Annotated in this window: 109 protein-coding genes and 1 pseudogene (1 of these 110 only partly in view); 69 read left to right on the top strand and 41 right to left on the bottom strand. The window is 66.3% G+C overall.

The annotated features are described in order from the left end of the window. Nucleotides 1-556 (top strand): hypothetical protein (locus VIM54_RS04665; RefSeq protein ID WP_331899576.1); only part of this gene is annotated, 556 nt, incomplete at its 5' end. Beyond that, complete coding sequence (locus VIM54_RS04670) at nt 553-774, top strand: DUF2283 domain-containing protein (protein ID WP_331899578.1); 222 nt, start codon at nt 553-555, stop codon at nt 772-774. The genes VIM54_RS04665 and VIM54_RS04670, both read left to right, overlap by 4 nt. Nucleotides 775-1,152: 378 nt before the next feature. On the opposite strand, the gene VIM54_RS04675 is transcribed toward VIM54_RS04670, so the two are convergent. After that, a complete protein-coding gene (locus VIM54_RS04675) occupies nt 1,153-1,656 on the bottom strand; it encodes a GNAT family N-acetyltransferase (protein ID WP_331899579.1) in 504 nt (167 codons plus the stop codon). A gap of 142 nt (nt 1,657-1,798) precedes the next feature. Continuing rightward, a complete protein-coding gene (locus VIM54_RS04680) occupies nt 1,799-2,320 on the bottom strand; it encodes a hypothetical protein (RefSeq protein WP_331899581.1) in 522 nt (173 codons plus the stop codon). Nucleotides 2,321-2,989: 669 nt separating this feature from the next. Between VIM54_RS04680 and VIM54_RS04685 the strand changes: the two genes are divergently transcribed. Next, entirely contained in the window at nt 2,990-3,190 is a 201-nt protein-coding gene (locus VIM54_RS04685) for a hypothetical protein (RefSeq protein WP_331899583.1), read from the top strand. Between the two features lie 509 nt (nt 3,191-3,699). Here VIM54_RS04685 and VIM54_RS04690 read toward each other — a convergent pair. Next, nucleotides 3,700-4,338, bottom strand: coding sequence for a hypothetical protein (locus VIM54_RS04690; protein ID WP_331899584.1), 639 nt, complete (start codon nt 4,336-4,338; stop codon nt 3,700-3,702). A 312-nt stretch (nt 4,339-4,650) separates the two neighbouring features. Here VIM54_RS04690 and VIM54_RS04695 point away from each other — a divergent pair, with 312 nt between their 5' ends. Both VIM54_RS04695 and VIM54_RS04700 read left to right on the top strand, forming a co-directional pair. Further along, nucleotides 4,651-5,127 (top strand): hypothetical protein, encoded by a 477-nt coding sequence (locus VIM54_RS04695; protein WP_331899586.1) that lies wholly within the window; start codon nt 4,651-4,653, stop codon nt 5,125-5,127. A 113-nt stretch (nt 5,128-5,240) separates the two neighbouring features. Beyond that, the gene (locus VIM54_RS04700) at nt 5,241-5,447 is read left to right on the top strand and encodes a hypothetical protein (RefSeq protein WP_331899588.1); all 207 of its coding nucleotides are present in this window, start codon (nt 5,241-5,243) and stop codon (nt 5,445-5,447) included. A gap of 186 nt (nt 5,448-5,633) precedes the next feature. Here the strand turns inward: VIM54_RS04700 and VIM54_RS04705 are convergent, their stop codons facing one another. Together VIM54_RS04705 and VIM54_RS04710 are read right to left on the bottom strand one after the other, a co-directional pair. Beyond that, nucleotides 5,634-6,224, bottom strand: coding sequence for a phosphotransferase (locus VIM54_RS04705; protein WP_331899590.1), 591 nt, complete (start codon nt 6,222-6,224; stop codon nt 5,634-5,636). A 506-nt stretch (nt 6,225-6,730) separates the two neighbouring features. Continuing rightward, nucleotides 6,731-7,381: a TetR/AcrR family transcriptional regulator gene (locus tag VIM54_RS04710; protein WP_331899592.1), complete on the bottom strand. Its 651-nt coding sequence runs from the start codon at nt 7,379-7,381 to the stop codon at nt 6,731-6,733. Between the two features lie 57 nt (nt 7,382-7,438). Between VIM54_RS04710 and VIM54_RS04715 the strand changes: the two genes are divergently transcribed. Then, the gene (locus tag VIM54_RS04715; protein WP_331899593.1) at nt 7,439-8,725 is read left to right on the top strand and encodes a nucleotide disphospho-sugar-binding domain-containing protein; all 1,287 of its coding nucleotides are present in this window, start codon (nt 7,439-7,441) and stop codon (nt 8,723-8,725) included. A gap of 448 nt (nt 8,726-9,173) precedes the next feature. On the opposite strand, the gene VIM54_RS04720 is transcribed toward VIM54_RS04715, so the two are convergent. Then, nucleotides 9,174-9,998 carry an arginase family protein gene (locus VIM54_RS04720; protein ID WP_331899594.1) on the bottom strand — a complete coding sequence of 275 codons (825 nt, stop codon included), beginning with the start codon at nt 9,996-9,998 and terminating at the stop codon, nt 9,174-9,176. Nucleotides 9,999-10,140: 142 nt separating this feature from the next. Here VIM54_RS04720 and VIM54_RS04725 point away from each other — a divergent pair, with 142 nt between their 5' ends. Both VIM54_RS04725 and VIM54_RS04730 read left to right on the top strand, forming a co-directional pair. Continuing rightward, nucleotides 10,141-10,566, top strand: coding sequence for an Lrp/AsnC family transcriptional regulator (locus VIM54_RS04725; protein WP_331899596.1), 426 nt, complete (start codon nt 10,141-10,143; stop codon nt 10,564-10,566). A gap of 33 nt (nt 10,567-10,599) precedes the next feature. Beyond that, nucleotides 10,600-11,385 carry a hypothetical protein gene (locus VIM54_RS04730; protein ID WP_331899598.1) on the top strand — a complete coding sequence of 262 codons (786 nt, stop codon included), beginning with the start codon at nt 10,600-10,602 and terminating at the stop codon, nt 11,383-11,385. 510 nt (nt 11,386-11,895) lie between these two features. Here VIM54_RS04730 and VIM54_RS04735 read toward each other — a convergent pair. Continuing rightward, the gene (locus tag VIM54_RS04735) at nt 11,896-12,672 is read right to left on the bottom strand and encodes a helix-turn-helix transcriptional regulator (protein WP_331899600.1); all 777 of its coding nucleotides are present in this window, start codon (nt 12,670-12,672) and stop codon (nt 11,896-11,898) included. 127 nt (nt 12,673-12,799) lie between these two features. Here VIM54_RS04735 and VIM54_RS04740 point away from each other — a divergent pair, with 127 nt between their 5' ends. From VIM54_RS04740 to VIM54_RS04750, 3 genes and pseudogenes are all read left to right on the top strand, one after another. Continuing rightward, complete coding sequence (locus VIM54_RS04740) at nt 12,800-13,594, top strand: class I SAM-dependent methyltransferase (protein WP_331899602.1); 795 nt, start codon at nt 12,800-12,802, stop codon at nt 13,592-13,594. A 172-nt stretch (nt 13,595-13,766) separates the two neighbouring features. Next, nucleotides 13,767-14,273: pseudogene (locus VIM54_RS04745) on the top strand (IS30 family transposase); the annotation flags it as partial. Nucleotides 14,274-14,698: 425 nt separating this feature from the next. Next, nucleotides 14,699-15,631: a hypothetical protein gene (locus VIM54_RS04750; RefSeq protein ID WP_331899604.1), complete on the top strand. Its 933-nt coding sequence runs from the start codon at nt 14,699-14,701 to the stop codon at nt 15,629-15,631. A gap of 8 nt (nt 15,632-15,639) precedes the next feature. On the opposite strand, the gene VIM54_RS04755 is transcribed toward VIM54_RS04750, so the two are convergent. Both VIM54_RS04755 and VIM54_RS04760 read right to left on the bottom strand, forming a co-directional pair. Further along, complete coding sequence (locus VIM54_RS04755; RefSeq protein WP_331899605.1) at nt 15,640-15,837, bottom strand: hypothetical protein; 198 nt, start codon at nt 15,835-15,837, stop codon at nt 15,640-15,642. A 136-nt stretch (nt 15,838-15,973) separates the two neighbouring features. Further along, nucleotides 15,974-16,258, bottom strand: coding sequence for a hypothetical protein (locus VIM54_RS04760; protein ID WP_331899607.1), 285 nt, complete (start codon nt 16,256-16,258; stop codon nt 15,974-15,976). Between the two features lie 204 nt (nt 16,259-16,462). Between VIM54_RS04760 and VIM54_RS04765 the strand changes: the two genes are divergently transcribed. Together VIM54_RS04765 and ligD are read left to right on the top strand one after the other, a co-directional pair. After that, the gene (locus VIM54_RS04765) at nt 16,463-17,239 is read left to right on the top strand and encodes a hypothetical protein (protein ID WP_331899609.1); all 777 of its coding nucleotides are present in this window, start codon (nt 16,463-16,465) and stop codon (nt 17,237-17,239) included. 13 nt (nt 17,240-17,252) lie between these two features. After that, the gene (ligD, locus tag VIM54_RS04770; RefSeq protein ID WP_331899610.1) at nt 17,253-18,275 is read left to right on the top strand and encodes a non-homologous end-joining DNA ligase; all 1,023 of its coding nucleotides are present in this window, start codon (nt 17,253-17,255) and stop codon (nt 18,273-18,275) included. On the opposite strand, the gene VIM54_RS04775 is transcribed toward ligD, so the two are convergent. Both VIM54_RS04775 and VIM54_RS04780 read right to left on the bottom strand, forming a co-directional pair. After that, the gene (locus VIM54_RS04775) at nt 18,272-19,324 is read right to left on the bottom strand and encodes an ATP-dependent DNA ligase (RefSeq protein ID WP_331899612.1); all 1,053 of its coding nucleotides are present in this window, start codon (nt 19,322-19,324) and stop codon (nt 18,272-18,274) included. The two genes, ligD and VIM54_RS04775, sit on opposite strands and share 4 nt — an antisense overlap. 57 nt (nt 19,325-19,381) lie before the next feature. Further along, nucleotides 19,382-19,687, bottom strand: a complete 306-nt coding sequence (locus VIM54_RS04780) for a hypothetical protein (protein WP_331899614.1) — start codon at nt 19,685-19,687, stop codon at nt 19,382-19,384. Nucleotides 19,688-19,812: 125 nt separating this feature from the next. On the opposite strand from VIM54_RS04780, the gene VIM54_RS04785 reads away from it, so the two are divergent. Continuing rightward, entirely contained in the window at nt 19,813-19,950 is a 138-nt protein-coding gene (locus tag VIM54_RS04785; protein WP_331899616.1) for a hypothetical protein, read from the top strand. Between the two features lie 100 nt (nt 19,951-20,050). Here the strand turns inward: VIM54_RS04785 and VIM54_RS04790 are convergent, their stop codons facing one another. The 5 genes from VIM54_RS04790 to VIM54_RS04810 all read right to left on the bottom strand — a co-directional run bounded on the left by VIM54_RS04790 (nt 20,051) and on the right by VIM54_RS04810 (nt 26,653). Continuing rightward, complete coding sequence (locus VIM54_RS04790; RefSeq protein ID WP_331899618.1) at nt 20,051-21,049, bottom strand: ABC transporter permease; 999 nt, start codon at nt 21,047-21,049, stop codon at nt 20,051-20,053. Continuing rightward, a complete protein-coding gene (locus VIM54_RS04795) occupies nt 21,046-22,020 on the bottom strand; it encodes an ABC transporter permease (protein WP_331899620.1) in 975 nt (324 codons plus the stop codon). Before VIM54_RS04795 ends, VIM54_RS04790 begins: the two co-directional genes overlap by 4 nt. Further along, on the bottom strand, nt 21,972-23,765 hold the full coding sequence (locus VIM54_RS04800) for an ABC transporter ATP-binding protein (protein ID WP_331899622.1): 1,794 nt from the start codon (nt 23,763-23,765) through the stop codon (nt 21,972-21,974). Before VIM54_RS04800 ends, VIM54_RS04795 begins: the two co-directional genes overlap by 49 nt. Continuing rightward, a complete protein-coding gene (locus tag VIM54_RS04805) occupies nt 23,762-25,417 on the bottom strand; it encodes an ABC transporter substrate-binding protein (protein WP_331899624.1) in 1,656 nt (551 codons plus the stop codon). The genes VIM54_RS04800 and VIM54_RS04805 overlap by 4 nt, the downstream gene beginning before the upstream one ends. 180 nt (nt 25,418-25,597) lie before the next feature. Next, on the bottom strand, nt 25,598-26,653 hold the full coding sequence (locus VIM54_RS04810) for an LLM class flavin-dependent oxidoreductase (RefSeq protein ID WP_331899626.1): 1,056 nt from the start codon (nt 26,651-26,653) through the stop codon (nt 25,598-25,600). A 78-nt stretch (nt 26,654-26,731) separates the two neighbouring features. Here VIM54_RS04810 and VIM54_RS04815 point away from each other — a divergent pair, with 78 nt between their 5' ends. The 5 genes from VIM54_RS04815 (at nt 26,732) to VIM54_RS04835 (ending at nt 29,788) form a co-directional block, all read left to right on the top strand. Further along, nucleotides 26,732-27,244 carry a nitroreductase/quinone reductase family protein gene (locus VIM54_RS04815; RefSeq protein WP_331899628.1) on the top strand — a complete coding sequence of 171 codons (513 nt, stop codon included), beginning with the start codon at nt 26,732-26,734 and terminating at the stop codon, nt 27,242-27,244. 74 nt (nt 27,245-27,318) lie between these two features. Next, nucleotides 27,319-27,843 carry a mycothiol transferase gene (locus tag VIM54_RS04820; RefSeq protein WP_331899630.1) on the top strand — a complete coding sequence of 175 codons (525 nt, stop codon included), beginning with the start codon at nt 27,319-27,321 and terminating at the stop codon, nt 27,841-27,843. A gap of 90 nt (nt 27,844-27,933) precedes the next feature. Continuing rightward, nucleotides 27,934-28,098 carry a hypothetical protein gene (locus VIM54_RS04825; protein WP_331899632.1) on the top strand — a complete coding sequence of 55 codons (165 nt, stop codon included), beginning with the start codon at nt 27,934-27,936 and terminating at the stop codon, nt 28,096-28,098. Next, nucleotides 28,095-28,838, top strand: a complete 744-nt coding sequence (locus VIM54_RS04830) for a cytochrome b N-terminal domain-containing protein (RefSeq protein WP_331899634.1) — start codon at nt 28,095-28,097, stop codon at nt 28,836-28,838. Before VIM54_RS04825 ends, VIM54_RS04830 begins: the two co-directional genes overlap by 4 nt. Then, nucleotides 28,835-29,788: a hypothetical protein gene (locus VIM54_RS04835; protein ID WP_331899636.1), complete on the top strand. Its 954-nt coding sequence runs from the start codon at nt 28,835-28,837 to the stop codon at nt 29,786-29,788. The genes VIM54_RS04830 and VIM54_RS04835 overlap by 4 nt, the downstream gene beginning before the upstream one ends. Before the next feature lie 397 nt (nt 29,789-30,185). On the opposite strand, the gene VIM54_RS04840 is transcribed toward VIM54_RS04835, so the two are convergent. From VIM54_RS04840 to VIM54_RS04850, 3 genes are all read right to left on the bottom strand, one after another. Then, nucleotides 30,186-30,464 (bottom strand): hypothetical protein, encoded by a 279-nt coding sequence (locus VIM54_RS04840; protein WP_331899638.1) that lies wholly within the window; start codon nt 30,462-30,464, stop codon nt 30,186-30,188. Nucleotides 30,465-30,663: 199 nt separating this feature from the next. Then, complete coding sequence (locus VIM54_RS04845; protein ID WP_331899640.1) at nt 30,664-31,128, bottom strand: nucleoside deaminase; 465 nt, start codon at nt 31,126-31,128, stop codon at nt 30,664-30,666. After that, nucleotides 31,125-32,564 carry a purine-cytosine permease family protein gene (locus VIM54_RS04850; RefSeq protein ID WP_331899642.1) on the bottom strand — a complete coding sequence of 480 codons (1,440 nt, stop codon included), beginning with the start codon at nt 32,562-32,564 and terminating at the stop codon, nt 31,125-31,127. The genes VIM54_RS04845 and VIM54_RS04850 overlap by 4 nt, the downstream gene beginning before the upstream one ends. Before the next feature lie 122 nt (nt 32,565-32,686). Between VIM54_RS04850 and VIM54_RS04855 the strand changes: the two genes are divergently transcribed. Next, complete coding sequence (locus tag VIM54_RS04855) at nt 32,687-33,235, top strand: MOSC domain-containing protein (RefSeq protein ID WP_331899643.1); 549 nt, start codon at nt 32,687-32,689, stop codon at nt 33,233-33,235. A gap of 43 nt (nt 33,236-33,278) precedes the next feature. Here VIM54_RS04855 and VIM54_RS04860 read toward each other — a convergent pair whose 3' ends face one another. Together VIM54_RS04860 and VIM54_RS04865 are read right to left on the bottom strand one after the other, a co-directional pair. Continuing rightward, nucleotides 33,279-33,650, bottom strand: coding sequence for an RNA-binding S4 domain-containing protein (locus VIM54_RS04860; RefSeq protein ID WP_331899644.1), 372 nt, complete (start codon nt 33,648-33,650; stop codon nt 33,279-33,281). 100 nt (nt 33,651-33,750) lie between these two features. Continuing rightward, the gene (locus tag VIM54_RS04865; RefSeq protein ID WP_331899645.1) at nt 33,751-34,194 is read right to left on the bottom strand and encodes a hypothetical protein; all 444 of its coding nucleotides are present in this window, start codon (nt 34,192-34,194) and stop codon (nt 33,751-33,753) included. 61 nt (nt 34,195-34,255) lie between these two features. Between VIM54_RS04865 and VIM54_RS04870 the strand changes: the two genes are divergently transcribed. Then, complete coding sequence (locus VIM54_RS04870) at nt 34,256-34,759, top strand: hypothetical protein (RefSeq protein ID WP_331899646.1); 504 nt, start codon at nt 34,256-34,258, stop codon at nt 34,757-34,759. Between the two features lie 3 nt (nt 34,760-34,762). Here VIM54_RS04870 and VIM54_RS04875 read toward each other — a convergent pair whose 3' ends face one another. Next, nucleotides 34,763-35,584: a DUF1295 domain-containing protein gene (locus tag VIM54_RS04875; RefSeq protein WP_331899647.1), complete on the bottom strand. Its 822-nt coding sequence runs from the start codon at nt 35,582-35,584 to the stop codon at nt 34,763-34,765. Between the two features lie 148 nt (nt 35,585-35,732). On the opposite strand from VIM54_RS04875, the gene VIM54_RS04880 reads away from it, so the two are divergent. Further along, nucleotides 35,733-37,898, top strand: a complete 2,166-nt coding sequence (locus VIM54_RS04880) for an endo-1,3-alpha-glucanase family glycosylhydrolase (RefSeq protein WP_331899648.1) — start codon at nt 35,733-35,735, stop codon at nt 37,896-37,898. 188 nt (nt 37,899-38,086) lie between these two features. Here VIM54_RS04880 and VIM54_RS04885 read toward each other — a convergent pair whose 3' ends face one another. Both VIM54_RS04885 and VIM54_RS04890 read right to left on the bottom strand, forming a co-directional pair. After that, complete coding sequence (locus VIM54_RS04885; protein WP_331899649.1) at nt 38,087-39,481, bottom strand: polysaccharide biosynthesis tyrosine autokinase; 1,395 nt, start codon at nt 39,479-39,481, stop codon at nt 38,087-38,089. Between the two features lie 224 nt (nt 39,482-39,705). Then, nucleotides 39,706-40,896, bottom strand: coding sequence for an IS30 family transposase (locus tag VIM54_RS04890; protein ID WP_414673171.1), 1,191 nt, complete (start codon nt 40,894-40,896; stop codon nt 39,706-39,708). Between the two features lie 51 nt (nt 40,897-40,947). On the opposite strand from VIM54_RS04890, the gene VIM54_RS04895 reads away from it, so the two are divergent. Both VIM54_RS04895 and VIM54_RS04900 read left to right on the top strand, forming a co-directional pair. After that, nucleotides 40,948-41,826, top strand: a complete 879-nt coding sequence (locus VIM54_RS04895; protein ID WP_331899720.1) for an IS982 family transposase — start codon at nt 40,948-40,950, stop codon at nt 41,824-41,826. A 76-nt stretch (nt 41,827-41,902) separates the two neighbouring features. Continuing rightward, the gene (locus VIM54_RS04900) at nt 41,903-43,435 is read left to right on the top strand and encodes a hypothetical protein (RefSeq protein WP_331899650.1); all 1,533 of its coding nucleotides are present in this window, start codon (nt 41,903-41,905) and stop codon (nt 43,433-43,435) included. Here the strand turns inward: VIM54_RS04900 and VIM54_RS04905 are convergent. From VIM54_RS04905 to VIM54_RS04915, 3 genes are all read right to left on the bottom strand, one after another. Beyond that, nucleotides 43,371-44,480 carry a glycosyltransferase gene (locus tag VIM54_RS04905; RefSeq protein ID WP_331899651.1) on the bottom strand — a complete coding sequence of 370 codons (1,110 nt, stop codon included), beginning with the start codon at nt 44,478-44,480 and terminating at the stop codon, nt 43,371-43,373. The two genes, VIM54_RS04900 and VIM54_RS04905, sit on opposite strands and share 65 nt — an antisense overlap. Then, nucleotides 44,477-44,959: a putative colanic acid biosynthesis acetyltransferase gene (locus VIM54_RS04910; RefSeq protein WP_331899652.1), complete on the bottom strand. Its 483-nt coding sequence runs from the start codon at nt 44,957-44,959 to the stop codon at nt 44,477-44,479. Before VIM54_RS04910 ends, VIM54_RS04905 begins: the two co-directional genes overlap by 4 nt. Before the next feature lie 144 nt (nt 44,960-45,103). Then, entirely contained in the window at nt 45,104-45,838 is a 735-nt protein-coding gene (locus VIM54_RS04915; protein ID WP_331899653.1) for an SGNH/GDSL hydrolase family protein, read from the bottom strand. 268 nt (nt 45,839-46,106) lie between these two features. Here VIM54_RS04915 and VIM54_RS04920 point away from each other — a divergent pair, with 268 nt between their 5' ends. Both VIM54_RS04920 and VIM54_RS04925 read left to right on the top strand, forming a co-directional pair. Beyond that, entirely contained in the window at nt 46,107-47,444 is a 1,338-nt protein-coding gene (locus VIM54_RS04920) for a hypothetical protein (RefSeq protein WP_331899654.1), read from the top strand. A gap of 5 nt (nt 47,445-47,449) precedes the next feature. Continuing rightward, nucleotides 47,450-48,145 (top strand): acyltransferase, encoded by a 696-nt coding sequence (locus VIM54_RS04925; protein WP_331899655.1) that lies wholly within the window; start codon nt 47,450-47,452, stop codon nt 48,143-48,145. Here VIM54_RS04925 and VIM54_RS04930 read toward each other — a convergent pair. Beyond that, nucleotides 48,142-48,861: a CDP-alcohol phosphatidyltransferase family protein gene (locus tag VIM54_RS04930; protein WP_331899656.1), complete on the bottom strand. Its 720-nt coding sequence runs from the start codon at nt 48,859-48,861 to the stop codon at nt 48,142-48,144. The genes VIM54_RS04925 and VIM54_RS04930 overlap by 4 nt on opposite strands. 382 nt (nt 48,862-49,243) lie before the next feature. Here VIM54_RS04930 and VIM54_RS04935 point away from each other — a divergent pair, with 382 nt between their 5' ends. Next, entirely contained in the window at nt 49,244-54,742 is a 5,499-nt protein-coding gene (locus tag VIM54_RS04935) for a LamG-like jellyroll fold domain-containing protein (protein ID WP_331899657.1), read from the top strand. A gap of 8 nt (nt 54,743-54,750) precedes the next feature. Then, nucleotides 54,751-56,238 (top strand): glycerophosphodiester phosphodiesterase, encoded by a 1,488-nt coding sequence (locus tag VIM54_RS04940; protein ID WP_331899658.1) that lies wholly within the window; start codon nt 54,751-54,753, stop codon nt 56,236-56,238. Here the strand turns inward: VIM54_RS04940 and VIM54_RS04945 are convergent. The 3 genes from VIM54_RS04945 to VIM54_RS04955 are packed head-to-tail and all read right to left on the bottom strand — an operon-like array spanning nt 56,187 to nt 59,376. Then, the gene (locus VIM54_RS04945; protein ID WP_331899659.1) at nt 56,187-57,464 is read right to left on the bottom strand and encodes a glycosyltransferase family 4 protein; all 1,278 of its coding nucleotides are present in this window, start codon (nt 57,462-57,464) and stop codon (nt 56,187-56,189) included. The two genes, VIM54_RS04940 and VIM54_RS04945, sit on opposite strands and share 52 nt — an antisense overlap. A gap of 20 nt (nt 57,465-57,484) precedes the next feature. Continuing rightward, nucleotides 57,485-58,006: an adenylyltransferase/cytidyltransferase family protein gene (locus VIM54_RS04950; RefSeq protein ID WP_331899660.1), complete on the bottom strand. Its 522-nt coding sequence runs from the start codon at nt 58,004-58,006 to the stop codon at nt 57,485-57,487. A gap of 2 nt (nt 58,007-58,008) precedes the next feature. Then, the gene (locus VIM54_RS04955; RefSeq protein WP_331899661.1) at nt 58,009-59,376 is read right to left on the bottom strand and encodes a sugar transferase; all 1,368 of its coding nucleotides are present in this window, start codon (nt 59,374-59,376) and stop codon (nt 58,009-58,011) included. Nucleotides 59,377-59,972: 596 nt separating this feature from the next. On the opposite strand from VIM54_RS04955, the gene VIM54_RS04960 reads away from it, so the two are divergent. From VIM54_RS04960 to VIM54_RS04975, 4 genes are all read left to right on the top strand, one after another. Next, nucleotides 59,973-60,620: a CDP-alcohol phosphatidyltransferase family protein gene (locus tag VIM54_RS04960; RefSeq protein ID WP_331899662.1), complete on the top strand. Its 648-nt coding sequence runs from the start codon at nt 59,973-59,975 to the stop codon at nt 60,618-60,620. Between the two features lie 21 nt (nt 60,621-60,641). Further along, complete coding sequence (locus VIM54_RS04965) at nt 60,642-61,118, top strand: FHA domain-containing protein (protein WP_331899663.1); 477 nt, start codon at nt 60,642-60,644, stop codon at nt 61,116-61,118. Beyond that, entirely contained in the window at nt 61,118-61,819 is a 702-nt protein-coding gene (locus VIM54_RS04970) for a MerR family transcriptional regulator (protein ID WP_331899664.1), read from the top strand. The genes VIM54_RS04965 and VIM54_RS04970 overlap by 1 nt, the downstream gene beginning before the upstream one ends. A 172-nt stretch (nt 61,820-61,991) precedes the next feature. Beyond that, nucleotides 61,992-62,540 (top strand): MerR family transcriptional regulator, encoded by a 549-nt coding sequence (locus VIM54_RS04975; RefSeq protein ID WP_331899665.1) that lies wholly within the window; start codon nt 61,992-61,994, stop codon nt 62,538-62,540. 194 nt (nt 62,541-62,734) lie between these two features. Here the strand turns inward: VIM54_RS04975 and VIM54_RS04980 are convergent, their stop codons facing one another. After that, nucleotides 62,735-63,541 (bottom strand): ParA family protein, encoded by an 807-nt coding sequence (locus tag VIM54_RS04980; RefSeq protein ID WP_331899666.1) that lies wholly within the window; start codon nt 63,539-63,541, stop codon nt 62,735-62,737. Nucleotides 63,542-63,663: 122 nt separating this feature from the next. Between VIM54_RS04980 and VIM54_RS04985 the strand changes: the two genes are divergently transcribed. From VIM54_RS04985 to def, 3 genes are all read left to right on the top strand, one after another. Next, complete coding sequence (locus VIM54_RS04985) at nt 63,664-67,068, top strand: pyruvate carboxylase (protein ID WP_331899721.1); 3,405 nt, start codon at nt 63,664-63,666, stop codon at nt 67,066-67,068. A gap of 99 nt (nt 67,069-67,167) precedes the next feature. After that, complete coding sequence (locus VIM54_RS04990) at nt 67,168-68,484, top strand: MinD/ParA family protein (protein WP_331899667.1); 1,317 nt, start codon at nt 67,168-67,170, stop codon at nt 68,482-68,484. Nucleotides 68,485-68,627: 143 nt separating this feature from the next. Further along, nucleotides 68,628-69,116 (top strand): peptide deformylase, encoded by a 489-nt coding sequence (gene def, locus VIM54_RS04995; protein ID WP_331899668.1) that lies wholly within the window; start codon nt 68,628-68,630, stop codon nt 69,114-69,116. Nucleotides 69,117-69,152: 36 nt separating this feature from the next. Here the strand turns inward: def and VIM54_RS05000 are convergent, their stop codons facing one another. Next, nucleotides 69,153-70,973: an AMP-dependent synthetase/ligase gene (locus tag VIM54_RS05000; protein ID WP_331899669.1), complete on the bottom strand. Its 1,821-nt coding sequence runs from the start codon at nt 70,971-70,973 to the stop codon at nt 69,153-69,155. Nucleotides 70,974-71,154: 181 nt separating this feature from the next. On the opposite strand from VIM54_RS05000, the gene VIM54_RS05005 reads away from it, so the two are divergent. The 3 genes from VIM54_RS05005 (at nt 71,155) to VIM54_RS05015 (ending at nt 74,314) form a co-directional block, all read left to right on the top strand. Further along, a complete protein-coding gene (locus VIM54_RS05005) occupies nt 71,155-72,105 on the top strand; it encodes an ROK family glucokinase (RefSeq protein ID WP_331899670.1) in 951 nt (316 codons plus the stop codon). A 79-nt stretch (nt 72,106-72,184) separates the two neighbouring features. Next, on the top strand, nt 72,185-72,874 hold the full coding sequence (locus VIM54_RS05010) for a lysophospholipid acyltransferase family protein (protein ID WP_331899671.1): 690 nt from the start codon (nt 72,185-72,187) through the stop codon (nt 72,872-72,874). Nucleotides 72,875-72,985: 111 nt separating this feature from the next. Then, complete coding sequence (locus tag VIM54_RS05015; protein WP_331899722.1) at nt 72,986-74,314, top strand: class II 3-deoxy-7-phosphoheptulonate synthase; 1,329 nt, start codon at nt 72,986-72,988, stop codon at nt 74,312-74,314. A 125-nt stretch (nt 74,315-74,439) separates the two neighbouring features. Here VIM54_RS05015 and pknB read toward each other — a convergent pair whose 3' ends face one another. Continuing rightward, the gene (pknB, locus tag VIM54_RS05020; RefSeq protein WP_331899672.1) at nt 74,440-76,404 is read right to left on the bottom strand and encodes a Stk1 family PASTA domain-containing Ser/Thr kinase; all 1,965 of its coding nucleotides are present in this window, start codon (nt 76,402-76,404) and stop codon (nt 74,440-74,442) included. 58 nt (nt 76,405-76,462) lie between these two features. After that, nucleotides 76,463-77,671, bottom strand: a complete 1,209-nt coding sequence (locus VIM54_RS05025; RefSeq protein WP_331899673.1) for a LysM peptidoglycan-binding domain-containing protein — start codon at nt 77,669-77,671, stop codon at nt 76,463-76,465. Between the two features lie 241 nt (nt 77,672-77,912). On the opposite strand from VIM54_RS05025, the gene VIM54_RS05030 reads away from it, so the two are divergent. Continuing rightward, nucleotides 77,913-78,254 carry an Rv2175c family DNA-binding protein gene (locus VIM54_RS05030; RefSeq protein WP_147783354.1) on the top strand — a complete coding sequence of 114 codons (342 nt, stop codon included), beginning with the start codon at nt 77,913-77,915 and terminating at the stop codon, nt 78,252-78,254. 43 nt (nt 78,255-78,297) lie between these two features. Here the strand turns inward: VIM54_RS05030 and VIM54_RS05035 are convergent, their stop codons facing one another. Beyond that, the gene (locus VIM54_RS05035) at nt 78,298-79,419 is read right to left on the bottom strand and encodes a polyprenyl synthetase family protein (protein ID WP_331899674.1); all 1,122 of its coding nucleotides are present in this window, start codon (nt 79,417-79,419) and stop codon (nt 78,298-78,300) included. A gap of 77 nt (nt 79,420-79,496) precedes the next feature. Here VIM54_RS05035 and VIM54_RS05040 point away from each other — a divergent pair, with 77 nt between their 5' ends. From VIM54_RS05040 to VIM54_RS05150, 23 genes are all read left to right on the top strand, one after another. Then, nucleotides 79,497-79,862, top strand: a complete 366-nt coding sequence (locus VIM54_RS05040) for a DUF3040 domain-containing protein (RefSeq protein ID WP_331899675.1) — start codon at nt 79,497-79,499, stop codon at nt 79,860-79,862. Nucleotides 79,863-80,163: 301 nt separating this feature from the next. Further along, nucleotides 80,164-80,595: a division/cell wall cluster transcriptional repressor MraZ gene (mraZ, locus tag VIM54_RS05045; RefSeq protein WP_331899676.1), complete on the top strand. Its 432-nt coding sequence runs from the start codon at nt 80,164-80,166 to the stop codon at nt 80,593-80,595. 105 nt (nt 80,596-80,700) lie between these two features. Then, entirely contained in the window at nt 80,701-81,654 is a 954-nt protein-coding gene (rsmH, locus tag VIM54_RS05050) for a 16S rRNA (cytosine(1402)-N(4))-methyltransferase RsmH (RefSeq protein ID WP_331899677.1), read from the top strand. Continuing rightward, on the top strand, nt 81,651-82,280 hold the full coding sequence (locus tag VIM54_RS05055) for a hypothetical protein (RefSeq protein WP_331899678.1): 630 nt from the start codon (nt 81,651-81,653) through the stop codon (nt 82,278-82,280). Before rsmH ends, VIM54_RS05055 begins: the two co-directional genes overlap by 4 nt. A gap of 32 nt (nt 82,281-82,312) precedes the next feature. Next, nucleotides 82,313-84,067: a penicillin-binding protein 2 gene (locus VIM54_RS05060; protein WP_331899679.1), complete on the top strand. Its 1,755-nt coding sequence runs from the start codon at nt 82,313-82,315 to the stop codon at nt 84,065-84,067. A gap of 31 nt (nt 84,068-84,098) precedes the next feature. Continuing rightward, nucleotides 84,099-85,637, top strand: a complete 1,539-nt coding sequence (locus VIM54_RS05065) for a UDP-N-acetylmuramoyl-L-alanyl-D-glutamate--2,6-diaminopimelate ligase (protein ID WP_331899680.1) — start codon at nt 84,099-84,101, stop codon at nt 85,635-85,637. Next, a complete protein-coding gene (locus VIM54_RS05070) occupies nt 85,637-87,046 on the top strand; it encodes a UDP-N-acetylmuramoyl-tripeptide--D-alanyl-D-alanine ligase (RefSeq protein WP_331899681.1) in 1,410 nt (469 codons plus the stop codon). The genes VIM54_RS05065 and VIM54_RS05070 overlap by 1 nt, the downstream gene beginning before the upstream one ends. Further along, entirely contained in the window at nt 87,043-88,140 is a 1,098-nt protein-coding gene (gene mraY / locus VIM54_RS05075; protein ID WP_331899682.1) for a phospho-N-acetylmuramoyl-pentapeptide-transferase, read from the top strand. The genes VIM54_RS05070 and mraY overlap by 4 nt, the downstream gene beginning before the upstream one ends. Then, nucleotides 88,140-89,645: a UDP-N-acetylmuramoyl-L-alanine--D-glutamate ligase gene (gene murD / locus VIM54_RS05080; RefSeq protein WP_331899683.1), complete on the top strand. Its 1,506-nt coding sequence runs from the start codon at nt 88,140-88,142 to the stop codon at nt 89,643-89,645. The genes mraY and murD overlap by 1 nt, the downstream gene beginning before the upstream one ends. Further along, nucleotides 89,605-90,924, top strand: a complete 1,320-nt coding sequence (gene ftsW, locus VIM54_RS05085; RefSeq protein ID WP_331899684.1) for a putative lipid II flippase FtsW — start codon at nt 89,605-89,607, stop codon at nt 90,922-90,924. The genes murD and ftsW overlap by 41 nt, the downstream gene beginning before the upstream one ends. After that, nucleotides 90,921-92,012 carry a UDP-N-acetylglucosamine--N-acetylmuramyl-(pentapeptide) pyrophosphoryl-undecaprenol N-acetylglucosamine transferase gene (locus VIM54_RS05090; protein ID WP_331899685.1) on the top strand — a complete coding sequence of 364 codons (1,092 nt, stop codon included), beginning with the start codon at nt 90,921-90,923 and terminating at the stop codon, nt 92,010-92,012. Before ftsW ends, VIM54_RS05090 begins: the two co-directional genes overlap by 4 nt. Next, nucleotides 92,009-93,424 (top strand): UDP-N-acetylmuramate--L-alanine ligase, encoded by a 1,416-nt coding sequence (gene murC, locus VIM54_RS05095; RefSeq protein WP_331899686.1) that lies wholly within the window; start codon nt 92,009-92,011, stop codon nt 93,422-93,424. Before VIM54_RS05090 ends, murC begins: the two co-directional genes overlap by 4 nt. 25 nt (nt 93,425-93,449) lie before the next feature. Then, on the top strand, nt 93,450-94,430 hold the full coding sequence (locus VIM54_RS05100; RefSeq protein ID WP_331899687.1) for an FtsQ-type POTRA domain-containing protein: 981 nt from the start codon (nt 93,450-93,452) through the stop codon (nt 94,428-94,430). A 175-nt stretch (nt 94,431-94,605) separates the two neighbouring features. After that, nucleotides 94,606-95,775 carry a cell division protein FtsZ gene (gene ftsZ, locus VIM54_RS05105; protein ID WP_331899688.1) on the top strand — a complete coding sequence of 390 codons (1,170 nt, stop codon included), beginning with the start codon at nt 94,606-94,608 and terminating at the stop codon, nt 95,773-95,775. A 27-nt stretch (nt 95,776-95,802) separates the two neighbouring features. Beyond that, complete coding sequence (locus VIM54_RS05110; protein ID WP_331899689.1) at nt 95,803-96,483, top strand: YggS family pyridoxal phosphate-dependent enzyme; 681 nt, start codon at nt 95,803-95,805, stop codon at nt 96,481-96,483. Between the two features lie 35 nt (nt 96,484-96,518). Next, nucleotides 96,519-96,992: a cell division protein SepF gene (locus VIM54_RS05115; RefSeq protein ID WP_331899690.1), complete on the top strand. Its 474-nt coding sequence runs from the start codon at nt 96,519-96,521 to the stop codon at nt 96,990-96,992. Nucleotides 96,993-97,015: 23 nt separating this feature from the next. Then, a complete protein-coding gene (locus tag VIM54_RS05120) occupies nt 97,016-97,321 on the top strand; it encodes a YggT family protein (protein ID WP_331899691.1) in 306 nt (101 codons plus the stop codon). A 116-nt stretch (nt 97,322-97,437) separates the two neighbouring features. Beyond that, entirely contained in the window at nt 97,438-98,280 is an 843-nt protein-coding gene (locus VIM54_RS05125; RefSeq protein WP_331899692.1) for a DivIVA domain-containing protein, read from the top strand. Next, entirely contained in the window at nt 98,267-98,866 is a 600-nt protein-coding gene (gene lspA / locus VIM54_RS05130; protein WP_331899693.1) for a signal peptidase II, read from the top strand. The genes VIM54_RS05125 and lspA overlap by 14 nt, the downstream gene beginning before the upstream one ends. An 8-nt stretch (nt 98,867-98,874) precedes the next feature. Beyond that, nucleotides 98,875-99,795 (top strand): RluA family pseudouridine synthase, encoded by a 921-nt coding sequence (locus tag VIM54_RS05135; protein WP_331899694.1) that lies wholly within the window; start codon nt 98,875-98,877, stop codon nt 99,793-99,795. 58 nt (nt 99,796-99,853) lie between these two features. Continuing rightward, nucleotides 99,854-103,375, top strand: a complete 3,522-nt coding sequence (dnaE, locus tag VIM54_RS05140) for a DNA polymerase III subunit alpha (RefSeq protein WP_331899695.1) — start codon at nt 99,854-99,856, stop codon at nt 103,373-103,375. 267 nt (nt 103,376-103,642) lie between these two features. Beyond that, nucleotides 103,643-103,858 (top strand): hypothetical protein, encoded by a 216-nt coding sequence (locus VIM54_RS05145; RefSeq protein ID WP_331899696.1) that lies wholly within the window; start codon nt 103,643-103,645, stop codon nt 103,856-103,858. Nucleotides 103,859-103,977: 119 nt separating this feature from the next. Further along, nucleotides 103,978-104,253, top strand: coding sequence for a hypothetical protein (locus VIM54_RS05150; RefSeq protein ID WP_331899697.1), 276 nt, complete (start codon nt 103,978-103,980; stop codon nt 104,251-104,253). A 389-nt stretch (nt 104,254-104,642) separates the two neighbouring features. Here VIM54_RS05150 and VIM54_RS05155 read toward each other — a convergent pair whose 3' ends face one another. The 3 genes from VIM54_RS05155 to VIM54_RS05165 form a co-directional block, all read right to left on the bottom strand. Continuing rightward, the gene (locus VIM54_RS05155) at nt 104,643-105,995 is read right to left on the bottom strand and encodes a wax ester/triacylglycerol synthase domain-containing protein (protein WP_331899698.1); all 1,353 of its coding nucleotides are present in this window, start codon (nt 105,993-105,995) and stop codon (nt 104,643-104,645) included. Next, nucleotides 105,992-106,453 (bottom strand): hypothetical protein, encoded by a 462-nt coding sequence (locus VIM54_RS05160; protein ID WP_331899699.1) that lies wholly within the window; start codon nt 106,451-106,453, stop codon nt 105,992-105,994. The genes VIM54_RS05155 and VIM54_RS05160 overlap by 4 nt, the downstream gene beginning before the upstream one ends. Before the next feature lie 68 nt (nt 106,454-106,521). After that, complete coding sequence (locus VIM54_RS05165; RefSeq protein WP_331899700.1) at nt 106,522-106,695, bottom strand: hypothetical protein; 174 nt, start codon at nt 106,693-106,695, stop codon at nt 106,522-106,524. A gap of 104 nt (nt 106,696-106,799) precedes the next feature. Here VIM54_RS05165 and VIM54_RS05170 point away from each other — a divergent pair, with 104 nt between their 5' ends. Next, a complete protein-coding gene (locus VIM54_RS05170) occupies nt 106,800-107,024 on the top strand; it encodes a hypothetical protein (RefSeq protein ID WP_331899701.1) in 225 nt (74 codons plus the stop codon). On the opposite strand, the gene VIM54_RS05175 is transcribed toward VIM54_RS05170, so the two are convergent. Continuing rightward, nucleotides 107,025-107,534: a flavin reductase family protein gene (locus VIM54_RS05175; RefSeq protein ID WP_331899702.1), complete on the bottom strand. Its 510-nt coding sequence runs from the start codon at nt 107,532-107,534 to the stop codon at nt 107,025-107,027. A gap of 88 nt (nt 107,535-107,622) precedes the next feature. Between VIM54_RS05175 and hisD the strand changes: the two genes are divergently transcribed. The 3 genes from hisD to VIM54_RS05190 are packed head-to-tail and all read left to right on the top strand — an operon-like array spanning nt 107,623 to nt 110,515. Then, nucleotides 107,623-108,933, top strand: a complete 1,311-nt coding sequence (hisD, locus tag VIM54_RS05180) for a histidinol dehydrogenase (protein ID WP_331899703.1) — start codon at nt 107,623-107,625, stop codon at nt 108,931-108,933. Between the two features lie 45 nt (nt 108,934-108,978). Continuing rightward, nucleotides 108,979-109,455 carry a transcriptional regulator NrdR gene (gene nrdR, locus VIM54_RS05185; RefSeq protein ID WP_331899704.1) on the top strand — a complete coding sequence of 159 codons (477 nt, stop codon included), beginning with the start codon at nt 108,979-108,981 and terminating at the stop codon, nt 109,453-109,455. Between the two features lie 31 nt (nt 109,456-109,486). Continuing rightward, the gene (locus VIM54_RS05190) at nt 109,487-110,515 is read left to right on the top strand and encodes a quinone-dependent dihydroorotate dehydrogenase (protein WP_331899705.1); all 1,029 of its coding nucleotides are present in this window, start codon (nt 109,487-109,489) and stop codon (nt 110,513-110,515) included. A 3-nt stretch (nt 110,516-110,518) separates the two neighbouring features. Here VIM54_RS05190 and VIM54_RS05195 read toward each other — a convergent pair whose 3' ends face one another. After that, nucleotides 110,519-111,103, bottom strand: coding sequence for a DUF3043 domain-containing protein (locus VIM54_RS05195; protein WP_331899706.1), 585 nt, complete (start codon nt 111,101-111,103; stop codon nt 110,519-110,521). Nucleotides 111,104-111,143: 40 nt separating this feature from the next. On the opposite strand from VIM54_RS05195, the gene VIM54_RS05200 reads away from it, so the two are divergent. The 3 genes from VIM54_RS05200 to coxB form a co-directional block, all read left to right on the top strand. After that, nucleotides 111,144-112,547 carry a dipeptidase gene (locus VIM54_RS05200; RefSeq protein ID WP_331899707.1) on the top strand — a complete coding sequence of 468 codons (1,404 nt, stop codon included), beginning with the start codon at nt 111,144-111,146 and terminating at the stop codon, nt 112,545-112,547. Between the two features lie 95 nt (nt 112,548-112,642). After that, the gene (erpA, locus tag VIM54_RS05205; protein ID WP_331899708.1) at nt 112,643-113,008 is read left to right on the top strand and encodes an iron-sulfur cluster insertion protein ErpA; all 366 of its coding nucleotides are present in this window, start codon (nt 112,643-112,645) and stop codon (nt 113,006-113,008) included. Between the two features lie 161 nt (nt 113,009-113,169). After that, nucleotides 113,170-113,838 carry the 5' portion of a cytochrome c oxidase subunit II gene (gene coxB, locus VIM54_RS05210; protein WP_331899709.1) on the top strand. Its footprint extends 213 nt past the window's final position, so only the first 669 of its 882 coding nucleotides appear in the window; its start codon is at nt 113,170-113,172; its stop codon lies off the right edge, out of view.

A 113,838-nucleotide genomic window follows, 5' to 3' on the forward strand; every position in this document is an offset into this window, starting at 1 on the left:
CCAAGTCGGCAACAACTTCGCCAACATGGCATACGGCATCGCCGACACCATCACCTACAACCCTCTCCTCACCCTGTTGGGTGCCTCCAGCTGGAGTGAACTGTGGCGCCACGCACTCGTACCAAACATCGAGTGCTACACCCCCACGAACGGGTTCCATACCTTCGCATCAGTGTGGACTGGGCTAGCAGTTGGCGGAATCGCCGGGGCGATGGGCGCGATCAGCGGCGGGCTCGTTGCTACGGGAACCGGTGGAGCTCGATTCGCGGTGAATGCCGCTGGCGAAGCGACTATGTCGCTTCGGGCTGGTTCGACGTCGCTCGAAGTGTCTGAGCACGCCGCACTACGCTTGACGCAGCGAGGGATTTCGATCGATGAAGCTGAAGCTACACTGGCTCAAGATTCCTTCCAGTACCTACACCAAAATGTCTGGAAGACTGGCTACTACGATTCGACGACGCGCATCTTCCTCGGCTCGGTGAGTGGGAAGGTCACGACTGTGATCAAGGATGCCAGCCTCAAATACATCAACAACCTGAAGGCAGCGAAACCATGAGGGTGACCTACGATGCAGACGTTGACGCGGCATACATCTATCTTGTTGGAGAGATCCCTGCACGCGGCGTAGCCCGAACCATTCCAGTGGATCCGAGTGAGATCAACGGGATGATCAACCTAGATTTCAGCGCTGAGGGTTTACTGGTAGGAATCGAAGTTCTCGACGCGAGCCGCTTCATTAGCCCGGAGCTGCTGCGGTCTGATTCTCCATCTTGACCTTCCCTCGACTACTGCTCTCCAGGGCGAGCCCAAATTCCCTATTTCGCTAGTCCCAGTTGGGTCTACCTGTTGTGTCTGCTGAGCGGGCCCGATCGTGATCTTGACCGGGCAGCAGCCGTAACATCGCCTCGTAAGGGAGCCGACTTCCCTGAGGCGAATGCGAGGTGGAACGGTTGGGCGTCCATTGGGCGGTTTCGTTAGCGGCGGTCGTCTGCGGCGCCCTGATTAGATCACTTAGCCGTCTCGAAAGCGGTTCGACTGGAGGGAACTGCCTCGCAGACCGTTCCCAAGTGACACAGCATCGGCCCGCTCGGCAGCGGCGTGGAACGGCAAGGGATCTGCCGCAAGCCGTTGGTGGCTCGGACTTGAGCCTTGTCAGCGGATCTCCGGCACTGCGTACTTGAATCCCACGTGCGACGCCGTAAAGCCGAGCCGTTCATAGAACCGGTGCGCATCGACGCGTGCGGCGTCAGAGGTGAGCTGAACGAGTTGGGCACCGAAAGTCGGAGCATTGTCCACAGCCCAACGAATCATTGCTCCGCCAATTCCGCGGCTCCTCTGATCAGAGCGAACCCGGACGGCCTCGATCTGTAAGCGGGAGGACCCGACTCGAGCAAGTCCTGGAATGATGGTGAGCTGCATCGTGCCAAGCACCTCGCCCTCAATCGACGTCGCGACAAGCAGCTGCTGGGCCGGATCTTCATCGATTGCGGCGAAAGCTCGCTCGTATGCCGGACGGTCCTCCGATCGACCGGTGTCGCCTCGGGAGGCACTGATCGGATCATCTGCGAGAAGCCCAAGAATTGCCGACAAATCGTTTCGCGTAGCACGCCGGAGTACCGCCGAGCCAGAGGACAGGGTGAGCGTGACGTCGACCATCCTTCGAGTATCCCAAACGCTCAGTTCCAGAGCGGACAGCCTTCGCGGCGAACCTGCCCCGCAAGCCGTTCTGCTTGCGGGCATCCTGGCCGACTTTCCCCAGCGGCCAACAGTCGGATGGCTCTATAGGGTAGGGCGGCTCTCATAGAGCGGACCGTGGGGCGAGTAGGAATATGCTGCCCGTGATCAGCTGGACTGCGACCAAGGCCAGTGTCAGCGCCAGTCGGGGCCACAGAGTTCGGCTCCAGTTCGCGGCCAGAATGGGGATCGATCCGATGAGCGCGCTGACGATGTAGTTCTTGACCGATCCTGAGTAGAAGTCTTCGATTTCTGCTCTACTCGCCCGGTAGAACTCTCCGTAGTGATAAAGCCCAGCTTCGAAGTACCACATCGCTGCGCAGACCAGGATGCCGAGCGGGAGCGCCCACAGGAGATGCCTGGGGTTCGGTGGGGACCGATGCTGGTTCTCAGACAACACGTCCCTGTCGGCCAACATGTCCCTGTCGGCCCAACGGCGTCCAAGAAACCGATACGAGATCACGAAAACCGCAGTCAATGCCACCCAAAACCATGGAGCGAGAAAGAACCACGAGACGATAGATACGACGAGGATAAAGATCCAGCCGCGCCCAGCGGACCGCGTGCGAGCGGACGTCGCATTCATCGGTGTATCCGTGGTGCGGGCAAACAGACCTCTTGGCGTCATTGGCGAGAACCTCCGATATAGACACTGGAATCGGCCGAAAGTGGCCCGTAAGACGGTTCACTTGCGGTACGCGCGAGGTGGCTGATCAAAGCGGCGGTTCCGTTTCCGTTGTCGGTGCGCGCAAGTATTTGTTCAGCGCGCGGATTCCGAGCACTCCAACCCAGATCCCTATGACCAGAAGCGCAATCAACGGTGCGTAAATCAAGAGGGGCAGAATCGGAAACATTGAGTACATCTCTTTATTCTGGCCTACGCGATCTCATCGCGACTATATCGACGGCCAGTACATTTCCATGGTCCACTTTGCGTTCGCCGTTAGGGGTTCCCTGATCGGGATGTATTTGCTTGTCCTTGCAATGGCGTTTTCCTAATCTTTACTCATGGCCCTTTATCTTGAGGAGATTGTCCAGGCAGACGCGTTCGCCACGTCGGGGGCAGTGAACCTTGGCTAAAACAGCAGGTGCAAACAATCGGACGGGATTCAGCAGATCGGCGCTACACCTAATCTGGACGCTGCCGCTCGCGCTTCTGATCGGATACCCGCTCTGGTTTGCGGCCCGGTTGGGCTGGTGCGGCTACGGCGGATGCTTCGGCTCGCACGAGCCGGATCAGCAGGCGAACCTTGTAATGGGCATCGGCCTCGCGATACTGTGCGCACTGCTGGTGATCGCCGCAATCACGATCCCACCATGGTTCCACCCGTGGTGGGTGCGACTGATCGCGGCGATCGTGCTTGCGGTTGCAGTCTCCTACGTCTTCGGGTGGGGGCGCGCGCCGTCGGTCATCCCCTTCCTACCCACGATCCCGTTCGGCGGCATCCAGTTCTGACTACGCTCAGATCCGGCGGTAGTCCGCGTCACTGACGTGCTCGAGCGAGGTGGCGTCCACACATCACCTACTTGGGGCTATAGGAACCGCGCACTGGCGGAGCTCAACCGGAGACGTATGTTGGGCTGCCATCGGCCGTCATCAGCTCTCGGAACCCACGACTGTTCAATCCATGCACCCGGGGGAGCGGGTTGAATTTCGCACTGATCAAGTTCTCCGGGTGGGTTGCTCTCCTCGGGGTACTTGCGGTCTTAGTGATATGTGTTGGGCTAAGTCCGGAAATACAAGCGCGCTCGGCCGACTTGGTGGATTCCCCTCGCGGGGATTGGGCATCACTGCTTGTAATGCTCGTATCGATCGGTCTACTCCAGTGAGGAGTGGGACCGATAACCGGATAGCGCGCTTCCCTGCGCCCAGGATCGCCCGCGAAGGGTCCGGCTTGCGGACGCTGGTGCGTGCGTTTATGAAGACACATCAATCGCCGTCATCGGTGGCGAGCGCGCCAGTGGCTAGTCTCGCCGCGATCTGAGCGCCCGCCGGTTGGGAAGGACATTCTCAAGGCCGGAGCCGAAGCTCGGTTCAAGGCTTTGCGCTGTCGCGGTGAGGTCGGCAATTATTCGTGCGCCCGGATAGGTGTTCCAATCTGGATACAGCCCCTCATACCTGTACCTGTCGAACTCGTTCCAGTAGCTCACGCACTGTCGACAGAGTCGTGAAAAGTGATCCTCGTTCGCAATCAAATAGGCGGCAAAGTGCGACCCGAATTCCCCTGGTAGCCGACCTTCGAGTACCTGCAGGATCTCCACCACGTATTCGCCAACGGCTTCGACGAGATACGGGACCGACCATGGGCGAGGCTCGCGCAACAGTGCCTCAATGCTTAGTTGCCGCAAGTACCCGTCATGGCTTCTAGCGCCGAGGCAGGCGGCAACGATCGCGCCGTCGTCCGAACCTCCGATTGCGGCATCGACCAGCTCAACGGAATAGTAGACCCGCCGTGGCACGATGAGCGTTGCGCCCTCGAACTGGACAGGTATGGGGCTGAGCAAGGTACTCAGAAACGCTGATGCTGCCAGGCTCTCGATAACTTCGAGATTGTTGGCGACGATCTCATCGGGGAACGCGTGGGCTGTCTCGAGACTTGCCACGGCGACAACTTTCTGTTTCCACGAAGGCGTGGAGAGTCAGCCTAGTCTTCCCAGCGACCGGTGTGCCTTGTTTCAAATCACGAGATCTAGCGAAGGCAGCCATCCGTGTGAGGGAGTCCCAATTGCCCTTCCCAAAAGACACAGCATCGGCACGTTCGGTCGTTGCGGGGGTTGGCCCCAGAGTTGTCGCGCGGGCCGTCCCGGCTACGGCCGGAACCACAGCGAGGCACGCTGAGTTCGCCACTGGCTTAAGCGGAAGTAGACAGCCTGCCTATGCCGAGGAGGTGATGAGCCGTGCCATACAGTGGCCTCATGCCAGCGGACCGATCTACATTTCCTCCCGGGACGCCGAGGCGTTTCCGGATCATCCCAGACGACTACCACGTGCCTTATGCGGGGATTACGGGCGACGGTAAGCAGTTCTTCCTGAGCAATGAGCTGTTCGGTGGCGACACGGCCGGGGTGACGTCGTTCATCGGGCTGTTCCTCTGGAACGCGGACGGAAGTTTCGAGTCGGTGGAAGTCGACGCTGTGAGGCGACCAGAGGGGATCCCGCTGATGCAGGCGGTCGCCGCTGGCTCAGAGGAAGCAATGAATCTCGCCCTTCAGAGACTTGGTAACTACGTCCTCGAATCGATCGAGGTCGAGCCCTTCGCGGTGGACGTTGAAGGGGTGACGTTTGGGTTTGTCCCAGAGAACATTGGAGACGAAGAGGTCTCCATCAATGTGCAGCCGGGCGACTTCATCGCGTACTACGAGCCCTGGGACGGGGAAGACTACGACACCTAACGGCGGCGCCGCAACTCCTGCTGAAAAGTGGAAGACGATTCGCAGAAACCTCGCTCCGCATCGCTCGTGATAATGGTCCGGCTAGTGAGCCGAATCGAACTAAGGGGATCGGGGTGAAGGTCGCGGCACTGCTGGGTGGACTTCTTGAAGTCGCAGTTGGCCTTCTCTGGATTCTGGGGCGTCGGAGGATTGCATCGAACCTTCCCGCTGCTCGCAAGCCGTCATGGCGGGTGTCGCCGGGATCGGTCGCTGCGGTCGGGGCCATTTTTGTATGCCTTGGCCTGTTCTTGATTGGATTCTGGGGCTTCCTGATTTCGTGACCAGGAACTTCTTCCGAGTGGTTCTCGCTGGCATGAAACCCAAGCGCAATCGGCCTACCCCACGACCTTCCCCAAGATGTCATCGATTCGGAGTCTGTCGAAGGTCCGGCATCCGGTCCATACGAAGAGCTGGTCCGTTCGACCTCGGCAGAGCAGCGCTCGTGGCGGCCAGGCTCTCGCCTGGTGTCACATTCGGGACCTGAGCACGTCGATCTCGCAACCTGGCCGGAACGGGTCGAAGCCGTGCTCAATCAGCCAGCGAATCGCCAGCAGGCTTCTCAGAGACCACCACGCCCGAATCACGTCGAGGTCCGCGTCGCCTCCGTAGCCAGCGATGACATCTTCGAGGTGCTCCTCGCGTCCGAGCGTCAACGTGGCGAGATCGAAAAGGGGGTCACCCGGCCCTGCCTCAGACCAGTCGATAACGCCTACGATGACGTCACCGTCGATGAAGACGTGGGAACTCTGCAGGTCGCCATGCACGAATACCGGGGCAAACGGCCGGAACGTGGCCTCGGCAATCTGGCGATTGCGCGTAACAATATCGGCCGGAAGGACGTCTCTCGCGACGAGCCACTCGCATTCACCGTCGAGGTCCGCTGTGGCGCCCTCGTGGCGTTTGGCGGGCCATGGTGGCAGCGGTGCGTCGTGGAGCGTCCGTACGGCGGCGCCAGCCGCTGCCCACGCCGCTGAGGAGGCGGTCGATGGTTCGCCGAGACGGCCGAGCGCGAATCCCGGGAGCGCGGCGAGTGCGAGGACGTGCGGCTTCCGCCACAAGATCTGCGGAGTCGGGGATCGGGGCAAGCGCCATAGCTTCAGCCTCGGTGTCAGTGTTCGTCGGATCAGCGTCGATCTTCAAGAACGAGTCTCCGACTCGCACTGTCACTCGCTCGTGATGGGCGACGACGACCTCGACCTCATTCATGTCGGCCATTGTCGCACTTCGGATGCAAATGACGGGCGGTAGGCGTTCCTGATACGGGAACACGTTAGGAGCAACGGTCAGCCGGGCGTGGAGCGCCTTGGCGGTTCAAACTTGGCCCAATTGATCGGAGCACATTGACCCACCGCGGTGTCGACTCTCGTCGGCAAAACGCGATGAAGTAGTGGGTGAAATGTAGGCAGCGCGCGTAGGGGGTCCGGATGAAACGGGTCCTCAATCCAGGACCTGCGAGCTTTCAGGTCTGCAACTTACCCATCGCTTAGTGCCCACATCCAGGCTCGACTAGGGCGCTTACCCATGTTGATTTCAAGCAGCCCAACCGTTACGTAGGCCCCGAAAATCAGCTCATTCGAGTCGGCTGGCCGTCGAGGATCAGCAGTTGGATGCTTTGTAGTAACCATTCTTGATAGCGCTCTAGAGGCCATCCGGAGTCCTCGACGAAGTAGAGGAATGATTCCTCGGCGGTCAGGAAACCAAGCACGTCTGCGGCGATGTTCTGGTTGGAGGGGTCGACCAGCCCGCGGCTTGCGAACCAGCCGGCGCCGAGTGCGAGATCGGCTCGGCGCCGAGCATCCTGGGCGGATGCCGCTGCCCGCACTTGGGGATCGGCATCGGCCGCCGTCCGCATGGCACGCCAGATGCCGGCCCCCCGGGCGTTGGCCTCGACGACGAACGCGACGAAACGGGTCAGTGCGACCGTCGAGTCCGGCTCGGCAAGGATCTGCGCCATTGCCGGGCGTTCGAGTAGCGAGTGTGCGCCTTCGTCGCCAGCGAACGCGTGCTCCCACGCCGCGAGCAGCAGGGACGACTTCGGCCCGGCCAGGTGCACCGATTGCACCGAGACGCCCGCTTCTGCCGCAATCGCCCGCATCGGCGTTGCGAAGTAGCCGTCGCGAGCGAACAAGCGTCCCGCCGCGGTGATGATCCGCTCCCGAGTCTCGGCAGCGTCGCGGTCCCGGACGCTCGAATTGTATGTGCGGGAAATTGACACATTCGCTCCTAAAGTCGGTTAGAGTGTCGCTCTAGCGAATTATACAGGAGCGTTCGGATGGCGACTTACCTGATCTGCAGCACGCCGGTTCTCGGCCATGTCGCACCGATGCTCGGCATCGGCCGCCATCTCGTCTCCCGCGGTCATCAGGTGATTGTCCTGACGGGGAGCCGCTTCGCCGATCAGGTAACCTCTCTCGGGATCGAGTTCCGGGCGCTGTCGGGTCTTGCGGACTTCGACGACCGGGACCTCGACAGCCATCTCCCCGACCGGGCGAAATACCGTGGGTTCGCCCAGATTCAATACGACATCCAGACCATGTTCGTGAACACCATTCCTGCCCAGTTCGCGGCCGTCCGGGCGATCCTCGAGGCCGATGCGCCGGATGCGATCCTCGTCGACTCGGCATTCGTTGGAGCAGCGCCGCTACTCCTTGACGGCGCCGCGGTACGGCCAGCCGTCCTCGGGGTGGGGGTGGTCCCGCTCAGTCAGTCCAGCCGGGATGTCGCCCCATACGGAATGGGCCTGGCGCCCTCCTCAAGCGCGCTCGGCAGGCTTCGCAACCGCGGCCTCAACCTGCTGGCAGCAAAAGTGCTCTTTCGCAAAACACAACGCTCAGCGGAGCGTATCTTTGCCGCGATCGGTGGGCCGCCGCTTGAACAGTTCATCATGGACGTTTCCGGCGCCTACGACAGGTTCCTTCAGCTCAATGCGAGAGAGTTCGAATACCCTCGCAGCGATCTCGCCGCGAACACCAGCTTTGTCGGGCCGGTGCTGCCACTGCCGGCCAAGATGCCGATGCCTGACTGGTGGGGCGAACTGGACGGTTCGCGGCCCGTCGTCCACGTCACCCAGGGCACCATCGATAACCACGACCTGACGCGGCTGATCCGTCCGACAGTCGAGGGACTAGCCGACAGTGACGTCATTGTCGTCGTGAGCACCGGAGGCCGTCCCATCAACGACGTCGGTCCTGTGGCCCCTAACGTTCGGCTGGCAGAATTTCTGCCCTACGATTTACTGCTGCCGCTCACCGACGTGTATGTGACGAATGGCGGATTCGGCGGCGTTCAGTACGCGCTCAGCCACGGAGTGCCCATGGTCGTTGCAGGAGACACCGAAGACAAGCCCGAGGTCGCGGCCCGGGTGAGTTGGTCAGGCACAGGGATCAACCTGCGCACCGGCAAACCAACAGCCGAGGCCGTTCGGAACGCCGCACACCGCGTGCTCGCAGAGCCGCAGTTCCGAGGCCGAGCAGCCGAAATGGCGGAGGCGATCGCAGGGTACTCGGCCCTCACCTCGGTCGAAAACGCTCTGGCCGATGCGATCGCGATGCGATCATAGAACCACCCGTGGCCGATCGAGCCGACCACCGCACCCGTTTACTCCGGTCGATGCCCGCCGGGATCAGGCCACCGCACTTCTCATGCTGGTGGTGGCCGCGATCGCCGATAGTCAAACGGAGCTCGCGGGCCGACTGCTTGATAGAGCTCAGCCAGAGTCGCCGGACAATACCGCTGCGGAGGTGTCGAGCTGTATGGGGATGGCATTGGGGTTACTCGATGACTGGTTGTCGGGCCAGCATCCGGACGCGCCCAAGAACCTAGTCGACGACGTTCGCCTTCCGGCCGGGCACTTGTTTGGAGAGCGGGCCGCGTCAAGCGGCCGGAAGCGTTCCGTTTTCGGGCTGCCCGCTGAGGGTTCCGTCTTACGGGCGCACAGCTCGACGCCTACCCGAGCAACATTCTCCTGGCACCAAACATGCGGCAGGACTGGAGGGACGAGAAGGCCCCTATCGCGCGAGGGCTCGGAGCAGCGGTTCTAGGGCGCCGGTGACGAGTCGCGCTGGCTCGTCCGAGGCTAGACGATGTCGCACGCCAGCGGTTTCAAGTTCGCCGATTTCGAGCCCCACGACCTCAGTGTGGGCAAGGGCTCGGGCACACGCGGACAGCTGCGCAAGGGACATGCCTTCGGGGACGGCGTAGTCGGTGGGTACAGTCCCTGGTTCGAGGACGTCGCAGTCGACGTGGACGTAGACGGGCCGGCCTGCGATCGTTCGCAGAAGATTCCCTGCCATGTCCTCATCGACGGGTATCAGGGCAATGCGGCCTGCGTCTATGACGTCTTGTTCTGGGCGGTCGATGTCTCGCGTGCCGGCGAGGATCGCGTTCGCTTCCGCGAGCCCGCTTCCCAGTCCCGAGTTCCAGAGCCCAAGCGGCCCGGCTAGCGCGAGCCCGCCGAGGTATCCGGTGCTTGAGTTCTGTGGGGTGTTGAGATCGGCGTGGGCGTCGAACCAGACCACCACGGCGTCGGGACGGTGCTTGGCGACCATGGGCAGGGTAGCCAGAGCTACGGCGCACCGGCTGAGTACCGTCACCGGGGACTGACCAGCAGTTAGGAGCCTGTCGTAGTGGGCGGACATCTGTAGCAATGCAGGAAGCGCAGAGGCGAGTTCTGTATCCCAGTTCGCAGAGAGCGCCGGTTGGGGTTCGCCGATCACCATGGCGTTGATGCGAAGACGCTCCCCGAGGACGGTTGTGAGGAGCGGGGTCGCTTGCATGGCGCGGTCGTTGTGGTCGCCAGCGCGGGCGGCGAAGTGGGTGAGAGCGATAGGCACTGCATGTCCTTATGGGTCAGTCGGCGCACCGAACGTGGCGCATGCCCACGCTAGAGACCATCGATGTGGTCGCGCAATCGACAAACTGCATACAGACTGCGGTCTGGTTAATCAGTGTGACGGGCGCGCTTAGGCTGATTGTGTGATTGACGACCTTGACCGACAGCTGATCTCCCTGTTACGCAGCCAGTCAAGGACGCCTGTCGCGGCCATCGCACGCGAGCTGGGTGTCAACAGATCCACAGTGACGGCCCGCATAGACTCGCTCACCCGCTCGGGCGTGATCGAGTCGTTCACCATCAGGTTGAGCGATGAGATCGACCGCGACTCTGTTCGAGCGATCACCCTCGTCCTCAGCGAGCCCCAACGCGGGCAGGATGTCGTCCGGACCATCCGAGGCTTCCCCGAAGTCGAGCGTTTGCACTCGACACTAGGCACGTGGGACCTCGTCGTGCAGCTCCGAGCATCAACAATGGCCGAGTTCGATGCGGCTCTGGAACGGATACGAGCTATCCCTGGCGTGAGGGACACGCAGACAAGTCTGCTCGTCAACTCTCTCACCGGGTAGTGAATAGCGGACTCCAGACTCGGGGCGAAGTACATGCCCGGAGAGGGATCGGTCTACGCGGGCGGTAACCTCACACTCAACTCGGCCCCCAAGGTCACCGGCAGCGTGATCGCAGGTGGTGACATCTCAATGCAGTCCACAGCGACCATCGGAAAGGACGCCGTCGCGGGCGGCACTTTCAGCTCAAACGACGGTCAGACTGTCGCACAGCTGAAGACGACTGGAGCTCTGGGCGGTGACGCCTACCCGGGCTCCACGGTACCGGCAGTGTCGGGAGACCTGCCGCCGCAGACCACCCCGGCCGACTACACGACCGGCCAGACACTCACCTGGACCCAGTTGATGAACCAGACTGCTCAAGCCAATAACGCCCCGAGCTGGTCGCAAGGGCTCACCTCAAACCCAGGATGCACGATGGCGTCGTGGGGATCGAGCGTCAATGGGTCAACCGTTTCGATCTCCGGGAACACTCTGGTCGACGCGACCGGTTCGGGATGTGCCACAGTTGCCTTGCAATCAATGACCGTGAAACTGAGGGGTGATTTGACGATCTATGCGAACGGGTTCTCGACGATCAACGGGACGAGCTTCGTCTCCGGGGACGGAGCAGTGCACCGGGTCAGTCTCGTGACGACCGGCCCGCGCGGATGCAGCACATCCGGCAACGTTTCGCTCTCGAACAACACGACGTTGAGTTCGTCACTGCTCAGTGTCGATGCCGCCGGAAAGCTCACAATCGACGGGACAGTTGATGTCAATGGCAAGGTCACTGCGGGTTGCTTCACCGGATCTGGCGCCGGTGTGGTTGGAGCGCACTAGATGAAACTGCAGGAGCTCTACCGGTCCCCTCCGAAAAGGAGCCACCTATGCTGGGCGCTCCCACTTGGCGTTTTGGTCTGCGCAGCGATGTGGTTCTTCGAAGTTTGGGTGTATGACTTCGGCTACTACCGTGCAAATAGATCAGAGATCGACTCGTTGTACGCAGGGGCGGTTAAGAACTACATCGTCAGCGCGCTCATCGGATCAATCCCGATTCTGGTCGCGAACTGGAGCCGAACTCTGTGGCCCCGCCTGGCGGTGACACTGGCGTTGGTTGCCGTCCAGCTGATCACGGGCAACATATTCGTACTCGCCCCCCGGGGCGCCTGAACTCGGGCGGGGGTGAATTTCGCGTTCTCACCGCCGCCTATGAAGCGCAAGGGGTTCCGCCTGCGGGCACCGGCCGAAGTGATAAAGGCGCTCAAATCTGTCTCGGCAAGCACAGTGAATTGCGGCCCGTTGATCGTCCTGCTTGCGGGCAGCAAGCCGGGATGTTCGCCAGGGCACTTCCTAGGTCCCCGGTAGCCAGAGGGTCATGCGGAGCCCGTCTTCGGGGAGGTGGAGCACTTCGTATCGTCGAGCGATGGTGTCGCCGTCCGTCGCGCGAATGTGCTTGATGGAGGTGCGCCGTCGCTCGACGATGTGCTCGCTCCACCATTCCTCGAAAAGTGCACTGTGCTCACGCAATTCCGCAACGAGCGCCTGCAGTTCGGGGTCGTGCAGGTTGTCGGCGTTGGCGGCCCGAAGGTGGGCGACTGCCCCGCGTGCGATCTCTTCCCACTCGAGGAAGATCTCTCGCGCGCGGGGGTTGGTCATCAGGTAGCGGCAGGTGTTCCGCTGCCGGGGTGAGATGTCTGCGAAGCCGTCATAGAGTGTGAGTCCTTCGGGGTTCGCTGCGAGCATGTTGCTCAGCCGATCTAAGACATATGCGGGGTTGGGTCGAACTGCCTCAACCAAGGTCGCCATGCGCTCGGCGAGCAAGCCTTCATCCCCATGCGGGTTTCGCGCTAGCGAAGGGTTCGGTCCGCGAACGCGGTAGAGGTGTTCTGTGGCGTCGGGCGCTAGGTGGAGTACTCGGGCGAGGGCGTCCAAGACGGCGTCGCTGGGGTGGTTTTCGCGGCCTTGCTCGAGACGCGTGTAATAGTCAACGCTGATCCCTGCGGCGGTGGAGACCTCTTCTCGCCGCAGGCCGGTGACGCGTCGTCGGCCGCTCTCGTGGCGGGTCGGGGACCCCAGGCTGGCGTCAGCACGTCGGGCCCGAAGGAATTCGCCAAGCTCGTTGGACACGGAGCAACCTCCTCGGAATCCGCCCGGTGGGTGGGTGCAGGGCTCATAGGAAGACTACGGTCTTCCTACCCGCCACCCTTCCGCAGAGACTGAAGATTGAAGAACTCGACGATCTGAAGGAGGTCCCGTGGCGGGTTACACACACGGTTATCACGAATCCGTATTGCGGTCCCATCGTTCGCGCACTGCGGAGAATTCCGCCGCGTATTTGCTTCCGCTGCTGCGGTCCACCGATAGCCTGCTCGATGTTGGAGCGGGTCCTGGCACGATCACCGCGGATCTTGCTGGACTTGTCGCGGAGGTCACCGCAACGGAGATTGGGCCTGATGAATTGCAACTCTCCCAGGCGACTGCGGTGGAGCGGGGCACGGCCAATATCGACTTCCGAGTCGCGGACATTCATGCCCTCGAGTTCGACGACGGGAGTTTCGACGTCTCTCACGCACATCAGGTGTTGCAGCACATCGCCGATCCGGTCCAAGCCCTGCGCGAGATGGCTCGCGTCACTCGGCCCGGTGGCATCGTGGCAGTGCGCGACAGCGATTACAGCGGATTCTGCTGGTGGCCGCGGATGCCCGAACTTGATACATGGCTCGATCTCTACCGAACCGCCGCCCGCGCCAACGGGGGTGAACCGGATGCCGGACGCCAGCTACTCTCCTGGGCTCACGCTGCCGGGCTCACTGACGTCACGGCAACTTCAAGCACCTGGTGCTACGCCACCCCGACCGAGCGTGCCTGGTGGGGAGGAATGTGGGCTGACCGCATCGTAAATTCAGCGATCGCGCGTCAAATCACCGATTCCGGCCTTGCCACAAAGATGGAGCTGCAAGAAATCAGCGGCGCATGGACGAAATGGGCAACAGATGATGACGGCTGGTTCTCCATTCTCCACGGCGAGATCATCTGCCGGGTGAAGTGAACCGCAATCGTCGTCGGCGGACCTAATCCCTTGGGCCGGCCGGCCGCCCAGCGGCTGCCGTACCTCAACGCCTGGGAAAGCTGATTCGTCTGACCCCACGTCGAATGCCAGGAACGATTTGAGCGCTACTACCGAATCGCGCGCTGGTCCGCGCCCGCAACGGTTCCGCGGCATGGTGATGATCTCCGACCGGCCACCCGAGATTGAAGACCGGGCCGTTCCCGGCCACTGGGAAGGTGATCTGATCATCGGTTCGACATCGACGAAGTCTGCGATCGGAACCCTCGTCGAGCGGACCAGCGGGTATCTGATGCTCCTACACCTCCCCGGCGACCACACCGCCCGCACCGTCGCGGGCGCGATGATCGCGGCGATGAATACCCTTCCTGAACAGCTGCGCCGGTCGGTGACCTGGGATCAGGGAGCGGAGATGTCCCGACACCAGGAGATCACCATGGCGACCGGCATGCCGATCTACTTCTGCGATCCGCACTCGCCCTGGCAGCGCGGCAGCAACGAGAACACTAACGGGCTCCTGCGCGAATACTTCCCGAAGGGCACCGACCTGTCCTTCCACGGACCCGGGATCCTCGAAAACGTTGCCGCGGAACTCAACCACCGCCCTCGCAAACGCCACGGCTACCTCACCCCAGCAGAAGTCCTCGCCACGCTAATCTCGAACCCATCAAATCAAAACCGGTGTTGCAGACACCGCTTGAATCCGCCCGTCTCGAAACGCATGGGATACGAGACGGCGGGCCAGCTGCAGAGTCTCGTGGAGTCAGCTCGATGCGCGCCACCTAACGATCACAGAATGCCGCCAAAGAGCGCCGAAAGTCACAGGCCGGGTGGGCGATCGTCGGCGGAAATCCGGCGCGCTTCCTGCGGGATCGCCGGGCGCCGAAGACGCCGGCGCCGCACGACGGGCTCGCCCGGCGGTCTGGCTGACTTCGCCGACCGCGCGCGAGCGCACGCGGACGCGATCATCGAGAGGAGCTGGGAACCCGACGTTCTCTCGGCGAACGGCGAGACCCCCGGCCGCTACGTCGACGCACCGGGTGCGCCGGCGTCGCTGCGCCCGCACGCGACGCCGTGGAGATCGGAATGCTGCTGAACGGGCGTCCGCCCGTGCAACTGGATGCGGCCGAGCACATCCGGAGGCTGCGCCAGAACCAGGACCCCGTCACCGGCCTCACACCGGATGTCGACGGCGACGGACGCCACGGCACAGCTCCGACCGGATTCACCGATGGGGCCGCCCAATACCACCTGCTGAGCCACGGCTACGCGCTCGACCTCCTCGGGTCGAGCCTCGAGCATCCGATCCGAGCGGTCGCGCGGATGACCCAGGCCGACATCGTCGAGTTCTGCGAGACCCAGCCCTGGGCGTCGGCCGGCTGGTCGTCCGGCGCGGCGATCGACAGCCTCGGCACGTCCCTGTTCCGCAACCTGGCACGGGGGGACGGCGACGATCGGGCGACGCGGCGCAACCTGGACACCCTGGTCGGCTGGCTGCACACCCACGCCTCTCGCGACACCGGGATGTGGAGTGCGGCACGGCTGTCAGGCGGCCTCCTGCAACCCGTGAACGGCATCTACCGCGCCTCGCGGGGCACGTTCGCCCAATTCGGCCTGCCGATTCCGCGCGCCGAGCGGGTGATCGACACGGTGTTCGGCCGCCGCGCGGACGACCGCCACTTCGGGCCGGGGCGAACGACCGCCTGCAACATGCTCGACGTGGCGCATCCGCTCTGGCTGGCGCGGCACACGGCACATCGTCGCGAGGAGGTTCGCGCCTTCGCCGCCGAGAGCATCGACCGGATTCTCGGCCAGTGGATGCCGGATGCCGGGTTCGGGTTCCGGTTCGCTCCGCTGAGCGAGCCGAACGCCGTCGAGCACGTGCCTGGTCTCAAGGGCACCGAAATGTGGCTCGCCACCGTCTGGTACCTCGCCGACCTCGTGGGAATCGCCGAATCACTCGGCTATCGCCCCCGAGGGGTGCACCGTCCGGAACCGGCCCACGACCTCGGCCGGTGAATGCCGGCTCAGTCGCCGCGCAGCTTTTCCTTGGCCTCGTTGCGGCGGTTAACCGACTCGCGCTCCGCCTCGGCCTGTTTCACCTTCGCGTCCGCCTTGAGCTCGGCGGCCCTGTCTTCCACCGTGTCTACGGCGTCCTCCACGGCTCGGGCTGCGCGCGTGGCGGCGGCCTCCGCTGTCTCCTTGGCGTCTTCGATGAATCCCATGGCGATCTCCTCTTTCTCTCGGGTGCCCGAGGCCGGCCCACAGCAGAGGGCCCTCGGTAGAGGGTAGGACGCCGATGGCACGTGGAGACGTGCCGAAGGTCCCACCCCCGCCCGAGGGCGAAGCCGGGGCTGCTGGTTAGCCCTGGTCGCTGATCGCGAAGTGGACGGAGCCGTCGTCCTCGGTCTTGGCGTCGAGGATCTTGCCGTCGAGCGCGATGGCCGCGTTCTGCTCGAGGAAGACCTTGGCCCCGTCGCTCTCCACGACGGTGTCGTCGGGCTCCGGTGCCGGGGTGATCGCGACGGAGAACTCCGTGCCGCCGATGGGCTCGGTGCTGATGCGCAGGCCCGCCGCGTCTGCGTCTGCATTGCGCTCGGCGATGGTCTTGACGGCGGTGCTGGCTGAATGCGTGAGTGTAAGCATGGTTATTCCCTCTCGGTTGCCTGCGGTTGAAGGGGGCCACGCTTCCGCATCCGCCGCGGTCGTGCAAGCCCTGAGGGGGGACTGTGCGGCAATTCACACCTTCGCCGGAGCTTCGGAAACGCCCACTGTCGGCCGACCCGATCGTTTCCGCCGCCCGCGCACCAGTACCCTCGATAGGGTACCGACCGATGGGAAACCGACTCTGTGACTGATTTCAGCTTGCGCCTGCCGAGCACGCGGTTCCGCGCCGTGCTCAACCTCGGCGAAAAGCGTGCGGCATCCGTCGCCCTGCCCCCACGCTTCTCCAAGCCGGAGCTGTTCGCCGACTGGGACGACGACGAGGCGACGAGCGCGATCTATGTCGCCTTCGACGACGGTCAGCTTCACCTGGAGTGCCGAGGGTCGGACGTCGCGTACCACTTTCACCGCGGGGAGGACGAGGCCAGTGACACGAGCCCGTGGCCGGCCGAGGACACCGCGGTGCTGATGGAGTGGGGCACGACCCTCGCCCTCGGCTTTCACGAACTGATGCCGGATCTGATGGATGAGATCGAGGAGGCGGGCGCCTGGCACGATGCCGGGTACTCGATCTACGTCTGCGAGACCGAGCCTGCCCAACTCGACCTGCTCGAGGTGGAGGTGGAGGGGGAGCTGCTCACCCTGCCCTGGCTCGGGGCCGGACACGTCGACAACGAGCACATCGACGGCGACAACCACCCGATCGTGCTGCTCTGGACCCCGGGGACGGACGACCCAGACCAGCCGATCGCCGAGGCCTGGCTGGACCCGAAGACCGAACACCCGGTGACCCGCGCCCTGCCCGGCGTGGACTGGAACGCGGTGGGCCTGCCGGCCGACGAGGTGCAGTCCTGGCTCGAGGGGATCTACCTCAATCACCATGTGATTCCCGACGCCCAGAGCGCGCTGCTCGCCGCGGTGCTGGAGCGGATGGCGGGGGTCGACGGCGTCGACGCGTCCTGAGTACGTTGGTCACATGGCCAGCGAAGCAGTCACCCTCACCGTCGACGGACCGCACGGCGCCCGGGAGGTACGCATTTCGAGTCCCGGGCGCATGCTCTGGCCCGAGCCCGGCATCACCAAGCTCGACCTCGCCCGCTACATCGTGGAGGTCGGCGCCGCCTTTGTGACGTCGAACGGTGACCGACCGGTGTCCCTCCAGCGCTTCCCAGACGGCATCGACGGCGAGCAGTTCTTCTCCAAGAACCCTCCCAAGGGTGCCCCGGAGTATGTGCGGGCGGTGACGGTCGTCTACCCGAGCGGGCGCAGCCATCCGCAACTCGTGATCGACGAACCGGCCGGCGCGGTCTGGGCCGTCCAGATGAACACCGTGGTGTTTCACCCGTGGCCGTCACGCGCCGAGAACTCCGACAATCCGGATGAACTGCGCATCGATCTCGACCCGCAGCCCGGCACCGACTTCGACGATGCGATTCCCGCCGCGATCGAGCTGAGGTCGATTCTCGCCGAGGCGGGACTCACCGCGTTCGTGAAGACCTCGGGAAACCGCGGCTTGCACGTGTTTGCCCCGATCGAGCCGGTGCACGAGTTTCTCGAGGTGCGCCATGCGGTGATCGCCGCCGTGCGCGAACTCGAGCGGCGGATGCCCCAGAAGGTGACGACCGCGTGGTGGAAGGAGGAGCGCGGCGAACGCATCTTCCTCGATTTCAACCAGGCCAATCGGGACCGCACCATGGCCGGGGCATACAGCCCGCGCGCCATCGCCCACGCGCCGGTGTCGTGCCCGCTTGACTGGGATGAGATGGAGAACGCCGATCCGAAACGCTTCACGATCGGGACCGTGCCAGAGCGGCTCAGGACCACGGGCGACCCGTGGGCCGGGATGCACGACGAGCCGGGCACGATCGACGGCCTTCTCGGCTGGTGGGCGAGGGATGCGACCGCCGGTCTCGGCGAGCTGCCGTTCCCGCCCGACTTTCCGAAGATGCCGGGGGAGCCGCCGCGCGTGCAGCCCAGTCGGGCGCGCACGCGGCCCTAGGAGAGGACTTCGGCGAGGTCGTAGGCGATCGGGCGCTCGAGCTGATCGAAGGTGCAGGAGCTCGCGTCGCGGTCGGGGCGCCAGCGAAAGAACTGCGCGGTGTGGCGAAAGCGCGCGCCCTCCATCTGGTCGTAGCGCACCTCGGCGACGAGAGTGGGCCGCAGCCGCACGAAGGACACGTCCTTGCCGGCGGAGAACCGGCTGCGCTCCGTCTCCCCCCTCACCAACTCGCCCGAGTCGTCCCGCTTCACGAGCGGCGCGAGTTCGTCGATCAGTTCGAGCCGGCGGGCGTCGCTGAACGCGGATGCCCCGCCCACGTTGCGCAGGACCCCGTCGTCGTCGTAGAGGCCGAGCAGAAGCGAGCCGACCCCGCTGCCGCTCGCATGCAGGCGATAGCCGAGCACCACGACATCCGCCGTCCGGTGATGTTTGGCCTTGAGCATGAGGCGCTTGCCCGGGGCGTAGGCGGCGGCCAGCGGCTTGGCAACGACGCCGTCGAGGCCGGCGCCCTCGAATTCCACCAGCCAACGGCGGGCGGTGTCGACGCTGTCGGTGGAGCGGGTGAGGTGGATCGGGTCGCGCAGTTCGGCGGCGAGCGTCTCGAGGCCCGCTCGCCGCACGCTGAACGGCTCGTCGAGGTATTCGCGGTCGCCGAGGGAGAGCAGGTCGAACGCCACGAACGCCGCCGGCGTCTGCCGGGAGAGCGTGAGCACGCGGCTCGCGGCCGGATGGATGCGGGCGGAGAGTGCCTCCCAGTCCAGTCGTTCGTGCCCGGGCTCGCCGGTTCGCACGACGATCTCACCGTCGAGCACGCACGGCGCCGAGAGCTGTTCGAGGAAGGCCGCTTCGAGCTCCGGGAAGTAGCGGGTGAGCATCCTGGACCCCCGGCTGCCGATCTGGCAGGTCTCGCCGTCGAAGTAGACGATGGCGCGGAAGCCGTCCCACTTCGGCTCGTAGCTGAGCCCGCCCGGCACGGTCGCGGGGTCTGGCACGCCGTCGACGGCCTTCGCGAGCATGGGGGAGATCGGGGTGGCGGACGAGAGTGTCATGGTCCGATCCTGCCTGAGCAGTGGGCGTAGCGACAGGGGGATCCGTGAGACCGAGGCTCAGTCGCTGGCGCGCAGCCGGAACTCCGCCTCGCTGACCTGGCGGCCGTCGAGCCACCACTGGTGGTGACCGTCCGGGCAGTGGACGGCCGGTCCGTCTTCGCGGTGTTCGCGCCCGTTGCGATGCCAGCTTCTCGAGCCGTCGGCACCGACGAAGGACGGCCCGTCCTCCCGATGCAGCTGCCCGCGCAGCAGGTAGGACACATTGCCGTTCGGCCACGTGACCACCTGGTCGTACCCGCCCGTCGGGTGAGGTGATTCGAGTCGGTTGGCACGGGGTCGGGGCACCGAATAGTCGATCGTCATCATCTAGAGTCTGCACCGAGTACGAATGTTTGTCATGTTCCCCATACGGGGGGTGGGGACCCTTGTGCTGACGGCGAACATCGCCCAGAGGGCCGCCCGCGAGGCGCACTAACAGATCGTGGCGAATGACGAGGTTGATGTATGCGCACTCCCGCACGGTCGTGGACGTGGCCGAGCGGGTTCTGCCGAGCGTCGCGAGCCTGCGGGTGAGCGGCCCGCGCGGGCAGGGGCTTGTCGAGTTCGGCGACGTCGGCCGTGGCTGACAGAACGAGCACGGCTCGCCGTTGCGCTGACGTGGGCATTGCGGCCTCCAGGGGTGCGCCGACCGCCGACGACCGGCCCGCCACGCTCGAATTTACCCGGTCAGACCCGCGCTTTCACTCGCGGATCGATGAGGCCGTAGACGAGGTCGACCGCGAAATTCGCGAGCACGATGAGGAACGCGGCGAAGAGGGTGAAGCCTACGACGACCTGCAGGTCGAGGGTGTGCACAGCGTCGATGAGCAGGGCTCCGAGGCCCTGCATCGAGAACACCTTCTCGGTGATGACCGCGCCGCCGAGGAGGCCGCCGAGGTCGAGCCCGAAGATCGTCACGACGGGGATGAGCGCGTTGCGGAGGCCGTGGCGCACCACCACTCGGGACTCGGTGAGACCCTTCGCCCGGGCGGTGCGGATGTAGTCCTCGCCCATCACCTCGAGCATCTGGCCCCTCGTGAGCCTGGCGTAGACGGCACCGCTGATGAACGCGAGGGTGAACCACGGCAACACCAGGTGGCTGAGCCACTGGAGCGGGTCGTCGCCGAACGCGACGTAGCCGCCTGAGGGGAGCAGGTGGAGGGTGAAGGAGAAGAACAGGATCGCGAGGAGCCCCACGAGGTAGCTCGGCGCGGACACCCCGGCGATGGCGACGGTCATGATGCCGCGGTCGATCGCGGTTCCGCGGGTGAGTGCCGAGGCGACACCGCTGCCGACGCCGACGACGAGCCAGACCACGGCGGCACCGACGGCGATGGAGGCGGTGACCGGGAATCGGGAGACGATGAGGTCGGTCACCGTGGTGTTGAGCTGGAACGAGTAGCCGAAGCACGGGCTCCCGCACGTCACGGCCCCCGCCCCGCTGCCGTAGGTGCGGCCGGCGACGATCCCGCGCAGGAAGTCCCAGAACTGCTGGTACCACGGCAGGTCGTAGCCCATGAATTGTTTCACCCTGGCGAGGTTTTCCGGCGTGCACGGTTTGCCGCAGCTCAGCTGAGCGGGGTTGGTGGGCAGCAGGTAGAAGATCGCATAGGTGATCGCGGCGATGGCCAGCAGCACCATGAGCATCCCGGCGATCCGGTAGGCCACGAATCCGGCGGTCTTCATCGAGGCACCGCCCCCCGCCGAGGATCGAGCGCATCCCGCAGGCCGTCCCCGACCACGTTGAAGGCGAGGGTGACCAGGAACAGCGCGGCCCCGGGGAAGACGAGGTAGATGGGATCGGTCTGCACCCAGGTGACGGCGTCGCCGATCGTTCGACCCCAGGACGGGGTCGGGGGAGGCACGCCGACGCCGAGGAACGACAGCGCCGCCTCCACGCCGATCATGCTCGGGATGGAGATGGTCGCGAACACGATGATGGTCGCGCTTACGTTCGGCAGGACCTGGTGCGCGATGATGTGCCACGGCCCGGCACCCATCGCGTTCGAGGCGACGACGAAGTTGCGTTCGCGCAGGGAGAGGGTCTGGCCGCGCACCACCCTGGCGATGGACGGCCAGCCGAAGAACCCGATCACGAGGATGATGAGCAGCGGTTTGGGGAAGCTCGTCGGCACGATCGCGGTGAGCGAGATCATGAAGACGAGACTCGGGAAGCCGAAGAGCACGTCGATCACCCGGCTCAGGGTGCGGTCGTACCAGCCGCCGAAAAAGCCCGTCGTGATGCCGACGAGCACGCCGACGACAACGGCAAGCACCGTCGCGCTCACGCTCACGAGTATGGACGTGCGCGAGCCGAAGACCACGATGGCGAAGAGGTCGCGGCCGGTGAGCGGTTCGACGCCGAACCAGTGGGCGAAACTGATGCCCCCGCCGAAACCGAGCGGGGAGCCCGAGTCGTCGAGCCTGTCCAGATGGTAGGTGTACGGATTCTGCCCGCTGATCGCGGTGAGCGGCCCCGCGAAGACGGCGGCAACCACGAACAGCCCGATCACGACCAGCCCGGCGGTTGCCCAGCGATCGGCCCTGAGCCGGCCCGCTACCCGGCGCAGCCCCGTCGGCGCGTCGACACGCGCGGACCCGACGGCGGTCACGAGGCGCCGCCCGACGCGCTCGGCGCGAGGGAGAGTGCGCGCCACGCCTCGCGTCGCGCGCGCTGGTCGACGGGGTCGGCCACGGGCGCCGCCGCCAGCAGGCGCCGGGTGTAGTCGTCGGCGGGGGAGCGCAGCACGAGCGCCGCCGCTCCGCTCTCCACGATCCGGCCGCGGTGCATCACCGCGACCTCGTCGACGAGTTCGTGCACCACGGCGAGGTCGTGGCTGATGAACAGGCACGCGAACCCGAGTCGGCCCTGCAGGTCGCGCAGCAGATCGAGCACGAGGGCCTGAACGGACACGTCGAGCGCGCTCGTCGGTTCGTCGGCGATGAGCAGCGCGGGCCCCAGCGCGATTGCCCTCGCGATCGCGACCCGCTGGCGCTGCCCGCCGGACAGTTCATGCTGGTAGCGACCGGCGGTGTCTGTCGGCAGTTGCACGGCGTCGAGCAGCTCGGCCACGCGCGCTCGCTGCCCCGCCCGGCCGAGGCTCGAGTGCAGCCGGAGAGGTTCGCCGATGCTCTGCTCGATCGTGAATCGCGGGTTCAGGGACGAGGCTGGGTCCTGGAACACGTACCCGATGCGCGCCCGGGCCGAGCGAAGCGTGCGGGCGGATGCCGCCCCGAGGTCGACCCCGGCGACGTCGATCGACCCGGCCGCGAGCGGAACGAGCCCGGCAATGGCGCGACCGACCGTGGACTTTCCCGATCCCGATTCACCGACGAGGCCGAGACTCCGCCCCGCCCGGATGCCGAGCGACACCCCGTCGACGGCCTTGGTGCCGGTGCGCCGCCAACCGCGCCGGCCGTAGATGACATCCGCGTTCGAGAGCGTGACGGCGGCTGGGGTGCTGGCCGGCGTCGCGAGGGCCGGCGGGGGTTCGGCCGCGCGATCCTTGAGGACGACCCGGTCCGTGCCCGGGCTGTCGGGGCCCAGGGAATCGGGGGTCAGGGAATCGAGGGCCAGGGAATCGAGGGCCAGGGAATCGAGGCGGGGCACGGCGGCGAGCAACGCCCTGGTGTACTCCTCGGTGGGCCGGGAGAAGAGGGTGCCGACGTCCGCGCGTTCGACGACCGCCCCGTCCCGCATCACGACGACGTCGTCCGCGAGGTCGGCGACGACTCCCATGTCGTGGGTGATCAGCAGCACCGCCATCCCGGACCGGTCGCGCAACTGCCGGATGAGGTCCAGGATCCCGGCCTGAACCGTCACGTCGAGGGCAGTCGTCGGCTCGTCGGCGATGAGCACCGCCGGGTCGCCGGAGATGGCCGTGGCGATCATCGCCCGCTGGAGCTGGCCACCGGAGAGCTCGTGCGGAAACGCCCGAAGCACCCGCCGTGGGTCGTCGATCCCGACCGAGTCGAGAAGATCGACGATTGCCGCGTCGACGGAGGCTCGCCCGAGGCCCTTCGAATGCGCCCTGAGCGCCTCGCCGATCTGGGCGCCGATTGACAGCACGGGGTTGAAGGCGCTCATCGGCTCCTGGAAGATCGTTCCGATGCCGCCGCCGCGGATCTCCCGCAGCCGGGCGGGGTCGGCGCCCAGCAACTCCTCGTCGCCCAGGCGGATGCTGCCGGTGACGCGGGCGTTGCGGGGGAGCAGCCCGAGCGTCGACATTGCGGTGACGCTCTTGCCCGACCCGGATTCGCCAACCAGGGCGAGCACCCGACCGCGCCGCAGCTCGAAACTCACGTCATCGACCACGGCGTGGTCGGCGTCTGGTGTGGCGCCGGTGAACGAGATCGAGACCCCGTCCACCGACAGCACGACCGGTGCCGATCCGTCGGTCATTTCGCGAGCGAGAGGGTGAGGTAGTTCGGGTAGGCCGGGAACGACGCGACGAAGAAGTTCTTCACGTTCGATCCGCGCAGGAACGACTGCTTCGCGTAGCTCAGCGGCACCACCGGGGCATCCTGCATGATCCGCCTGTCGGCCTTCGCCCACAGCGCCTGGGCCGCCTTGTGGTCCACCTCGGCGGTGGCCTTCGCGATGAGGGCGTCGACCTCCTGGCTTGAGTACCGTGCGACGTTGTTGCGGCCCTCGCCGATCTCGCTCGACGCGAAGAGGGGCTGGATGTTGCTGTTCGCGCTCGGGAAGTCGGGCTGCCAGCTGTACAGGGCGAGGTCGTAGCTCGCGTCGGTGGCCGTCGCGTCGGAGTAGAACGAGTTCTCGTCTTCCGAGTTGATGGTGACGGTGATCCCGGCCCGCTGGATTCCCTGCTGGATCGCCTGCGCCTTGGCGAGGGATGCGGCGTCGTTCTGCACGAGGAGCGTGAGGGACAACCCGCTCGACTGGCCGGCCTTCGCCAGCAGCGCCTTCGCCTTCTTCACGTCGCCATCCGCGCCTGCCGGATAGAGATCGTAGGCCTGGCGACCGGCGATCCCGGGGGTGATCAGCGTCGTCGCGGCCTCTCCGGCCGCCGCGCCTCCCGAGGCGATGAGGTAGGCCTTCCTGTCGACGGCGTATTCGATCGCCTTGCGCACGTCGAGGTCCTTGAGAGCGCCGCGCTGCGTATTCAGGGCGAGGTAGGAGAGCGGTCCGGCCTGGGAGGTCGCGAGGCGCGCCTTCGCGGCCGGGTCGCGGTTCACCTGGGCCAGTTGGGCAGCGCCGAGGAAGGCAGCGCCGAATGCCGCCTTGGTGTCGCCGGCGTCGGAGATGAGGCTCTGCGCCGTGGTGCTCGGATCCTGGCTCATGCGAAAGACCACGGAGTCGGGCCCGGCCGCTCGCACGGTGTCGGTCTTCGCGCTCCAGTACTTGTTTCGGGTGAGGGTGAGCGCGGTTCCCTGTTTGTTCGACGCCACCTGGTACGGACCGGAGGCGACGGGATCCTGGCCGTAGGTGGCCGGGTTGTCCTTCGCCTTGGGCACCGGTGCGAAGGCCGGCATGGAGGCGATCCACGGCCAGTCGCCGTAGGCGCCGGTGAGATGGAACACGATCGACTTCGGGGTCGGAGTCTCGATCGACGCGAGGGCGGATCCCGAGTACGGGCCGTGATAGTCCGCTCCGCCGACGAGCAGAGACTTGTGATAGCTGAGACCGCCGGAGAGCTCGTCGGCGAACGACCGCTCGATGCCGTACTTGATGTCGGCGGTGGTGATGGGAGAGCCGTCGGCGAACTTCAGACCGTCCTTGAGGGTGAAGGTCCAGGTCTTGCCGCCATCGCTCGGGGTTCCGGTGGTGGTCGCGAGGTCCGGCACGACGGTCGCCGGCTTGCCGGCACGGATGTCCCAGGTCGTCAGGCGGCGCTCGATCAGTCCCAGCGTGGTGATCGCGAGGTTCTGGCTCTTGGCCGGGTCGAGGTCGATCTTGGTGCTCGGGGTGAGGATCGTGAGCGTGCCGCCCTTGCTCGCGCCCGCCGCCGTGCCGCCCGAGGCGGACGAGCACCCGGTGATGAGTAGTAACGCTGCGATCGCGACGACTCCCGCGCGTGTGAGATTCTTCATTTCCTGACCTCTGTCTGTTGTTTTCGTGCTGTTCGTTCTCATGTCGTGGCGCGGGCACACCGCACATGAGGAATCCGCTGTCCGTCTGGCAAGCGTCTGCGCCGACGTGATCCCCGAACCCCGGGGGCAATGTTTGTCTGCCGGCGGAGGGGCGCCAAATCGTATGACGATTCGTGGCGGTCAGGTGAGCGGCCGCTGGCCTGACGTCGGTTCGTGGTTCGGCCGCCAGCCGAGAGCCGGAGCCACGTGCCGGGCGATCGTCTCGAGCAGGTGTGTGTTGTAGTCGACCCCCAGCTGGTTCGGCACCGTGAGCAGCACGGTGTCCGCCTCCCGCACGGCCGCATCCTGGCCGAGCGCCTCGACTATCGCGTCAGGCTCGCCCACGTAGCTCTTGCCGAATCGGGCGACCCCGCCGTCGAGGTAGCCGACCTGGTCGGAGTTCTCGGCGGACCTGGCCCCGAAGTACCGACGGTCGAGGTCGGTCACGATCGGCAGAACGCTTCGGCTCACCGAGACCCGGGGCTCGCGTTGCCAGCCGGCCTCCGCCCAGGCCGCCCGGTAGATGGCGATTTGCTCGGCCTGCAACTCGTCGAACGGCACGCCGGTGTCCTCGGTGAGAAGAGTCGAACTCATCAGGTTCATGCCCTGCTCGGCGGTCCACCGGGCGGTCTGGCGCGTGCCGGAACCCCACCAGATGCGGTCCACCAGCCCGGGCGACTGGGGCTGGATCGCGAGCGCCCCCGAGGTGCCGGTGACCTGCGGGTTGGCCATCGCGACGCCGGCGCCATCGATGGCCGCCCGAAACAGGGCCGTGTGCGTGCGCGCATCGTCGGCATCCGTTCGCCCGTCGGCAGGCACGTAGCCGAAGGCCTCCGAGCCGCGCAGTGCCGTCTCGGGAGAGCCGCGGCTCACTCCGAGCTGCAGCCGCCCGCCGCTCAACAGGTCGGTGACCGCCGCCTCCTCGGCCATGTAGAGGGGGTTCTCGTAGCGCATGTCGATCACGCCGGTGCCCACCTCGATGCGGCTCGTACATGCAGCCATGGCCGCGAGCAGGGGGAACGGGGAGGCGAGCTGGGGGGCGAAGTGGTGCACGCGCAGGTAGGCCCCGTCGATTCCGATCTCCTCGGCGGCGACGGCGAGTTCAACCGTCTGCAGCAGGGCGTCCCGCGCCGTTCTCGTCTCGGATCCCGGCACCGGTTGCCAGTGGCCGAAAGACAGGAATCCGATGCGCTTCACCTGATCAACAGCACTCGCGCCGCCGCGTGTATTCCCACCCGTGCAGCGCGAATGCGGTTTTTCAAACAGAATGCAGCCATGGCATCCCTGGTGCGAGGCATTCGAATTGCCGTGGCGGCGTTCACCCGCACGCGGCTCTTCCGGCGGTTCGGGCCGGCGGTCATGCCTCCCCTCGAGCGGGCGATGAGCGTTCTGACCCGCGGCACCGTGCAGTTGAGCGGGCTGCTCGTGCCGTCTCTCGTGCTGCGCACGACCGGAGCGAAGTCGGGACTCGAGCGCGAGACGACCCTCATGTACTGCCCGGAGGGACGGGGGCGGATGCTCGTGGTCGGCAGCAACTTCGCTCGCGAAGACCACCCGGCGTGGACAACGAACCTGCTCGCCGACCCCCGGGCGACGGCGAACGTGCGGGGCAGGAGCATCCCGGTGCTGGCGACCATCGTGGCCGACGACGAGCGCGAGCGGGTCTGGCGGCTCATCGAGGCGCAATGGCCGAACTATCGCGAGTACGAACGGCAGTCCGGTCGAACCCTGCGCATCTTCCGACTCGAGCCGGTGGTGTATTCCGCTCCGACGTCGCGGCAGGCGTGAGCCTGTCGACCCGCGGCCGCCGGTCTGGGTAGAAGGACCCTACCCGTCGTTGGTGGCGCGCGTACGGTCGAACCATGACCACCACCGCCGCGCTCCTCGTCGCCGCCTTCGATCGAGTCAGGGACTCCGTGCATCACGCCGCCAAGGGGCTGAGCCCCGAACAGCTCTCCGCGCGTGTCGAGGATGGTGCAAACTCCATCGGTTGGCTGCTCTGGCATCTCTCCCGGGTGCAGGACGACCATGTCGCGGCGGTCGCCGGCACCGAGCAGGCGTGGACTGCCGACGGCTGGGCCGAGCGGTTCGCGCTCCCCTTCGAGGTGAGAGCGACCGGATACGGGCACACCTCGTCCGATGTCGCCAGGGTGAGCAACATCAGCCGGGACAGGTTCATCGGGTACCACGACGACGTGCACGACCGCACCGTTCGCTACCTCGCGGCCCTGTCAGACACCGACCTCGACCGCGTCGTCGATCGGCACTGGATGCCGCCGGTGACGCTCGCCACGCGTCTCGTCAGTGTGATCAGCGACGACCTTCAGCACGTGGGCCAGGCGGCCTTCGTGCGCGGCGTGCTGGAGAGGCGCGCACTGCGCGACTAGCGCCCGCTGCGGCACCGGGACCAAGGTCCCGGTGCGGTGCACGCCGCGGGAATACGGTTCGAATCACATGGTTCGCATCCGGAGGTCCGCATGAACAGTCTGCTCGCACTAGCCGCCGGTGAAAGCCCGGCAATCTATCTGGGCTGGGGTGATTTCGTCATCCAGCTCGGCAACTTCGTCGTCATCGTCGTCATGCTCGTGCTGTTCGCCCTCGCCCTCGTTTTGCCGTTCCCCGCCGCAAAGAGGCGCAAGTGAGCGCGCCGACCGGATCATCCGGTCACCACGCCGAGTCCGAAGAGGAGTTCTACACCTGGACGGGTAAGACGCGTCGCTGGGTGCTGAAGAAACTGCCTCCGGACAAGCTCCTGCCGCAGGACCAGCCGAGTTACGTCGCCTCGTGGATCTACGTGTTCGGGATGGGGGCGATCGCCTCGCTCGTGATCGTCATCGTCTCCGGGGTGATCCTGAGTCTCAACGGGCCGCTGTGGTGGCACGTGTCCGGTGTCGGGCACTTCATCAACAGCACCCACCTGTGGAGCGTCGAGTTCTTCTTCCTCTTCATGGTCGTGCACCTCTGGGGCAAGTACTGGATGGCAGCCTGGCGCGGTGGACGCGTACTCACCTGGATCACCGGCGTCGTCTCGTTCGCCGTGTCGATCGTCGCGGCCTTCACCGGCTATCTGCTGCAGACCAACTTCGACTCGCAGTGGATCGCGTTCGAAGGCAAGGATGCGCTCAACGCCGTGGGCATCGGAGCCTGGTTCAACGTGGCGAACCTCGGCCAGATCTTCATGTGGCACATCACGCTGCTTCCGCTCGCCGTCGCCGCGATCGTCGCGTTTCACGTGATCCTGGTGCGCGTGCACGGGGTGGTGCCGCCGCTCGAAGCCGCGGAGACAGACGCGCAGTTGCAGCCGGCGCCGCGGCCGGTGCCGCAGCCGCAGGCGCACGCGCCCCAGCAGCCGACCGAGGAACCGACGGAGGTCGTACGATGAGCAAGCCCCTCAGCCCCATGTCCTGGCGCAAGGGCACCGGCATCGCCGGTCGCCCATGGAAGGGCCAGCTGCGCGAATACGACCTGTTCAAGGAACTCACGATCGGAGTGATCGTCGTGACCGTGCTCGTGGTCGGCGTCTCCCTCATCCTGGGTTCGCCGGACGACCCGAGTGTCACTCTCAAGTCGTGGGCCAACGCGAAGCCCGCCGACTTCGTGGCGACCGCGACGGCCGAGCTCGGCGGAACCAGCGAGACCGCCGGCTACGGCCCGCCGTACAACTCGACTCCGGATGCCACGCAGACTCTTGGCCCGATCGACCTGCAGAGCTTCTCCGGAGTGCGCATCCCGATCGACACGGCCGAGGATCTCGTGATCCACCCGCTGTCGACGCTGCCGAACGCGCCCAAGGAGATCGCCACCTGGACCGCCGCGAGCGACACGCAGCGCACCGACTGGACCGCGGCCTACACCAAGGCCCTCGACAAGGCGCCGGGCAACGACCCGGCGAAGGTCGCCGACGGATCGTACGGTCCGGTTCCGGAACTCACCGACAGCCTCCTCACGATGGCCCAGCAGGGCTCCCTCGATGGCGTGCTGCAGTCTCGGGGATCCTTCTACAACACCGACTACACCCCGACGATCCTGTTTCTGGGCGACGGTACCTACTTCCCGGATCTGGCGACTGCACAGCATCTCACCGGGGACCAGTGGGGCATGATGAACGAGACCGGCAACTACCCCGGGCAGTCGTGGCTCTGGCTCTTCTCGTTCTTCTACCAGGTCGAGCCGGTGAAGTCGGCGGCGAACGCCGACGTCCTCGTGGTGGTGATCATGGGGGTGCTCACGCTGCTGCTGGCGCTCGTGCCGTTCATCCCCGGTCTGCGCACCATACCCCGGTGGATTCCGCTCCACCGGCTGGTCTGGAAGGACTACTACAAGAAGCGCTGACCGACACCGGACGACCGAACGACCGCGACCATCGAGTCGCGGTCGTTCGTGTTTCCGTGCCTCCAGACGATCGGCAGCACTTCCTCAGGCTCGCCGGTAAAGATCAGCTGGCTGACAATCTGCTGGGGCTCCCGCTACGAACGCGTGACGGGAGTACCGTGCGGTGCAGAGTGAGCGCAGGACACCGATGCCTGCCCGTGTCGACAGTCACGACCCCGGGGGCCCGAGAGGTGGAACGACGTGGGAACCCCAACCAGCCGTGACCTTACCCGGCAGGCCGCATCGATCGTCTAGGGAATTCGCTCTGCGGATGACCTGACGGTCGCCGCCAGCCGGGAGGGCGGCACGAGAGCGGTTCGCCTGCTCACTCAGGCACTGCTGGGCCACACGTGTCGCGCTAGGCGACGGAGCGCACCGAATTCGCCCGGCTCGACAACTCGACTCGCCACAGCCCGTCGGTGAGGTACCAGACGCGCTCGCCCTCGCCGGTGTCGTAGGCGTACTCCGTCATGTTGAGGGCACTCGCCCACAACTCGCAGAGAAAGTCCGGGTCGCTCGAGTCGAGGGGTGGACGACCCTCGATGACGGTTCCCTCGGGGTACGACACGATCACCCAGACCAGGGGGACCAGGCCGTGATCAAGCCCACCGCGGTTCAGTACATCGATGATGGCCATGTCGAGGGCTTTACCAACCCGAAACCGATTACGCTCGGTCATTTGGTACCCTCCCAGAGATATCCATCCTGCGACTCGGCGACCGAGGTCTGGGGCAACCGTAATTAACGATACTCTCCATTCGCCCAATCCGACAGGGGTCCGCCCTGGCGCGACTCGGCCGCGCGTTGGCCTGACCGGTCGGTACCGACCGCCCGATTCAGTCCTCGCCGATGTCTTCGTTCCAGAGCGCCGGATGGTCGTGGATGAACGCGCCCATCATCTCAATGAGTGCCGGGTCGTTGATGACGGTGAGCTCCACCCCGTTCTCGGCGAGCCAGTCCTGGCCGCCGAGATAGTTCCGGTCGTCGCCCACCACCACCCGGCCGATGCCGAACTGCCGCACGAGGCCCGAGCAGTACCAGCACGGCGAGAGCGTGGTCACCATCACGGTGTCTCGGTAGCTGCGCTGCCGACCGGCATTGTGGAACGCATTCGTCTCGGCATGCATCGCGGCATCGCCGTCCTGCACGCGGCGGTTGTGCCCGCTGCCCAGCAGCGTGCCGTCGGACGCGAACAGCGCGGCACCGATCGGGATTCCGCCCTCGTCCGCCCCGATCTTGGCTTCCGCCGCCGCGACGGCGAGCTTCTCGGCGTCGGTCGCGTAGATCTCGCCGATCGTCATGCCGAGTCGTCCGCTGCATCGATTCCGACGGGCACGTCCGGCGCCTCGCCCAGCGGGCCGCCGAGGCGGGGCCGGATGGCGAGGAACAGGAAGTAATATGCGGCGGCGGAGAGCACGAGACCGACTATCGCGGTGAGGTCGCCGACCGCGCCCCACGTCTTGGGCACGACGCCGACGTAGAACTGCTGGTTGGAGAACAGCACGATCGACACGACGAGGCCGAACAGGAACGCGGCGATTCCTGCGGCGTTGCGATACCTGGCCTTGTCGGCGACGATCGAGGCGATCTCGGTGCCGCGCCGCAGGTAGCGGTCGACGAGCACGACGCCGAGCCACGGGGCGATCCAATAGGCGATCACCAGCAGGAAGTTCTCGTAGGTGTGGCCGGCGTCGGGCAGCGCGATCCACGCGATGAAGAAGCCGACCACGCCGAAGCCGAGGGCGATGATCGCCCGGCGCCAGGCGAACGGGATCTTGATGCCGGCCGCGAGGAACGACATCGCCCCGGAGTAGATGTTGAGCGCGTTGGCGGCGATCGCACCGACGGTGATCGCAACGAGGGTGAGGTCGCGCACGATCACCGGCATGGTCGCGGTGAACGAGGTCGTCGGGTCGCCCGGGTTGAAGCCGGCGATCGTGGCGGCGGCGGCGCCCGCCGCCATCAGCACGATGCAGGACACGAAGTTGCCGAGTCCGGCGGCCCACGCGATGGTGCGCCTGCTCGTGGCCGCCTTGAGATAGCGGCTGTAGTCCGAGGCGTACGGGTTCCAGCCGGCCGCGTAGCCGAACGCGGCCCCGGCCGCGAGAGTGAAGCCGGCGATACTGAAGTTGCTTCCGCCCTTCTGCACGAAGCCGAGGTCGGCGTGCATGAAGATCGTGGTCGTGGCGACGAGGAAGATTGCCCCGAGGATGTAGCTCGAATAGCGCTCGAAGAGCTGCACGAGGTCGTGGCCGACGAAGGCGACGGCCACCTCGATCACGACGACGATGAGCAGAGAGAGCACGGTGGGAATGCCGGTGAGCGTGGTGAGGGCGAACGCGCCGCTCACCGAGTTGACGGCGAACCAGCCGAGCCCGGCCATCACCGTGTTGAGGGCGGCCGGCAGGATGTTGCCGCGGTACCCGAACGCGGTTCGGCCGAGCACCATTTGGGCGAGGCCCTCACGCGGACCCCAGGTGGAGAGAAGCCCCTGGCTGATCGCGCCGGCCGCCGTGCCCAGGGCGAGCGCGAGGATCGCCTGCCAGAACCCGAGGCCGAAGAACGCGACGGCGATCACGCCGACGAAGATCGTGGCGAACTCGAGGTTGGGAGCGGTCCAGGTGGCGAACAGCTGCCAGGGCGACCCGTGTCGTCGGTCGGCGGGAATCGCCTCGATTCCGCCGGGCTCGACAATGGTGGGTCTGGCGGGCGCGATGGTCGCTGTTGCTTCGGTCATTCCGGCATCCTAGGGAGATTGGGCGGCCCAGACGAGCCGAAATGGCAACGGAAACATGCTGTTTACACGATACGACCCCCACCGCGGCGGCGATCGCCCCGAGAGTCGGGTAGGAATGAGGCATGTCACCTCGTCTCATCGCCGCCTGCGTCGTGCACGCCCTGCGGGCGGATGCCGGATCCGAGGGCGTCACCGCAATCGACAAGCGTCCGGTCGACGGCCCGGTGCGGGTGCGGACCCTCGGCCTGTACGGCGACGTGCAGGTGAGCCGCAAGCATCACGGGGGTGCCGACAAGGCTCTCTACGCCTACTCGCGGGACGACGCCGACTTCTGGGCGCAGCAGCTCGGCCGGGAGCTGTCGGCCGGCTGGTTCGGCGAGAACCTTCGGGTCGATGGTGTCGACGTCTCGGCATCGAGGATCGGCGAGCGCTGGCGGATCGGCTCGACGGTCGTCGTCGAGGTGACGATGCCCCGCTCTCCCTGCGCCACCTTCGCAAGGTGGGTGGGAGGCGCGGATGAGCGCGGCTGGGTCAAGCGCTTCGCCGACGAGAGGCGCCTGGGCGCATACCTGCGGGTCGTGAAGACGGGCGTGATCGAGGCCGGCGACGCGATCGAGGTCGTGAGCGCGCCGGCCGGCGCCCCGACGATCACCGAGGTCTTCGCCGGCTGAACCCGCGCATCCGGCCGCATCGCGGCATTCTGGGACCGGCGAGTCAGCGGCCGCGGAGCTTCTCGAGGTCGCGCCGCTCACGTTTCGTCGGACGCCCGGCACCGCGGTCGCGGTGGGCGGTCGCGGCGACCTCCTCGCGTGGCGGCGGAGGAGGGGTGAGGTCCTCGAAGCACTCGACGGCGACCACGGCGCCCACGCGCTTGGCCACGAGTCTCGCCACCCGCAGGGTGCGCTCCGTCTCCGGACCGCGCACTCGTACCTCGTCGCCGATCCTCACCGGCTGGGCCGCCTTGGCCCGCTCCCCATTGACCTGCACATGGCCGGCGCGGCACATGGCGGTCGCGGCCGACCGGGTCTTTGCGACCCGCACGGCCCAGATCCAGCTGTCGACTCGCGTCGTCGCGCCCGGTTCCATGCTCAGACTCTAGCCACCGGCGCCGGATTCCGCCCGTCAGGCTACCCGCCCGTCAGGCATCCGGCTCGTCAGGCATCCGGCTCGTCAGGCACCCGGCTCGTCAGGCACGGGCGAGGCTGCTCTTCCAGCCGACGAGTCCGCGCACCACGTCGCTGTCGTCCGCGGCCAGGGCGCCCATGACGTCCGCCGGCACGAAGAAGTTGAGCGCCAGAAAGCCGCGGACCCGTTCGGACGGGTCGGCGGCGAGGCCGCGCAACACATCGCATGGCGTGCCCTCGTTGCGGGCGACGCACGAGCGCACCCCCTCGTCGACGTCCTTCGCGAGGATCGCGAGCAGGTCATCCGGGGCGTGCGGGCTGCTCGCCACGCTCTCCCGGATCTTGGGGTTGGTGTGCACGGCGAGCGTGCGCAGGCGGGCGATCTTGCTCTCGGTCACGGGGGGAGCCGGGTGCAGGGACGCGGCCTGGTCGCTCGTGAGCATCACCGGGCGGTGATCACGCATGGCCTGGCGCTGGGCCGGGGTGTTGAAGCGGATGCACGACATGCCTCGACGCTACCCGCTCTCCCCGACAGCGGGGCGAAGGCGCCCCGACTACGCTCGGAGGGTGACACAACGAGGCCTTGGCGATCGGTTCGAACCGCTCTTTCGCCGACTCGACCGCATCGCCGGCGGCAAGACGGCCGCGTACACGATTCCCGAGGAGATGCGCGAGCATCCGTCCACCCGGCGGGCGTTCGTGGCCATCGCCTGGCTGCTCGCGGTGGAGGTGCTGCTCGGCGTCGGCGCGGTGGTCGTGGTGATCGTGCTCACCCTGCGCGGATCCTCGGTGCCGTGGGCGGTCTGGATGCGGTCGGGGGTGGTGCTCGCGATCACCGTCACCCTGTTCTACTTCGCCTGGCGGGCGCAGCGCGGCTACTACTGGGCCTACAGCCGGCTCAAGCTGTTCAGCAAGATCTTCCCGGTCGTCACGCTCGTGATCGCGGCGATCCCGGGGCTCTACCCGTTCTGGATGGTCACCGAGCAGATCGTGTTCAGCCTCATCCTGATCGGCGTCTCCGACTACCTTTCGTCGGACCACATGCGGGCGGCGTTCCCCAAACCGAGCTAGAGCTCAGGCCCGCGCGGCCTTCGGCACCGGTCGGGGCGGCCACGGCACGACCGCCGAGGTGCGCGCCTGGTAGTGCGCGTACTCGGGATACCGCCCGAGCGTGATGCGTTCGGTGAACGCGGTCGATCCGATGAACAGCACGGTGAGGAGCAGCGCGCCGAGCACCGTCCACTGCGCGAGGGAGCCGGCCGCGATCGCGCCGAAGAGGAAGAGCGCCCACCACTGGGCCTGCTCGAAGAAAAAATTGGGATGGCGGGAGTAGCGGAACAGCCCGGACTGCAGAAAGCGAGGGCTCGGGGCTCGGCCGGCCGCCATCTGCGCTTTCTTCCAGCCCTGGAAGCGCCACTGCTGCTGGTCGGCGATCGTCTCACCCACGAGAAAGGCGATGAAGACCGCGGCGACGAGCCCGTCGAGGACGCCGAATGGGGTGCCCCGATGCTGGAACGCCGTGAGGGCAGGCAGAGTGATCAGCACGAGCAGGATGTTCTGGTAGATCACGATGAAGAACAGGTTGAACAACTGGAATTGCCAGTCAGTCATGCGCGAGCGGAGCACGGGCCAGCGGTAGTCCTCCGCCCCGGAGTAGCCGCCCTTGCGGGCGAAGTTGAAGGTGAGCCGCGCGCCCCACAGGGTGACGAGCACGGCCATCAGATCGAGGCGGGCGTCCCGCAGTCCCGCGAAGCCGGCGAACACCCACAGATAGGCCACCGGCACGATCGACCAGATGCGGTCGACCCAGGAATTGTCCCCGGTGAGCAGGGAGGCGACCCAGGTGAGCGCGCAGACCAGGCCGACGATGACGGCGATGACGACGAGTGGCGACATGCAATGAATACTAGGGTGACGACCTCCCACACGGGAGGTTGAAAGCTAGCCGCGCAATCGATCGGGGGCGCCGCCAAAGTCTGCTACCTTCAAGTTAGCTGTATGTTGTCCCGGATTGCCGCATGGCTTTCGTGCGATACTGAAGCGAATGTTGAAAAAAATCTGGTCCAAGATGGAGCCGCTTCAGCGCCGCACATCCCATTCTCCTGCTAAACGTCGCCATCTCCGCGCTTCATTTTGGTCGGTTCCTACGTTTCTCCGAAGCCCCCGAAGTCGTATTCTTCTCGGTGCCGCGGCCACGGTAGCGGTCGCAGCACTCGCTATGCCTGCGGTTGCAGCCGGCACCCCCGGGACCAACGCTGCACGCACGAACACGGTCCTCGCGAAAGCTACAACGGGCACGAATTCCCTGACCATCCCGGCCACCGAGGCGACGTGGACTTCGAGCCGCTATCCGACCTCGCCCCGCACGGCGCAGCCGTACTTGAGTGCCACGAAGACTGCGGATGCAAGCTTCCTGAAGTTCGACACATCGAGCCTGGCCGGTGCGACCGTGGTGAGCGCATCACTACAGTTGCGAGTCGCAAGTACAACCGCGACCAAGGCGGGCGTGCAGGTCTTCCCGACTGCGACGACGTGGTCCGCCGCCACCCTCACCCAGAAGACGCTTCCTGCTCGCACCAGTGGTCTCGCAAGCAAGGCCTCGGTGCCCGCCGTAGTCGGTAAGACCATCTCGATTCCACTGGCGACCACCGCTTCGCTGTGGTCAGAGTCACGCGCGTCATTCGAGATTCGTTACTCGCAGGCGTTCACGAGCAATACCTTCTACCGCACAGGCACTTACGGTCCCAAGCTCGTGGTGGTGCTGTCCGACGGATCGACCGTCTTGCCCACTCCTGCGCCAGTGCCCACCATTCCTGCTGCGCAGCCGGCCCCACCGGTCAATGCAGATCCGGGCCAGTACGGGAACCTGGCGTTCGCCGTGGCAAAGTCCAACAGCTCCGCCAAGAAGGTCTTCGCCCACTATTTCCCGCCATACCCTGTGTCGTTCGACAACCAGCCCCCCGCGAGTGACTATTACGCCAGGAACTACCTGACCGCTACCGGCGAGGGTGGTGCGCACGTCCAATCCGGCGGCTTGCTCCGCGATCGCCCCGAAGGACGCGATCCTCTGCCGGGCGACTGGCAGCTTGCCGATATGAAGTCTGAAGTGAATGCTGCGGCAGACGCGGGAATCGACGGCTTCAACGTCGATATCCTGAGCCTCAGCGGCAACAACTGGGACCGTACCGTCCTGCTCATGAAGGCAGCGCAAGAGTCTGGCCGCAAGTTCACGATTGTGCCGAATCTCGACGCAACAGCGAGTGCGGGCAACGCAGACATCGGCACCGTCGCCGCAAAACTTGCGGAGTTGTACAAATACTCTTCGGCCTACAGGCTGGCCAGCGGCGAGTATGTGCTTTCGTCCTTTGCCGCCGAGCGCCAGAGTCCCTCCTGGTGGACGCAGCTCAAGAACACGCTGTCGAGCAAATACGGTGTGAAGACCGCCTTCATCGCCATCTTGCTCAGCCCCTCTGACGCCAACCTGAAGGCGTTCGCGCCCATCAGTTATGCGATCGGGGATTGGGGAACGCGCACCGCGCAGACCATCAAGAATGCCCCGGGCTATGCGGCGAAGGTGCACGCGCTCGGCGTCAAGTGGATGGCGCCGGTCGCCGTCCAGGACGAGCGCCCGCGCAGCTTCCTCTATGCGGAGGCGAACAACACCGAGACGCTCCGTGCCTCGTGGGACCGTGCGGAGTCGGACAGCGCCGACCTCGTGCAACTCGTGACCTGGAACGACTATTCGGAGGGCACGTCCTTTGCCACCTCCGCGGGCCACGGTGAGTCGTTCCTCGACATCAATGCCTACTACGCCACGCGTTTCAAGACCGGGTCGTCACCGGCCGTGACGGGGGACGCGATCTACGTCACCAACCGCATCCAGGCCTACGCGGCCGTACCGAGCACGTCCCAGCAGTTGATGGCTCCGACCCTCAGCGGCACCGCCGTCAAACCCCGTGACGCCGTCGAGGTTCTCACTTTCCTCACAAGCAGCGCCACGGTCACGGTCAAGATCGGCAACACGACGGCGACCTATGTGGCTCCTGCCGGGATGTCGGCGAAGACCTTCCCCATCGCGGTCGGCGGGATCTCTGTCACGGCTGTTCGATCGGGTGCCCAGATCGCGCAGGTCGTGTCGACTCATCCGATCGAGGCGAAACCTCGCGTGCAGGATCTGGCGTACTACGCCAACAGCAGCCGCGAGCAATAAGCGGAACGTGCCCGAGGAGGTATGGGAGAGCGAAAGCCAACCACACCTTCCTGGCACCTGCGCGAGGGTTCCTGACCCGCGGAAGGGTCCCGGTGGCCCGACCAGAGGTCGGTGACCGGGACCGAAAAGTACCGATCCAGAGGTCGGCAGGTCGTCACTCGGTGTCTAAGGGGGCGGCGACAGCGGTTCTACTCCGCCGCGGACTCCGACACAGTGGGCACCGTGGTGGAGTGATCCTTGCGCACGTAGCTCGCGCGGAATCGTCCGAGCGAACGCGCCGGAGCGCGGTTGAACACCGTGCCCACCAGAGTTCCACCGGCGGAGCCGAGCAATTCGAGGGACCGGCGGAGTTCGCGGGTCTCGACCCGACCGGCGCCCACCACGAGCAGAGCGTGCCCGACGATGTTCGCGAGAACCGCGCCATCGGTCACGGGAAGCAGCGCCGGACTGTCGACGATGACGAAATCGAACTCGAGCAGCAATGTCCCCATCAACACGACCGCGGCATCGGACGCGATAAGTTCACTCGCATTCGACGGAACCGAACCGGCGGGGAGGATGCTGAGAGTGGTCGATCCCCACACCTGCAAAGCGTCCGCGACGGCGGTGCCATGCTCGAGTACCTCCGCGAGTCCAGGCCGTGCGGCATCGAGACCGAACAGTCGAGCGACCGCCGGCGTGCGGAGATCCGCATCCACGAGGCAGACGCTCCGGCCGGTCGCGGCCATTGCGATAGCGAGATTCGCCGCCGTGACGCTCTTTCCTTCGCGCGGAATCGACGAAGTCACCAGGATCGCGTGATTCGGGTCGGCCCTTTCCAGCGCAAGCAGGCTCGTGCGCAACTGGCGGAACTCCTCCGAGCGCACGGTGCTTGGGAGGTCGGCATCCAGAAGAGGCCCGTGGGCGGCTGCCCGGTCGTTGACGACCGTTGCGAGGATCGGCGCGTCGGCCACCTCGAGGATCTGGTCGGTGCTACGCACCCTGGTGCTGGCGATTTCGCGAAGGATGATGAGCACGAGTCCGACGACCAGGCCGGCGAGCAGCCCGAGAAGTAGCGAGATTCGAGTGTTCGGAGCCGAGGGTGCCGTGGGGACCGTGGCGTTCTGCACCGGTTCGAGTCGCACCGGAGTCGTGCCGTCACTCTTCTTCGGCACGAGCTTGACGACCTCGTCGACCAGGCTCGACGCGACGGCGTTGGCGATCTTCGCGGCCCGGCTCGGAGAGCTGTCGGTGACGACGATCGAGATGATCGAGGTGTTGAGAGGCACGGTCGCTGAGACGCTGCGAGCGAGTGCATTCACACTCGAGTCGAGTCCGAGCGACGAGATCACCGGATCGAGCACGAGTTCCTTCGTGGCGATCGCGCTATAGTTCCGGGCCTGTTGTTGCGAGAAGGTGGCGCCCTGCGCCAGATCGCTCGTGTTGTCGACGCCTGCCGCAGAAACGAACAGCTCGGATTCGGCGGTGTATTCGCGCGGTGTCGCTAGCACGTAGGCGGATCCGGCGATCAGGCCGATCAGGGCAAAGGCGATGAGAACGATCCAGCGAGACCGGACGAGGTTCCAGAATTGACGATGATCCATCGGATCACCACCCCCCTCCAACTGAAGTGAGCGGTTGGGTCCGCGCATCGCTTCGATGATATCAACGACATCGAGGGTCGCCGCGTCTCCCACTAAATGAGTGAGTCCTAATCGGGGCTTGGCCGCGTGGAGGCTGTTAATCGTTGGCGGAGGGTGTTAAACCCTGTGTGTGAAAACCGACCTCAACACCCGGCATTGTCAAGTGGTGGGGGCAACGCGGGTGGTTATGCTGCGGTGAGCAACTGGGTGAGGTGGTGTTTGGGGGTCTCGAGGCCGAGGGTAGGGCGAGGCCTGTTGTTCAGGATCGACGCGACCCTGCGGAGGTCTTGGGCGGTGTGACCGGAGAGATCTGAGCCCTTCTCGAACCAGAATCTGAGGAGCCGGTTCGTGTTCTCGTTCGTTCCGCGCTGCCACGGCGAGTGGGGATTACAGAAATATAATGACAGGTCCAACGCTGTCTGGATGCGCCGATACTCGGCCAGCTCAGTGCCCCGATCCCAGGTCACTGTCTGCAGCAGGTGGCTGGGTAGTAGCTTCATCTCCCGGATCATCGCGGTCGCGACCTCGTCGGCTGAGTGCCCGTCAGGCAAGTGCAACAAGATCGTGTAGCGAGTCGTTCGTTCGACCAGTGTTCCGATCGCGGAGTACCCATCCGTGCCGATGATCAGGTCCCCTTCCCAGTGACCGGGGACTGCGCGGTCCTCGACTTCGGCAGGCCGGTCACTGATCGTGAACGCTTCTTTGTATGGACTCGACGAGGCCCGCCGCGTGGCCGGATTCACGCGTTGCTTCCGTTTCAAAGACAGGTTCTGGTTCAGGTTCGCCCGCAGGTTTCCGCGGGTCTGGACGTATAGCGCGTGATAGATCGTCTCGTGGCTCACCTGCATAGTCTGATCATCGGCGAAGTAATAAGCCAACATCTTCGAGATCAGTTTCGGGCTCCACCCGTCGTCCATCCAAACCCCGATCAAGTAGCACAGGGCGTCGTTTGCTCCGAGTTTGAAGCCCTTCGGCCGGCGCCGGTTCTGGTGCGCCCGGGTATGAGCAACAGAGGCGTAATACACGCCGTCCGCCGAGGTATTCCGTTTCACCTCACGCCAAATCACCGTCTTGTTCCGGCCGATTTCCTTCGCCATCTGACCGAAACTATGCCCAGTCCGAAGGCCGAACTGGATCATGCCTCGCTCGTCCAGAGTCAACGCCCGATCACCGTCCTGACCACCATCAACGAAGGGATCGGCCAGGCCGCCACCCGATCTCGGAGCTCTAAAATCCATGCCTCCAGACTGACGCCACCAGTTCGTCCCGGTCATCCCCGACGCGCCGACCGCGCCAGCAGCAGCCTGGAGACTCAACCCTGAACAGACCAGATCAAGAAAACTCGACCGGCTACCCTCGGGAAACATCTTGACCATAAAACGCTCCTTCAATGAAGCGTTGCTCTGACCATATGACTTTGCCCCCTCCTGACCACACTTTACGTCCATCTCGACGACCGGATCCTGCCCGCGCTCGGCTTTTCGCGTGATCATCATCCTGGCCGCAAGCCCGTTCTCAACGACGTTGAGCTGCTCTGTCTGATCGTCGCCCAGCATCTGCTCGGCATCGCTTCGGAGCGGAAGTGGATCCGCTATGCCCACACGCATCTGCTTGGCATGTTCCCGCATTTGCCGCAGCAATCCGGGTGGAGCAAACGCGTCCGACAAGCCACCGGACTGCTGTCAGCCGTGATCACCGAATTGGCCCGCGACACACCCTCCTGGGGCGAGATCACGAGGCTGATCGACTCCACCCCCGTGCCGTGCGGGAAGTCCCGCGAGACCGTGAAACGCTCCGACCTCGCCGGACATGCGGGCTATGGATACTGCGCCTCACACTCCCGCTACTTCTGGGGATTTCGCCTCTACCTGATCTGCACACCCGACGGAATGCCCGTCGTCTGGGGACTAGCGAACCCGAAAATCGGCGAACGGGAAGCCGCCGAAACGATGCTCCGCCACGACCGCCATCTCATCCGCCCCGGCCAGATCATCATCGGCGACAAAGGCTTCGCTGGGAAAGACTTCGAGAACTTCATCACCGGAGAACTCGAAGCGGAACTGATCCGACCCGACCGAAAAGACGAGAAACCACGGTTCGGGAAACTCGGCGGAATCCGCCAATGGGTCGAGTCCGTCTTCGACACGATGAAAGGCCAACTCACCCTCGAAGAACACGGCGGCCGCACCATCCCCGGCGTCTACTCCCGCGTCGCCGGACGCCTACTCGCCCTCGCCGCCGGAATCTGGCACAACTGGCTCACCGGCCAACCCAACAAACGATCCCTCATCGCCTACGACCATTAGGACTCACTCATCTAAGGGGGGTTTGCCTGTTATGCGAGGATGGGCGCATGATCGCTTTAATGGAGGCGGAGACACGGTGACGATTCGGGTCCCCACGCGTGCCCCGGCAGCGACGGCCGCCGGAGGTCTCCGATACCTGTGGTTCGCGGTTTCGGCTTTCGCGCTGTCGGCTTTTGTTCCCTTGCTGCTGCTCGCCCAGGTCGAGAATGTCGGTCGAAGTGCAGCCTGGATCATTACTCTCGCGATCGCGGTATGGACCGGCCTGCGAATGTCGGCGATCATCGCGGCCGGCCGTCCGATGTTGTTCGACTTCTTCTTTCTGATGTTCTGTTACGTCTTCATGGGGCTAGCGCCCACCGTGCAGATTCGCAGCGATCTCATTTCGACGACGACGAAGGGCATCGACTCCGGTTTCGATGTGCCGACGGCGATTCTCGTGGTCACCGGGATCGCGTGCTATGAGATTGGGCGCCTGGTTCGTCACCTTCGGGAACGGGCGAGCCTGGGTCGAGCGCACGGCGGTGCGGCTGAGGCGACAGCCATTCGTCGCGCGCGAGACAGGCAGTTGACCAAAGTCTCTCGAGTGCGCTCATTTCTGCTCATCGGCTTCGGCATAGCGTTCAGCGCCTACTTCATCTCGAAGACTGGCATCGGCTCCCTCTTCGCAAGTCGAGACCAGGCGTTCGCCGCCCGGTCTGCCGCCTGGCCGGACCCCGCCATCCGTTCGGTCATGTACTCCCTTGCCATTTATCCCCTGCTGGTGGGGATCGGGGCGATAACCCAGGTACGCAAGGGCGTGCGACGCGGGCTCTCCGGGTGGTATCTCGTCGTGATCCTCGCTGCCGTGCTGGTGCTGCTCACGATCATCAACCCGATCAGCAGCGCCCGATACAGCCTGGGAACCGTGCTTTTTGCCCTCGCCATCTATGCCGGTGCCATGCTCACGGCGCGCAGGGTTCGTGTCACCCTCGTGGCTGCGATCGCCGGTCTGATCTTCGTCTTCCCGCTCGCGGACGCGTTCCGCTCGCCAACAGTCAACCTCGTCAGAGCCGGATTCTTCGGAGAGTACAAGAGCAATCCTGACTACGACGCCTTCTGGCAGATTGCCAATGCGTATTCCTTCGTGCTCGATGGTCTCGTTCACGTGGGGCAACAGGCCCTCGGCAGCCTGTTCTTCTGGGTACCCCGGGCCGTCTGGCCAGACAAACCGCTTGACACCAGCATTCTGCTCGCCAACTATCGCGGCTATTCCTTCACGAACCTCTCAGCGCCGCTGTGGGCGGAATTTCTCGTCAACGGCGGCATTCCGCTGTTGATCATAGGCTTCCTGCTCACGGGTTATCTCCTTCGCCTGATGGACATGAGGTTGCTCCCGGCCTTCGGCGGAGCGGGTTACTGGGCCATCGTCGGAGCCATATTCCCCGTCTACATGACCATCTTGCTGAGGGGATCGCTGTTGCAGGCCACGGGTGCGGTGGCGGTCGCGCTCGCGTGCCTTCTCATCGTGCGGAAGCCGCAGCGAAGTTCCCCCGTCCGCGCCCCGGTTATGCCTGGTAGGCGGCTTCGAGACGATCCGCTACCGCAGCCATCCCAAAGCGTTCGCGACTAGCGACGCGACCCGCCTCGCCGAGTGTCCTGGCCAGTGCGGGGTCGTCGAGAAGGGTCTCGATCGCGCCGGTCAAATCCTCGACCGTATCGTTGACGACGATGCCGCATCCGATCTCGCGGATAGCCGGGGCGAGCCCGCAGCTCTCGGTGACGATCACCGGCAGGCCGACCGACATCGCCTCGAGCACGGACATCGGGTATGGCTCGTCGACGCTCGGCAGGACGTAGATGGATGCCAGGGACATTCGACCGATTGTCTCCTCCGGAGAGCGCGGCCCTTCCCAGTTGATCGCGTCAGAGCCCGCTGTGACGATCGCTTCTGAGACGGCGGGGCCCTCACCCTCGTCTGGCCCGACAAGCGAGAACTCGACAGTCGGATGGGTCGCGGCCAGTCTCGCTGCAGCCTGGACGAAAGCGAGGGGTCGTTTTCTGGGAGCCAGCCGCGCAAGGTAGAGAACCTCGACGCCCGCGCCCCGCTCGGCCGTGTCGAGTTCGCTGGATGGAACACCATTGCCCAGTTCGACGAGCGGAAGGTCGTGCTCGGCGACTCGGATGAGGTCGTCCCGCTCGCGGTCGGTGAGGTAAAAGACTGCTTTCGCGTGGGTGAGGATGCGCCGGGTGAGCGCGGCGTCGAGCGGCCGGGCCAGGGGATTCCCCGAAATATCGATCATCCCGTGAGTCTGCAGCACGTAGGGAACGCGATGCCGTCGCGCCCAGTCGGCGGCGGGAAGCGTGACGAAGTCGCGCGCAGCGTGGATGTGCAGGATGTCCGCCGAACCGCCCTGACGACGAAGCCAGCGCTGAAGACCTGGCGCGGCGAGACCCGCGAATCCGATGCCGGGAATGATCGTGCGCGCGGCAAACAGGTGAACCGGAACGCCATCGATCTCCGTGGGGAGCGTGTCACCGAAACCTCGTGCGCCTCCCACCACCCGTGCATCGTGGCCCGCTTCCCGCAGGGCTCGCGCTTGATTGAGCGCCACCCGCACCGGGCCGCCGTATTCGCCGTCGGGACTGACGAGCGTGACGATCGAAAATATCCTCATCCGGTCGGTCGTTGCGATTGCCGCTGTGTCCTTGTGTTCGACGCCGGTGCCAGGACGATGGCCCCAGGAGCAATGTCGCTCACGACGAGTGCGGTCGCGCCGACGACGCTGTCGGCTCCGATCGTGCATCCACGAAGAATTGTCGCTCGGGCGGCGACCCAGGCGCCGTTCTCGATCACGATCGGAGCGTTGTCGAACTCGAACGTGGGGGAGCGTCGAAGGTGGCTGCCGGTGCAGAGCAACACACCCTGTGAGATGCAGACGTCGGAGCCGACGGTCACAGGCTCGAGATTGAGTATCCACGTATCCTCGCCGATCCAGGAGCCGTCACCGACGGTGAGTTTCCACGGCCAGTGGATGCGTACGCGGTGGCGGATGAGCACTCCGTCGCCGATGGTCGCGCCGAATGCCCTGAGGATGCGATTTCGAAGCGGCGCGGGGCACCACCACCGGGTGACGATGAGGCCGGAGACGAGCATCCATGCTGCCTGCCAAGCGGAACTGCGCCCTTTGTCGTAACCCGCGCCGGTGAATCCGCGCAGATTGTGGCGGACCGGACCTGGCGCGTCCGTCGTCCCTTCTTCGTTCGGCATTCTGGCTGGTCGCTTCCCAGTAGCTCTCGGCTACTTCTTTATCGATTCTTCGATTCGAGCGGCGATTGCTGCATGACCGGCGTCGTTCACGTGTGCCCGATCGGGGGAGATGAACGTCGGCTTGACGACGTTCGGTTCGAGCAAGCTCACATAGGTCGCGCCCACCCGCGCGGCGGCGGCGCGCACGGCGGCGTCGAATTCCAGGATCTTCTTATTCACCGTTCCCGTCGTTGAAGGACCGATGGCATAGATGGGAGTGTCAGGAAGGCCGACACGCAAAGAGTTGTATGTCGCGTCGATCGCCGTGATCACCGATGCGGGATCTTTGAGAAATGCCTCGAAATCGCTTTGGCCCCCTGAGACGAAAACGAAGTTCGGTTTGTCGGCGACTGCCAGCGGAACCATGCCGACGTAGTTGAGGCACTTGATCTTTCCACAATCGGATGGTGCCCCCGATGACAGGTAACCCGTGCCGCTGCGACCGAGGTTCTCGGGCTCCCAGCCCTCCTTCACCGCGACGAGGGTGACCCATCGCGAAGCGGGACTGGATGCGCCGACCCCCTGCGTGTAGGAGTCGCCGATGAAGACGGCATCGGTGAATTCGGTGACTCGGATTGTCGAGCTCGGTTCCGCAGCAGCAATCGGGCTCTTGGGGACGAGGGCGAGAGTCGCAAGCACGATCGCTGCGATTGCGAGGAGGGCGAGGGCGCCGAACACCAGCGTCGCCCCGACGGTCGGCGTCAGCCTCAGTTGCGGTCCAGACATTGCGATGCGCCTGCTTTCGGAAGGAGAAAACGGAACGGGTTCAGGTTAATCCATCGTGCGTCTACTCACCAACACAATAGCGGCGAGCGGCGAGTCATTCCTATCCCGCAAACCGGGGGTTGCCGAATTGGGTTGCTGGGGTGAAGCGGACCCTGCGCATCCGCTCCCGGCCCGCGCCGGGAAGAGTGCTGATAGCTTGGGGATCTATCCTCCGGTCTTCGATGATCCCGACATTCGACTGAACCATCCAAAGGGGTGATGAAAAGGCATGACGACGGCAGAACCCGATGACCGACGCGTTCCACGATTCGGGCGCGCCCGAAAGGGTCTGTTCACGATCGCCGGCTACGGATCATCGATGGTGTTGCTCGCGATCTCCTCGCTGGTCGCGATCCCCGCCATGGTCGCGTCGAGCGGTCCGCATGCCTGGGGTGCGATCGCTGTGGGCCAGTCGATCGGCGGTGTCGCCGCAGTGATCATCGCGTACGGTTGGGGGCTTTCCGGCCCTGTCGCGATCGCACGAGCGGATGCTCTCGGACGCATGAGGGAGTATGCAGAGTCGGCCGTCGCCAAGATCCTGTTGAGTATTCCGGTTTCCGGCGTCGCCTTCCTCATCGCCTGGATCGTGGGCCGCGATTTCGCCCTCTTCGCCGGTGTCGGTGCGATTTCGATGGCGAGCATCGGGCTCACCGCCGGCTGGTTTTTTGTCGGGCGCGGCCAGCCGTGGCGAATGCTGCTCTTCGAGACCGTGCCGCGAGTCGGCGGTACCGTCGTCGGCATCCTGCTCATGTACGCCGGGTCATCCGCGCTGATCGGAGTGCTCTGGCAGCTGCTCGGCATGGTCGCCGCGTTCACACTGTGCAGCCTGGTGATTCTTCGACCATGGCGATTGCGGGTGCTTCGGTCCATTGCCAGAAGGCCGGTGCGGCGGGTTCTCCTCGACCAGCGCCAGGGCATCACTTCTTCCATTCTCTCCTCTCTGTACGCATCGACCCCGATCGTGATTGTGACCATCCTGGCGCCGGGTGCCCAACCGGTGTATGCGGTCGTCGAGAAGGTGCAGCGCCAGGTGATCGTCGCTCTCGGACCCTTCGTCACCGTGCTGCAGGGATGGATTCCCCGTGCCCGGGGTGCCTCAGCACTCCACCTGCGGGTGCGACAGGGCACGCTGGCGACGGCGGTACTCGCGATCGTCCTCGGCGCCCTGATGCTCGCCGTCGCCCCGGAACTGATCCAGTGGCTCGGTGGCGGGCTCATCCGGCCGACATTCGCGATACTGACGCTGATGGCCACCATCACGGCGGTGAGCCTGTTCGAGTCTGTGGTGAGCAAGGCCGCTCTCTCCGCCCTCGAGCGGCTCGACGTCGTCGCGAAGTCGACCGCGATCGGATTGCTCGTCGGTCTGCCTCTGGTGGCCGTCGGCACGCTCACGCTTGGCGCCTTCGGAGCTCTCGTCGGCATCCTCGCGGGGCTCGTTCTTCGTCTCATTCTCGAACTCGTCGGCATGCGTTCGGCTCTGACCGCAATCGGAATCGCGCCTGCAGATCCGGACCACCCCACAGTGGACACCGTCGTCGACCCCGAACTCGGATTGGACATCGCATGAACCGCTTGAGGACACTCGTCGTCGCGTTCGCCTGGATTCTGCCGGCGAGTCAGACCAAGAATCGGCTGCTTCGACGGCTCGGCCATTCCGTGCATCCGTCCGCCATCGCCCGGTCGAACTTCGTGCTGAAGGTGACGCGCATCACGATGGGTCCCGGCAGCCGTATCGGCAGATGGAATGTGATCAAGGATCTCCGACTCGTTTCGATCGGCGAAAGGTCATCGGTGGGTCGCCTCAACGTGATCTCCTCCCATCCGGTGTACAAGCGGCTCTACCCGGATGGGGCCTCGCTCGTGGTGAAGTCGAATGCGTTCATCACCAGTCGGCACCAGCTCGATTGCTCCGGATCGATCACTCTCGGTTCCTTCTCCACGATCGCCGGGCACGAGACGAAGATCCTGACGCACAGCATCGACGTGCGCGAGGACGTGCAGGTGGCGCACCCGGTCGTCATCGGCGACCGGAGTTTTGTGGGAGCACGTTGCCTCATCCTCGGCGGCGCTTCACTCCCGGATCGCTCCGTTCTCGCGGCTGGCTCGGTATTCGCACGATCGAAGTCGGTTGGCGAACCCGGGCTCTATGCCGGCGTGCCGGCCCGTTTCCGTGGTCCGGTGGAGGGAAAGTGGTTCAGTCGCGCGACCACCGGAACCAGCAGGGTATTCATCCCCACAACGGGGACGACCATCGAGGATGCGCTCTAGGCGATCTCGGGTGCGGAGAGCGCCCGGAACCACTTCGACAGCAGCAGCGTCATTATCACCAGGTTGGCGATGAAAAGCAGGCCGTACACGATGGAGAACAGCCACGGCCATCCGAGCAGCACGAAGCTCATCGCGAGGATGCCGTAATCGGCAGGCAGAAGGGCCACGGCTCGAAGCATCGATGGCTCGCGTTGCGTGCGGGGAGCCCCCGATGTGGGGCGCAGGTGCCGCTCGAGCTCCCCTCCGAAGAACGTCACGATGGAAACGACCTGGAAACCGAGCGGCACCAGTAGCCACGCGCCACCCACCGGGAAGTATCGGAACGCCACGACGAGGATCGCTGCGTGTATCGAGACGATTTTGGCGGCATCCACCACATGGTCTAGCCACTCACCCGCGGCGGAACCTCGACCCGTGAGGCGGGCGACCTGCCCGTCCGCCGAATCGAGAGCGAAGCCCAGCGCGAGCAGGAGCGCGACCGCCATCGCCCGAACTGGATGCGGCGGCCCAGCGAGCAACACAACGATGCCAAGAGCGGTAATCACCGCTGAAGCCGCTGTGACCTGATTCGGGGACATATTGAGTCTGTAACAGAGGGCGGCGAGGATCCGACCGATCGGCCGATTCACAAATCGGCTGTAGAGCGAGACTCCGCGTTTTGACTTCTGAGCGGACGTCAGATCGCTGAGCGCTTGGCGGAATGATCGGGTAGTCATAGCTGGGTATCTCGTTTTCGAGTAGGGGACCGTGACATCGGCGGGATGGCTCTTATTCCTGGCTCGACCCTAATCGACCCCGCCGCGATCCCCAGATAGCCCCGTCGGGAAAGAGGCGGCAATGCCACCCCTTCGGGGGGTTTGTGGCACGCCCCCTCTTCGAGCTACAGTATGCGGAGCTAGACCCAGGACATTTACGCTTCCCACCCAGAAGTGATCAGGTCCGTGTGCTAGCTACGCTATTCACCTGTTTACCCGCAGCGACAAACCATACCCGTGGCCTCGCTGCTTACCCGAGGGATAAATAGACATGCGCAAGCCTGCCTTCACTTTGTCGACCATTGCGGTCGTCGGCGTATTAGTTCTTTCGAGCTTTTCCGCTGTGCCCGCATCCGCTCTAACGCCAGGCGTCGCATTCAGCGCCGATGACCTGTCGACCTGGCAGACCAATGGCGTCGTCTATGCCACGGGAACGGTCAGCGGGAAGGTTCTCGCTGGCGGAACGTTCTCCCAGATTTCGCCGCCATCCGGCGGAAGCGGAACTACCCAGGCACGCAACGCCCTGGCGGTCTTCAACGCCGAGACCGGAGCTCCCGACTCCTGCCAGTACACCGTCGCTTTCGCGGGCGGCACGCCATCGGTGCGTGCCATCGTCGCGTCCCCCGACGGCAAAACGGTCTATGTCGGCGGAACGTTCACCTCGATCAACGGTGTCGCTGTCGCGCGCCTCGCCGCCCTTGACCCGGTGGCCTGCACGATTAAGGCCCTCCGTACCCCCGCAATCGGCGGCCCCGTCTTGGGCTTGGCTGTGACCGACTCCACCGTATTCCTCGCCGGCCAATTCACCACCGTCGCGAGCCAGGTTCGCGATCGTCTCGCGGCGGTCGATTCGACGACCGGCGCGCTGTTGCCGTGGGCGCCGGATGCCGACGGCATCGCGCGTGCGGTAGCCGTGTCGCCCGACGGCACGAAGGTCGCCGTCGGCGGTGACTTTTACAACGTGAACGGGAACGACTCCCACGCGATCGCCGTCGTCGACTCGACCGTCGGGGCGACAGTGCGGAGTTACCCGGTCGATCGTTTCAACTCCTCGGCAATGACCTACTCCCAGAGCGGCACCGGCGCGGCTCCCAGTGTGCAACAGAACACCGTTGTGAAGGTGATCATCACCGACGCCGCGAGCAATAGCTTCTACGTTGGCAACGAGGGAACCGGTGGAGGTGTCTTCGACGGCCGCACCGCGCTCAGCTGGGACACGCTCGACCAGCGCTGGCGCGACACGTGCCTTGGAGCGACCCAGGCACTCGCGGTCTATCAGGGCACCCTCTACTCCGCCAGCCACGCCCACGACTGCTCGAGCAACAACGCGTTCGGCGACGGCAAGCGCAACTTCTTCATGGCACAGACGACGACCGATGCAAGCATCCTGCAGTGGTTCCCGACCGCAAATGACGGAATCGGCGAAGGTATCGGCCCGCGCGCACTGACGGTCGCAACCGGCGCCACCACCGGCAAGAAGTACCTCTGGTACGGCGGAGAGTTCACCCAGGTGAATGGCCACACGCAGCAGGCCCTCACGCGCTTCGGGCCCGATGACCTCCGTGTTCCTCCGACCCCGGTTATCGCAGCCGAGGCGCTGACCTCAAACTCGGTGCAGGTGCGTTTCCGTACCGTCGTCGATCCGGATGACGGGATTCTCACCTACAACGTCTATCGAAACGGTGGAGCGACTCCGGTCTGGAGCGGAACGGCGAGTTCCTACTGGTGGAGCCGGCCGCAGGTGACCTTCGTCGACACCAACGTGACGCCGGGGACTCTCTACACGTATCGCGTATCGGCAACGGACGGGATCAACACGAGTCCCCTCTCCGGCTCGGTAGGAGCCCGGCCAGTGACCAAGGCGGCGAACTACCCATCGACCGTCATCGCTGACGGCGCAAACCTCTACTGGCGATTCGACGAGACCAGCACTCCGTGGGTGCAAGACAAGTCCGGCGTTGCTGCTCCCGATGTCGCCAAGACGGCCGGCCTCAACGGGCTGTACCAGAACGGAGTCACGCTCAATGCTCCCGGCGCCATCGCCGGGGACTCTGACACCGCAGCGCAGTTCAACGGAACTGACGGTTACGTCTACAGCGACCAGCAGAAGCAGGGGCCGACGACGTACAGCATCGAGACCTGGGTCAAGACCACGACGACGAGCGGTGGAAAGATCATCGGCTACGGCAGCGGCGTACCGAAGACCAACAGCGGCATCGCGAGCCTGAGCGGTAGCTACGACCGCCAGGTTTACATGGACGACTCCGGCCGTCTCACCTTCGGCATCTACAGCGGGGGAGTGTCCGCCATTCGTTCGGCGAACGCGTACAACGACGGAACCTGGCACCACATCGTGGCGACGCAGGGATCAGGGGGCATGAAGCTGTTCGTGGACGGAATCAAGGTCGGCCAGAACTCGGTCTCCGCCAACCAGTCATACGCCGGAAACTGGCACGTGGGCGGTGACAACATGAACGGATGGCCGAACAAGCCCTCGAGCAACTACTTCGCAGGCACGATCGACGACACCGCCGTGTACCCCTCCGTGCTTTCCGCACAGCAGGTGGCAAACCACTACCAGTTGGCCGGCGGCAGCGTCACGGTACCGGTTGCTCCTGCCGACGCTTACGGCGCCAAGGTGTTCTCGCAGAGCCCCGACCTGTACTGGCGACTCGACGAGACGTCCGGCTCCACGGCGAAGGACTCCTCATTCTCCGCTCAGTCCGACGGAACCTACGGCTCCGGCGTAACCCTCTCGCAGGCGGCCGGAATCCAGTCCGGCACGGCAGTCGGGGTGGATGGCAGCCAGAACGGACTCATCTCTACCAAGGTGGCTGCCGGTGCATCCGCCCAGGTCAGTGAAGAGGCGTGGTTCAACACCGGTACGACCTCCGGGGGCAAGATTCTCGGCTTCGAGGACACCGCCACCGGAACGGGTAATAACTACGACAAGCAGATCTACATGACGAACGACGGCCGCCTTATCTACGGCGTCTACGTCGGCGGGGTGAGGTACGCAGAGACATCCGCGAGCTTCAACGACAATCACTGGCACCATGTCGTGGGAACGCTCGGACCAGACGGACTGAAGCTCTATGTCGATGGCGCCCTGGTGGGCTCTGACAGCATCACCGCCAGCCAGTCGTTCGATGGCTACTGGAGGGTCGGCGGAGGCAACCTCAACGGATGGCCCGACCAGCCGTCGAGCTACTTCTTCAACGGACGCCTCGACGAGGTCGCGGTCTACCCGATCCAGCTCACGGCCTCCGATGTTCTGAGCCACTACCAGCTCGGAACCAACCAGGCTCCAGACACCCAGGCGCCGACCACGGTGACCGGGGTCACAGGAACGGCAGCCGGTTCGTCGGCATCCGTCACCTGGACAGCAGCCACGGATAACGTCGCGGTCACCGGTTACTCGCTGTACCGCGGTACGACGGCGGGTTTCACCGCCGATGCCTCGAGCAAGATCGCCGACACCACGACGACGAGCTACTCGGATTCATCGCTCGCGGTCGGCACCTACTATTACAAGGTCATCGCGACGGATGCCGCTGGCAACCTGAGCACCGTGTCCGATGCATCCCCCGCGGTTACGATCGCGGACTCGACGCCGCCGACCACTCCGACTGGTCTGGCGACGACAGTCACCGGCGGGTCGGTGGCGCTCAGCTGGACCGCATCGAGCGACAACGTCGGTGTGACGGGATACTCGGTCCACCGCGGCACGACGGCTGATTTCACGGCAAGTGCCGCGAACAAGCTCGCCAACGTCGCGACCACCTCGTATATCGATTCCAATCTCGACCCCGGCACCTGGTATTACCGCGTCATCGCCCTCGATGCCGCATCGAACGCGAGCACGCCGTCAGACGTCGCGAGCGCCGCAGTGTCGGACTCGATCGCTCCGACCGCTCCGACCGGAGTCTCGGCCACGGCCACGGGAACCTCGGTGGCAGTCGGTTGGACGGCATCGACCGATAACGTCGGCGTCGCGGGCTACTCGGTCTATCGCGGTATGACGAGCAGTTTCACCGTCGACGCTTCAAGTAAGATCGCGGATGTTTCTGGCACGTCATATGCGGATACCGTTTCCGGGGCAGGAACCTTCTACTACCGGGTGACTGCAAGCGACGCGGCAGGCAACGTGAGCGCGGCCTCATCCGCGGCATCCGTGTCGATCCCTGACACGACGGCACCGAGCGTCCCGTCCGGACTGACCGCGTCGGTAGCAGGTTCCACCGCGACCCTCTCGTGGACGGCTTCGTCCGATGACGTCGCTGTGACCGGATACTCGGTCTACCGCGGAGCAACGGCCGACTTCACCGCTGATGCATCCACTCGGATCGGTGGCACGAGCACTCCGTCGTACACCGACTCCGGTCTTGCGGTTGGCACGTACTACTACCGCGTGATCGCCCTCGATGCCGCGTCGAACGCGAGCGCGGCCTCAGGATCGACATCGGTCACCGTGGTCACGCCTCCCGCCCAGCCGACGGTCCTGACAGTCAATCCGACAGAGGACGCGGCTACCTATGGAGCCGCACCGACGAACAACTACGGAACGGACAACCAGCTGTCCTCGCGGGGAACCGGCACCAACTCGCCGATCTCCTCGTACCTGAAGTTCGCCATCCCGGCGGCCCCGGCCGACACCACCCTCACCGGGGCGACGCTTCGGGTGCGTACCTCCACCGATGCAACCGCTGCGTCGGCCGACCCGCACGCGTTCTCGATCGTCACCGGCGCCTGGAGTGCCGCGACGGTGACGTGGAACACCCGGCCCACCGGTGCTGGAGCACAGCTCGGTGTCCTGACCGGGGCGAGCGCGACCAACACCAACTACACGGTGACGCTCGATGCCACCCAGTTGGCTGGACTGGTGGGAACCACGGCCGCCTTCTCGGAGACGAGCGTCGGAAGCGACAATGTGCGGCTGTGGTCGAATGACTCGACGATCGCTGCGTATCGTCCGCTCCTGACGCTGACCTACACGCCGGGAACGGTTCCCCCGCCGGCCCCAGACACCGTGGCGCCGAGCGTTCCGACGGGAGTGACGGCGACGTCGCCCTCCGCCGGTTCGGTGGCAGTCACCTGGACGGCGTCGACCGATAACGTCGGCGTCACCGGCTACACGGTGTACCGCGGTGCTTCTGCCGACTTCACGGCCGACGCCTCCTCGAAGGTGGCCGACGCGACCACGACGTCGATCTCGCAGAGTTCGGTGGCGGCGGGAACCTACTACTACAAGGTGGTCGCGCTCGACGCAGCGGCGAATGCGAGTGCTGCATCCGCCGCCGGCTCGGTGACGGTCGCGCCGGTCGTGACGCCGCCCACGGTTCTCACGGTCAACGCGTCGGAAGATTCGATGGTCTACCAGGTGCTGCCGACGACGAACTTCGGAGCTGACCAGCAGTTGTCCTCTCGGGGTCCGGTCTCCGGAGCGTCGATCGCCTCCTACGTCAAGTTCGCCGTGCCGGTCGCACCGGCGGGATCCTCCCTCACGGGTGCGACCCTTCAGGTGCGCACCTCGACCGATCCGACTGCCGGCTCGGGCGATGCTCATGACGTCTCCGTCGTGACAGGGCCGTGGACCGAGGCGACGGTCACCTGGAACACCCGACCGGTCGGTACCGGCCCGAACCTGGGGACTCTGACCGGAGCGACCGGAGTGAACGCGTTCTACACGGTCACGCTGAGCGCGGTCGAGGTCGCGGCCCTCGCGGGAACAACGGTGACAATGGTCATCAGCAGCACCGGCACCGACAACTTGCGGCTATGGTCGAATAACGCGACCGTGGCGGCCAACCGCCCGGTGCTTTCGCTCACCTATACCTTCTAGTGAGTTAGATGTCCCGTGATGTCAACGGGCGCGGCGCGGCCGAAGGTGACCGCGCCGCGTTCGGCGGTTCGCTGAATCGCCGCCATTTCCTGCTCGCGGGCGCGGGCGCGCTGTTGCTCGCGGCGTGTGGGAAGCTTCCGGAGAATCGCGGCGGCCCGTCGGCTGTTGCGGTATCCACGATCGATTCGCTGATCGGTTCGACACCCTTCTACATCGCGCACAGGGGTTCGGGCGACAATTGGGTGGAACATTCAATGGACGCCTACCAGCACTCGGTGGCAATGGGCGCCAAGGCAATCGAGGTGTCGGTAAACGCAACTTCGGACGGGGTGCTGGTCTGCCACCACGACGTGACCACTAAGCGTCTCGCCGGCAAAGATGTGAACATCGCTGACGTCACCTTCGCGCAACTGTCGCGGATACTCAACTCGTCGACCGATTGGCTCGGCCCCGCCGCAAAACCTCAGCCGATTCCGCGTCTCACCGATGTGCTCGATCGTTACGCCGCAACCCATGTGATCTTCCTCGAGGACAAGCAGGGTACGAACACCCGATCGCTTCTCGACACCATGTCCAAGTATCCGAAGTCGACCGAACACCTTGTCTGGAAGACCTGGGCCGGTGCCAGTCAATATGAGCTCGCGAAGTCCGCCGGGTATCGCACCTGGGGATACTTCACCGACGAGCTGTACGCTCGCGCCGACGAGCTGGGTCCAAAATTCGACTACCTCGGCGTGTATTCAACAGCGGCCGATGCTCAGATCCGGCAGATCGTGGCCTTCGGTAAGCCGGTGATCGGCTGGGAGATCCACTACCGCTCGATGCGCGATCGCATGTCCCGCCTGGGTGTCACGGGAATGATGTGCTCCAACGTTCCCTACGTGACGACGACCACGGCGAGCGCCACCTCCGATGCTTTCGACACCGGGCTTCGCGCGGCGGGGGATTTGCCCTGGACCACCGACCTCGGCACGGCGGTGCAGCCGACCATCGATCAGGCCAAGGGATCCGTGTCACTGGCGTTTGCAGATTTCCAGAGCTATCTGATGGGTTCGATGTGCCCCGTTCCGGAAAAGCGCCACACCCTCGCCTGTGAACTGCGTTGGCCCGAGGCGCTTCCGGACGCAAACGAGCATGTCGGCGTTGCTTTCGGACAGCAGGACGACAGCACTTATCGCGTCAGGATAGCGAGCCCTGTTTCGGGATATCACGTCGTCGTACGGGCGAACGGAATGATCGAACTGTTCAGTCGTGAAGCCGGGTCGATCAACGGGGTGAGGCTCGGTTCCGTCAAGACGGATGCGCCCGTCGTCGGTCAATGGATCCGCCTGCAGATCGAGGTTTCGACCGACCACGTACGCGTCTATCGACTAGACGGCGCGTCCTGGGCTCTCGAGACGACCGCAGTGGTTCCTGCCGGTGGATATTTCTGGTTGTGCAAGAACTATCCCGCCCCGATACCCGTGGAGTTTCGGGCGGTCTCGGTCGCCGCGTGATCGACACCGGTCACCGACGGTGCACACATGCGTGAGACGATCCTTTCGAAGGTCTCGATCGCCGGCCCGGGGGTCAGCAATCGTTCGCTGAAGAGCCGCCCGGCGGAGCCGAGATCGCGGGCGAGCTCCGGGTCTGCAGCCAGTCGTTCCGCTGCCGCGACGAGGGCGCCGGGGGAGTCAGCATCCACGCGGAGGCCGCCGCCGGACAGTTCGAGCTCCTGCGCTGTCACGCTCGAGCTGTCTGTCGCGGCGATGACCGGGAGTCCGCTACTGAAGTAGGACGTGAGCTTGCTCGGCACGGACATCTCTGTCAGCCCGGGACGTTCGTTCACGAGAAGGACGTCCGCGGCCAACAGCGTCGCCATGAACTCGTTCTCGGCCACGGGATCGAGGATATCGAGTTTGGCGTTGCTCCCCATCGCTTCGAGCATCGGTCGCTGGTTGCCATCGCCGAGCAGAACGAACCGAACACGCGACCCGGACGATGAGGCAACCCGTGATGCTTCCACGACATTCTCGAGACCCTGCTTGGCGCCCATGTTGCCGGCGTGGAGCACGATGATGTCGTCGTCTGCCCAACCGTGGGCCGCCCGCACATCGGATCGAGACGAATGGGGGGTGGTGTCGAGGTGAGACCAGTTGCGCACGACTTCGACTCGACCTGCCTCGAGCCCGAGGTCTTCGACCAGATAACGTTTGAACCTCTCATGGATGACGACGACGGAATCTGCAGACCGAAGAACTGCTCGCTCGATTAGGCGGAGCACCTTGCCGGCGAACCGGCCCCCTGTGCCGCTCTCCGAGACTCCGAGGGAGTAGATGTCTTGCACCCAGATGCTCGCCGGGGTTCGCGTCAATTTCGCCTTCAGCATCCCCAGCGCCACAGAGAAGAGAGCGGGACTCACGAAAAGCAGTGCGTCAGGTCGGCGCCAGCGTGCTAGCAGGGACTTCAGGCCGAAGTCGACTTCCATCAGCATGCGGTTGGCGAGTCGAGGTTCGGCGGGAACGAATTGACGCACGCGGTGAACAGTCACGCCCTTTTCGCGGTCGGTGCGCGAACGGCCTTCGTAGCCCGGGTACACCTTCCACTGCGGGTAGTGCGGATAGCCGACGATGGCGTAGATCTGGGATCCGCGATCGGCAAGACCTTCAGCGAGACCAGCGGTGTACACGGCGATCCCGGTCGGTTCCGGGGAGTAGTTGAGCCCGACGATGGTGAGCTTCATGAGCGGAGTCGGCGAAACGCCTATCCCTCGTTCCGCACCAGGGCGGACTCATCGGTTTTGTTCGAGGCGGAGCCGGCTGAACGGTCATTCAGGGCGCGGAGAGCGCGGCGAAGCACCGTGCTCGACGTGGCGACGGTGTATGGAAAGTAGACGACCTCCACCCCGACTTCGGCGAAGGCCTTCTCCAACCGGATGCCCTTCTCTGAGCCCTTCCAGTCGTCGCCCTTGAAGTAGATGTCGAATGGCCGCGCGCGCCAAGTCGCGAGCTTGTCGAGTTCCACTTCCGCGATCACCTCGTTGACGAAATCGATATGACTGACGATCTCGAGGCGCTCGGCGAGTGGGACCACCGGCCGCGCGCCCTTGGTCTGCTCGAGCATGTCATCCGACACCACTCCGGCGATCAGGTAGTCACACTGGCTCTTGGCATGACGCAGGATGTTGAGATGTCCGACGTGGAACAGGTCGAACGCTCCACCCGCATACCCGATGCGGGGACGGTCCGCGGTGGTGGCGTTCGTCGTTGCAGGGGTTGTTTCCATTCTCAGTACGCCCCTATCGGGTTGACGAGCACGCGGAATGTTCTCCAGATGATCACGAGATCACCGATGAGGGACCAGTTCTCCACGTAGTAGAGGTCCAGGCGCACGCTCTCGTCCCAGTCGAGGTTCGAACGCCCGTTGACCTGCCACATGCCGGTGAGACCCGGTCTGATGTAGAGGCGACGGTGGACTCGGTCGTCGTAGTTCTGCACCTCTCGCATGAGGGGTGGACGAGGCCCGACGAGGCTCATTTCACCGACGAAGATGTTCCACAACTGGGGCAACTCGTCGAGGGAGTACTTGCGAAGGATCCGGCCGGTGCGAGTGATGCGCGGATCATGCTTCAGTTTGAAGAGAACCCCGGCACCCTCATTCTGATCGAGGAGTCCGGCGAGATCGTCTTCCGCGGTCTGCACCATTGACCGGAATTTGAGCATGGAGAACGTTCGCCCGTCTTTTCCGACCCGTTCCTGATGGAAGAGGACCGGACCTTCGCTGTCGCGCCGGATAAGCAGGGCGATCACGAGCATCAGAGGGGACAGGAACAGTAGGGCCGTGCCCGATGCCGCAACGTCGAAAGCACGCTTGAGCAAGTGCTTGCCCCCTGCGTAGTGCGGGAGCTCCACATGCATCAGAGGCAGACCTTCGACGGGACGGAAGTGGATGCGCGGACCGGCAACATTGGTGAGTCGCGACGCGACCACGAGTTCGGCGCCGGTGCCCTCCAAGTCCCAACCGAGGTCGCGGATGAAGTGATCGTCGTCTCCGGGATGGCCGGCGACGATGACGGCGTCGACGTGAAGCTCACCGGCTACTCGCGCGACCGAGTGGAGATCGGACACGATTGCGACGGTACGCGAGTCGACGGTGATCGTGTCGCGGCCGTCGATGTCAACAGCGGCGCCGATCACCTGGTAGACCGATACCGCCTTCTTCTCTATTTGGCCGATGACGTACTCGACGTCACTCGTCTTGCCCACGACGATCGCCCGAGAAACAAACTGGCCGCGAGTTCGCTGCCGAACGAGCCATCTGCGCCACAGCCAGCGGTTGACCAGGAGGCCGAAGAGGCCGAATGGCAGGGCGAGGACGAAGAACCCACGAGCGACTCTCAAATCGAGCACCGAGAGGGTGATCGCCAGGAGACCGAACGAGAGCACGCTCGCGCTTACAACGTTGCGGTACTCGGCCACCCCGATGCCGAGCAGCCTCGGGTTTCGAGTGTGCATGGCGCACAGCGCGATGGCCCAGGTGATGAAGATGACGGCCGCGAGCATCCAGTAGGCCGCTGCGAACTCAGGGAGGTGGGCCGCATCGCCATCCCACCAGAATCGCGTTGCGAAGGCGCCGACCACTGCGACAAGGATCACGGAGAGATCAGTAGAGACGAGCCTGGTGCGATACCGGCTCGCCCAAGTGGGTGCGCCAGGCGACACCGGGGCAACTGCCGGATCGATGGTTGGGAGGGTCTCTTCGACGAGATGGAGCGCTGGGCGCTCGTGTCGCAATCTCGAAGGCTGGGGCAGAGCCGAACGGCGGACCTCGCTCATGAGATCTCGCAGCATGAGCCGGCATTGCGCCTCGCCAAGCGGACTCGCGCACGCTTCGCGATGGGAAGGGGGAAATGCACATCGGGTTGATGCATTATATTCGCCTGCGTTTCGGGTAAACAGGTGTTCGATACAGGGTTCGCACTGAGCTGCGCTCCGGCGCTTGGGTTAGCGCCTGGCAAGCTGATTTGCGTAGCCTGGAGTGCGTACTGAATCGTTTGGGATTTTGCTGGGTCGCGCTCGGTCGTGCTACCACTCGGGTAGAAGTGGCATCGCGGGTGGGTGCCCGATTGATCTAGATATCCTATAACAGGTCGAGGTGAACTCTTGCCCCTCCTTTGGGGGCCAAACGGTGAATTTCGTGTTCTCTTATTCCCGATGCGTGCAGCTCGATTCGCCTCAGTTAGGCTCGGGGGGTGGAGCCCGAGCAGAATCACCCCGAATACTCGACGTTCTCGCAGGTGCCGCCGGTGAGTTCCCGGATCTTCACGATCCCGAACATCCTGAGCTTCCTCCGGCTGCTGCTCGTGCCGGTCTTCCTCGTGCTCATCGTGCTCGCGCAGGACGGCTACGCGTTGCTCGTGCTCGTGGTCTCGAGTATCACCGACTACCTCGACGGCATCCTCGCGCGGCGACTCAACCAGGTCTCCCGGCTCGGTCAGCTCCTCGATCCGGCCGCCGATCGGTTGTTCATCTTCGCCGCGCTCATCGGCCTCGCCGTGCGCGGGGTGATCCCGTGGTGGCTCGTCGCGATCATCGTCGGCCGCGATGTGATGCTGCTCGCCCTCGGCATCACCCTCGCGAATTTCGGCTATGGGCCCCTGCCGGTGCATCACCTGGGAAAGGTGGCCACGTTCTGCCTCTTCTACGCCCTGCCCATCCTGATGATCGGCCAGGCCTTCCCCGCCGCCGCGTGGGTCACCGCGCCGGTCGGCTGGGCCTTCGCCCTGTGGGGTGCTTTCCTCTACTGGTGGGCCGGCTTCATCTACCTCGCAGAGACGGTGCGATTGGTCAGAATTCCCCGTGTAGACGCGCAGTCCGAATCCGATACGCTTGGGCGCTAAGGAAAGCAAGGGAGGTTCGACATGGGTGATTCCGGAAACCAGGATCACAATGACGAGAACCGGCCTCGCGAGGACGACACAACCCTCCACTTGACCAGTGATTTCGAGGCGCAGCTTGCGGCGCTCGAGGGAGAGGTTTCGCCGGAGGAACAGCGGGCCATCACGGCCCTGCCGTCCGGTTCAGCGTTGTTGGTAGTTCGTCGGGGGCCGAACGTGGGGGCACGTTTTTTGCTGGATTCGGATGTGACCACCGCCGGTCGCCATCCGAATGCGGATATTTTTCTCGATGACGTCACGGTCTCGCGTAGACACACCGAGTTCTTGAGGCACGGGACGACTTTCGAGATCAGGGATCTCGGGTCGCTCAACGGTACATACTTCGACGGCGTGCGCATCGACACGGCGCTTCTCAGCGACGGGGCGGAGGTGCAGGTGGGCAAGTTCCGCCTCACCTTCTACGCGTCCCGAGTGGATCTCGCGCACCTGGCGAGCAAGTAGTGGCGCGGTCGTCCGCCCAGGCTCGCGAGCCTGGGGCGCCGACGCTTCTCAGTATCGGGCAGGTTCTTGCCCGGCTCACGGCCGAATTCCCCGACCTGACGCCGTCGAAACTGCGATTTCTCGAGGAACGCCAGCTGATCTGCCCGGCGCGCACCGAGTCCGGCTACCGCAAGTTCTCCCCGTTCGACCTCGACCGACTGCGGTTCGTGCTCACCATGCAGCGCGACCACTACCTGCCGCTCAAGGTCATCAGGGGCTACCTGGACGATCTGGATGCCGGACGGGCACCCGAGTTGCCCGGCGGGTCCACATTCGCGTCACCGTCCATCCTGTCGACGGAGAGACGGTTCCAGCGCGACGAGCTCGTGCGTGAGGCCGGCGCGACCCCGCAACTGCTGAACGACGCCGTGTCGTCGTCGCTGATCGCTGCGACCGACCTCTACGGCGAGGAGGCCCTCGCGGTGCTGCGGTCCCTGGTGGAGCTGCAGCGCTCCGGGATCGAGCCGCGGCACCTGCGCGGATTTCGAGCAGCGGCCGAGCGGGAGCTCGGACTCATCGAGAGCGCGCTCATTCCCGTCGCACGACGGAAAGACGCGTCGAGCCGGGCCAAGGCGGGCGAACTCGCGCGTGAGATCGCCGGTCAGCTCGAGATTGTGCGCAGCAGCCTGATTCGCTCGGCGCTCTCGAGGCTCGACCCCTAAACTGGAATTCCTTGGGAACGACGGTGTAACCCGCGGGTCCGCACCGACACGCCGATGACGTTCTTGGCCAATGTCACCGATCCGGGTGAACCCATCGGTAACGTGGAACAAGACAGAAGTATCAACCACTCCTTGAATGTTGAGGATGGTCGACAAGGCGGAAGGCAGTCAGATGAGCGAGCCAAACACACGGAACGAGGATTCTCGTTACGACCTCGGTTTGCTCTTCACCGACGGTCTTCCCGACCTCGATGGCTCTGCCGGTTATCGCGGCGCCGTCGCGGCACGCGCCGCCGGCATCAGCTACCGCCAGCTGGACTACTGGGCTCGCACCGAACTCGTCGAGCCGACGGTGCGGGGCGCGGCCGGATCCGGCTCGCAGCGCCTCTACGGCTTCCGCGACATCCTCGTGCTCAAGCTCGTCAAGCGACTGCTCGACACCGGAATCTCGCTGCAGCAGATCCGCACGGCCGTCAATCAGCTGCGCGAGTCCGGCGTGAACGACCTCGCCCAGACGACGCTCATGAGCGACGGGGCGAGCGTGTACCTGTGCACCTCGAACGACGAGGTCATCGACCTCGTAAGCCGCGGCCAGGGCGTCTTCGGCATTGCCGTCGGCAAGGTTCTGCGCGAGGTGGAGAACTCCCTCGTCGAACTCGACTCCGAGCGCCCGGACGTCACGGACGAACTCGCCGCTCGCCGCTCCATCAAGGCCTCCTAGCCCCGGTCCTCGCGCCTCGGCCGGCCGGCCCCTCGCCTGCCAGCCGAAAACGCAGGAGATTCGCCACGAACTAGGTCCACTTGCGCCACAGGAGGCGGTTTGGTGGCGAATGTCCTGCGTTTTCGGCTCGAGTAGGGGGACGGATGCTCCTGGTCCGGTGAAACCCGGATCCGGAACTCGGACCCGGTCCTGGGCTACGCGGTTACGGCGTATTCGCCGATCTTGGCGGTGCGGAGCACGCGGTCCAGCAGCAGGTCGAAGTTGTGCGCCATCTCCTGGGCACTCTCGCCCGGCCAGACGTGCAGCGGCTTGGCCGCGCCCTGGGCCTGCTGCAGCGAGGTGCGCTCCGGCAACTGCGGGCTGAGAACGAGGGGCCCGAACATGTCCCGCAGTTCCTTGATTCGGAACTGGTGCTCGAGCGACTGCACGCGGGCGCGGTTCACGATGATGCCCAGGGGCTGCAGGCGGGGGGAGAGGCCGCGGCGAATCTCCTCGATCGCGCGGAGGGCGCGGTCGGCGGCCGCCACGGAGAACAGGCCAGGCTCGGTCACCACGGTGACCCGGTCCGACGCCGCCCAGGCGGTGCGGGTGAGGGCGTTGAGCGATGGTGCGCAGTCGATGAGCACGAGGTCGTAGTCGGCTTCCACGTTCGAGAGCGCTTCCTCGAGCTTCCAGATGTCGCGGATGCTCGGGTGCGGTCCGTCGAAGTTGATGGCGGCCGGGCTGCCGATCATCACATCGATCTTGCCGGCGCGACCCTTCGTCCATCCGCTCGGTGCGATCGCGGCGCGCACGATCTTCTCCTTGGGCGACGCGAGAACGTCCGCGACGTTGAGGTGGCCGGCGACATTGATGTCCATACCGGTCGACACATCGGATTGGGGGTCGAGATCGACGACGAGGGTTCGGAGACCTTTCGAAAACGCTGCGGAAGCGAGTCCGAGCGTCACCGTGGTCTTGCCGACCCCGCCCTTGAGGGAGCTGACGCTGAGTACATGCACAAGTAGAGACGATACCTTCACTAGTCTTAAAGAACCTAAATGTTGGCGTGGCGGAGTGGCAGTGTACCGGCGGGTCGCGTGCGATCCTGAAATTCTGCTGACTCGTGTTCCGGAAGGACCAGATGTTCAAGAAGATCCTCGTTGCCAACCGTGGCGAAATCGCAATCAGGGCCTTCCGTGCCGCGTACGAGCTGGGAGCGCAGACCGTGGCGGTCTTCCCATACGAGGACCGCAATTCGATGCACCGGCTGAAGGCGGACGAGGCGTACCAGATCGGCCAGCCCGGGCATCCCGTGCGTGCCTATCTCGACGTCTCGGAGATCATCCGGGTGGCGAAGGAGTGCGGGGCAGATGCGATCTACCCCGGCTACGGCTTCCTCTCCGAGAACCCCGAGCTTGCCGAGGCCGCGGCAGCGGCCGGCATCACCTTCATCGGCCCAGGCCAGCACGTGCTCGAGATGGCCGGCAACAAGGTCACTGCCAAGGAACACGCGATCTCCGCCGGGGTGCCGGTGCTCAAGTCCACGCCAGCCTCGAGCGACGTGGACGAGCTGCTTGCCGGCGCAGACGCGATCGGCTTTCCGATCTTCGCGAAGGCCGTCGCGGGCGGTGGCGGCCGGGGGATGCGGCGGGTCGAGCGCAAGCAGGACCTGAAGGCGGCGCTCGTCGAGGCGATGCGCGAGGCGGACAGCGCCTTCGGCGACCCGACGATGTTCCTCGAGCAGGCCGTGGTGCGCCCGCGCCACATCGAGGTTCAGATCCTGGCCGACGCCACCGGGGAGACCGTGCACCTCTTCGAGCGCGACTGCTCCGTGCAGCGCCGTCACCAGAAGGTGATCGAGATCGCCCCGGCCCCCAACCTCGACGAGAACGTGCGGCAGGCCATGTACCGCGACGCGATCGCGTTCGCCAGGTCGATCGGCTACGTCAACGCCGGCACCGTCGAGTTCCTGCTCGACACGGCGGGGGAGCGCAAGGGCCAGCACGTCTTCATCGAAATGAACCCGCGCATCCAGGTGGAGCACACCGTGACCGAGGAGGTCACCGACGTCGACCTCGTGCAGTCGCAGATGCGGATCGCCTTCGGCCAGACGCTGCAGGAGCTCGGTCTCGGCCAGGACAGCATCCGCCTGCGCGGCGCGGCGCTGCAGTGCCGCATCACCACGGAGGACCCGGCGGCCGGGTTCCGCCCGGACACCGGCAAGATCACCACCTACCGTTCGCCGGGCGGTGGCGGCATCCGCCTCGACGGCGGCACCATCGACCCTGGCACCCAGATCAGCCCGCACTTCGATTCGATGCTCGTGAAGATGACCTGCCGCGGCCGCGACTTCCCGGCCGCCGTCGCCCGCGCCAAACGCGGCCTCGCTGAGTTCCGCATTCGCGGGGTGTCCACCAACATCCCGTTCCTGCAGGCCGTGCTCGACGACCCGTCGTTCGTCGCGGGGGATCTCAGCACCGCCTTCATCGAGGAGCGCCCCGAGCTTTTCCTCACCCACCAGTCGAAGGACCGCGGCACGAAGATCCTCAACTGGCTCGCAGATGTCACGGTCAACCACCCGAACGGCGACGGGGCCGGCATCATCAGCCCGGCGATCAAGCTGCCGTCGCTCGACCTCTCGGCGCCCGCTCCGGCCGGGTCGCGGCAGCGCCTGCTCGAGCTCGGACCGGTCGGCTTCGCGTCTGCCCTGCGCGCCCAGACCGCTCTTGCCGTCACCGAGACCACCTTCCGCGACGCCCACCAGTCCCTGCTCGCCACCCGCGTGCGCACCAAGGATCTGCTCGCCGTCGCCCCGTATGTGGCGCGGATGACGCCCGAGCTCCTCTCCGTCGAGGCGTGGGGCGGAGCGACCTACGACGTCGCGCTGCGCTTCCTGGGCGAGGACCCGTGGGACCGGCTCGCCTCTCTGCGTGAGGCCCTGCCGAACGTGGCGATCCAGATGCTGCTGCGCGGCCGCAACACCGTGGGCTACACCCCGTACCCCACGGAGGTGACCGACGCGTTCGTGCGCGAGGCGGCATCCACTGGCGTCGACATCTTCCGCATCTTCGACGCGCTCAACGACGTGTCGCAGATGCGGCCGGCCATCGACTCCGTTCTCGCGACCGGGAGCGCCGTCGCCGAGGTAGCGCTCTGCTACACGGGCGACCTGCTCGACCCGGCCGAGACGCTCTATACCCTCGACTACTACTTGAGGCTTGCCGACCAGATGGTGGAGGCCGGGGCGCACATCCTCGCCATCAAGGACATGGCCGGCCTGCTGCGCGCCGGTGCGGCCGAGAAGCTCGTCGCGGCGCTCCGGGAACGCTTCGACCTGCCCGTGCACGTGCACACCCACGACACCGCCGGCGGCCAGCTCGCGACGCTGCTCGCGGCGAGCCGCGCCGGGGCGGATGCCGTGGATGTCGCGAGCGCGCCCATGGCGGGAACCACCAGCCAGCCGTCGGCGTCGGCGCTCATCGCGGCTCTCGCCCACACCGACCGGGACACCGGGCTGTCGCTCAGGGCGGTCTCCGACCTCGAGCCGTACTGGGAGGCCGTGCGTCACGCATACAAGCCGTTCGAGTCCGGCCTGCCCGGCCCGACCGGCCGCGTGTACCGGCACGAGATCCCCGGCGGCCAGCTCTCGAACCTTCGCCAGCAGGCCATCGCTCTCGGGCTCGCCGACCAGTTCGAGAAGATCGAGGACCTCTACGCCGCCGCGAACCAGATCCTCGGCCGGCCGCCCAAGGTCACGCCGTCCTCGAAGGTGGTCGGCGACCTCGCGTTGTCCCTCGCCGCGGCCAACGCCGATCCACGGGACTTCGAGGAGAACCCGGACAAGTACGACATCCCCGACTCGGTGATCGGCTTCATGGCCGGGGAACTCGGCGACCTGCCGGGTGGCTGGCCGGAGCCGTTCCGCACCAAGGTGCTCGCGGGGCGCAAGGTGAAGATCGGCGTCGAGGAGATCTCCGACGCCGCCCGCGCCGGGCTCGCCGGCGACGCCACATCTCGGCGGGCGACCCTCAACCGGCTGCTCTTCCCCGGGCCCACCAAGCAGTTCGAAGACGTGCGGGAGCTCTACGGCGACCTGTCGGTGGTCGACACCGTCGACTACCTCTACGGTCTGCACCAGGGCACGGAGCACGCGATCCACATCGATCGAGGCGTGAGCCTCTTCGTGGGGCTCGAGGCGATCGGCGAAGCCGACGACAAGGGCATGCGCACCGTGATGACGATCCTGAACGGACAATTGCGTCCCGTCTTCGTTCGGGATCGGGGAATCACCGTCGAAAGCAAGGCGGCGGAGAAGGCGGATCCGGCCCGACCGGGCCAGGTCGCCGCCCCGTTCTCGGGAGTCGTCACCCTGCAGGTAGCCGAGGGTGACGCGGTCGAGGCCGGGCAGGCCGTGGCCTCGATCGAGGCGATGAAGATGGAGGCGGCGATCACCACGCCGGTCGGCGGAATAGTGCGCCGCCTTGCCGTTCCGAAGACCCAACAGGTGGACGCCGGCGACCTTCTGCTGGAGGTGACGACCGCCTGACGCGGCCTCCCGGTCCACACCCGGAACGGCCGCGCCCCCGGGTGGGGCTGGCGTGAGGGTAAAATAAGGGGTTCTCTAGTAGCGAAGGGCGGTGTTGTCATGACAACTAAACGCGATGAGTCGGACGACTGCGAGGCAAGCCTCGGCGCCGACAACGCTGCTTCCGTCGACCTGATCGACTCTCCAGCGCGTGACATCGCGTCGCAACTGCCGGAGAGTCTCACGATCGAGGTGAGCCTTCCGACCACGATCCACGCCGCGCCGGAAGACGAGCTCGCCGTCGCGATCGTGGAGGTTCCGGTGAATCCGGGAGCCATCGAGACCGCCGAGCCGTCGACGATGTCCATCACCGTCGTGCCGCCGAAGGTGGTGGAGAAGAAGCCGGAAGCGCCGGTGATTCCCGAACTCCCCGCCGGCGACGATCGGGGCTCGACGCGCCGCGGTCGGATGCGCGGGGAGGTGTCCACCTCGCCCGAGGCGGCATCCATGCTTACCCCGGACCGCCTCATCGACCGCAAGCGCCGGTTGCGCGGCCGGCCGGAGGGCGGCTGGAACGCCTTCGTCTATGCCGTCACCCTCCATCTCGTGAACCTCGGCGACTCGCCCAAGGTGATCGCCCGCAAGGCGGTCGAGGCTCGCATCGACAAGAGGTTCGAGGGCGGGGCCCGATTCATCCCGGTGCTCACCCGCAAGGGCGGTGTCGGCAAGACCACCATCACGGCACTCCTCGGCATGGCCCTGGCCGAGACCCGCGAGGACCGCATCATCGCGATCGACGCCAACCCCGACCGAGGCACCCTCTCCGAGCGGGTCAACAAGCAGACCCGGTCGACCGTGCGGGATGTCGTGACGATGGCCCCGACGATCACGAGCTTCAACGACTTCACCACCATGGTGTCCAGGGACGAGACCCGGCTCGACATCCTCGCCTCCGACACCGACCCGCTGCTCTCCGAGGCGTTCGACGAGAACGACTACAACGTGGTGGCCGATCTCGCTGCCCGGTTCTACTCGATCGTGCTCACCGACTGCGGTACCGGCATCGTGCACTCGGTGATGCGAGCCACGCTGCAGCGTGCGGACTCGGTCGTGATCGTCTCCGGCGGGAGCGTGGACGAGGCGCGCCTCGCCTCCGAGACCCTCACCTGGCTGGAGGCCAACGGCTACGGCGACCTTGTGCGCAACGCGATCGTCGCGCTCAACACCGCAACACAGGGCACCAACCTCGTCAAGCTCGAGGAGATTGAGGCGCACTTCAAGTCGCGCGTGCGTGAGATCGTGCGGATTCCGTACGATCCGCAGCTCGCCGCCGGTTCGGTGATCAACTACAAGGACCTGAAGCCCCTCACGAGGGCCTCGGCGCTCGAGCTCGCGGCGCTCGTGACGGACGGTCTGCCCTCCCATCAGGGTGGCTGACCGCTCCGCGCCGTCGGCGTGGCGGTTCGACCTCGCGGTCGCCGGCGGGGCAACTCGACCGACGACGTGGTGATGTCGCTTGCCACCGGCGCGGCCGCTCGCCACACGCCAGTCGCCCTGCACACAGAACGGAACTCCACGGCATGACGGAACGACAGATCAGGATCTTCGGAGACCCGGTGTTGAAGACGGTCTCCGACCCGATCGGGCCGTCGGATGACGTGGCCGGGCTCGTGGAGGATCTGCTCGACACCGTGAAGATGCCAGGCCGGGCGGGCGTGGCCGCGCCGCAGATCGGCGTGAACCAGCGGGCGTTCAGCTACAACGTCGAAGGCAAGATCGGCTACATCATCAACCCGGTGCTCGTGGAGGTGTCCGGCGAACCGGAACTCGTCGACGAGGGCTGCCTGTCGATCCCCGGGTTCTACTTCGAGCGGCTGCGGTACCCGTTCGCGCGCGTGACGGGGACCGACATCCACGGCACGCCGATCGAACTGAGTGGCACAGGAGTGATGGCGCAGGCGCTGCAGCACGAGACCGACCATCTCAACGGAAAGCTCTACATCGACGGCCTCGAGAAGGACGTCAGGCGCGAGGCGATGTCGCAGATCCGCCAGGCGCCCTGGTTCTAGGCGCGGCCGGTCGACCCGCGAGACCGTGCCCTCGCGCTAGCTCGCGATGCCCTCCGTGGCCGGTGCGCCCTGGTACATGCTCTCGATTACGTCGCGGAAGTCCTTGAGGATCTCGTTGCGCTTGATGCTGAGCTTGGGCGTCAGGTAGCCGGTCGCCTCGGTGAAGTCCTTGGGCAGGATCACGAACTTGCGGATCGACTCCGCGCGGGACACGGTGGTGTTCGCGGCGTCGACCGCACGCTGCACCTCGGCGATCACCTTGGGGTTCTTCCTTGCGTCGTCGATCGACTGGGTCGCATCCTCGCCGATGTTTTTGAGCCACACGGGGAGCATTTCCTCGTCGAGCGTGACGAGCGCCGAGATGAACGGCTTCTGCTCGCCCACCACCACCACCTGGCTGATGATCGGGTTCGCCCTGATCGGATCCTCGAGCTGGGCGGGGGAGACGTTCTTGCCGCCGGCCGTGACGATGATCTCCTTCTTGCGGCCGGTGATCGACAGGTAGCCGTCCTCATCGAACTCGCCGATGTCGCCGGTCTTGAACCAGTCACCGTCGAAGGCGTCGGCCGTGGCCGTGGGATTCTTCCAGTAGCCGTCGAAGACGTTCACTCCCTTGGCCTGGATCTCGCCGTCCGCGGCGATCCGCACCGAGACGCCGGGCAGCGGCGGGCCCACCTTGCCGATCTTGAACTTGGAGGGAAGATTCACCGAGATGGGCGCCGTCGTCTCGGTGAGCCCGTAGCCCTCGAGGATCGTGATGCCGAGGCTGCGGTAGAAGTGCCCGAGTCGAAGCCCGAGCGGGGCGGAACCGGAGACGGCGAACTTGACCTTGCCGCCCATGGCCGACCGGATCTTGGAGAGCACGAGCCTATCGAGCACGGCGAACTGCACCTTGAGACCGAAGGGCACCGACCCGGCGTCGAGCGCCTTCGAATGCTCGATCGCCACGGCCGCCGCCCGGCGGAAGATCGCGCCTTTGCCGCCGGACTCCGCCTTCTGCTCCGACGAGTTGTAGACCTTCTCGAACACGCGCGGCACCGCGAGCAGGAAGGTCGGCTTGAATGACTGCATCGCCGGCAGAAGCTGCTTCGTGTCCGACTGATGGCCGACCTTGACCCCGCCGTGCACGCAGAGCAGGGAGATGAAGCGGGCGAAGATGTGCGCGGTGGTGATGAACAGCAGAGTGCTCGAGTTCGTGTTCACGACCTCGGGGATCGCCTTCGCCGAGTTACGGCATAGCTCGACGAAGTTGGCGTGGGTGAGGATGCAGCCCTTGGGCCTACCGGTCGTGCCGGCCGTGTAGATGAGGGTGGCGAGATCTGCGGCGTTCGCGATGGTGCGCCGACGCTCGATCTCCTCGTCAGTCACGTCGACGCCTGCCGCGACGAGCTTGTCCAGGTCGCCGAGGTTGATCTTCCACACCTTGTCGATCAGGGGAAGGTCCGCGTACACCTCGTCGAACCGTGCGAAGTGGTCTGGGGTCTCGGTGATCATGGCGATCGCGCCGGAGTCGGAGAGGTTCCACTGCACCTGCACGGGGGAGGAGGTCTCGTACACCGGCACGAGAACGGCGCCGGCGAACCAGGTGGCGAAGTCGATGAGCGTCCACTCGTAGCGGGTCTTGCACATCAGCCCGATCTTGTCGCCCGGCTGGATTCCGGAGGCGACGAGTCCCTTGGCGAGCGCCACGACCTGGCGAAGGAATTCGGATGCCGTGACATCCGTCCACCCGCCGTCGGCCGTCGGGAGCGCGAAGAGCGCAAGGTCCGGGGTGGCGGCGACACGGTCTATGAGCAGGTCGGTCGCGTTGGCTTGCGGGTCGGCCTCGACTACGGCTGGCACGTCGTACTGTTCCACGGCAACTCCCTCGGCACCGGTCAATTCAATGATTCAAGCCTACCCGGCGCGCCCGGGCGAACCTGTGCGCGTGGCGGGGAGCTTTGCTCGTTGCCTAAACTCTAGGTGGCGCATCCGGGCGACCATTCACCGCCGGTCCGGTGCCATTCCCTCCGTAACACCAAGAAGAGGTCTCGCGCTCGTGCACGCAATTGGAATTGACATCGGCGGAACAAAGATCGCCGGAGCCCTCGTGAGCGAGGAAGGCGAGATCATCGCCGAGGACCGCGTGGCAACGCAGGCCGGCGACTCGAACGCGATCGTCGATGCCGTCGTAGCGATGATCGAAAAGCTCCGCGATGGGCACGAGGTGGCCGCGGCCGGGGTTGCCGCACCCGGCTTCATCGACGCCGCGCAGTCGATCGTCTACTACACGCCGAACATCAGCTGGCGTCACGAGCCGCTTCGGCAGCGACTGACCGAGCGCCTCGACCTCGACATCACCATCGACAACGACGCGAACGCGGCCGGCTGGGCCGAGTTCCGCTTCGGCGCCGGCCGGCTCGTAAGCGACATGACGATGCTCACCATCGGCACGGGCGTGGGCGGCGCCATCGTCACTCAGGATCGCCTGTTCCGGGGCGGCTTCGGCGCGGGTGCCGAGCTCGGCCACATGCGCGTCGTGCCAGACGGCCTCCCCTGCGGCTGCGGCGCCCGCGGCTGCATCGAGCAGTACGGCTCCGGTCGCGCCCTGCTCCGCATGGCGAACGCGATCGCGGATGTCGGCGGAATCGGTCTCGGTCTCGCCACCGTGCGCGAACAGAAGGGCACGTTGACCGGACCGGACGTCGCGGCCCTCATCGTGGCCGGCGACGCGGGAGCCCTGCAGGCGCTTCGCGAGCTCGGACACTGGCTCGGCGAGGCCTGCGCGTCGCTGAGCGCCGTGCTCGACCCGCAGGTCTTCGTCTTCGGTGGCGGGGTGGCCGTCGCCGGCGACCTCCTGCTCGACCCGATCCGCGAGGCGTACCTCTCCCATCTGCCCGCCCGCGGCTTCCACCCGGAGCCCGCCTTCGTGATCGCGGAGCTTGTGAACGACGCCGGCGTGGTCGGCGCGGCCGACCTGGCGCGGCTGCACGCGGCGAGTCGGGGCTGACCGCGGGGAACGCTCCCTCCGACACTCCGGGCCGCGCAGGCACCGCTAAGCTGGGTTTTGTCTCTCAAAGGTGGTGTCGATGTTCTACTGGTTCATGAAGAACCTGGTCGTAGGGCCGATTCTCAAGACCGCCTTCCGGCCCTGGGTCACCGGCCACGACAACATCCCCCGCACCGGCGGCGTGATCATGGCGAGCAACCATCTCTCGTTCATCGACTCGGTGTTCCTTCCGCTCGTGATCGACCGGCGCATCAGCTTCCTCGCCAAGAGCGACTACTACACGGCCAAGGGCATCAAGGGCTGGTTCATCCGCAACTTCCTCACCGCGGCGGGGATGCTGCCCATCGACCGCTCGGGCGGCAAGGCGTCCGAGGCGTCGCTGCAGACCGGTCTCGGCGTGCTCGCGCGCGGCGAGGTGCTCGGCATCTATCCGGAGGGCACCCGCAGCCCGGACGGCAGGCTGTACCGCGGCCGCACCGGAGTCGCCCGCATGATTCTCGAGGGCCACGTGCCCGTCGTGCCCGTGGCGATGATCGACACCGAGAAGGTGATGCCGATCGGACGCCGGCTGCCCAAGGTGCGCCGCATCGGCATCGCGATCGGCGAGCCGCTCGACTTCTCCCGCTTCGAGGGGATGGAGGGCGACCGTTTCATCCTGCGCTCCATCACCGACGAGATCATGTACCAGCTCGACCGCCTGAGCGGGCAGGAATATGCGGATGTCTATGCCTCTTCGGTTAAGGAGAAGCAGGGCTCGGCCAGCCGGTAGGCTGGCAAATCGGGCCATGTGGCCCCACACCCACCGCCAGCACCGTTGCATTGAGGAATTCCTTTCGTGCTTAATCGTTTCGAAGATCCCGTGGTTATTGCCGATCCTTCCGTGATCGCCGGGCTCGACTATTGGCGCACGCTCCCCATCAAGCAGCAGCCGCAATGGCCGGACTCCACGACGCTGCAGGCCGCCTCCGACGAGATCGCGACCCTGCCGCCGCTCATCTTCGCCGGCGAGGTGGACGTGCTGCGCGAGCGGCTCGCCGCCGCGGCCAGCGGCAAGGCGTTCCTGCTGCAGGGCGGGGACTGCGCAGAGACCTTCGCCGGGGCCACCGCCGACCAGATCCGCAATCGCGTGAAGACGGTGCTGCAGATGGCCGTGGTGCTCACCTACGGCGCGTCGACCCCGGTGATCAAGATGGGCCGCATGGCCGGCCAGTTCGCCAAGCCGCGCTCGAGCAACACCGAGACGCGCGGAGACGTGACGCTGCCCGCCTACCGCGGCGACATCGTCAACGGCTACGACTTCACGCCTGAGTCGCGCGAGGCCGACCCGCGTCGCCTCGTGCAGGGCTACCACACCTCCGCCTCCACCATCAATCTCGTGCGCGCCTTCACCCAGGGCGGTTTCGCCGACCTGCGCGAGGTGCACCGCTGGAACCAGGGCTTCGCCCGCAACCCGGCCAACGTGCGCTACGAGCAGATGGCCCACGACATCGACAAAGCCATCAAGTTCATGGAGGCGGCCGGCGCCGACTTCGACGAGCTGAAGCGCGTGGAGTTCTACACCAGCCACGAGGGCCTGCTCATGGACTACGAGCGCCCGATGACGCGCATCGACTCCCGTAACGGCACGCCGATCAACACCTCCGCCCACTTCCTCTGGATCGGGGAGCGCACGCGGGACCTGGACGGCGCCCACGTGGACTACATGTCCCGCCTGCGCAACCCGATCGGCGTCAAGCTCGGGCCGACGACCAAGATCGACGACATGCTGCGCCTGATCGATAAGCTCGACCCCGAACGCGAGCCCGGTCGTCTCACGTTCATCACTCGCATGGGCGCCGGCAAGGTGCGGGATGCCCTCCCGCCGCTGCTCGAGGCCATCACGCAGGCGGACGCGAATCCGCTCTGGGTGACCGACCCGATGCACGGCAACGGGCTCACCACCCCGAACGGCTACAAGACCCGTCGCTTCGACGACGTCGTGGATGAGGTCAAGGGCTTCTTCGAGTCGCACCGCGCGGCGGGGACGTACCCGGGCGGCATCCACATCGAGCTCACCGGCGACGACGTCACGGAGTGCCTGGGCGGCTCGGAGCAGATCGACGAGGCCGATCTCGCCACGCGCTACGAGTCGCTCTGCGACCCCCGGCTCAACCACATGCAGTCGCTCGAGCTCGCATTCCTCGTGGCCGAGGAGCTCGGCGCGCGCTGAAGCCCCGCATTCCCCTCGCGGAGGGGGACGCCGCGCATCGGCGGGGGTTACGCCTCCCGCCGCGACGCAGTTTCCCCGCCGCGGGGTGCGCTGTCTCCCTCCGCGAGGGAGACGACCCGTCCCGGCTAGCCGCCCGATCCAAAGGTCGCGGTGCTGACCTTCACTACCGAGCCCCTGTCAACGGTCTGGCCGGCAGCGGGGTTGGTCTTCGTCACCGTTGTCTGAGCCGGAAATGCATCCGCGACCGGGCTGTACTTGAGCACGAACCCTGCATCGCTCAGAATCTTCTTCGCGTCTGTCCAGGTCTTGTTCGTCACATCCGGCACTGCGACCTGCTCCGGCCCCCGCGACATCGTCAGCCGTACCGTGTCGTTCGGGCGGATCGGCTTGTCCTTGCCCGCGGCGTCCTTGGGCGTCTCGATGCCGATCACGGCATCCTTCGGCACGTCGGCGCTGAAGGCATCCACGCCCTTGGTGGCGGTGAGGCCGGAGGCCTGAAGGAGTTTTGACGCATCGTCGAAGCTCAGCCCGGCGACGGCGGGCAGCGGCCCGGCCGAGATCACGAGCGAGATCTTCTGCTGCTGGCCGTACTGCTTCACCGCGGAGAGGTCGGTGCCATCCGCACCGAGCGCCGCGATCACCGTGCCGAGCGGCGCCTTGCCGTCGAACTGCTGGGCCGACTTGGTGCCGTCGTAGGTGAAGTCGAGGGTCTTGATCCTGTCAATCGCCTGCTGCTCGGGCAGCCCGCGCAGGTCGGGGAGGTCGATGAGCTTCGGGCCGGTGGAGACGAGGAGCTTCACGACCGTGTCGCGCACGATGAGGCTGCCGCTGGGCGGATCGGTGTTGACCACCGCATCCTTCGCCACGGTGGGCGAGTCGGTGGGCACGACGGTCGGGTCGACCGTGAGCCCGAGCTTCACGAGCGCGGCGGTCGCATCGGTTGGTGACTGGCCGGCCAGGTCCGGGATGCCGATGCGTGCGCCTGGCCCGGCGCCGAAGTACCAGCCGGTGCCGCCGGCCAGGGCGGCGAGAAGGATCACGAGGCCGAAGAGCCAGAAGCCCCTGGACCGGCGCCGCTCGGCCTTGTTCGAGAGCGTCGCCGCCGACTCGGTGAGGATCGGGCCGGTGCGGTGTCGCGCCTTCGCGGCGAAGATCTGGGTCTCGGCGGTCGAGGAGGCCGAGGCGACGGCGGACGGCATCACCACGGTGCGCTGCACGGCGGTTGCCGCGGTCGACGTGTCGTCCTGGCGAAGAACGGCCTCCGTCTCGTGCAGTTGGTCGAGCATCGTCTTCGCGTCGCGCGGACGCTGGTCAGGGTCGCGGGCGGTGGCCCAGAGCACGAGCTCGTCGAGCTCCGCGGGCACCCGCGGGTTCTTGGTGCTCGGCATCGGCACAGTGTCGTTCGCGTGCTGGTGCGCGATCTGGAACGCCTGCTCGCCCTTGAACGGCTGCTCGCCGGCGAGCATCTCGTAGAGCATGATGCCCACGGCGTAGATATCGCTGCGGGTGTCAGCCACCCCGCGGGTGACGAGTTCGGGGGAGAGGTACGCGATGGTGCCGAGCAGCGCATTGCCGGTGGCGGTATTGGCCGATGCGGCACGAGCAAGCCCGAAGTCCCCGATCTTGATGCGCCCGTCATCCGCGAGCAGCACGTTCTCGGGTTTGAGGTCGCGGTGGACGATGCCGTTCTTGTGCGCGGCGGCGAGCCCGGAGAGGATCGCCTCCATGATGTCCATGGCCTGCACCGTCGTGAGCACCTTGTGCTCCTGAAGCAGGTCGCGCAGGGTGATGCCCGGGAGGTACTCCATCACCAGGTACGCGGTCTCGCCATCCTGTCCCTGGTCGTAGACGTTCACGACATTCGGATGCGCGAGTCGCGCGGCCGAGCGGGCCTCCTGGATGAACCTGGCCTTGTATTGCGAGTCGTCCGCGAGGTGGCCGTGCATGACCTTGATCGCCACCCGGCGCTCGAGGCGCAGGTCGGTGGCGAGGTAGACCGTGGCCATGCCGCCGCGGGCGATGCGTGAGCGCACCTGGTATCGGCCGTCGATAAGACGGCCGATGAGGGGATCGGTGCTGTTGGTGCTCACTGCACGAGTCTAAAGTTGGCCAGCCCAGAAGGCCTGCCAAAACACCGTGAAGCCAGCTTTAGCCGAGGTCTTTGAGCCACGCACGGGCCCCGGTCTCCCACTTCGCATACGCGTCGGGGAACGCGGAGAGCTGTACGGACTGCGCGGCCTGGGTGACGGTACTCGACTGCCAGCCCGGGATGTCGAGCAACCCGCGCGTGTTCGCGGCGTTGGGGTTCTGCGGGCCCCCGAAGAAGAGCTTGGCGGCGTATGTCGTGTCGAGGATCTGCGCGGGGGTTCCCCAGCCGGTGCTCGGGCGCTGCTGGAACAGGCCGAGCGAGTCGCGGTCCCCGTAGTTGAGGTTGCGGAGCCCGGATTCCTGCGCCGCGGCCGCGAGGGCGACGACGAGACCGTAGTTGGGCACGCCGAGCGAGCGACCGACGCGGATGATGGTCTTCGCGTTCGTGGCCATCTCGGCGGTGAGCACGATCGACGGCGTCACCGACGCGGCAGGAACGATCGGCTTGGCCGGGATCACGAGGCTGCGTCCCGTGTAGATGATGCTCGACCAGTTGAGACCGTTGGCCGCGAGCAGCGCCCCGGTCGTCACGCCGAAGCGGGACGCGATGCCCGCGATCGTGTCTCCGGTGGCGATCACGTATGCGCCGGGTGCGACCGAGGGCTTCGCGGGAGCCGGTGCCGCCACGATCGGGGTGGAGGAGACGGCGGCGGTCGACGCTCCGGGAATGGCGAGGGTCTGCCCGGGGTAGATGATGCTCGCCCAGCCGAGACCGTTCGCGCTGAGCAGGGTCTGCACACTCACTCCGAAGCGAGCGGCGATGTGGCTGATCGTGTCGCCCTTGGCGATCGTGTAGCGGGAGGTGGGCGACCCGACGACGGGCGCCGCGACGGGAACCGCCCCACCGCTGGTGAGCTTGAGCACCTGACCCGGGAAGATCACCGACTTCCAGCCGAGGCCGTTGAGCGCGAGCACGGATGCCGTGGCCAGGCCGAAGCGGCCGGCGATGCTGCTGACGCTGTCCCCGGCGGCGACCTTGTAGGTGGCCGGAGCGGCCGCGATGCTGGTCTGCGCCTCGGACACGGTGACCGGAGTCGGGTTGGCGGCGGCGCGGGTGGCCGCGGCGAATGCCTCGCGGATGGTCTTGCCCAGTTCCGTCGGGCTGGACCGCGGCTTGGCGGGCGGTTTGGCGTCCGCGGTGTCGATCGGGCCGGTGAGATTCATGCTCATGGCCATCGATCCGGCGAGCACGATCGGCAGTGTTGACATCAGATTCTTGCTCAGTCGGCTGCGCTCTGTGGGCGCCGCGTGTCTCGCGCCCTGTTCGGATGTGCTTGTCATTTGTGGTTCCCCGTCCATCTCCCCGGCCCCGAGAAGGTCGTTACTCAATCAAACAACGCTGACACAGAAGGTACTCAGTGTCAATTATCGTGGCTGGTGGGGTTTGGGGTAACATACCCGAAACATTTACTGAGTTTGCGCTGGCGTCCAGTTCTGGCACCATTGCCTCGTGACCATTGCTCCAGAAACCCGCTGGCTGACCATCCCCGACCTCGTTGAACTGCTCGGAATCGGCGTGAGCAAGGTTCGCCGGCTCATCGAGGACCGCAGCCTGCTCGCGGCGAAGGTGGACGGGGTGTGGAAGGTTCCGGAGTCCTTCATCCGCGACGGGGAGCCGCTTCCCGAGCTCCGCGGCACGCTACTGGTGCTGCACGACAGCGGCTTCAGCGACGAGGAGGCCATGAACTGGCTGCTCACCTCGGAGGAGAGCATCGGCATCCCGCCCGTCGACGCGTTGCGGGCCGGCCGGAAGGCGGAGGTTCGCCGGGTCGCCCAGGCGCTCGGCTTCTAGAGCCGCCCTGTTTCCTGCACCTGCCGGCGTCGAACGGTTCGCCCTACGCCGAGCGCTTGCTCACGGTGGCTGCGAGCTGTACGAGCTGCTCGCGGGCGGCGGCGCTCACCGGGGCGTTCTCAATTGCCTCGATGGCGATGCGCACGTTGTGGTCGATGATTCGTTCCACCTGCTCCACAGCCCCGCAGTCCCGGATGGATGCCTGCAGCATAGACACCTGCTGCGCGCTGAGGTCGGTGTCGCCGAGTAGCTCGTCGAGCAGGCGAGTGGCGTTGGGCGCCAGATTGGTGCGCGCGAGAGCGATGAGCACCGTGCGCTTTCCCTCTCGCAGGTCGTCGCCGGCCGGCTTGCCCGTGGTCTGCGGGTCGCCGAACACGCCGAGCAGGTCGTCGCGAAGCTGGTAGGCGATGCCGAGGGGGAGCCCGAACTCCCGAAGCGCAGACATCTGGGCGATGCTGCCACCGGCGAGCGCGGCGCCGATGGCGAGCGGAGCCTCGATGCTGTACTTGGCCGACTTGTAGACGATCACGCGGTGCGCCCGGCCCAGCAGCTCGGGTTCCGGATACGAACGCCATGACCGTTCCTCGAGGATGTCGAGGTACTGGCCGACGGTCACCTCGGTTCGCATGCGGTTGAATTCGAGCCTGGCCGCCTCGCGCGCGGCAAGGTCGGGCAGTGCCCGGAGTCCGGAGTCGAAGAGCTCGTCACTCCACCCGAGCAGCAGGTCACCGAGCAGCAGGGCAGCGGACTGGCCGAAGGTGCGCGGGCTTCCGTTCCAGCCGCCGTCGGAGTGCAGGGACTCGAATCGCTTGTGCGCCGCTGGCATGCCTCGTCGCATGTCCGAGTTGTCCATGATGTCGTCGTGCACGAGGGCGGCGGCGTGGAAGATCTCGAGCGCGCTCGCGGCCTTCACGACGGCGGCGAGGTCGCTGCGCTCCTTGCCGTCCTGCGCCTGGTCGAAGCCCGTGGAGTGACCGCTCACCGACTGCCAGCCCCAGTAGCAAAACAAAGCTCGAAATCTCTTTCCGCCGCGGAGAAGATCGCGCGAGAAATCGATCAAGGGGAACAGGTCGGGGCCGATCGAGGACAGAAGCGGTGCCCTATCGTCGAGAAAGGCATCGATATCAGCCTGAACTAGGTCAACTAACCGCGTACTCTCAGCCACGGTCCTAGCCTAGCTTTGCTCGGGAGCATACAATTGAGAGTTACCATCGATCGGTCTCGAGCCCGAAAGGAGTCACCATGCCGTTGTCGGAACAGGAACAACGTCTCCTGGAAGAGATGGAGCGAAGCCTCTATCACAACGATGCTGACTTCGTCGCCACCGTGGGTAGCCGCCACGGGCGGCCTTCGTACCGTGCCATCGTCGTCGGAATCCTCATCGGCCTCCTCGGGGTCGGGGTGATCGTCACCGGCGTGATGCTGCGCCAGCCGCTCATCGGGGTCGCCGGGTTCGTCGTGATGTTCGTGGGAGTGCTCATGTCCATCTCGTCACCGAAACGGTTGACGTTGCCCGAGGCGCCGGCGGCGCCGAAGCCCAGAAAGGTGGGCTTCATGGATCGCATGAACGACCGCTGGGAGAAGCGGCAGGACGACCGCCACGAGTAGCCCCGGTACTTGTAACCACGGTACTTATAACCACGGTATTTATAACCACGGTATTTCTCTGCAGGCGCGCACGTCGCTCTAGCTAGCAGCAGTCAAGAGGTCGACCGAAAGGTCGGCCTTTTTTCTTGCCCAAAATCGGGGAAATTCCCTCCACCGTCCTCCACCCGTCAGATCCCTGTAATTCCGGGGCAAAATGCCCCAGTCCGAGGGACTCACGCCCCAATATCGTTGTTTTGTGGTGGGAAGTGGAGTAAAGTGGAGCTTACCTGAATCCAGGCCGGAGAAGGAGGGGGAGTCGCCGATGTTTCTTGGCACGCACACCCCCAAGCTCGATGACAAGGGCCGCATCATCCTCCCGGCCAAGTTCTGGTCGGAACTCGAGTCGGGCATCGTGATCACCCGCGGCCAGGAGCGCTGCCTCTACGTGTTCAGCACCCGCGAGTTCGAGGAGCTACACGACCGCATCCGCCAGGCGCCGGTCACGAGCAAGCAGGCGCGCGACTACCTGCGCCTGTTTCTCTCCGGAGCCAACGCGGAGGTGCCAGACGGCCAGCACCGCGTCACCATCCCCGCCGCCCTGCGCGCGTACGCCGGCCTCGGCCGCGACCTCACGGTGATCGGGGCGGGCAACCGCGCCGAGATCTGGGACACCGCCGCCTGGGAGACCTACTACGCCGAACAGGAAAGCGCGTTCGCCGACACCACGGAGGAGGTGATCCCCGGACTCTTCTAGCGCCTTGCCCGTGACTCCCAGCCGATCGCATGCCCTGCCACACTTCCCCGGTGGCAGGTCGGACCGGATGGGGATCAGGGGAAAGGGGCCGGAACACCGGTCATCATGGTCGACAACCAGATCCATACCCCAGTGATGCTCGAACGCACGATCGAGCTGCTCGCTCCGGCGCTCGCCAGGCCCGGTGCGGTGCTCGTCGACGCCACCCTCGGCATGGCAGGGCACGCCGAGGCGTTCCTGCAGCGCTTCCCGGAGCTCGTGCTCGTGGGCCTCGACCGGGACACCGACGCCCTCGCGATCGCCGCGGAGCGCCTCGCCCCATTCGGCGACCGCGTTCATCTCGTGCACACGGTCTACGACCGCTTCACCGAGGCGCTCGAGGGGCTCGGCATCGGCGAGGTGTCCGGCATCCTCTTCGACCTCGGCGTCTCGTCGTTGCAGCTCGACCGGGTGGAGCGCGGATTCTCCTACTCGAAGGATGCGCCGCTCGACATGCGCATGGACGCCACCTCGGAGCTCACGGCCGAGAAGATCCTCGCCGAATACAGCGAGAACGAACTTCGCCGCATCTTCTGGGAGTACGGCGAGGAGCGGCTCGCGCCGCGCTACGCGCAGCGGATCGTGGAGAGGCGGGCCACCGAGCCGCTTGTGCGCTCCGCCCAGCTCGTCGAACTCATCACCGCGGCCACCCCGGTCGCCGTGCAGCGCAACGGTCACCCGGCCAAGCGCGTATTCCAGGCCCTGCGCATCGAAGTCAACCAGGAGCTCGCCGTGCTGGCCAGGGCGATCCCGGCGGCGCTCGATTCGCTCGAGGTGGGCGGCCGAATCGTCGTTCTCGCCTACCAATCTCTCGAGGACCGCATCGTGAAGCGCGCCCTCGCTGCTGCGGCAGCCTCGAAGGCGCCGGCCGGCCTTCCGATCGAGCTGCCGGAGCACCGACCGGAGTTCGCGCTGCTCGTTCGTGGCGCCGAGCTCGCATCCGATGCCGAAAAGGCAGAGAACCCCAGAGCCACCCCCGTGCGACTGCGCGCGGCAGAACGACTGCGGAGGGCAGCATGACCACCAACGTCGCCCTGGCGCAGCCCGAGCTGTTGATGCCGGCTCGATCTCCCCGCGAGGTCGAGGAGCACCCACGTCACATCGAGATCGTCACGACGCGCAGCCAGCGCCGGGCACGCCCTCGGGTGGTCTACGCGCTCGTCGCCGTCGCCGGGCTCTTCGTGATCCTCATTGCCCAGCTCTTGCTGAGCATTGTGCTCTCGCAGGGTTCATACGACATCTCGGCGCTGCAGGCGACCCACAAGGAACTGTCGCGCGACCAGCAGGCGCTCAGCGAGAACCTCCGGGTGCTCGAGTCGCCGCAGAACCTCGCCGGGCGCGCCGAACAGCTCGGGATGGTGCTGAACACCAGTGGCTACGGCTGGCTCAGGCTCTCCGACGGCGCAGTACTCGCCGCCCCGACGGCCGCCGACGCCGCGAGCACCGTCGGGGCGAACAGCGCGGCGCTCATCCCGAACGTGCTGCTCACGCCGGAAATGCTCGCGAGCCAGGCAGCGGCACCCGGAGCGACCGGCACGACCGCCACCGGCACGACCGGAACGGCCACTGGCGCGCCTGCCACGGCTGGTACCGGGGCTTCGGTAGCGTCACAACCGGGAGCCATCCCGGCACCCAACACCCACTGATCCCGCGCTCCGGCTTCTCGAAAGGACCGCCCGTGAATCCCCTGCGCAGCAGCCGTCGGCGCCTCGTGATGGCGATCGTCATCTGCTTCGCCGTCGTCGCCGCCTTCACGGTGCGCCTCGTGGACATCCAGGTCGTGCGGGCCGACGAACTCAACAAGGACTCGCTCAGCAAGCGGGCGATAGCGGTGACGAGTTACGCCCCGCGGGGCGACATCGTCGACGCCAACGGCGTGCTCCTCGCGACGAGCGTCAACCGCTACTGGATCATCGTCGCCCCGCGCAACGTCGACTCCTTCACTCGCGTCGACAAGAACAGGGTCACGTCCACCATCACGGTGATGGATGCCGCGAACGAGATCGCGGCGGTCACGAAACAGGACCCGGCCGTGGTGTTCCAGGCCCTCACCAAGGACCCGAACTCCAACTACTCCGTCGTGTCCAAGGGGCTCGACACCGCGGCATTGCGCGAGGTGCGTGCCCTCAAGATCCCCTGGGTCGGGTTCGAGACCCACTCCAAGCGCACATACCCCAACGGGTCGGTGGCCGGCAATCTCATCGGCTTCGTCGGCACGGACGGCCCGCAGGCGGGACTCGAGGCCGCCGACGACAAGTGCCTCTTGAGCACGAACGGCAGCCTCACCTACGAGCAGGGCGCGGACGGCGTGCAGATACCGGGCAGCACGGTCACGACCAAGGCGGCCAAGCCCGGCGGCACTCTCAAGACCACGATCGACAGCGACCTCCAGTGGTTCTCCGCCCAGGCGGTCGCCGAGCAGGCCATGGCCATCGGCGCGAAGTCCGCCACGGTGAGCGTGACGCGCATCAAGGACGGCCACCTCATGGCCCTCGTCGATTGGCCCGCAGTGGACCCCAACGATGTCAACGGAACACCGGTGGCCAACCTCGGCGCCCTGTCGTTCAGTACCCCGTACGAGCCGGGCTCCACCTTCAAGGCCATGACTGCGGCGATGCTCATCGACTCCGGAGCCGCTAACCCGCTCACTCAGGCGACCGTACCCGCACGCTGGACGACTCCGGAGGGTGGCTTCATCCGCGACGCTACCGGGCACCCCACCGAGCGCCTCACGCTCACCGGCGTGCTGCAGCAGTCGTCGAACGTCGGCATTTCGATGATCGGCTCCAGGCTCGCCCCGTCGGTCCGGTACGACTACATGCGCAAGTTCGGGCTCGGCGAGAAGACCGCCATCAACCTGGGCGGAGAGCAGTCAGCCGGCATCCTCGCCAAGAAGTGGGACGACCAGACCAAGTACAACGTGATGTACGGCCAGGGCGTGTCAGCGACCGCCGTGCAGATGGCCGGCATCTACCAGACTCTCGGCAACGGCGGCGTTCGGTTGCCGCTCACCCTCGTGGAGGGCTGCCAGCAGGCCGACGGCACCATGACCGACCTGCCGTCGACGGCCGGGGTGCGCGTCGTCTCCGACCAGTCGGCCAAGACCGTGGTCAACATGCTCGAGAGCGTGGTGACGGGCGGCGAGCTCTCCAAGTCGCTCAAGATCCCCGGCTACCGCATCGCGGCCAAGAGCGGCACGGCCGAGGTGGCCGTGAACGGCCGGTACACCGGCGATCGCGTCGTCTCGGTCGCCGGGCTCGCGCCGACGGAGGACCCCCAGTACTCAGTGATCGTCACCTTTACGAAGCCGGATATCATGAAGAGTTCCGCCGCGGCGGCGCCGACGTTCCACAAGATCATGAGCGAGGTGCTCACAAAGTACCGGGTGCCCCCGTCGACGACACCATCCACCAGTCCAGCCACGACCTGGTGACGCGACACGATTCAGTAAGGGAGGGGACGCCTTGACAGCACGGATCCCCCCGGTTCTCAGACCGGAACATCCGCTAGCCAGGCCTCTCTCGGGACTCGTCACAGAGTTCGGGTTGGAGTACGTCGGCGACATCGACGGGGTCGAGATCACCGGCGTGACCCTCCGCAGCACGGAGGTGGAGTCGGGCGACCTGTACGTGGGCATCCGCGGGCTGCACAGCCACGGTGCGGAGTTTGCGACGCTCGCCGCGGAGAGCGGAGCCGTCGCCATGCTCACCGACCGGGTCGGGGCCACCCTGGGTGCCGACAGCGGCCTGCCGATCGTGATCGTCGACTCGCCGAGAGCCGCGCTCGGCGACGTCTCGGCGTGGGTCTACCGCACCAATGAGCATCCGCCGCTGCTGCTCGGCGTCACCGGCACCAACGGCAAGACCTCGGTCTCCTACCTCGTCGAGGGCATCCTCAAGCAGCTCGGCCTCGTCACAGGACTCAGCTCCACCGCCGAGCGGCACATCGGCGATCTCACGGTGGTCAGCCGGCTCACCACTCCGGAGGCCAGCGAAATGCATGCCCTGCTGGCGCGGATGCGGGAGAGCGAGGTGCGCGCCGTGGTCGTCGAGGTGAGCGCCCAGGCTCTCACGAGCGACCGCGTGGACGGGCTGCTCTTCGACGTCGTCGCGTTCACCAACCTCAGCCACGACCACCTCGACGATTACGCGACCATGGAGGACTACTTCGCCGCCAAGCTCGCGTTCTTCGAACCGGAGCGCGGCAAGCGCGGAGTGGTCTCCCTCGACACGCCATGGGGCCAACGGGTAGTCGAGGGCTCCCACATCCCCGTCACGACGATCTCGGCGACACCGGGCGTCTTCGGCGAGTGGAACGTGGAGATTCTCGACGAGAAGGCGGCGTACACCGAGTTGCGCCTCACCGGTCCGGAGAACCGATCCCTCGTCACCCGGGTGCCGGTGATCGGCTGGCACATGGCCGCCAACGCCGGGCTCGCGATCGTGATGCTCGTTACGGCCGGCTTCGAACTCGAGGCCATCGGCCAGGCGATCGAGGGCGGCATCGAGGCGTACCTGCCCGGCCGCACCGAGCTCGTCTCCGGGGAGCGCGGGCCCTCCGTGTACGTGGACTTCGGGCACAGCCCGGCTGCCTTCCTCAACACCCTCGCCGCCGTGCGCAAGGTGACCCCGGGCAAGGTCATCATGGTCTTCGGTGCCGACGGCGACCGGGACGCGACCAAACGACACGAGATGGGGCGCGTCGCCTCCGAGGGCTCGGACATCCTCGTGGTCACCGACCACCATCCGCGCTTCGAGAACCCGGAGTCGATCCGGGCCACCCTCGTCGAGGGAGCGAACCTCGCCGAGCACCCGGCAGAGCTGCACGTCGTGAGCCCGCCGGAGCGGGCAATCCGCTTCGCTGTCTCGCTCGCCGAGGAGGGCGACTCCATCCTCTGGGCCGGACCCGGCCACCAGGACTACCGCGACATCCGCGGCGAACGCACGCCGTACTCGGCGCGCGAGGAAGCGCGCGACGCCCTGCGCGAAGCGGGTTGGTCGTAGTGATCGCCATGACACCGGCCGAGATCGCCGCGGCCGTCGGGGGAGTGCTCGAACTACCCTCCGGCGTCGAGCCCACCTCGGTCTCCGTCTCGGCCACCGCACAGACCGACTCCCGACTGGTCGAACCCGGGTCGATCTTCTTCGCCCTGCGTGGCGAGACCACCGACGGACACCTGTTCGCACCGGCCGCCGTCGACAACGGCGCGGCGCTGCTCGTTGTCGAGCGCAGGCTCGAGCTGCCGGTGGTGCAGGTGGTCGTCGACGACGGCCTGGAGGCTCTGGCCGATCTCGCACGAACCGTCGTCGCGAGGGTGCGTTTGGCCGGCGTCCTCAAGGTCATCGGAATCACGGGCTCGAATGGCAAGACCACCACCAAGAACATGCTGCGCGCCGTGCTGTCGGCGGTCGGACCGACGGTCGCTCCCCGAGGGTCGTTCAACAACCAGGTCGGCGCGCCCCTGTCGATGCTCTCGGTGCGGGACGACACCCGCTTCCTCGTCGTGGAGATGGGGGCGAGCGGCGCCGGGGAGATCGCCAGGACCGTGGGCATCGCGATGCCGGACATCGCGGTAGTGCTCAAGGTCGGTCTTGCCCACAGCGGCGAGTTCGGCGGCATCGAGTCGACCCAGCGGGCCAAGGCCGAGATCGTGACCGCGCTGCCGCCGGAGGCGGTCGCGGTGCTCAACGCCGACGACGAGAGGGTCGCGGCGATGGCCGCGCTCACCCCGGCGCGCCCCGTCTGGTTCGGACTGGATGCCCGGGCCGAGGTGCGCGCGGACGACCTCCGCGCCACCGCGACCGGAACCCGCTTCACCCTGATCACGCCGGAGGGGCGCGCCGAAGTGTCCCTGCGCATCCTCGGCGAACACCACGTGATGAACGCCCTCGCGACCCTCGCGGTCGCCCGCGAGCTCGGCATCCCGCTCGACGGGGCCATCGCGTCCCTCGAGGCGGTGGAGCGGGCGGAGCGCTGGCGGATGGAGCTGCTGCGCCGGGCGGACGGCGTCATCGTGATCAACGACGCGTACAACGCGAGCCCGGACTCGATGTCCGCCGCCCTCAAGACCCTCGCTCAGATCGTGGAGCCGGGGGAGCGGTCGATCGCCGTGCTCGGCGAGATGGCAGAGCTCGGGGACGACGCGAACGAGGAGCACGACCGGATCGGTCGCCTCGTCGTGCGGTTGAACATCCAGAAGCTCGTCGTGGTCGGCCACGGCGCCCGCCACATCCACAATGCCGCCGGCCTCGAGGGCTCGTGGGACGGCGAGTCAGTGCTCGTCGGTTCGCTCGACGAGGCTTACGATCTGGTGAACCAGGATCTGAGGGCCGGTGATGTCGTGCTCGTGAAGTCGTCGAACTCTGCCGGCCTCCGGCTGCTCGGCGACCGGCTGGGCGAGGTGCCCGCGTGATCGCCCTGCTCGTGGGCGCCGGTGTCTCGATGGTCTTCACCCTGCTGCTCACCCCGCTCTTCGCGCGGGCGTTCCGGTCGTTGAACCTCGGCCAGTTCGTGCGGGCAGACACCCCGACGGCCCACGTCATGAAGCGCGGCACGCCGTCGATGGGCGGCATCGTCTTCATCACGGCGTCGATCGTCGGCTATTTCGTCGGCCATCTCGCGGCGCGGGACTCCGTCTCCGGAGCGGGGCTGCTCGTGCTCGCCATGATGGGCGGGCTTGGGCTCATCGGGTTCCTCGACGACTTCCTCAAGGTCAAGCGGCAGAACAGTCTCGGCCTCGCCGGCTGGTACAAGATCCTCTGCACGGTCATCGTCGCCATCGTCTTCGCGGTGATCGCCCTCACCTATCGGGATGCGAACAAGCGCACGCCGGCGTCGACGGCGATCTCGTTCGTGCGCGACCTCGACTTCAACTTCGTGAAGGTGTTCGGCCTGACCGCCGGGGTCATCTTGTTCGTGGTGTGGGTCGTGCTCATCACCACGAGCGTCTCCAACGCGGTCAACCTCACGGACGGCCTCGACGGCCTTGCCGCCGGCTCGTCGATCTTCGCGATCGGCTCCTACGTGATCATCGGGTTCTGGCAATCGAACCAGTCCTGCTTCAGCCCCACCATCGACCAGGACAACCTCTACAAGTGCTATCTGGTCTCCCGCCCGCTCGACCTCGCCGTCGTGGCCGCCTGTATCGCCGGCGCTCTCGTCGGATTCCTCTGGTGGAATACGTCGCCCGCCCAGATCATCATGGGCGACACGGGATCGTTCGCCCTCGGCGGCGCCCTCGCCGGGCTCGCGATCCTCTCCCGCACCGAGCTGCTGCTCGTGCTCATCGGCGGGCTCTTCCTCGTGGTCACTGGCCAGGTGATCATCCAGCGCATCTACTTCAAGCTGACCAAGGGCAAACGGATCTGGCGGGCCAGCCCGCTGCACCACCACTTCGAGATGAAGGGCTGGGCGGAGATCACGATCGTGGTGCGCTTCTGGGTGATCTCCGGGCTCTTCGTCGCCCTCGGGGTGGGGATCTTCTACCTCGAGTGGGTCTCGCGCTGATGCGGACCGCAGAGCAGATTGCGGGCCTCACCAGTTGGCACGCCGACTGGAGAGGGCTGCGCGTGGCGGTGCTCGGCCTCGGGGTGACCGGCTTCTCGGTGGCCGACACCCTCGCCGAGCTCGGAGCGGAAATCCTCGTGCTCGCGAACCGGGCGGACGAGGAGACGGCTGACCTGCTCGGCGTGATCGGCGTGCCGCTCGCGCTGGTCGGCCTCGACGAGGCGTTCGACGCCTTTGCCCCGGAACTCGTGGTCGTGTCTCCCGGCTTCGCGCCGCACCATTCGCTCGTGGAGCGGGCGACGTCTCGCGGCATTCCGGTGTGGGGCGATGTGGAGCTCGCCTGGCGGCTGCGCGACAAGACCGGCAGGGTTGCCGAGTGGATCGCGGTCACTGGCACCAACGGCAAGACCACCACCGTGCAACTCGCCACGGCGATGATCGCCGCCGCCGGCAAGCGAGTCGTGGCCTGCGGAAACGTCGGCGTGCCGGTGCTCGACGCCGTTCGAGACCCGATCGGTTTCGACGTGCTTGTCATCGAGCTCTCCAGTTTTCAACTGCACTACCTGGACAGCATGTCCGCGTGGGCCAGCGTGTGCCTCAACGTTGCCGAGGATCACCTCGACTGGCACGGCTCAGCCGAGGCCTACCGCGAGGCCAAGGCGAAGGTCTACGAACGCACGATCACCGCGTGCGTCTACAACATCGAGGACGAGGCGACCAGGACGATGGTCGAGGAGGCCGAGGTGGTGGACGGCTGTCGCGCCATCGGATTCGGGCTGGGTCTTCCCGGCCCGAGCGATCTCGGCGTTGTGGACCGCATCGTGGTGGACCGGGCATTTCTCGACGACCGCCACCGGTCGGCGATCGAGCTGACCACGGTCGACGAACTCGAGGCGGTGGGGCTTGGTTCCCCGCACATGGTCGCAAACGTGCTCGCGGCATCCGTGCTCGCTCGCTCCCTCGGCGTCGCACCCGGCGTGATCAGGCTCGCGCTCCGCGCGTTCCGTCTCGACCATCACCGCACCGAGACCGTGGCCGAGGCCGGCGGCATCCGCTGGGTGAACGATTCGAAGGCCACCAACCCCCACGCCGCCGCCGCCTCCCTCGAGGCGTTCGACTCGGTCGTCTGGGTGGTCGGCGGACTGCTCAAGGGGGTGGATGTGAACGCGCTCGTCGCCGCCAGCGCCCCGCGCCTGCGCGCCGCGGTGGTGATCGGAGCCGACCGCAGCGCGGTCGTCGACGCGTTCGCGCGACACGCGCCCGAAACGCCGCTGTTCGAGGTCGACACGACTGACACTAAAGAGGTAATGCCGACGGTCGTGAGGCTGTCGGCCGCGGTCGCGCGGAGTGGGGACACGGTGCTTCTCGCCCCGGCGGCTGCATCCATGGACCAGTTCACGGACTATGCCGACCGGGGAAGCCGATTCGCGACTGCAGTGCACGAGATGTTGGGAGGCAGGGCCGATGACCACGAGCCTCCCGCGACCCCGCGCGACGAACTCTAGAACGGCTCAGCCCGCCCAGGCGCGGCGCCCGACCCGGAACCCGGGGGCGGCCCCGCGGCCGACCGCCGGCCAGCCCGCTGCCGAGGCGCGCGAGCCGCGCCACGCGCCGGCCGCGTTCGTCGCCGTCCGCCGCATCTTCGCCGCGGAGACCGGCAACTACTTCGTGCTGCTCGGCGCCACCCTGTTCCTCGTGGTGTTCGGGCTCATCATGGTTCTCTCGTCGTCGTCGGTGGAGTCCTTCCTCGCGAGCGGGGACTTCTTCAACGGCTTCGTGCGCCAGGTGCTCTTCGCCGCCCTCGGCATCCCGCTCATGCTCATCGCGTCGCGGATGCCCGCCCGGTTCTGGAAGCGCTGGGCCGGCACCTTCCTGCTGATCGCGATCGTGCTGCAGCTGCTCGTCGTGGCGACGCCCCTCGGCGTCGAGCACGGCGGAAACACGAACTGGATCAGCCTCGGGCCGTTCAGCGGTCAGCCGTCCGAGCTCGTCAAACTCGGCCTCGTCGCGTGGCTCGGCTACATCCTCGCCCGCAAGCAGGGCTCGTTCGACAACTGGCGCGAGCTCATGATGCCGCTCGTGCCGGTGGCCGGGGCGGCCATCGGCTTCGTGGTGCTCGGCGGCGACTTCGGCACGTCGATCATCCTCACCATGGTGGTGCTCGGGGCGGTGTTCTTCGCCGGGGTGCGCTTGCGCTACCTCGCGGTGCCCATACTGCTCATCGCCTTTGCCGCCACGATCCTCTCGCTGGCCAGCTCCTCGCGGCGCGAGCGGATCGCCGCCTTCGCGACCGGCTGCACCTCGGCGAGCGACTATCTGGGCAACTGCTTCCAGACCGTCCAGGGCTGGTGGGCGCTCGCCTCCGGCGGCGTCTTCGGTGTGGGTCTCGGAAACTCCAAGGCCAAGTATTCCTGGCTGCCCGAGGCCGACAACGACTTCATCTTCGCGATCGTCGGCGAGGAGCTCGGACTCATCGGCGCCATCCTGGTGCTCGCGCTCTTCATCGTTCTCGCCATCAGCTTCGTGCGCATCATCCGCGCCAACACCGACCCGTTCGCACGCATCACCGTGAGCGCCGTCATGGTCTGGATCATCGGGCAGGCCTTCATCAACATCGCGGTGGTGCTCGGCATCTTGCCGGTACTCGGGGTGCCGCTGCCCCTCATCTCCGCCGGCGGGTCAGCCCTCATCACCTCGCTCATCGCGATCGGCATCGTGCTCTCCTTCGCCAGGCAGACGCCGGAGCCCGCGCTGGACACGCCGAGGACTGGGCGCTCCCGGTGACGCGGTACCTTCTCGCGGGAGGGGGCACCGCCGGGCATGTCAATCCGCTACTCGCCGTGGCCGACCGCATCCGCGATCGTGACCCGGATGCCGTGATCCTCGTGCTCGGTACGGCGGAGGGCCTCGAGTCCCGCCTCGTGCCCGAGCGCGGCTACGAGCTGCTCGTGGTTCCCCGGCTGCCGTTCCCGCGCCGACCCAACCGGGCCGCGCTGCGGTTCCCCGGCCGATTCCGACACCTCGTCTCTCTCATCCGCACGATCCTCGCCGAGAACGCGATCGACGTGGTTGTGGGCTTCGGCGGCTACGTGTCGGCTCCGGCCTACCTCGCCGCCCGCGCCGAGCACGTGCCGATCGCGGTGCACGAGGCCAACGCCCGACCCGGGATGGCGAATCGGCTCGGCGCGCGGTTCACCCGTTCCGTGGGGGTCACCTTCCGCGGCACGCGGCTGCCCCACGCCACGTTCGTCGGCATGCCGCTGCGCCGCGAGATCGAGACCCTCGACCGCGCGAGGTCGCGGCGGGAGGCCGCCGACTTCTTCGGCCTGTCGCCCGCAAAGCTCACCCTGCTGGTGACCGGTGGATCCCAGGGTGCGAAGAGCATCAACGAGACCGTGTTCGCCGCGGCGGCCTCGATCCTCGGCGCGGGCTGGCAGATCCTGCACGTCACCGGGCAGCGCTCGGAGATCACCGCGAGCGACCTGGCCGGCTACCGCATCATGCCGTACTGCGACCGCATGGATCTCGCGATTGCCGCCGCCGACTTCGCCGTCGCGCGGGCGGGCGCCGCGACCGTGAGCGAGTTCACCGCGCTCGGCCTGCCGACGGCGTACGTGCCGCTCGCCATCGGCAACGGCGAGCAGCGGCTCAACGCGCGCGAGGTCGTCGCCGCCGGAGGTGCGGTGCTCGTGGCCAACGCCGAATTCACCCCGCGGTGGGTGGCGGGCACTCTTGTGCCGTTGCTCGAGGACCGCGCGCTCGTGGCAGACATGGCCGCGCGCGCCCGCTCGGTGGGCGTCCTGGACGGAGCGGATCGCATGGTCGACCTCGTCACGAGCGCCGTCGACGGACAAGTACATTTGTCACGATGATCAAGTCAGATTTCTCCCAGTCCGTGCCCGATGATCTCGGCCGAGTGCACTTCGTCGGCATCGGCGGCGCCGGGATGAGCGGCATCGCGCGACTCTTCCTCGCGGCGGGCGTGCCGGTGACCGGGTCGGACATCCGCGCCACGGAGACCGTCGAGGCCCTCCGCGCGAGCGGAGTCGCCGTGGCGATCGGCCATGCCGCCGCGAACATCCGCGACGCCGACACCCTCGTGGTGACCGGCGCGATCGCCGAGGACAACCCCGAGTTCCTCGCCGCCCGCGAGCGTGGCCTCCCGATCGTGCATCGCGCGCAGGCGCTGGCCTGGCTCACCCGCAACCACCGGGTCGTCGCGGTCGCCGGCGCCCACGGCAAGACCACGTCGACGGCGATGATCGTGACCGCGATGCTCGCGCTCGACGCAGACCCGAGTTTCGTCAACGGGGGAGTGATCCGCTCGCTCGGCGTGAGCGCGGCAACCGGAGCCGGCGAGGTCTTCGTGGTGGAGGCGGACGAATCCGACGGCTCGTTCCTGCTCTATGACACCGCGATCTCGCTCATCACCAACGTCGACCCCGACCACCTCGACCACTACGGCTCCGAGGAGGCGTTCGAGGAGGCCTTCGTCACCTTCGCCCGCAAGGCGACGGAGCGGGTCGTCATCTCCGCCGACGACCCGCGGGCCGTCTCGGTGACCAGCCGGCTCGGGGACCGCAGCGTGCTCACCTTCGGGCAGCATCCGGGCGCCGACATCCGGCTGCACGATATCGACAGCGCCGCGACCGTGGCATTCACCCTGCACTACCTCGGCACCGACTACAGCACCCGCCTGCGCGTGGCCGGTCTGCACAATGCGATCAATGCGGCCGGCGCCTTCGGCGTGCTCGTCTGCCTCGGCTTCGAGCCGCAGACGGCGCTCGACGCGATCGCTCTCTTCGATGGCACCGAGCGACGGTTCGAGCTGCGCGGCAGCGTCGGCGGCGTGAGCGTCTACGACGACTTCGCCCATCACCCCACAGAGATCCGGGCCGCGCTCTCCGGCGCTCGCGGCGTCGTCGGCGGCGGCCGTCTCATCCCGATCTTCCAGCCGCACCTCTACACCCGCACGCGGGACATGGCGCAGGAGTTCGCCGAGACCTTCGAGTCCCTCGCCGACCACACCATCGTCGTTCCGATCTACGGCGCGCGGCAGGATCCGGAGCCCGGCGTGACCGGCGAGCTCATCACCGGCAGGTTCAGCGACCCGTCCTCCGGCCGCTACTTCACGGACTGGCAGGATGCCGTGGACTACGCAGCCCGGATCGCGCGGCCCGGCGACTTCGTGATCCCGATGGGCGGCGGCGACATCTACCAGATCATCCCCCAGCTGCTGGAAGCCCTCCACGAGCGGGCGACGGCCGGCCCGGCCGACGAATGAGCGGCCGACGAATGAGCAGCCGCGAGTGAAGCGACCACAGGGATTCGACCGGCGACCGACCGGGGAGCAGCCCACCGGCCCGGCCACGGGCAAGGCGCCGAAGGCGGCCAAGGCGGCCAAGGCGGCCCCGGCGGCCCCGGCGGCCCTGGCGGCCCTGGCGGCCCCGGCGGCCGAGGTCGCGGCGAAGGGACCGAAGACGCCCACCGGGCGCACGACCCAGCAGGCCGATCCGCCGGTCGCCGAACGCGAGTTGAAGAAGGCCGCGAGGGCGCGGCGTCGATACGAACGCGGGGAGGTCCGCCGGTTCACTCGGCGTTCGCGTCGCCGCCGCGTCGCCTGGTTGTCGGCGGCGATCACGGCCGTCGTGCTGGTGGGGCTCGTGACGGTGGCCGTGTATTCACCGCTGCTCGCCCTGCGTACCGTGACGGTCGTCGGCACCTCGCGCGTGGACGCGGCAGCCGTGCGGGAGGCGGTCGGCGACCAGGTCGGCAAGCCGCTCGCGCTCGTGGACTTCGCGCGCGTGAAGACCGAGCTGTCCCGCTTCCCGCTCATCCGCAGCTTCGTCACCGAGACGGTACCCCCGGACACCCTCGTGATCCGGGTCACCGAGCGTGCGCCGGTAGCGAGCGTCGCCATCGCCTCGGGCTACTCCGTGGTGGACCCGGCCGGCGTGGAGATCGAGAAGTCCGCCGACCGGCCGCCGTCGCTGCCGCTCATCGATGTGGGAGCGACGAACGCCAAGGGGCCGGCCTTCCAGGCGGTGGTCGCGGTTCTGCTCGCCTTACCCCCGAGTGTGCTCGGCAAGGTCGACAGCGTCACGGCTCAGACCAACGACGATGTCACCCTCACCCTCACCGGGGCGAGCCAGACCGTGGTATGGGGGAGCGCGGAGAACTCGCAGCTCAAGGCGCGCGTACTCGTCGCCCTGATGAAGACCCAGAGCCCGTCGTCCCCCGTGAAGTACGACGTGTCCGCTCCCACCAATCCGGTCGTCGGCCCGGCCTGAGCGATCGCCCCGACGGCAGGGATTTCGCCTTTCTCGCGACCAGATTCCGCGACACGCTGGCGCGCCTCACGCCACCCTGTGCCTTCGGCGCTTACCGTCAAACCAAGAAACCTATACCGAGCATAACTTTAACGCTCTAGTAAAGGTTGAGAGTTTTTTCAAGCGGAGGCCGGACGTGACATCGAACCAAAACTACCTCGCCGTGATCAAGGTCGTCGGCATTGGCGGCGGCGGCGTTAACGCCGTAAACCGGATGATCGAACTCGGGCTCCGAGGAGTCGAGTTCATCGCCATCAACACCGACGCGCAGGCGCTGCTCATGAGCGATGCCGACGTCAAGCTCGACGTCGGACGCGAACTCACCCGCGGCCTCGGTGCCGGCGCGGACCCCGAGGTCGGGCGTCGCGCGGCCGAGGACCACGCCGAGGAGATCGAAGAGGCGCTGGCCGGCGCCGACATGGTCTTCGTCACCGCCGGAGAGGGAGGCGGCACCGGCACGGGCGGCGCCCCGGTCGTGGCCCGCATCGCCAAGTCGATCGGCGCCCTCACCATCGGTGTCGTTACCCGACCGTTCGGCTTCGAGGGCAAGCGCCGCGCCGCCCAGGCGGATGTCGGTGTCTCGGCGCTCAAGAGCGAGGTGGACACGCTCATCGTGGTCCCCAACGATCGCCTTCTCGAGATCAGCGATCGGGGCATCTCGTTCCTCGAGGCATTCGCCACCGCCGACCAGGTGCTTCTCGCCGGCGTGCAGGGCATCACCGACCTCATCACCACCCCGGGCCTCATCAACCTCGACTTCGCGGACGTCAAGTCGGTGATGCAGGGAGCCGGATCCGCGCTCATGGGCATCGGCTCGTCCCGCGGCGCCGATCGAGCCATCAAGGCCGCCGAGCTCGCCGTCGCATCGCCGCTGCTCGAGGCATCGATCGACGGGGCGCACGGAGTGCTCCTGTCCATCCAGGGCGGATCCAACCTCGGGATCTTCGAGATCAACGACGCGGCCCGCCTCGTGCAGGAGGCCGTGCATCCCGAGGCCAACATCATCTTCGGTGCCGTCATCGACGACACCCTCGGCGACGAGGTCCGCGTCACGGTGATCGCCGCGGGGTTCGACGGCGGGGAACCGGTCGTCAAGAAGAACGGCCACCGCTCCAACTTCGTCGACGCCGCCGTTCCGGTCGCGGTCGGAGTCGGCGCGGCCGCGTCGACCGGTTACGCCGAGGCCGAGCCGTCGGTGCCGGCCTGGTCGCCGGAGCCCGAGCTGCCGAGCGCGCCCAGCGCCCAGAAGGACCCGGTGTTCGACGACGACGATGACGACCTGGATATTCCGGACTTTCTTAAGTAGAGCCGGCACCCGCGGCGGAGCGATCTCATGACAGCGGGCGATGCCCTGCCCGAACGGCTCGAGGCGGTTCGCCGCGGCATTGCGGATGCCGCGGCCGAGGCGGGGCGGAGTGCCGACGAGATCTCGCTCATCGTCGTCACGAAATTCCACCCGCCTGGGCTCGTACGTGACCTGTTCGCGCTCGGGGTGACCGACTTCGGCGAGAACCGGCACCAGGAGGCGCAGGCCAAGGCGGCGGAGCTCGCCGACCTCGACCTCACCTGGCACTTCATCGGTCAGCTGCAAAGCAAGAAGGCACGACAGGTGCGAGCGTATGCGAGCGTCATCCACTCGCTGGATCGCGACTCCGTCGTCGACGCGCTCGCCTCCGCCGACTCGGTGGTGGACTGCTTCGTGCAGCTCAATCTCACCGATGACCCGGCCCGAGGCGGAGTGCGGGACGCCGACCTCGAGGCCCTCACCGAGCGCGTCCTGTCGACGAGCGGGCTCCGCCTGCTCGGCGTCATGGCCGTCGCCCCGGTCGGAGAAGAACCGCGTGCGGCGTTCGCCAGGGTGCGCGCCGCGTCGGAGCGGGTCAGGGTAGTGGCGCCGGCCGCCAGCTATATTTCCGCCGGGATGTCCGGCGACTATCGCGAAGCCGTGCTCGAAGGCGCGACACACCTGCGTATCGGGTCGGCAATCACGGGAAACCGGCCAACCGCCGGTTAATCTGAACACAAGAGTTTCACCACAGGAGGCACGAAATGGCTAACCCGCTACGCAAGACCATGGTTTATCTGGGCCTTGCGGATGAAGAGCTCGAGTACGAGGAGACCGCACCGGCGGCGCCAGCCGCGCCGGTCGCTCATCACGTGCCGCAGCCGGTGAGCACTCGAGCCCCGGTGACCCCCCTGCGCCGTGCGCCGAGCCAGCGGTCATCCGCTCCCGCGGAGATGAACGAGATCCTCACGGTGCACCCGCGCCAGTACAAGGACGCGCAGGTCATCGCCGAGAGTTTCCGCGACGGCATCCCGGTGATCATCAATCTCTCCCAGATGAGCGAGCCGGAGGCGCGTCGACTCATCGACTTCGCCAGCGGCCTCTCGCAGGGCCTCTATGGCAAGATCGAGCGCGTCACGAGCAAGGTGTTCCTGCTGTCGCCGGCGCACGTGGCCGTGAGCGGCGACCAGGCCGAGGTCGAGCCTGACGTCGACGCGTCGTTCTTCGCCCAGTCCTGACCTCGGACCCGGCCGGGAGCTCCGTGTTTGTACTGTCGCTCATCGCGACGCTCGTCTATGTCCTGCTGCTCATCTATTCGTTCGTCATGTGGGGGCGGCTCGCGCTGGATGTCGCGCGCACCTTCCTGCCGAGCTGGCGTCCGAAGGGCGCCGGCCTGGTGATCGCCGAATTCGTGTTCTCCGCCACCGATCCGCCGATCAAGGCCGTGCGCAAGCTCGTGCCTCCGATCCGGATCGGCGGTATCGCGCTCGACCTCGCCTGGTCGATCGTGATGCTCGCGGTCATCATCCTGGTTTACGTCGTTCAGGGAATCCGCGCATTTGTGTAACCTGTGAACTGCGGTCGCCGACCGCGCGAGTTCATGACCCCCGTGACCCGGGTTGTTTGCTAGCGTTAGCTCATTGTCAATAAACGCAGTACCAGAGAGTTCTTGAGGTGACACCAATGGCCCTGACGCCGGAAGATGTAGTCAACAAGCGGTTCCAGCCGACGAAATTCCGCGAAGGATACGACCAGGACGAGGTCGATGACTTCCTGGACGAAGTCGTCGTTGAGTTGCGCCGCCTCAACCAGGAGAACGAGGAGCTTCGCCAGCGACTTATCGCGGGCGACGCCCGAATCAGCGAGCTTCAGCGTGCAGCATCCGGCCCGGCCGCGGTCGAGGCCGCCCAGCCGCAGTTCGCCTCGGCTCCGGCCGTCGTCGCTGCGCCGCCCGTGGTCGCCGCCCCCGCGCCGTACCAGGCATCGGACCCCAACGCGATCGACCCGAGCAACACGAACAACCTCCTGCAGCTTGCTCGCAAGCTTCACGAGGAGCACGTGCGTGAAGGCATCGAGAAGCGTGACGCTCTCATCGCCGAGGGGCACGCCACCGCGGCGCGCATCGTGAGCGAGGCCGAAGAGGCCCAGCGCACTCAGATCAACGCCCTCGACCAGCAACGGGTCGCGCTCGAGACCCGCATCGAGGAGCTTCGCACCTTCGAGCGGGAATACCGCCAGAAGCTCAAGAGCTACATCGAGGGCCAGCTGCACGAGCTCGACGCCACCGAGGTGGGGTCGAACAGCGCCGCTGCGGCCGTCGCGCCGAGCAGCGCTTCGTTCGCGTCGTCGTCGTTCGACTCGGCTCCGGTTGACTCCGCGCCGGTTGATTCCGCGCCGGTCGACGCCGTGCCCTTCGACTCGGCGCCGTTCAACTCGGCGCCGTTCAACTCAGCGCCGTTCAACTCGGCGCCGTTCAACAGCCAGACGCCTCCACCAGCCAGCTACCAGGGCTTTGGCGGCAACTGAGCCGCAGGCGGAGGTTCGCGCTTCACCGGTCAGCGTTCGTGCTCTCGTCACGCTGGCCGTCGTTGCGCTCGCTGTCTACGGTCTCGACCAGCTATCCAAGTTTCTGATTGTCTCGAATCTCACCGAGGGCGAACTGGTACGCGTTCTCGGTGAGGTTCTTCAGTTCCACTTCGTGAAGAACTCCGGCGCCGCGTTCTCCTTCGCAAGCGGCTCGACCTGGATCTTCTCGATAGCAGCCTCCGCCGTCACGGTCTTCATCATCGGGTTCTCCCGGCGCATCCGTTCGGTCGGCTGGGCGGTGCTGTTCGGGATGCTCCTGGGTGGCACCACCGGCAACCTCACCGACCGCCTGTTCCGGGAACCCGGCTTCGGGGTCGGCCACGTGGTCGACTTCATCCAGGTCATCGGATTCCCGGCGATCTTCAACATCGCCGACTCATTCATCGTCGCGAGCATGGGGCTGTTCATCATCCTCACGATCCGCGGCGTCGGGCTCGACGGTAAGCGCAGCCACGGCACGGCGCCGGCGGCGGATGCCGCATCGGATGCCGAGCCCCGGCCCTCGACGCCAGAAGACAGCAAGTAGGCCCCTCGATGGAAACACGCAGCCTGCCGGTGCCCGACGGATTGGCCGGCGAGAGGACCGATGCGGCGCTCGCGAAGCTGCTCGGCTTCTCGCGCAGCTTCGCCGCGGAGGTCGCCGAGTCCGGGGGAGTGACGGCCGACGGTGTGGTGCTCGGAAAGTCCGATCGCCTGCAGGCCGGCAGTTGGCTCGAGGTGACCTGGCAGCCCAAGGAGGCTCCGCGGATCGAACCGGTCGTCGTGCCCGACCTCACGATCGTCTACGACGATGACGACATCGTCGTCGTCGACAAGCCGGTCGGGGTCGCCGCGCATCCGTCGGTCGGCTGGACCGGGCCGACAGTGCTCGGAGCCCTCGCCGGCGCCGGATTCCGCATCTCCACCTCCGGAGCCGCCGAACGCGCGGGAATCGTGCACCGGCTAGACGCCGGCACGAGTGGCCTCATGGTCGTGGCCAAGAGCGAGCGGGCATACTCGGAGCTGAAGCGCGCCTTTCACGACCGCGAGGTGGAGAAGATCTACCACGCCGTCGTCCAGGGGCATCCCGACCCGCTCGCCGGCACGATCGACGCCCCGATCGGGCGGCACCCCAGTTCGAGCTGGAAGTTCGCCGTGACGATCGACGGCAAGGACTCGGTCACCCACTACGAGACCCTCGAGGCGTTCCCGAGCGCGTCGCTGCTCGAGGTGCACCTCGAGACCGGTCGGACACACCAGATTCGCGTGCACATGGCCGCCCAGCGGCACCCCTGCGTCGGCGACGCGATGTATGGCGCAGACCCCACGATCTCGGCCAGACTGGGCCTGACCCGGCAGTGGCTTCATGCCATGCAGCTCGGCTTTCGGCACCCGGCGACGGGCGAACCGGTGGTCTTCCGCAGCCGGTATCCCGCCGACCTGCAACACGCGCTCGACGTTCTTCGCCGCGACTGAGCCGGGCTTAAGCTAAAGGCCGGGGAAAAATCCCAGCCCTCGGTTAGTCGGAGTATCGGTGCCAGCCAGCAATGAGTCTTTCGTGCATTTGCACGTGCACAGCGAGTACTCGATGCTGGACGGTGCCGCCCGTGTGGGCCCGCTCATCCGGGCCGCGGCCGAGCAGAAGATGCCCGCCATCGCGGTGACCGACCACGGCAACATGTTCGGCGCCTACGACTTCTGGAAGACCGCGACGGCCAACGGAGTCAAGCCGATCATCGGCACCGAGGCATACATCACCCCGGGAACCGCCCGGCAGGATCGCACCAGGGTCAAGTGGGGCGCGAACCACCAGAACCAGGACGACGTGGGCGGGTCGGGCTCGTACACCCACATGACCCTGCTCTCCGAAAACAACGAGGGCATGCACAACCTGTTCCGGTTGTCGTCGCTCGCCTCGATCGAGGGCTTCTACTTCAAGCCCCGAATGGATCGGGAGCTGCTGAGCCGGTACGCCAAGGGCATCATCGCCACGACGGGCTGCGTCGGCGGAGAGGTGCAGACGCGGCTGCGCCTCGGACAGTACGACGAGGCCCGCAAGGCCGCCGCCGATTTCCAGGACATCTTCGGCAAGGGCAACTTCTTTGCCGAGATCATGGACCACGGCATCGATATCGAGCGCCGCACCATGGAGGACCTGCTTCGCCTCGCGAAGGATCTCGACCTGCCGCTCGTCGCCACCAACGACCTGCATTACACCCACGCGCACGACGCGACGGCGCATGCCGCGCTGCTCTGCGTGCAGTCCGCGTCCACCCTCGACGACCCCAATCGCTTCAAGTTCGATTCCGAGGAGTTCTACCTCAAGTCGGCGGACCAGATGCGTCACCTGTTCCGCGACTACCCGGAGGCCTGCGACAACACCCTGCTCATCGCCGAGCGCTGCGAGGTCTCGTTCGAGCACCGTGACCTCATGCCGCGCTTCCCCGTGCCGGAGGGCGAGACGGAGGCCTCCTGGTTCGAGAAGGAGGTCGGCGTCGGCATGATGCGGCGCTTCAAGAACGCGCCATCCGAGGCCCACCTCGCCCAGGCGAAGTACGAGGTGGATGTCATCAAGCAGATGGGATTCCCCGGATACTTCCTCGTCGTGGCCGACTTCATCGCGTGGGCGAAGGCGCAGGGCATCCGCGTGGGTCCCGGTCGCGGGTCGGCGGCCGGATCGATGGCCTCGTACGCCATGGGCATCACCGAACTCGACCCGCTCGCGCACGGCCTCATCTTCGAGCGGTTCCTCAACCCGGAACGCGTGTCCATGCCCGATGTGGACGTCGACTTCGACGACCGGCGCCGGCCGGAGGTCATCCGTTACGTGACGGAGAAGTACGGCGACGACCGGGTCGCCCAGATCGTGACCTACGGCACGATCAAGGCGAAGCAGGCGCTCAAGGACTCCGCCCGGGTGCTCGGAATGCCGTATTCGGTGGGGGAAAAGCTCACCAAGGCCATGCCGCCGGCGATCATGGGCAAGGACATCTCGCTCAGCGAGATCCTCGACAAGGACGCCCCTCGCTACAAGGAGGCCGCCGACTTCCGGGCGGTGCTGGAGACCGACCAGGAGGCCGCGAAGGTCTTCGACACGGCCAAGGGCATCGAGAACCTCAAGCGCCAGTGGGGCGTGCACGCCGCGGGCGTGATCATGTCTGCCGAACCGCTGCTCGACGTTCTGCCGATCATGAAGCGCGAGGACGACGGCGCGATCATCACTCAGTTCGACCAGCCGCCACTCGAGTCCCTCGGCCTCATCAAGATGGACTTCCTCGGCCTGCGCAACCTCACCATCATCGAGGATGCGCTGCGCATGATCGAGCAGAACACGGGCAACAAGCTCGTGATCGAAGACCTCGACCTCGATGCCGACCAGAAGACCTACGACCTGCTGGCCCGAGGCGAGACGCTCGGCGTGTTCCAGCTCGACGGCGGCCCCATGCGCTCGCTGCTCAAGCAGCTCAAGCCCACGAGCTTCGAAGACATCTCGGCTGTCATCGCCCTCTACCGCCCGGGCCCCATGGGCATGAACTCGCACACCAACTACGCGCTGCGCAAGAACGGTCTGCAGAAGATCGAGGCCATCCACCCGGAGCTCGAGGAGCCTCTGCGGGAGAGCCTCGGCATTACATACGGCCTCATCGTGTACCAGGAGCAGGTGATGTCGGTCGCCCAGAAGGTGGCAGGGTTCACGCTCGGGCAGGCCGACGTGCTGCGTCGTGCGATGGGCAAGAAGAAGAAGTCGGAGCTCGACAAGCAGTACGCCGACTTCGAGGCCGGCATGAAGTCGAACGGCTACAGCGCGAACGCCGTGAAGGTGCTCTGGGATACCCTGATGCCCTTCGCCGACTATGCATTCAACAAGGCGCACAGCGCCGGCTACGGCGTGCTGAGCTACTGGACCGCCTACCTCAAGGCGAACTTCCCGGCCGAGTACATGGCCGCCCTGCTCACGAGCGTCGGTGACTCCAAGGACAAGCTCGCGCTCTATCTGAGCGAGTGCCGCCGCATGGGCATCCGGGTGCTCGCGCCCGACGTGAACGAGTCCTCCGGCGACTTCACCGCCGTCGCCGGCGACATCCGCTTCGGTCTCGGCGCGATCCGCAACGTCGGATCGAATGTCGTCGAGTCGATCAAGCGGGCTCGGGAGGAGAAGGGGCGCTTCGAGTCGTTCCACGACTTCCTGCGCAAGGTGCCGATCCAGGTGGCTAACAAGCGCACGGTGGAGTCCCTGATCAAGGCGGGGGCCTTCGACTCGACGACGGCGACGAGGCGCGCCCTGCTCGAGATCCACGAGGATGCCATCGACTCGGCGGTGAGCGACAAGCGCGCCGAGGCGAACGGCCAGGTCGGCTTCGACTTCGACAGCCTGTGGGACGAGCCGCAGGCGGTGAACCAGGTGCCTGACCGGCCGGAGTGGTCGAAGCGCGACAAGCTCGCCTTCGAACGGGAGATGCTCGGGCTGTACGTCTCCGATCATCCGCTCGCCGGCCTCGAGGTGCAGCTCGCCAAGCACGCGAGCGCGAGCATCATGGAGATCCTGGGCGGGGATGTCGCGGCCGACGGCGAGCACGTGACGGTCGCGGGGCTCATCACCTCGGTGCAGCACCGCACCGCGCGCAACTCCGGCAACCAGTACGGGCTCATCACCGTGGAGGACTTCGCGGGGGAGATCACCGTGATGTTCCTCGGCAAGACCTACCAGGAGTTCTCGCCGGCCCTCACCAACGACTCCATTGTCGTGGTGCGCGGTCGGGTGAGTGTGCGCGACGACGGGATGAACCTGCACGCGGTGAGCATGTTCAGCCCCGACATCGGCCAGAGCCTCGGCTCCGGTCCGCTCGTCATCTCGGTGCCGGAGCAGCGAGCGACGACCGACATCGTGACGGCTCTCAATGACGTGCTCATCCGGCACTCCGGCGACACGGAGGTGCGGCTCAAGCTCGTGAAGGGCGACACGGCCCGGGTCTTCGAGGTGCCGTATCCGGTGTCCGTGAACGCGGACCTGTACGGCGAGCTGAAGTCGCTGCTCGGCCCGAGCTGCCTGGGCTGACTCCCGGCCCGCGTTAGTCCCTTCGCGAGACGCGCCTCGACTCGGGGCAAATGGCCGGTTTGTACGCAGCTAAGCGGCCGTTCGCCCCGAGTCGGCAAGCCCGGCTGCGCCCGCGGCCACGGTCCGCGAGCCGTCAACTGAGCGTCGACGGGCCGGCGCGGCATCCCCAGCAGTTCGGGCATCCGCCATTGTGTGAGAGTATCTCGTGATGTACTGTCTCGGGGGATCGCCTCCCGGCCGGCGGGCCGACACGAAGGATCCCAGCGGATGGCGTCATCACGGCAGGCTCATCGAGCGGCGTTTCGCGCCGTGGCGAGGTCCCTCAACCTCGTCGAATTCGTCTTTCGCCGCCAGGACGCCACCGGCGACGTCTTTCCGACGGATGCGGCGAGCGGAGTCGTCGCGGGTGACGACTCCTACCGCATCCTCGCTATCGGCGAGGGAACCGCGGTCGGCCTCGCGACCGCGCGGGATGCCGCCTGACGCCTCCCGCGGTCGGCACGCGACTCGCAGGTCGCTCTCCGGCAGTTCTTACGCGAATCCAAGCTCCCGGGTGCAGTCTTGGCCTGGTCGACGGCTGTCGACGACCGGGAGGTGGCGGAATGAGCATCCGATCGCAGGGCAGGGAACTCGCGGCGAGCGTGACCGTAGTGGTGGGTGTCGCGAGTCTCGCGGCCACCGGCATCGTGTCCCTGGCGCTCTGGCTCGGCACGGTTCGATCCACGACGTCGGTCGGGACATCGAACGTGCAGCGCGGCGACGAATCCAACCCCGACGACTCCGGCCAGTCGGGCTTCTCCGACGGCACCCAACAGCAGGTCGGTCCGGCCGCCCCCGGCCAGGGATTCGGGCAACATGCCCAATCGTCAGGATCCTGAGCGACTCTCTGGCAGTGGGTCGTCGCGCGGGAGGCGGGTACTATTCTGCCGAATAGTCGGTGCCCGCCGAGGAGGAAGCCTCTGGGAGCGCAGTTCGCAACGGTCGACGAATACATCGCCTCGTTATCCGCGGAGATTCGACCGGTGCTTGAGCGCGTTCGTGCGGAGCTGCGCGGTGCGGCACCGGCGTCGATCGAGACGATGAGCTACGGGATGCCGACGATCATGCTCGACGGACGACGCCTGGCGTACTTCGCCGGGTGGAAGCGGCGTGTGGCCCTGTACGCCGTGCCACCGATGAGGGACGACCTGGAAGCAGCAACTCGCGCCGTACCGCGGCGACAAGGGCACCCTGTCCTTCCCGTACGCGGAGCCCGTGCCATACGGCCTCATCCGACGGGTCGCCGACGATCTCGTGCGACTCCGGCAACGGACCTCCGGGTGACGTCGTCCAGTTCGCGCTCGAGCAGCTGCCGCAGCCGGTCGAGGTCCGGGCAGGTATCCGGATCGGCGGCAAGGCTGATCGTGACGGTGCCGCAATAGGAGAGCACCGAGAATGAGACCGTCACGTTGCCGACCGCGACGCTGAGCGGAACCACGGCCACGACGGGCCAGCCACCGATGGTGAGCTGGTTCTGCGGACCCTTCAGGTTGCTCACGAAGGTCTGGATGAGGCGCTGGTGGTCGATGAACCGCTGGTAGAGGCCGATGCGCGCAAGCAGGCGAAAGCCGGGGCCGAGCATCGCGGTCGAGGCTCCGGGCGCCGACCGCTTCGCCGTGCGGGTGATGCCGGCCACCGCGTTGAGACGCTCGGCGGGATCTCCGGTGGCGGGGAGGCGCAGGGGGATCGCCCCGCTCGCGTTGCCGAGCCCCGAGGCGGCGGCGGAGCCGCGGGAGGAGAACGGCACGGAGACGACGATGGTCTCCGCCAGCTCGTCGCGCTCGGCCAGCAGCCGATGGAGCGCCCCGGTGATCGCGCTGAGCACGACATCGTTCACGGTCGCGTCGTGACGGTGGGCGGTCTCGTGCACCCGGTCCAGCGCGCAGGCGACTGTGGCGAATCGCCGGCGCTGGCCGGTTGGCCGATTGAGGGATGAACGCGGTGGGCGCGTTCGCAACGCCGGCCCGAGCTGGATTGCGGCCTGGGCCAGTCGCGCGAGTGCCGACGGGAGGCGCGTCACGGCACGGACGCGATCGCGAGCGGCGTCGCGGGCGAGCTCGCCGCGGCTGGGACCCGACCTCGGGAACCGCGGGTCGACCGACGGAGCGCCAGCGAGTGCCGCCAACACGGCGAGGCCGCCGATGCCGTCCGCGAGCACGTGGTGGTAGACGATGACGAGCGCCGCGCCACCGCCGCCGACGTCGGTGATGAGGCTCGCGCGCCACAGCGGACGGTCGTGAGGGAGGCGACTCGCAACGAGTCCGGCGGCGACTTCGAGCACGGAAGCGAGGCCGGGCGGCGTCGGGCAGCGAACGATCGAAACGTGTTCAGTTATCCGGAAGTTCGCGTCGTCGACCCAGATCGGCCTCCCGCAACCGAATGGCACTCGCACAATCCGTTGCCTCAGTCGCGGGATGGCGGGGAGCCGTTGCTCAATCGCCTGCACCAGGCGTTCCGGCTCGAATCCCCGGCCGACATCGAGCATCAGCACGGCCCCCACCTGCATCGGCGCGGATCCGCGGTCCGAGGCGAGGGACATGAGGTCGTCGCTGCTGGCGCGGTCGATTCGCGACGCGGTCATCGTGGGCCCGTGGATCGCCCAGTGCCGTGCAACAGACTCGCGATCAGCACCACGAACTGCACCGCGAGCCCCACTGCCGTGCCGACAACGGCAACGATCAGCACGACGCGCGCCACGGTGGCCCAGCCGAGTGACGAGCCGGTGAAGTCGAAGGGGAAAACCTCCCAGAATCCCACCAGCACGGCCATCCCGATACCCAGGGTGACCAGGTCGCCCAGCGCCTTCAGCCAGGTTCGATCTGTGATGACGTAGACGGCGTTCGCGATCATTCCGGCGATGAGAGAGAGGTTGACCAAACCGAGCACCTGCCTGGTGTCCTCGGTGAGGAACGGCAGCACTCTCCATCCCGGCCACACGTTGACGCCGGAGAGCAGCAGTCCGTTGATCAGGACGGCGAGCGCGTAGCCCACGCGCCTGGCGGTCGCGCTTTCCGTGCGGCGAGGGGCAGTGGTGGACATGCGAGAAGTCTCTCGGCAGACCGGGGCCGGTCTCTAGGTCCGAAGGTCCCGGTTTCCCCACGAAGGGGTCAGGAGCCGTCCTCGGGCTGCCGCTCCAGTTTCTCCGCGGCCGCCTCAAGGTCGGCCTGCTCCAGGTTCTCGATGTTGGTGAGCGAAGGGTACGGACCGACCTCGGTCTGGCCCTCGCCCGTCATGTCGCCCACGGGAGTCCCGTCGGTAGACCCTCCGTTGTTGTCGCTCATTGTGACCCTCCGCGCATCATCGCAGCGAACACCTCGCTGGCCTGCACCCTAGGCCTGTTCGGCGCGCACGTCCAGTGCCCAGCCGGGCGGAGGATGATGGAGCCATGGACCCGACGAAGCGACTGCTGTTCTGGCTCAGGGTGCCGTACGCCGCAGACGCGGCCCTCGTCCTCGTCGGGGTCGGCCTTCTGCTCTCCGGGATGCCGGTCGGCTGGTGGGTGCTTGTGTTCGCGGTCGTGCGCGCCGTGATCGGAACCATCGCGCTGTTCTGGATCGCCCCGCGAGTGATCGCCCGGCGCCAGTTGCAGAGGCCGGAGTCCGGAGGCTAGCTAGACCTCGTCGCCCGGCTTGAGGTAGCGACGCTCGTGGTAGAGGAGGGCGTCATCCGGCTCGCCGAGCGCACCCTCTTCGATCTGCACGACGATCACCGCGTTGCCCGCGACGTTGAGGCGCTCCACGATGCGCCCGATCATCCACGAGGTGACGCCCTTGAGGATCGGGATGCCGTGCGGCCCCTCGAACCAGTGGTCGCCGTCGAAACGCAGCGCGTGGTCGCCCGACATCCGTTCGGCCAGGGGGCGGGTGCGCACGCCCATCGTCTGGATCGCGACGTACTCCGTGCCGGCGATCGCCGGCCACGCGCTGGCGGTGCGGGCCATGTTGAAGGTGGCGAGCGGAGGCACGGCGGCGAGAGACGCGAGGGAGGTCGCGGTGAAACCCACCGGCTTGCCCTCCGGGGTGAGCGCGGTGATGACGACCACGCCTGCCGCGTGCCGCCGGAAAGCGTGTTTGAACGCGGCGAGCCCGTCCGGCTCTTCGACGTGGGGCGCTGGGGCCATGTCATTCATCCTCAGTGCCAATCCGTGGGGCGCGACCGTTATTCCCGGTCGGTTACCGGGCGCGGCCATCGAATAGGATGGTCAAGCCATGATCCAGACGATTGACCTGCGGGGTCTCAAGCCTAGCCGTGCCGAACTCCTGGATCTGATCCCGAGATCCCTCACGGATGTGTCGGCCGCCACCGCCGTTGCGAGCGAGCTCATCGACGACGTTCGGCGCCGAGGCGCCGCGGCCCTCATCGACCAGGCCACCCGACTCGACGGTGTGCGCCCGGACCGAGTCCGCCTGGACGTCGCCACGGTGTCCGCCGCAGTGCGCGGGCTGCGGCCCGACGTGCGCGACGCGCTCGAGGAGGCCATCGATCGCGTGCGCTCGGCGTCGCGCGCCCAACTTCCCACCCCGACGGTCACGCGGTTCGGGCCGGGGGCCGAGGTCATCCAGCGTTGGAGCCCCGTGCAGCGGGTGGGGCTGTATGTACCCGGCGGAAAGGCCGTCTACCCGTCGAGCGTCGTCATGAACGTGGTGCCGGCGCAGATCGCCGGCGTCTCGTCGATCGCCCTCGCCTCGCCACCGCAGAAGGAGTTCGGCGGCTCGGTGCACCCCACGATCCTGGGAGCCGCCGGGCTGCTCGGCATCGACGAGGTCTATGCGATGGGCGGCGCCGGGGCGATCGGCGCCTTCGCGTGGGGTGTGGCGGAGCTTGGACTCGACCCGGTGCAGGTGATCACCGGGCCAGGAAACGTCTATGTTGCGGCCGCCAAGCGCCTTGTCCGCGGCCAGGTCGGCATCGACTCCGAGGCCGGCCCCACCGAGATCCTGGTGATCGCGGATGCAACGGCCGACGCCTTCCTCGTGGCGAGCGACCTGCTCAGCCAGGCCGAGCACGATGAGCTCGCCGCGGCGGTGCTCGTGACCGATTCGCCGGAACTTGCGGAGCGCGTGCGCGCGGAACTGGAGCGGATCGCACCGCTCACCCCGCATCGTGCCCGGGTCGATACCGCCCTCCGCGGGCAGCAGTCCGCGGTGGTTCTCGTCGACGACCTGCCGGCCGCCGCCGCCTTCAGCAACGTCTATGGCCCGGAACACCTCGAGATCCAGACAGCGGAGCCCGGCGCGGTGCTCGACCTCATCGAAAGCGCCGGGGCGATCTTCCTCGGCGACAACTCCCCGGTGAGCCTCGGCGACTACCTCGCCGGCTCCAACCACGTGCTGCCCACCGGCGGCCAGGCACGGTTCACCCCGGGCCTCGGGGCGTACACGTTCCTCAGGCCTCAACAGGTGATCCGCTACGACCGGGAGGCGCTGCGAGCGGTCGAGGCCGACATCGTGGCCCTCGCCACCGCCGAAGACCTGCCGGCCCACGCCGCTGCGGTCACCGCGCGGTTCTCCGAGCGCTGATCCGCCCTCGCACGAACGCACCGGGCAGCCGGTATCCTGAGAACCATGTTTTGCCCCTTCTGCAGGCACCCCGATTCCCGCGTCATCGACTCGCGCACGAGCGACGACGGCATGTCCATCCGTCGTCGCCGGCAGTGCCCGGAGTGCGGTCGCCGGTTCAGCACGACCGAGACCGCGAGCCTCAACGTCGTCAAGCGAAGCGGCGTGGTGCAGCCATTCAGCCGGGACAAGATCGTCTCCGGCGTGCGGAAGGCCTGCCAGGGGCGTCCGGTGACCGACACCGATCTTGCGGTGCTCGCCCAGAAGGTGGAGGAGTCGATTCGCGCAACGGGCGCCTCCCAAATCGAGGCGAACGACATCGGCCTCGCGATCCTGTCGCCCCTTCGCGAGCTCGACGAGGTGGCCTACCTCCGCTTCGCGAGCGTCTACCAGGGCTTCGATTCGCTCGAGGACTTCGAGTCGGCGATCACCCTGCTCAGGGTCGAACACCACAATGCCGCTCACGACGCCGCCGACGCCTGAGCGGCGCCGCTGCCGATAGCCTGACTACGGCATGTATCGCATCCTCTTTTCGCTCGTCCTCTCGCGGCTAGACCCGGAGAACGCCCACCACCTCGCCTTCACGGTGATTCGCTGGCTGCCCCGGCTCGGCATCGGGCGGCTGGTCGAGGCGTTCTCCCGCCCCGACCCGTCCCTCGCGGTGACGACCCTCGGCCTGAGATTCCCGTCCCCGTTCGGTGTGGCCGCCGGGTTCGACAAGGACGGCCGCGCCATCCAGGGACTCGGCCAACTCGGTTTCGGGCACGTCGAGGTCGGTACCGTCACCGCGATCGCTCAACCCGGCAACGAACGGCCCCGGCTGTTCCGCCTCGTTCCCGACCATTCCGTCATCAACCGAATGGGCTTCAACAACGACGGGGCGGCGGATGCCGCGCCCCGCCTCGCCCTCGAGTCGGCGAGGCTGGAGCGCCCGGTGATCGGCGCCAACATCGGCAAGAGCCGGGTCGTGGACGTGGACGACGCGATCCACGACTACCTCGTGAGCGCCCGGCTGCTCGCGCCCGTCGCCGACTACCTCGCGGTGAACGTCAGCTCGCCCAACACGCCGGGCCTGCGCGGCCTGCAGGAGCTCGACAAGCTCGCGCCGCTGCTCACCGCGGTGCGGGATGCCGCGAATGAGACCCCCGTCCTCGTGAAGATCTCGCCGGACCTCGCCGACGACGCGGTTCGCCGCATCGCCGGGCTCGCGGTGGAACTCGGGCTCGCCGGCATCATCGCCACGAACACGACGCTCTCCCGGGATGGCCTGCGCACCGACGCGTCGATCGTCGAGGCCGCCGGGGCCGGCGGGCTGTCCGGCGCGCCGCTCGCCGCACGGTCCCTCGAGGTGCTGAGGCTCATCCGCGCCGTCGTCCCCGCCGATATGTGCGTCATCTCCGTTGGGGGAGTGGACACCGCGGCAGACGTCGCCGAGCGCCTCGCCGAGGGGGCGACGCTCGTGCAGGGCTACACGGCGTTCCTCTACCGGGGCCCGCTCTGGGCCCGGAGCATCAACCGCGGGCTGTTGGCACTGCGCCGCTGACGGCTAGGCGGGGAACTGGCCGCGCTTCACCTGAGGCTTCGGGAGACGCATCGGACGCAGCTGCAGGGCGCGCATCGCGGTGTACCAGCGGTTGCCCTTCTGCACGCGGTCGGCACCCACCTTGGCCGCGAGCTTGCGCTGAACGATGATGCCCACCACGACGCAGTCGATGACGGCGACGAGGAAGAAGCCCCACAGGCTGAAGATCGCGATGTTCTGCAACAGGTAGTTCTTGATGAAGGTGAGGATGATCACGAGGAACATCACCGGGATGATCAGCTCGCCGACGCTCCACCGGGCGTCCACGTAGTCCCGGATGAAACGACGCTGCACCCCCTTGTCCCGCACGGGGAGGTACTTCTCGTCCCCGTTGGCCATGCCGATGCGGGCCTTCTCCCTGGCCTCGGCCGCCCTGGCCCGCGCGGCCGCGTTGCCCGCCTTGCGATCGCTCGACACGAGCGGACGAAGGTTCGCGGCCTCCCGCTCCTTGCGAGTCGGGGTGGCGTGGCCCTTGCCGGCCGTCGTGCTGTCCGTGTTGAGCTCATAGCCGACGGCGTCGTCAGGCTTGCTCGTGCTTGGCTTGGCCATGTGGGGTCCTTGCGATAGTTGTCTGCTTAAGATTACCTCCATGACTTCACCTGAGACCACACGGCCGGAACTCCTTGGCGCCCTGCGCGACGCAGTGCAGGCCGGGATGCCCACGACGATCGCCGACCTCTCCCGACTCGTGCGCATCCCCTCCGTGTCCTGGGCCGCGTTCGACCCGACGCACGTGAGCGAGAGCGCGGATGCCGTGGCCGGGCTCGTGCGCGGCCTCGGGGTGTTCGACACTGTCGAGGTGTCCCGTGCGACCATCGCCGACACGCAGACCCTCGGCCAGCCCGCCGTGCTCGCGACCCGCGCCGCCCGCAACGGCCGGCCCACCATCCTGCTCTACGCGCACCACGACGTGCAGCCCCCCGGCCACGACGAGGACTGGGAGTCATCGCCGTTCGAGCCCACCGTCCGCGGCGACCGGCTGTATGGCCGGGGCGCCGCCGACGACAAGGCCGGCGTGCTCTCCCACATCGCGGCGATCCGCGCCCTCGTCGAGACGGTCGGCAGCGACTTCGATCTGGGCCTCGCGGTCTTCATCGAGGGGGAGGAGGAGTTCGGTTCGCGCTCCTTCACCAACTTCCTCGCCCAGCACCGGCGCGAGCTCGCCGCCGACGTGATAGTCGTCGCCGACTCGGACAACTGGGACATCCACACTCCCGCCCTCACCGTCGGCCTCCGCGGAAATGTGACCTTCCGCCTCACGGTTCGCACCCTCGAGCACGCCTCGCACTCCGGGATGTACGGGGGAGCGGTACCGGATGCGATGCTCGCCACGATCCGCCTGCTCGCCACGCTGCACAACGAGGACGGCTCTGTCGCCGTCGAGGGGCTCACGTCCCGCGAGGCGGACACCCCCGACTACTCGGAAGAGAAGCTGCGGCACGAGGCGGGCCTGGTCGAGGGGGTGACCTCGATCGGCTCCGGTCCGATTCTCGGCCGCATCTGGTCGAAGCCGGCGATCACTGTCACGGGCATCGACGCCCCAACCGTTGCCAATGCCTCCAACACGCTCGCACCGGTCGTGTCCGTGCGGATCAGCGCACGCATCGCGCCCGGGCAGCAGTCGGGGGAGGCGTTCGCCGCGCTCGAGAAGCACCTCCTGGCGCACGCGCCGTTCGGCGCCCGGATCGAGATCGACGACGTGGACCAGGGCAACGGATTCCTCGTCGACACGAGCGGCTGGGCCGTCTCCGAGGTGAAAACCGCGATGACGGAGGCCTGGGGCGCGGATGTCGTGGAGATGGGAGTCGGCGGATCCATCCCGTTCATCGCCGACCTCGTGTCGGTGTTCCCGGCCGCGCAGATCCTCGTGACCGGGGTGGAAGACCCCGGGACGCGGGCGCACAGCCCGAACGAGTCGCTGCACCTCGGCGTCTTCCAGCGCGCGATTCTTTCCGAGGCGCTGCTGCTCGCGCGGCTCAACGAACGGTCGTGACGTCCGTCGCACCGAAATGCCGCCGCCGGGGAACAATACCGGCGCAATGGTGCTTACACTTAAGGCAGACCCCTCGGCACCCATAAGGAGTGTTCATGACCGACACGACACTGACCCAGACGAAGACCGCGCCAGAGCACGGCGTCGGACTCACTGAGCCCGCCGCCGCCAAGGTTCGCAGCCTGTACGAGCAGGAGGGTCGTGACGACCTGCGCCTGCGCGTTGCCGTGCAGCCCGGCGGTTGCTCAGGACTCATCTACCAGCTCTACTTCGATGAGCGCCTTCTCGACGGCGACGCGACCGTCGACTTCGACGGTGTCGAGGTCGTCGTCGACAAGATGAGCGTGCCGTACCTCGACGGTGCGACCATCGACTTCGAGGACACGATCCAGAAGCAGGGCTTCACGATCGACAACCCGAACGCCTCGGGAAGCTGCGCGTGCGGGGACTCGTTCCACTAGTCGCCCACCGTTTCGAGAAGGGGAATCGCCGTCTGGCGGTTCCTCTTTTTCGCGATTTCGACGGTTTTTCCGGTCCGAGAGAGCGCGTCCGTCGGAGTAGGGTGGAAAGCACCAAATAGACTGTTGTTCGTATCAGTCCGTGTCATCCGAGAGGTCTCCAGGTGCGCTCTAACCGCCGTCTACGATGGGCAGCAGTTCCCGTCGCCGTGACGTTAATCGTCATTCTCGCGGGATGCAGTCAGCAGCAGCTTCGGGGCTTCCTTCCCGGGCCGTACGGCGTCACCAACCACACTGACGGCATCACCGGCCTCTGGGTCACGTCGTGGATCGTGCTGCTCCTGGTCGGAATCGTCACCTGGGGCCTCATTATCTGGGCCGCCGTCGTCTACCGCCGCCGCAAGGGCCAGACCGGCCTGCCGGTGCAGCTGCGCTACAACCTTCCGATCGAGATCTTCTACACGATCGTGCCCCTCATCCTCGTGCTCGGGTTCTTCGCCTTCACGGCGAAGGAGCAGAACTCGATCGAGCATCCCGTGGCCAATTCCGACGTGAAGATCGAGGTCTACGCCAAGCGCTGGGCCTGGGACTTCAACTACACGGATGTCGGCCCGGGCAACAAGGGTGTCTACTCCCCGGGGGTTCAGGCCCAGGAGAACGAGAAATCGGACGGCACGATCGACCGCGCCAAGCTGCCGGTTCTCTACCTGCCGGTGAACAAGAGCGTGCAGATCAAGCTCGCGAGCCGCGATGTCGACCACTCCTTCTGGGTGCCGGAGTTCCTCTACAAGAAGGACAACATCCCGGGCAAGGACAACTACGTGTTCTTCACG

The organism is Lacisediminihabitans sp. (assembly GCF_036569425.1).
Lineage (GTDB): Bacteria > Actinomycetota > Actinomycetes > Actinomycetales > Microbacteriaceae > Lacisediminihabitans.

What these genes read in the sequence shown, in the direction of transcription:
- VIM54_RS04670 (WP_331899578.1), top strand. Translation starts at nt 553, where the DNA reads ATGAGGGTGACCTACGATGCAGACGTTGACGCGGCATACATCTATCTT.
- VIM54_RS04675 (WP_331899579.1), bottom strand. Translation starts at nt 1,656, where the DNA reads ATGGTCGACGTCACGCTCACCCTGTCCTCTGGCTCGGCGGTACTCCGG.
- VIM54_RS04680 (WP_331899581.1), bottom strand. Translation starts at nt 2,320, where the DNA reads ATGAATGCGACGTCCGCTCGCACGCGGTCCGCTGGGCGCGGCTGGATC.
- VIM54_RS04685 (WP_331899583.1), top strand. Translation starts at nt 2,990, where the DNA reads ATGGGCATCGGCCTCGCGATACTGTGCGCACTGCTGGTGATCGCCGCA.
- VIM54_RS04695 (WP_331899586.1), top strand. Translation starts at nt 4,651, where the DNA reads ATGCCAGCGGACCGATCTACATTTCCTCCCGGGACGCCGAGGCGTTTC.
- VIM54_RS04715 (WP_331899593.1), top strand. Translation starts at nt 7,439, where the DNA reads ATGGCGACTTACCTGATCTGCAGCACGCCGGTTCTCGGCCATGTCGCA.
- VIM54_RS04730 (WP_331899598.1), top strand. Translation starts at nt 10,600, where the DNA reads ATGCCCGGAGAGGGATCGGTCTACGCGGGCGGTAACCTCACACTCAAC.
- VIM54_RS04750 (WP_331899604.1), top strand. Translation starts at nt 14,699, where the DNA reads ATGCTGCTGAACGGGCGTCCGCCCGTGCAACTGGATGCGGCCGAGCAC.
- VIM54_RS04755 (WP_331899605.1), bottom strand. Translation starts at nt 15,837, where the DNA reads ATGGGATTCATCGAAGACGCCAAGGAGACAGCGGAGGCCGCCGCCACG.
- VIM54_RS04760 (WP_331899607.1), bottom strand. Translation starts at nt 16,258, where the DNA reads ATGCTTACACTCACGCATTCAGCCAGCACCGCCGTCAAGACCATCGCC.
- ligD (WP_331899610.1), top strand. Translation starts at nt 17,253, where the DNA reads ATGGCCAGCGAAGCAGTCACCCTCACCGTCGACGGACCGCACGGCGCC.
- VIM54_RS04775 (WP_331899612.1), bottom strand. Translation starts at nt 19,324, where the DNA reads ATGACACTCTCGTCCGCCACCCCGATCTCCCCCATGCTCGCGAAGGCC.
- VIM54_RS04780 (WP_331899614.1), bottom strand. Translation starts at nt 19,687, where the DNA reads ATGACGATCGACTATTCGGTGCCCCGACCCCGTGCCAACCGACTCGAA.
- VIM54_RS04785 (WP_331899616.1), top strand. Translation starts at nt 19,813, where the DNA reads ATGACGAGGTTGATGTATGCGCACTCCCGCACGGTCGTGGACGTGGCC.
- VIM54_RS04790 (WP_331899618.1), bottom strand. Translation starts at nt 21,049, where the DNA reads ATGAAGACCGCCGGATTCGTGGCCTACCGGATCGCCGGGATGCTCATG.
- VIM54_RS04800 (WP_331899622.1), bottom strand. Translation starts at nt 23,765, where the DNA reads ATGACCGACGGATCGGCACCGGTCGTGCTGTCGGTGGACGGGGTCTCG.
- VIM54_RS04805 (WP_331899624.1), bottom strand. Translation starts at nt 25,417, where the DNA reads ATGAAGAATCTCACACGCGCGGGAGTCGTCGCGATCGCAGCGTTACTA.
- VIM54_RS04815 (WP_331899628.1), top strand. Translation starts at nt 26,732, where the DNA reads ATGGCATCCCTGGTGCGAGGCATTCGAATTGCCGTGGCGGCGTTCACC.
- VIM54_RS04820 (WP_331899630.1), top strand. Translation starts at nt 27,319, where the DNA reads ATGACCACCACCGCCGCGCTCCTCGTCGCCGCCTTCGATCGAGTCAGG.
- VIM54_RS04825 (WP_331899632.1), top strand. Translation starts at nt 27,934, where the DNA reads ATGAACAGTCTGCTCGCACTAGCCGCCGGTGAAAGCCCGGCAATCTAT.
- VIM54_RS04835 (WP_331899636.1), top strand. Translation starts at nt 28,835, where the DNA reads ATGAGCAAGCCCCTCAGCCCCATGTCCTGGCGCAAGGGCACCGGCATC.
- VIM54_RS04840 (WP_331899638.1), bottom strand. Translation starts at nt 30,464, where the DNA reads ATGGCCATCATCGATGTACTGAACCGCGGTGGGCTTGATCACGGCCTG.
- VIM54_RS04845 (WP_331899640.1), bottom strand. Translation starts at nt 31,128, where the DNA reads ATGACGATCGGCGAGATCTACGCGACCGACGCCGAGAAGCTCGCCGTC.
- VIM54_RS04850 (WP_331899642.1), bottom strand. Translation starts at nt 32,564, where the DNA reads ATGACCGAAGCAACAGCGACCATCGCGCCCGCCAGACCCACCATTGTC.
- VIM54_RS04855 (WP_331899643.1), top strand. Translation starts at nt 32,687, where the DNA reads ATGTCACCTCGTCTCATCGCCGCCTGCGTCGTGCACGCCCTGCGGGCG.
- VIM54_RS04860 (WP_331899644.1), bottom strand. Translation starts at nt 33,650, where the DNA reads ATGGAACCGGGCGCGACGACGCGAGTCGACAGCTGGATCTGGGCCGTG.
- VIM54_RS04865 (WP_331899645.1), bottom strand. Translation starts at nt 34,194, where the DNA reads ATGTCGTGCATCCGCTTCAACACCCCGGCCCAGCGCCAGGCCATGCGT.
- VIM54_RS04875 (WP_331899647.1), bottom strand. Translation starts at nt 35,584, where the DNA reads ATGTCGCCACTCGTCGTCATCGCCGTCATCGTCGGCCTGGTCTGCGCG.
- VIM54_RS04880 (WP_331899648.1), top strand. Translation starts at nt 35,733, where the DNA reads ATGTTGAAAAAAATCTGGTCCAAGATGGAGCCGCTTCAGCGCCGCACA.
- VIM54_RS04885 (WP_331899649.1), bottom strand. Translation starts at nt 39,481, where the DNA reads ATGGATCATCGTCAATTCTGGAACCTCGTCCGGTCTCGCTGGATCGTT.
- VIM54_RS04890 (WP_414673171.1), bottom strand. Translation starts at nt 40,896, where the DNA reads ATGGTCAAGATGTTTCCCGAGGGTAGCCGGTCGAGTTTTCTTGATCTG.
- VIM54_RS04905 (WP_331899651.1), bottom strand. Translation starts at nt 44,480, where the DNA reads ATGAGGATATTTTCGATCGTCACGCTCGTCAGTCCCGACGGCGAATAC.
- VIM54_RS04910 (WP_331899652.1), bottom strand. Translation starts at nt 44,959, where the DNA reads ATGCTCGTCTCCGGCCTCATCGTCACCCGGTGGTGGTGCCCCGCGCCG.
- VIM54_RS04915 (WP_331899653.1), bottom strand. Translation starts at nt 45,838, where the DNA reads ATGTCTGGACCGCAACTGAGGCTGACGCCGACCGTCGGGGCGACGCTG.
- VIM54_RS04920 (WP_331899654.1), top strand. Translation starts at nt 46,107, where the DNA reads ATGACGACGGCAGAACCCGATGACCGACGCGTTCCACGATTCGGGCGC.
- VIM54_RS04930 (WP_331899656.1), bottom strand. Translation starts at nt 48,861, where the DNA reads ATGACTACCCGATCATTCCGCCAAGCGCTCAGCGATCTGACGTCCGCT.
- VIM54_RS04940 (WP_331899658.1), top strand. Translation starts at nt 54,751, where the DNA reads ATGTCCCGTGATGTCAACGGGCGCGGCGCGGCCGAAGGTGACCGCGCC.
- VIM54_RS04945 (WP_331899659.1), bottom strand. Translation starts at nt 57,464, where the DNA reads ATGAAGCTCACCATCGTCGGGCTCAACTACTCCCCGGAACCGACCGGG.
- VIM54_RS04950 (WP_331899660.1), bottom strand. Translation starts at nt 58,006, where the DNA reads ATGGAAACAACCCCTGCAACGACGAACGCCACCACCGCGGACCGTCCC.
- VIM54_RS04965 (WP_331899663.1), top strand. Translation starts at nt 60,642, where the DNA reads ATGGGTGATTCCGGAAACCAGGATCACAATGACGAGAACCGGCCTCGC.
- VIM54_RS04975 (WP_331899665.1), top strand. Translation starts at nt 61,992, where the DNA reads ATGAGCGAGCCAAACACACGGAACGAGGATTCTCGTTACGACCTCGGT.
- VIM54_RS04985 (WP_331899721.1), top strand. Translation starts at nt 63,664, where the DNA reads ATGTTCAAGAAGATCCTCGTTGCCAACCGTGGCGAAATCGCAATCAGG.
- VIM54_RS04990 (WP_331899667.1), top strand. Translation starts at nt 67,168, where the DNA reads ATGACAACTAAACGCGATGAGTCGGACGACTGCGAGGCAAGCCTCGGC.
- def (WP_331899668.1), top strand. Translation starts at nt 68,628, where the DNA reads ATGACGGAACGACAGATCAGGATCTTCGGAGACCCGGTGTTGAAGACG.
- VIM54_RS05010 (WP_331899671.1), top strand. Translation starts at nt 72,185, where the DNA reads ATGTTCTACTGGTTCATGAAGAACCTGGTCGTAGGGCCGATTCTCAAG.
- VIM54_RS05025 (WP_331899673.1), bottom strand. Translation starts at nt 77,671, where the DNA reads ATGTCAACACTGCCGATCGTGCTCGCCGGATCGATGGCCATGAGCATG.
- VIM54_RS05040 (WP_331899675.1), top strand. Translation starts at nt 79,497, where the DNA reads ATGCCGTTGTCGGAACAGGAACAACGTCTCCTGGAAGAGATGGAGCGA.
- mraZ (WP_331899676.1), top strand. Translation starts at nt 80,164, where the DNA reads ATGTTTCTTGGCACGCACACCCCCAAGCTCGATGACAAGGGCCGCATC.
- rsmH (WP_331899677.1), top strand. Translation starts at nt 80,701, where the DNA reads ATGGTCGACAACCAGATCCATACCCCAGTGATGCTCGAACGCACGATC.
- VIM54_RS05055 (WP_331899678.1), top strand. Translation starts at nt 81,651, where the DNA reads ATGACCACCAACGTCGCCCTGGCGCAGCCCGAGCTGTTGATGCCGGCT.
- murD (WP_331899683.1), top strand. Translation starts at nt 88,140, where the DNA reads ATGCGGACCGCAGAGCAGATTGCGGGCCTCACCAGTTGGCACGCCGAC.
- ftsW (WP_331899684.1), top strand. Translation starts at nt 89,605, where the DNA reads ATGACCACGAGCCTCCCGCGACCCCGCGCGACGAACTCTAGAACGGCT.
- murC (WP_331899686.1), top strand. Translation starts at nt 92,009, where the DNA reads ATGATCAAGTCAGATTTCTCCCAGTCCGTGCCCGATGATCTCGGCCGA.
- VIM54_RS05110 (WP_331899689.1), top strand. Translation starts at nt 95,803, where the DNA reads ATGACAGCGGGCGATGCCCTGCCCGAACGGCTCGAGGCGGTTCGCCGC.
- VIM54_RS05115 (WP_331899690.1), top strand. Translation starts at nt 96,519, where the DNA reads ATGGCTAACCCGCTACGCAAGACCATGGTTTATCTGGGCCTTGCGGAT.
- VIM54_RS05125 (WP_331899692.1), top strand. Translation starts at nt 97,438, where the DNA reads ATGGCCCTGACGCCGGAAGATGTAGTCAACAAGCGGTTCCAGCCGACG.
- VIM54_RS05135 (WP_331899694.1), top strand. Translation starts at nt 98,875, where the DNA reads ATGGAAACACGCAGCCTGCCGGTGCCCGACGGATTGGCCGGCGAGAGG.
- VIM54_RS05145 (WP_331899696.1), top strand. Translation starts at nt 103,643, where the DNA reads ATGGCGTCATCACGGCAGGCTCATCGAGCGGCGTTTCGCGCCGTGGCG.
- VIM54_RS05150 (WP_331899697.1), top strand. Translation starts at nt 103,978, where the DNA reads ATGAGCATCCGATCGCAGGGCAGGGAACTCGCGGCGAGCGTGACCGTA.
- VIM54_RS05155 (WP_331899698.1), bottom strand. Translation starts at nt 105,995, where the DNA reads ATGACCGCGTCGCGAATCGACCGCGCCAGCAGCGACGACCTCATGTCC.
- VIM54_RS05160 (WP_331899699.1), bottom strand. Translation starts at nt 106,453, where the DNA reads ATGTCCACCACTGCCCCTCGCCGCACGGAAAGCGCGACCGCCAGGCGC.
- VIM54_RS05165 (WP_331899700.1), bottom strand. Translation starts at nt 106,695, where the DNA reads ATGAGCGACAACAACGGAGGGTCTACCGACGGGACTCCCGTGGGCGAC.
- VIM54_RS05170 (WP_331899701.1), top strand. Translation starts at nt 106,800, where the DNA reads ATGGACCCGACGAAGCGACTGCTGTTCTGGCTCAGGGTGCCGTACGCC.
- VIM54_RS05175 (WP_331899702.1), bottom strand. Translation starts at nt 107,534, where the DNA reads ATGGCCCCAGCGCCCCACGTCGAAGAGCCGGACGGGCTCGCCGCGTTC.
- hisD (WP_331899703.1), top strand. Translation starts at nt 107,623, where the DNA reads ATGATCCAGACGATTGACCTGCGGGGTCTCAAGCCTAGCCGTGCCGAA.
- nrdR (WP_331899704.1), top strand. Translation starts at nt 108,979, where the DNA reads ATGTTTTGCCCCTTCTGCAGGCACCCCGATTCCCGCGTCATCGACTCG.
- VIM54_RS05190 (WP_331899705.1), top strand. Translation starts at nt 109,487, where the DNA reads ATGTATCGCATCCTCTTTTCGCTCGTCCTCTCGCGGCTAGACCCGGAG.
- VIM54_RS05195 (WP_331899706.1), bottom strand. Translation starts at nt 111,103, where the DNA reads ATGGCCAAGCCAAGCACGAGCAAGCCTGACGACGCCGTCGGCTATGAG.
- VIM54_RS05200 (WP_331899707.1), top strand. Translation starts at nt 111,144, where the DNA reads ATGACTTCACCTGAGACCACACGGCCGGAACTCCTTGGCGCCCTGCGC.
- erpA (WP_331899708.1), top strand. Translation starts at nt 112,643, where the DNA reads ATGACCGACACGACACTGACCCAGACGAAGACCGCGCCAGAGCACGGC.